Origin of the sequence: Sphingomonas sp. CFBP 13720, from assembly GCF_014842075.1 — a bacterium.
In the GTDB taxonomy this organism is placed as follows: domain Bacteria; phylum Pseudomonadota; class Alphaproteobacteria; order Sphingomonadales; family Sphingomonadaceae; genus Sphingomonas.
Map to the genome: position 1 here is coordinate 1 of NZ_JACYVA010000004.1, position 113,367 is coordinate 113,367.

At 66.9% G+C, this 113,367-nt stretch carries 109 protein-coding genes, 4 pseudogenes and 1 riboswitch (1 of these 114 only partly in view); of the genes and pseudogenes, 77 read left to right on the forward strand and 36 right to left on the reverse strand.

Annotated features, from left to right (window positions below):
* Both IFT55_RS17230 and IFT55_RS09725 read left to right on the forward strand, forming a co-directional pair.
* Positions 1–209 (forward strand): hypothetical protein (locus IFT55_RS17230; protein WP_206757249.1); only part of this gene is annotated, 209 nt, incomplete at its 5' end.
* Positions 187–439, forward strand: a pseudogene (locus tag IFT55_RS09725) (transposase); the annotation flags it as partial. The gene IFT55_RS17230 and the pseudogene IFT55_RS09725, both read left to right, overlap by 23 nt.
* 78 nt (positions 440–517) lie before the next feature.
* Here IFT55_RS09725 and IFT55_RS09730 read toward each other — a convergent pair.
* Both IFT55_RS09730 and IFT55_RS09735 read right to left on the reverse strand, forming a co-directional pair.
* A pseudogene (locus IFT55_RS09730) lies at positions 518–1,669 on the reverse strand (IS3 family transposase).
* 152 nt (positions 1,670–1,821) lie between these two features.
* Positions 1,822–2,916, reverse strand: a pseudogene (locus IFT55_RS09735) (IS3 family transposase); the annotation flags it as partial.
* A gap of 317 nt (positions 2,917–3,233) precedes the next feature.
* Between IFT55_RS09735 and IFT55_RS09740 the strand changes: the two are divergent.
* The gene (locus IFT55_RS09740) at positions 3,234–3,554 is read left to right on the forward strand and encodes a YdeI/OmpD-associated family protein (RefSeq protein WP_192091563.1); all 321 of its coding nucleotides are present in this window, start codon (positions 3,234–3,236) and stop codon (positions 3,552–3,554) included.
* 195 nt (positions 3,555–3,749) lie between these two features.
* On the opposite strand, the pseudogene IFT55_RS17780 reads toward IFT55_RS09740, so the two are convergent.
* Positions 3,750–4,963: pseudogene (locus IFT55_RS17780) on the reverse strand (sulfatase family protein).
* 225 nt (positions 4,964–5,188) lie between these two features.
* Positions 5,189–6,502 carry a gluconate:H+ symporter gene (locus tag IFT55_RS09750; RefSeq protein ID WP_192091564.1) on the reverse strand — a complete coding sequence of 438 codons (1,314 nt, stop codon included), beginning with the start codon at positions 6,500–6,502 and terminating at the stop codon, positions 5,189–5,191.
* A 263-nt stretch (positions 6,503–6,765) separates the two neighbouring features.
* On the opposite strand from IFT55_RS09750, the gene IFT55_RS09755 reads away from it, so the two are divergent.
* The 3 genes from IFT55_RS09755 (at position 6,766) to IFT55_RS09765 (ending at position 10,802) form a co-directional block, all read left to right on the forward strand.
* The gene (locus IFT55_RS09755) at positions 6,766–8,064 is read left to right on the forward strand and encodes a serine hydrolase domain-containing protein (protein ID WP_192091565.1); all 1,299 of its coding nucleotides are present in this window, start codon (positions 6,766–6,768) and stop codon (positions 8,062–8,064) included.
* A 558-nt stretch (positions 8,065–8,622) separates the two neighbouring features.
* Positions 8,623–9,027 carry a hypothetical protein gene (locus IFT55_RS09760; RefSeq protein ID WP_249403748.1) on the forward strand — a complete coding sequence of 135 codons (405 nt, stop codon included), beginning with the start codon at positions 8,623–8,625 and terminating at the stop codon, positions 9,025–9,027.
* 221 nt (positions 9,028–9,248) lie between these two features.
* A complete protein-coding gene (locus tag IFT55_RS09765) occupies positions 9,249–10,802 on the forward strand; it encodes a PAS domain-containing sensor histidine kinase (protein ID WP_192091566.1) in 1,554 nt (517 codons plus the stop codon).
* 69 nt (positions 10,803–10,871) lie between these two features.
* On the opposite strand, the gene IFT55_RS09770 is transcribed toward IFT55_RS09765, so the two are convergent.
* The gene (locus tag IFT55_RS09770) at positions 10,872–11,594 is read right to left on the reverse strand and encodes a hypothetical protein (RefSeq protein ID WP_192091567.1); all 723 of its coding nucleotides are present in this window, start codon (positions 11,592–11,594) and stop codon (positions 10,872–10,874) included.
* Between the two features lie 132 nt (positions 11,595–11,726).
* Entirely contained in the window at positions 11,727–12,761 is a 1,035-nt protein-coding gene (locus tag IFT55_RS09775; RefSeq protein WP_192091568.1) for a LacI family DNA-binding transcriptional regulator, read from the reverse strand.
* Between the two features lie 126 nt (positions 12,762–12,887).
* Between IFT55_RS09775 and IFT55_RS09780 the strand changes: the two genes are divergently transcribed.
* The 11 genes from IFT55_RS09780 (at position 12,888) to IFT55_RS09830 (ending at position 24,604) form a co-directional block, all read left to right on the forward strand.
* Entirely contained in the window at positions 12,888–14,138 is a 1,251-nt protein-coding gene (locus tag IFT55_RS09780) for an MFS transporter (protein ID WP_192091570.1), read from the forward strand.
* A complete protein-coding gene (locus IFT55_RS09785) occupies positions 14,135–15,196 on the forward strand; it encodes a sugar phosphate isomerase/epimerase family protein (protein WP_249403749.1) in 1,062 nt (353 codons plus the stop codon). Before IFT55_RS09780 ends, IFT55_RS09785 begins: the two co-directional genes overlap by 4 nt.
* Positions 15,193–16,338 carry a Gfo/Idh/MocA family protein gene (locus tag IFT55_RS09790; RefSeq protein WP_192091572.1) on the forward strand — a complete coding sequence of 382 codons (1,146 nt, stop codon included), beginning with the start codon at positions 15,193–15,195 and terminating at the stop codon, positions 16,336–16,338. Before IFT55_RS09785 ends, IFT55_RS09790 begins: the two co-directional genes overlap by 4 nt.
* Positions 16,335–16,715, forward strand: a complete 381-nt coding sequence (locus IFT55_RS09795) for a c-type cytochrome (RefSeq protein WP_192091574.1) — start codon at positions 16,335–16,337, stop codon at positions 16,713–16,715. The genes IFT55_RS09790 and IFT55_RS09795 overlap by 4 nt, the downstream gene beginning before the upstream one ends.
* A 13-nt stretch (positions 16,716–16,728) precedes the next feature.
* The gene (locus IFT55_RS09800; RefSeq protein ID WP_192091576.1) at positions 16,729–17,655 is read left to right on the forward strand and encodes a hydroxypyruvate isomerase family protein; all 927 of its coding nucleotides are present in this window, start codon (positions 16,729–16,731) and stop codon (positions 17,653–17,655) included.
* Complete coding sequence (locus IFT55_RS09805) at positions 17,652–18,482, forward strand: 3-keto-disaccharide hydrolase (protein WP_249403750.1); 831 nt, start codon at positions 17,652–17,654, stop codon at positions 18,480–18,482. The genes IFT55_RS09800 and IFT55_RS09805 overlap by 4 nt, the downstream gene beginning before the upstream one ends.
* A complete protein-coding gene (locus IFT55_RS09810) occupies positions 18,479–19,048 on the forward strand; it encodes a gluconate 2-dehydrogenase subunit 3 family protein (RefSeq protein ID WP_192091578.1) in 570 nt (189 codons plus the stop codon). The genes IFT55_RS09805 and IFT55_RS09810 overlap by 4 nt, the downstream gene beginning before the upstream one ends.
* Positions 19,045–19,887 (forward strand): sugar phosphate isomerase/epimerase family protein, encoded by an 843-nt coding sequence (locus IFT55_RS09815; RefSeq protein WP_192091579.1) that lies wholly within the window; start codon positions 19,045–19,047, stop codon positions 19,885–19,887. The genes IFT55_RS09810 and IFT55_RS09815 overlap by 4 nt, the downstream gene beginning before the upstream one ends.
* Before the next feature lie 23 nt (positions 19,888–19,910).
* Complete coding sequence (locus tag IFT55_RS09820; RefSeq protein WP_192091580.1) at positions 19,911–21,587, forward strand: GMC family oxidoreductase; 1,677 nt, start codon at positions 19,911–19,913, stop codon at positions 21,585–21,587.
* Positions 21,588–21,630: 43 nt separating this feature from the next.
* Positions 21,631–22,554 (forward strand): 3-keto-disaccharide hydrolase, encoded by a 924-nt coding sequence (locus tag IFT55_RS09825; RefSeq protein WP_192091581.1) that lies wholly within the window; start codon positions 21,631–21,633, stop codon positions 22,552–22,554.
* 94 nt (positions 22,555–22,648) lie between these two features.
* On the forward strand, positions 22,649–24,604 hold the full coding sequence (locus IFT55_RS09830) for a metallophosphoesterase (RefSeq protein ID WP_192091582.1): 1,956 nt from the start codon (positions 22,649–22,651) through the stop codon (positions 24,602–24,604).
* A gap of 102 nt (positions 24,605–24,706) precedes the next feature.
* Here the strand turns inward: IFT55_RS09830 and IFT55_RS09835 are convergent, their stop codons facing one another.
* The 3 genes from IFT55_RS09835 to IFT55_RS09845 form a co-directional block, all read right to left on the reverse strand.
* Entirely contained in the window at positions 24,707–24,883 is a 177-nt protein-coding gene (locus IFT55_RS09835) for a CsbD family protein (RefSeq protein WP_192091583.1), read from the reverse strand.
* Entirely contained in the window at positions 24,880–26,376 is a 1,497-nt protein-coding gene (locus IFT55_RS09840; protein ID WP_249403751.1) for a PAS domain S-box protein, read from the reverse strand. Before IFT55_RS09840 ends, IFT55_RS09835 begins: the two co-directional genes overlap by 4 nt.
* A 134-nt stretch (positions 26,377–26,510) precedes the next feature.
* On the reverse strand, positions 26,511–26,831 hold the full coding sequence (locus tag IFT55_RS09845) for a hypothetical protein (RefSeq protein WP_192091585.1): 321 nt from the start codon (positions 26,829–26,831) through the stop codon (positions 26,511–26,513).
* 510 nt (positions 26,832–27,341) lie between these two features.
* Between IFT55_RS09845 and recO the strand changes: the two genes are divergently transcribed.
* From recO to IFT55_RS09860, 3 genes are all read left to right on the forward strand, one after another.
* Entirely contained in the window at positions 27,342–28,073 is a 732-nt protein-coding gene (gene recO, locus IFT55_RS09850) for a DNA repair protein RecO (protein ID WP_192091587.1), read from the forward strand.
* Between the two features lie 75 nt (positions 28,074–28,148).
* Complete coding sequence (gene leuB / locus IFT55_RS09855; RefSeq protein WP_192091589.1) at positions 28,149–29,192, forward strand: 3-isopropylmalate dehydrogenase; 1,044 nt, start codon at positions 28,149–28,151, stop codon at positions 29,190–29,192.
* A 25-nt stretch (positions 29,193–29,217) separates the two neighbouring features.
* A complete protein-coding gene (locus IFT55_RS09860; RefSeq protein ID WP_192091591.1) occupies positions 29,218–30,327 on the forward strand; it encodes a glycosyltransferase family 2 protein in 1,110 nt (369 codons plus the stop codon).
* Positions 30,328–30,331: 4 nt separating this feature from the next.
* On the opposite strand, the gene IFT55_RS09865 is transcribed toward IFT55_RS09860, so the two are convergent.
* A complete protein-coding gene (locus IFT55_RS09865) occupies positions 30,332–31,561 on the reverse strand; it encodes a phospholipid carrier-dependent glycosyltransferase (protein ID WP_192091597.1) in 1,230 nt (409 codons plus the stop codon).
* A 124-nt stretch (positions 31,562–31,685) separates the two neighbouring features.
* On the opposite strand from IFT55_RS09865, the gene IFT55_RS09870 reads away from it, so the two are divergent.
* Positions 31,686–32,909 (forward strand): SAM-dependent methyltransferase, encoded by a 1,224-nt coding sequence (locus IFT55_RS09870; protein WP_192091598.1) that lies wholly within the window; start codon positions 31,686–31,688, stop codon positions 32,907–32,909.
* Here IFT55_RS09870 and IFT55_RS09875 read toward each other — a convergent pair.
* Positions 32,906–33,672 (reverse strand): IS5 family transposase gene (locus tag IFT55_RS09875; protein WP_192091599.1). Its coding sequence is split into 2 segments (ribosomal slippage): positions 32,906–33,348 and positions 33,348–33,672, totalling 768 coding nucleotides; the frame shifts between segments, so codons are not numbered across the junction. The two genes, IFT55_RS09870 and IFT55_RS09875, sit on opposite strands and share 4 nt — an antisense overlap.
* A 61-nt stretch (positions 33,673–33,733) precedes the next feature.
* Here IFT55_RS09875 and IFT55_RS09880 point away from each other — a divergent pair.
* From IFT55_RS09880 to tatC, 34 genes are all read left to right on the forward strand, one after another.
* Entirely contained in the window at positions 33,734–34,114 is a 381-nt protein-coding gene (locus tag IFT55_RS09880; RefSeq protein ID WP_192091600.1) for a hypothetical protein, read from the forward strand.
* Between the two features lie 85 nt (positions 34,115–34,199).
* Positions 34,200–35,408, forward strand: coding sequence for a trans-sulfuration enzyme family protein (locus IFT55_RS09885; protein WP_192091602.1), 1,209 nt, complete (start codon positions 34,200–34,202; stop codon positions 35,406–35,408).
* On the forward strand, positions 35,408–35,806 hold the full coding sequence (gene apaG, locus IFT55_RS09890) for a Co2+/Mg2+ efflux protein ApaG (RefSeq protein WP_192091604.1): 399 nt from the start codon (positions 35,408–35,410) through the stop codon (positions 35,804–35,806). Before IFT55_RS09885 ends, apaG begins: the two co-directional genes overlap by 1 nt.
* Before the next feature lie 16 nt (positions 35,807–35,822).
* Entirely contained in the window at positions 35,823–36,611 is a 789-nt protein-coding gene (locus IFT55_RS09895; protein WP_192091605.1) for a LysR family transcriptional regulator, read from the forward strand.
* Between the two features lie 96 nt (positions 36,612–36,707).
* Positions 36,708–37,691, forward strand: a complete 984-nt coding sequence (locus IFT55_RS09900) for a cysteine synthase A (RefSeq protein WP_192091607.1) — start codon at positions 36,708–36,710, stop codon at positions 37,689–37,691.
* 22 nt (positions 37,692–37,713) lie between these two features.
* Positions 37,714–37,986: a hypothetical protein gene (locus IFT55_RS09905; RefSeq protein ID WP_249403752.1), complete on the forward strand. Its 273-nt coding sequence runs from the start codon at positions 37,714–37,716 to the stop codon at positions 37,984–37,986.
* A 281-nt stretch (positions 37,987–38,267) separates the two neighbouring features.
* Positions 38,268–38,738 (forward strand): division/cell wall cluster transcriptional repressor MraZ, encoded by a 471-nt coding sequence (locus IFT55_RS09910; RefSeq protein WP_192091608.1) that lies wholly within the window; start codon positions 38,268–38,270, stop codon positions 38,736–38,738.
* Positions 38,735–39,685 carry a 16S rRNA (cytosine(1402)-N(4))-methyltransferase RsmH gene (gene rsmH, locus IFT55_RS09915; protein ID WP_192091610.1) on the forward strand — a complete coding sequence of 317 codons (951 nt, stop codon included), beginning with the start codon at positions 38,735–38,737 and terminating at the stop codon, positions 39,683–39,685. The genes IFT55_RS09910 and rsmH overlap by 4 nt, the downstream gene beginning before the upstream one ends.
* Positions 39,682–40,266, forward strand: coding sequence for a hypothetical protein (locus IFT55_RS09920; protein WP_446740720.1), 585 nt, complete (start codon positions 39,682–39,684; stop codon positions 40,264–40,266). The genes rsmH and IFT55_RS09920 overlap by 4 nt, the downstream gene beginning before the upstream one ends.
* The gene (locus IFT55_RS09925; protein ID WP_342029280.1) at positions 40,263–41,978 is read left to right on the forward strand and encodes a peptidoglycan D,D-transpeptidase FtsI family protein; all 1,716 of its coding nucleotides are present in this window, start codon (positions 40,263–40,265) and stop codon (positions 41,976–41,978) included. The genes IFT55_RS09920 and IFT55_RS09925 overlap by 4 nt, the downstream gene beginning before the upstream one ends.
* The gene (locus IFT55_RS09930; protein ID WP_192091612.1) at positions 41,975–43,390 is read left to right on the forward strand and encodes a UDP-N-acetylmuramoyl-L-alanyl-D-glutamate--2,6-diaminopimelate ligase; all 1,416 of its coding nucleotides are present in this window, start codon (positions 41,975–41,977) and stop codon (positions 43,388–43,390) included. The genes IFT55_RS09925 and IFT55_RS09930 overlap by 4 nt, the downstream gene beginning before the upstream one ends.
* 36 nt (positions 43,391–43,426) lie before the next feature.
* Positions 43,427–44,797 carry a UDP-N-acetylmuramoyl-tripeptide--D-alanyl-D-alanine ligase gene (locus tag IFT55_RS09935; protein ID WP_192091614.1) on the forward strand — a complete coding sequence of 457 codons (1,371 nt, stop codon included), beginning with the start codon at positions 43,427–43,429 and terminating at the stop codon, positions 44,795–44,797.
* Positions 44,798–45,868, forward strand: coding sequence for a phospho-N-acetylmuramoyl-pentapeptide-transferase (gene mraY / locus IFT55_RS09940; protein ID WP_192091615.1), 1,071 nt, complete (start codon positions 44,798–44,800; stop codon positions 45,866–45,868).
* Positions 45,865–47,160 (forward strand): UDP-N-acetylmuramoyl-L-alanine--D-glutamate ligase, encoded by a 1,296-nt coding sequence (murD, locus tag IFT55_RS09945; protein WP_192091617.1) that lies wholly within the window; start codon positions 45,865–45,867, stop codon positions 47,158–47,160. Before mraY ends, murD begins: the two co-directional genes overlap by 4 nt.
* 5 nt (positions 47,161–47,165) lie before the next feature.
* A complete protein-coding gene (locus tag IFT55_RS09950) occupies positions 47,166–48,389 on the forward strand; it encodes an FtsW/RodA/SpoVE family cell cycle protein (protein WP_249403770.1) in 1,224 nt (407 codons plus the stop codon).
* Positions 48,386–49,528, forward strand: coding sequence for an undecaprenyldiphospho-muramoylpentapeptide beta-N-acetylglucosaminyltransferase (gene murG, locus IFT55_RS09955; RefSeq protein WP_192091619.1), 1,143 nt, complete (start codon positions 48,386–48,388; stop codon positions 49,526–49,528). The genes IFT55_RS09950 and murG overlap by 4 nt, the downstream gene beginning before the upstream one ends.
* Positions 49,525–50,931, forward strand: a complete 1,407-nt coding sequence (gene murC / locus IFT55_RS09960; RefSeq protein WP_192091621.1) for a UDP-N-acetylmuramate--L-alanine ligase — start codon at positions 49,525–49,527, stop codon at positions 50,929–50,931. The genes murG and murC overlap by 4 nt, the downstream gene beginning before the upstream one ends.
* Positions 50,928–51,122: a hypothetical protein gene (locus IFT55_RS09965; RefSeq protein WP_192091623.1), complete on the forward strand. Its 195-nt coding sequence runs from the start codon at positions 50,928–50,930 to the stop codon at positions 51,120–51,122. The genes murC and IFT55_RS09965 overlap by 4 nt, the downstream gene beginning before the upstream one ends.
* Complete coding sequence (murB, locus tag IFT55_RS09970) at positions 51,119–52,009, forward strand: UDP-N-acetylmuramate dehydrogenase (RefSeq protein WP_192091624.1); 891 nt, start codon at positions 51,119–51,121, stop codon at positions 52,007–52,009. The genes IFT55_RS09965 and murB overlap by 4 nt, the downstream gene beginning before the upstream one ends.
* Positions 52,010–52,106: 97 nt before the next feature.
* A complete protein-coding gene (locus IFT55_RS09975; RefSeq protein ID WP_192091626.1) occupies positions 52,107–53,030 on the forward strand; it encodes a D-alanine--D-alanine ligase in 924 nt (307 codons plus the stop codon).
* Entirely contained in the window at positions 53,027–53,977 is a 951-nt protein-coding gene (locus tag IFT55_RS09980) for a cell division protein FtsQ/DivIB (RefSeq protein WP_192091628.1), read from the forward strand. Before IFT55_RS09975 ends, IFT55_RS09980 begins: the two co-directional genes overlap by 4 nt.
* Before the next feature lie 15 nt (positions 53,978–53,992).
* The gene (gene ftsA, locus IFT55_RS09985; protein ID WP_192091630.1) at positions 53,993–55,252 is read left to right on the forward strand and encodes a cell division protein FtsA; all 1,260 of its coding nucleotides are present in this window, start codon (positions 53,993–53,995) and stop codon (positions 55,250–55,252) included.
* Positions 55,253–55,362: 110 nt separating this feature from the next.
* Positions 55,363–56,862, forward strand: a complete 1,500-nt coding sequence (ftsZ, locus tag IFT55_RS09990) for a cell division protein FtsZ (protein WP_192091631.1) — start codon at positions 55,363–55,365, stop codon at positions 56,860–56,862.
* Between the two features lie 222 nt (positions 56,863–57,084).
* Positions 57,085–58,998, forward strand: coding sequence for an SPOR domain-containing protein (locus tag IFT55_RS09995; RefSeq protein ID WP_192091633.1), 1,914 nt, complete (start codon positions 57,085–57,087; stop codon positions 58,996–58,998).
* Positions 58,995–60,155, forward strand: a complete 1,161-nt coding sequence (locus tag IFT55_RS10000) for a deoxyguanosinetriphosphate triphosphohydrolase (RefSeq protein WP_192091635.1) — start codon at positions 58,995–58,997, stop codon at positions 60,153–60,155. The genes IFT55_RS09995 and IFT55_RS10000 overlap by 4 nt, the downstream gene beginning before the upstream one ends.
* 86 nt (positions 60,156–60,241) lie before the next feature.
* Entirely contained in the window at positions 60,242–61,969 is a 1,728-nt protein-coding gene (gene argS / locus IFT55_RS10005; protein ID WP_192091637.1) for an arginine--tRNA ligase, read from the forward strand.
* A complete protein-coding gene (locus IFT55_RS10010; RefSeq protein ID WP_249403753.1) occupies positions 61,969–62,697 on the forward strand; it encodes an SPOR domain-containing protein in 729 nt (242 codons plus the stop codon). The genes argS and IFT55_RS10010 overlap by 1 nt, the downstream gene beginning before the upstream one ends.
* 51 nt (positions 62,698–62,748) lie before the next feature.
* Complete coding sequence (gene nagZ / locus IFT55_RS10015; RefSeq protein ID WP_192091639.1) at positions 62,749–63,753, forward strand: beta-N-acetylhexosaminidase; 1,005 nt, start codon at positions 62,749–62,751, stop codon at positions 63,751–63,753.
* Between the two features lie 58 nt (positions 63,754–63,811).
* Complete coding sequence (locus IFT55_RS10020) at positions 63,812–64,237, forward strand: hypothetical protein (protein ID WP_192091641.1); 426 nt, start codon at positions 63,812–63,814, stop codon at positions 64,235–64,237.
* A gap of 33 nt (positions 64,238–64,270) precedes the next feature.
* A complete protein-coding gene (locus tag IFT55_RS10025) occupies positions 64,271–65,002 on the forward strand; it encodes a segregation and condensation protein A (protein ID WP_192091642.1) in 732 nt (243 codons plus the stop codon).
* Positions 64,999–65,565: an SMC-Scp complex subunit ScpB gene (scpB, locus tag IFT55_RS10030; protein ID WP_192091644.1), complete on the forward strand. Its 567-nt coding sequence runs from the start codon at positions 64,999–65,001 to the stop codon at positions 65,563–65,565. Before IFT55_RS10025 ends, scpB begins: the two co-directional genes overlap by 4 nt.
* 36 nt (positions 65,566–65,601) lie before the next feature.
* The gene (locus tag IFT55_RS10035; RefSeq protein ID WP_192091646.1) at positions 65,602–65,880 is read left to right on the forward strand and encodes a twin-arginine translocase TatA/TatE family subunit; all 279 of its coding nucleotides are present in this window, start codon (positions 65,602–65,604) and stop codon (positions 65,878–65,880) included.
* A gap of 62 nt (positions 65,881–65,942) precedes the next feature.
* Entirely contained in the window at positions 65,943–66,383 is a 441-nt protein-coding gene (gene tatB / locus IFT55_RS10040; RefSeq protein WP_192091648.1) for a Sec-independent protein translocase protein TatB, read from the forward strand.
* Positions 66,380–67,153, forward strand: a complete 774-nt coding sequence (gene tatC / locus IFT55_RS10045) for a twin-arginine translocase subunit TatC (protein ID WP_192091650.1) — start codon at positions 66,380–66,382, stop codon at positions 67,151–67,153. The genes tatB and tatC overlap by 4 nt, the downstream gene beginning before the upstream one ends.
* 224 nt (positions 67,154–67,377) lie before the next feature.
* Here tatC and IFT55_RS10050 read toward each other — a convergent pair whose 3' ends face one another.
* The 4 genes from IFT55_RS10050 to lipB form a co-directional block, all read right to left on the reverse strand.
* Positions 67,378–67,512, reverse strand: coding sequence for an entericidin A/B family lipoprotein (locus tag IFT55_RS10050; protein WP_192091652.1), 135 nt, complete (start codon positions 67,510–67,512; stop codon positions 67,378–67,380).
* Positions 67,513–67,844: 332 nt separating this feature from the next.
* A complete protein-coding gene (locus IFT55_RS10055) occupies positions 67,845–68,516 on the reverse strand; it encodes a hypothetical protein (protein WP_192091654.1) in 672 nt (223 codons plus the stop codon).
* A 217-nt stretch (positions 68,517–68,733) separates the two neighbouring features.
* Positions 68,734–69,006: a hypothetical protein gene (locus IFT55_RS10060; protein WP_192091656.1), complete on the reverse strand. Its 273-nt coding sequence runs from the start codon at positions 69,004–69,006 to the stop codon at positions 68,734–68,736.
* A gap of 69 nt (positions 69,007–69,075) precedes the next feature.
* Positions 69,076–69,789 carry a lipoyl(octanoyl) transferase LipB gene (gene lipB / locus IFT55_RS10065; RefSeq protein ID WP_192092078.1) on the reverse strand — a complete coding sequence of 238 codons (714 nt, stop codon included), beginning with the start codon at positions 69,787–69,789 and terminating at the stop codon, positions 69,076–69,078.
* Positions 69,790–69,851: 62 nt separating this feature from the next.
* On the opposite strand from lipB, the gene IFT55_RS10070 reads away from it, so the two are divergent.
* Positions 69,852–70,688, forward strand: a complete 837-nt coding sequence (locus IFT55_RS10070; RefSeq protein ID WP_192091658.1) for a hypothetical protein — start codon at positions 69,852–69,854, stop codon at positions 70,686–70,688.
* Positions 70,685–71,416 carry a hypothetical protein gene (locus tag IFT55_RS10075; RefSeq protein WP_192091660.1) on the forward strand — a complete coding sequence of 244 codons (732 nt, stop codon included), beginning with the start codon at positions 70,685–70,687 and terminating at the stop codon, positions 71,414–71,416. The genes IFT55_RS10070 and IFT55_RS10075 overlap by 4 nt, the downstream gene beginning before the upstream one ends.
* Here the strand turns inward: IFT55_RS10075 and IFT55_RS10080 are convergent.
* Genes IFT55_RS10080 through IFT55_RS10095 form a run of 4 tightly spaced genes read right to left on the reverse strand, consistent with a single transcriptional unit; the run spans position 71,389 to position 74,618 of the window.
* Positions 71,389–71,982 (reverse strand): GNAT family N-acetyltransferase, encoded by a 594-nt coding sequence (locus IFT55_RS10080; RefSeq protein ID WP_192091662.1) that lies wholly within the window; start codon positions 71,980–71,982, stop codon positions 71,389–71,391. The two genes, IFT55_RS10075 and IFT55_RS10080, sit on opposite strands and share 28 nt — an antisense overlap.
* Before the next feature lies 1 nt (position 71,983).
* Positions 71,984–72,826, reverse strand: a complete 843-nt coding sequence (gene hemF / locus IFT55_RS10085; protein ID WP_192091664.1) for an oxygen-dependent coproporphyrinogen oxidase — start codon at positions 72,824–72,826, stop codon at positions 71,984–71,986.
* 32 nt (positions 72,827–72,858) lie between these two features.
* On the reverse strand, positions 72,859–73,647 hold the full coding sequence (locus tag IFT55_RS10090) for an ABC transporter ATP-binding protein (protein WP_192091666.1): 789 nt from the start codon (positions 73,645–73,647) through the stop codon (positions 72,859–72,861).
* On the reverse strand, positions 73,641–74,618 hold the full coding sequence (locus IFT55_RS10095; protein ID WP_342029281.1) for a FecCD family ABC transporter permease: 978 nt from the start codon (positions 74,616–74,618) through the stop codon (positions 73,641–73,643). The genes IFT55_RS10090 and IFT55_RS10095 overlap by 7 nt, the downstream gene beginning before the upstream one ends.
* Before the next feature lie 254 nt (positions 74,619–74,872).
* On the opposite strand from IFT55_RS10095, the gene IFT55_RS10100 reads away from it, so the two are divergent.
* The gene (locus IFT55_RS10100; RefSeq protein WP_192091670.1) at positions 74,873–75,694 is read left to right on the forward strand and encodes an ABC transporter substrate-binding protein; all 822 of its coding nucleotides are present in this window, start codon (positions 74,873–74,875) and stop codon (positions 75,692–75,694) included.
* 14 nt (positions 75,695–75,708) lie between these two features.
* Here the strand turns inward: IFT55_RS10100 and IFT55_RS10105 are convergent, their stop codons facing one another.
* Positions 75,709–77,643, reverse strand: a complete 1,935-nt coding sequence (locus tag IFT55_RS10105; RefSeq protein ID WP_192091672.1) for a TonB-dependent receptor plug domain-containing protein — start codon at positions 77,641–77,643, stop codon at positions 75,709–75,711.
* A 176-nt stretch (positions 77,644–77,819) separates the two neighbouring features.
* Positions 77,820–78,031, reverse strand: a riboswitch (cobalamin riboswitch).
* A gap of 342 nt (positions 78,032–78,373) precedes the next feature.
* Here IFT55_RS10105 and kduI point away from each other — a divergent pair.
* From kduI to IFT55_RS10135, 6 genes are all read left to right on the forward strand, one after another.
* Positions 78,374–79,213, forward strand: a complete 840-nt coding sequence (gene kduI / locus IFT55_RS10110) for a 5-dehydro-4-deoxy-D-glucuronate isomerase (RefSeq protein ID WP_192091674.1) — start codon at positions 78,374–78,376, stop codon at positions 79,211–79,213.
* A gap of 96 nt (positions 79,214–79,309) precedes the next feature.
* Positions 79,310–80,062 carry a 2-dehydro-3-deoxy-D-gluconate 5-dehydrogenase KduD gene (gene kduD / locus IFT55_RS10115; protein WP_192091676.1) on the forward strand — a complete coding sequence of 251 codons (753 nt, stop codon included), beginning with the start codon at positions 79,310–79,312 and terminating at the stop codon, positions 80,060–80,062.
* Complete coding sequence (locus IFT55_RS10120; RefSeq protein ID WP_192092079.1) at positions 80,059–81,060, forward strand: sugar kinase; 1,002 nt, start codon at positions 80,059–80,061, stop codon at positions 81,058–81,060. Before kduD ends, IFT55_RS10120 begins: the two co-directional genes overlap by 4 nt.
* 191 nt (positions 81,061–81,251) lie before the next feature.
* The gene (locus tag IFT55_RS10125; RefSeq protein ID WP_249403755.1) at positions 81,252–83,810 is read left to right on the forward strand and encodes a PAS domain-containing protein; all 2,559 of its coding nucleotides are present in this window, start codon (positions 81,252–81,254) and stop codon (positions 83,808–83,810) included.
* A 29-nt stretch (positions 83,811–83,839) separates the two neighbouring features.
* The gene (locus tag IFT55_RS10130; RefSeq protein WP_192091680.1) at positions 83,840–85,003 is read left to right on the forward strand and encodes an MFS transporter; all 1,164 of its coding nucleotides are present in this window, start codon (positions 83,840–83,842) and stop codon (positions 85,001–85,003) included.
* 46 nt (positions 85,004–85,049) lie between these two features.
* Positions 85,050–85,811 (forward strand): metallophosphoesterase family protein, encoded by a 762-nt coding sequence (locus IFT55_RS10135; RefSeq protein ID WP_192091682.1) that lies wholly within the window; start codon positions 85,050–85,052, stop codon positions 85,809–85,811.
* A gap of 234 nt (positions 85,812–86,045) precedes the next feature.
* Here the strand turns inward: IFT55_RS10135 and IFT55_RS10140 are convergent, their stop codons facing one another.
* From IFT55_RS10140 to IFT55_RS10155, 4 genes are all read right to left on the reverse strand, one after another.
* Entirely contained in the window at positions 86,046–86,795 is a 750-nt protein-coding gene (locus tag IFT55_RS10140) for a class I SAM-dependent methyltransferase (RefSeq protein WP_192091683.1), read from the reverse strand.
* Positions 86,796–86,951: 156 nt separating this feature from the next.
* Complete coding sequence (gene rpsI / locus IFT55_RS10145; RefSeq protein ID WP_192091685.1) at positions 86,952–87,512, reverse strand: 30S ribosomal protein S9; 561 nt, start codon at positions 87,510–87,512, stop codon at positions 86,952–86,954.
* On the reverse strand, positions 87,512–87,991 hold the full coding sequence (gene rplM / locus IFT55_RS10150; protein WP_192091687.1) for a 50S ribosomal protein L13: 480 nt from the start codon (positions 87,989–87,991) through the stop codon (positions 87,512–87,514). Before rplM ends, rpsI begins: the two co-directional genes overlap by 1 nt.
* A 117-nt stretch (positions 87,992–88,108) precedes the next feature.
* On the reverse strand, positions 88,109–89,149 hold the full coding sequence (locus tag IFT55_RS10155; RefSeq protein WP_192091689.1) for a COX15/CtaA family protein: 1,041 nt from the start codon (positions 89,147–89,149) through the stop codon (positions 88,109–88,111).
* A 166-nt stretch (positions 89,150–89,315) separates the two neighbouring features.
* Here IFT55_RS10155 and IFT55_RS10160 point away from each other — a divergent pair, with 166 nt between their 5' ends.
* Positions 89,316–89,867, forward strand: coding sequence for a DedA family protein (locus IFT55_RS10160; RefSeq protein ID WP_192091690.1), 552 nt, complete (start codon positions 89,316–89,318; stop codon positions 89,865–89,867).
* Positions 89,868–89,926: 59 nt separating this feature from the next.
* On the opposite strand, the gene coaD is transcribed toward IFT55_RS10160, so the two are convergent.
* From coaD to IFT55_RS10195, 7 genes are all read right to left on the reverse strand, one after another.
* Positions 89,927–90,433: a pantetheine-phosphate adenylyltransferase gene (gene coaD, locus IFT55_RS10165; protein WP_192091692.1), complete on the reverse strand. Its 507-nt coding sequence runs from the start codon at positions 90,431–90,433 to the stop codon at positions 89,927–89,929.
* Entirely contained in the window at positions 90,430–91,335 is a 906-nt protein-coding gene (locus IFT55_RS10170) for a polyprenyl synthetase family protein (RefSeq protein ID WP_192092081.1), read from the reverse strand. The genes coaD and IFT55_RS10170 overlap by 4 nt, the downstream gene beginning before the upstream one ends.
* Positions 91,335–91,577, reverse strand: a complete 243-nt coding sequence (locus IFT55_RS10175) for an exodeoxyribonuclease VII small subunit (RefSeq protein ID WP_192091694.1) — start codon at positions 91,575–91,577, stop codon at positions 91,335–91,337. Before IFT55_RS10175 ends, IFT55_RS10170 begins: the two co-directional genes overlap by 1 nt.
* A gap of 56 nt (positions 91,578–91,633) precedes the next feature.
* Positions 91,634–92,152, reverse strand: coding sequence for a DNA-deoxyinosine glycosylase (locus IFT55_RS10180; RefSeq protein WP_192091695.1), 519 nt, complete (start codon positions 92,150–92,152; stop codon positions 91,634–91,636).
* A complete protein-coding gene (locus IFT55_RS10185) occupies positions 92,116–93,285 on the reverse strand; it encodes an NAD(P)/FAD-dependent oxidoreductase (protein WP_192091697.1) in 1,170 nt (389 codons plus the stop codon). The genes IFT55_RS10180 and IFT55_RS10185 overlap by 37 nt, the downstream gene beginning before the upstream one ends.
* Before the next feature lie 172 nt (positions 93,286–93,457).
* Positions 93,458–94,876 carry a M48 family metalloprotease gene (locus IFT55_RS10190; protein ID WP_192091699.1) on the reverse strand — a complete coding sequence of 473 codons (1,419 nt, stop codon included), beginning with the start codon at positions 94,874–94,876 and terminating at the stop codon, positions 93,458–93,460.
* Positions 94,877–94,935: 59 nt separating this feature from the next.
* A complete protein-coding gene (locus IFT55_RS10195) occupies positions 94,936–96,009 on the reverse strand; it encodes a PA0069 family radical SAM protein (RefSeq protein ID WP_192091701.1) in 1,074 nt (357 codons plus the stop codon).
* Between the two features lie 53 nt (positions 96,010–96,062).
* Between IFT55_RS10195 and IFT55_RS10200 the strand changes: the two genes are divergently transcribed.
* Both IFT55_RS10200 and IFT55_RS10205 read left to right on the forward strand, forming a co-directional pair.
* On the forward strand, positions 96,063–96,395 hold the full coding sequence (locus tag IFT55_RS10200) for a VOC family protein (protein ID WP_192091702.1): 333 nt from the start codon (positions 96,063–96,065) through the stop codon (positions 96,393–96,395).
* Between the two features lie 56 nt (positions 96,396–96,451).
* Complete coding sequence (locus IFT55_RS10205) at positions 96,452–96,943, forward strand: YbjN domain-containing protein (protein ID WP_192091704.1); 492 nt, start codon at positions 96,452–96,454, stop codon at positions 96,941–96,943.
* Between the two features lie 37 nt (positions 96,944–96,980).
* Here IFT55_RS10205 and moaB read toward each other — a convergent pair whose 3' ends face one another.
* Genes moaB through IFT55_RS10220 form a run of 3 tightly spaced genes read right to left on the reverse strand, consistent with a single transcriptional unit; the run spans position 96,981 to position 100,007 of the window.
* The gene (gene moaB, locus IFT55_RS10210; protein WP_192091706.1) at positions 96,981–97,508 is read right to left on the reverse strand and encodes a molybdenum cofactor biosynthesis protein B; all 528 of its coding nucleotides are present in this window, start codon (positions 97,506–97,508) and stop codon (positions 96,981–96,983) included.
* A complete protein-coding gene (locus IFT55_RS10215; protein WP_192092082.1) occupies positions 97,498–99,243 on the reverse strand; it encodes a lytic transglycosylase domain-containing protein in 1,746 nt (581 codons plus the stop codon). The genes moaB and IFT55_RS10215 overlap by 11 nt, the downstream gene beginning before the upstream one ends.
* Before the next feature lie 29 nt (positions 99,244–99,272).
* Positions 99,273–100,007 carry a uracil-DNA glycosylase family protein gene (locus tag IFT55_RS10220; RefSeq protein ID WP_192091708.1) on the reverse strand — a complete coding sequence of 245 codons (735 nt, stop codon included), beginning with the start codon at positions 100,005–100,007 and terminating at the stop codon, positions 99,273–99,275.
* Positions 100,008–100,126: 119 nt separating this feature from the next.
* On the opposite strand from IFT55_RS10220, the gene IFT55_RS10225 reads away from it, so the two are divergent.
* From IFT55_RS10225 to IFT55_RS10255, 7 genes are all read left to right on the forward strand, one after another.
* Positions 100,127–101,788: an electron transfer flavoprotein-ubiquinone oxidoreductase gene (locus IFT55_RS10225; RefSeq protein ID WP_192092083.1), complete on the forward strand. Its 1,662-nt coding sequence runs from the start codon at positions 100,127–100,129 to the stop codon at positions 101,786–101,788.
* A gap of 58 nt (positions 101,789–101,846) precedes the next feature.
* The gene (locus IFT55_RS10230) at positions 101,847–103,361 is read left to right on the forward strand and encodes a tetratricopeptide repeat protein (protein WP_192091709.1); all 1,515 of its coding nucleotides are present in this window, start codon (positions 101,847–101,849) and stop codon (positions 103,359–103,361) included.
* Positions 103,362–103,365: 4 nt separating this feature from the next.
* On the forward strand, positions 103,366–104,187 hold the full coding sequence (locus IFT55_RS10235; RefSeq protein ID WP_192091711.1) for a 4-(cytidine 5'-diphospho)-2-C-methyl-D-erythritol kinase: 822 nt from the start codon (positions 103,366–103,368) through the stop codon (positions 104,185–104,187).
* Positions 104,188–104,390: 203 nt separating this feature from the next.
* Positions 104,391–106,112, forward strand: coding sequence for a dihydroxy-acid dehydratase (gene ilvD, locus IFT55_RS10240; RefSeq protein WP_192091713.1), 1,722 nt, complete (start codon positions 104,391–104,393; stop codon positions 106,110–106,112).
* Between the two features lie 7 nt (positions 106,113–106,119).
* The gene (locus IFT55_RS10245) at positions 106,120–106,509 is read left to right on the forward strand and encodes a hypothetical protein (RefSeq protein WP_249403756.1); all 390 of its coding nucleotides are present in this window, start codon (positions 106,120–106,122) and stop codon (positions 106,507–106,509) included.
* Complete coding sequence (locus IFT55_RS10250; RefSeq protein WP_192091714.1) at positions 106,506–107,873, forward strand: NAD(P)H-hydrate epimerase; 1,368 nt, start codon at positions 106,506–106,508, stop codon at positions 107,871–107,873. The genes IFT55_RS10245 and IFT55_RS10250 overlap by 4 nt, the downstream gene beginning before the upstream one ends.
* Positions 107,864–109,066: a class I SAM-dependent RNA methyltransferase gene (locus IFT55_RS10255; protein WP_192091716.1), complete on the forward strand. Its 1,203-nt coding sequence runs from the start codon at positions 107,864–107,866 to the stop codon at positions 109,064–109,066. Before IFT55_RS10250 ends, IFT55_RS10255 begins: the two co-directional genes overlap by 10 nt.
* Here IFT55_RS10255 and truA read toward each other — a convergent pair whose 3' ends face one another.
* Both truA and fmt read right to left on the reverse strand, forming a co-directional pair.
* On the reverse strand, positions 109,067–109,822 hold the full coding sequence (gene truA / locus IFT55_RS10260; protein ID WP_192091717.1) for a tRNA pseudouridine(38-40) synthase TruA: 756 nt from the start codon (positions 109,820–109,822) through the stop codon (positions 109,067–109,069).
* The gene (fmt, locus tag IFT55_RS10265) at positions 109,819–110,724 is read right to left on the reverse strand and encodes a methionyl-tRNA formyltransferase (RefSeq protein ID WP_192091719.1); all 906 of its coding nucleotides are present in this window, start codon (positions 110,722–110,724) and stop codon (positions 109,819–109,821) included. Before fmt ends, truA begins: the two co-directional genes overlap by 4 nt.
* Positions 110,725–110,779: 55 nt before the next feature.
* On the opposite strand from fmt, the gene recR reads away from it, so the two are divergent.
* From recR to IFT55_RS10280, 3 genes are all read left to right on the forward strand, one after another.
* A complete protein-coding gene (gene recR, locus IFT55_RS10270) occupies positions 110,780–111,376 on the forward strand; it encodes a recombination mediator RecR (protein WP_192092086.1) in 597 nt (198 codons plus the stop codon).
* Positions 111,377–111,407: 31 nt separating this feature from the next.
* Positions 111,408–111,932 (forward strand): peptide deformylase, encoded by a 525-nt coding sequence (def, locus tag IFT55_RS10275; protein WP_192091721.1) that lies wholly within the window; start codon positions 111,408–111,410, stop codon positions 111,930–111,932.
* Between the two features lie 90 nt (positions 111,933–112,022).
* Positions 112,023–113,367, forward strand: partial view of a DNA recombination protein RmuC gene (locus tag IFT55_RS10280; RefSeq protein WP_192091722.1) — the 5' portion only. The gene runs 80 nt beyond the window's last position; only the first 1,345 of its 1,425 coding nucleotides appear in the window; the start codon lies at positions 112,023–112,025; its stop codon lies off the right edge, out of view.

Here is a 113,367-nt window from a genome sequence, read left to right on the forward strand (position 1 = left end):
CGGTAGCTCGTCAGGCTCATAACCTGAAGGTCACAGGTTCAAATCCTGTCCCCGCAACCAACACCAAGCCCCGCATCCAACAGGATGACGGGCCTTTTTGCGTCCTGCATATAGCTAACGGCTGCACTGACGTGCTCCCCAGAATTCATGCCATTGGTAAGTTAGCTCGTCAGATGAAGACGAGTGATGCGGCGAGGCCGATTTACTGAGGATCAGATCATTGGCGTGCTGCGCGGGCATGAGGCCGGCGTGAAGACTGCCGAGTTGTGCCGGAAGCAGTGACGCGACGTTCTACAACTGGAAGGCGAAGTACGGCGGGGTGACCGTGTCGGAAGCGGCGCGGTTGCGGGCGTTCGAGGACGAGAACCGCCGGCTGAAGAAGCTGCTGGCGGAGTCGATGCTGGACGTGTTGGCGCTGAAGCATTCGCTGGGAAAAAAAACTGACCCAGTCTGGAGATCGCTACGCTGCGGTGAAGAAGCTGATGTCTGAGCTGCTGCCGGTTTCGCGGACACGAGGTTAAGCTACCTGCGCCTGCCGCTCGAAGTCCATGGGGCTGAGGTAGCCCAGGGTCGAGTGGCGTCGCGTCGGATTGTAGAAGCGCTCGATGTAATCGAACACGTCGGCCTTTGCCTGATTGCGCGTGCGGTAGGTTTTACGCGCGATCCGCTCGGTCTTCAGCGACGAGAAGAAGCTTTCCATGGCCGCGTTGTCCCAGACGTTGCCCGACCGGCTCATCGAGCAGGTCACGCCGTTGTCGGCCATCAGCCGCTGGAACTTCTCGCTCGTATATTGGCTGCCCTGGTCCGAGTGGTGCACAGCAGGGCGTCGGGCTTTCCGCGCCGCCAGATCGCCATCATCAGCGCGTCGGTGACGAGCTGGGCGGCCATGGTGTCGCTCATCGACCAGCCAACGACCCGGCGCGAGAATAGGTCGATGACGACGGCGACGTATAGCCACCCTTCCGCGGTCCAGATGTAGGTGAAGTCGGCGATCCACTTCTGGTTTGGTGCCTCGGCCGTGAACTAGCGGTCGAGGAGGTTGTCGGCGATGATGGACCGCAGACCGTCGTCCTTCGGCAGACCACGGCGCCGGGGTCGAGCCTTCAGGCCATGAACACGCATCAGCCGCTCGACACGATGCAAGCCACATGAGAGGCCTTCGGCCAGAAGGTCATGCCAGACACGACGCGCACCGTACGTCCGATAGCTGGAGATGAAGCTGGCGCGGACCCTGGCGCCGAACTCCTCATCGCTGCGGGCACGGGCACCTGGTGCTCGAACCAGCCAGGCGTGAAAGCCGCTTGCCAAGAAACACCGAGCGCTTCGCAGATCCACGACACCGGCCAGATCCCTCGGTGCTTCGCGATGAACTCGAACCTCATATCGAGTCCCTGGCGAAGTAGGCCGCCGCTTTTTTTAAGATGTCGCGCTCCGCCTTCATCCTGGCAAGCTCGCGGCGAAGCCGCTCAATCTCCTGCTGCTCCGGCTTCATCACGCCGTGCCCGGGAAACGCTGATCCCGGATCTGCCGCCTGCTCGCGAACCCACTTGCGCAGCACGTTCTCATGCAGGTCCAGATCGCGGGCCGCCTGCGATACCGACACCCCGCGTTCCCGCACCAGCTTCACCGCCTCGAGCTTGAACTCGCGGCTGAACTTCCGTCGTTGCATCTCCATCCTCCGGTTCCAAAAACACCTTATCTCGGTGTCCACGAAACCGGCAGCAGCTCAGGCCGACAGAGTTGGTTCGGTTTGTCTGCACAGGCTCGCGGCTTTGATAAGTGGATCGCCGTTGGTTGATCATGCCGCTGCAGAAGCGGCAGGTCGAAGTATATCTGGTCTGGCGTGCGACCGCCAAGCGCGGAATGCGGTGTAGAACGCCAGATAGCGGCCGATGCCTGCACGGGCCTCGGGGACCGAAGCATAGGCGTTGAGGTACACCTCCTCGTATTTCACCGAGCGCCAGAGGCGCTCCACGAACACATTGTCGCTCCAGCAGCCTTTGCCGTCCATGCTGATGGCGATCTTCTCGCGGTGGAGGGTGGCGGTGAACGCCGTGCTCGTGAACTGCGAGCCCTGGTCGCTGTTGAAGATGGCGGGCTTGCCATAGCGGGCCAGCGCTTCCTCCAGCGCCTCGATGCAGAATTCGGCATCGAGCGAGATCGACACGCGCCATGCCAGCACGCGCCGAGTGAACCAGTCGACGATGACGACGAGGTAGACGAAGCCGCGCGCCATGGGCACATACGTGATGTCCATCGCCCATACCTGGTTCGGCCGGGTCACCGCCAGCTTGCGCAGCAGGTATGGATAGATCTTGTGACCCGGTGCCGGCTTCGACGTGTTCGGCCGGCGGTACAGTGCCTCCAGCCCCATGCGCTTCATCAGCGTCGCGACATGCAGCCGACCCACCGCCGTGCCCTCCTGTCGAAGCAGATCACGCAGCATCCGGCTACCGGCAAACGGGTAGAGCAGGTGCAACTCGTCAATCCGCCGCATGATTGCCAGGTCGGCTGCGGATATTGCCCGCGGCTGATAGTAGATACTGCCGCGGCTGATGCCGAGCTGCCGCGCCTGGCAGGCCAGCGGCAGCGCATGATCGCGGTCGATCATCGCTTTGCGCTCGGCAACAGACCTGCCTTCCCGAGCGCACCGGCCAAAAAATTATTCGCCAGCGTCAGTTCGCCGATCTTGGCGTGCAGCACCGTCACGTCGACTGCCCGTTCTAATGCGGCCGGCTCCGACCCGAACACGTCAGCCGCCCCTTCCAGCAGCCGTGCCCGCCACTGGTTGATGAGGTTCGGGTGCACGTCATATTGCTGTGCCAGCTCGGCGAGCGTCTTCTCGCCCTTCACGGCAGCCAGTGCCACTTTCGCCTTGAACGCCAGGCTGTGGTTCCGACGCAGTCGCTTGCTCATCTTGCCTCCTCCTCGCGGCCACCATGGCCGCTGGCAGATCGGCAATCCACTTATCCCCGCTGTTCAAAAATTCCCCGAGCCACCTCTGACTCCCGTTCGTTCGGATAGGCCTCCACCAGATTGCCATCCTGCCATCGTGATACGCGATTGGTCCGGCGTTCAGCGCCGGTTCCCTTTGGGAAGCACCGCTGAACGACCACCGTAAGGAATAAGGTTTCCCGCTGGACATCTTTCGACCCGACAGCCACGCTTTCGAGCGAAGCGACGATCGAGATCGGCGAGGCCGGTTGCGACAAGCGGGTTTGGAGTTCAGTTAGGTGGGCGAAGCTTTTCTCCATGGCACCGTGCACGAGGCCGGCGAAGACCTTCAGGCCGCTGTGCAATCGGACCAGACAGTGCTTGCGCTGTGGCAACGCCTGACGCCTCTTGGCCGGAACGAGTTCATCTGTTGGATCGATGACGCCAGGCAGGCTGCAACGCGTAAACGACGCATCGCCCGAACTTGCGACGAACTACTGGAGGGAAAGAAGCGGCCGTGCTGCTGGGCGGGTTGCATCCACCGCGCCGACAAGGCGCCAGGCCAATGGCAGCAGGCCGTACTGATCGACGCGAAGAAGAAGATCGGGGTCACGAAATGACACTTCGCTGGCAACGCGCGATCCTGAACCAATGTCCGCTTGAAAAATGCGCGGATCACACCTCGAATGGCCAACGTCGACTCTCTGGCGCTTTGCTGTTGGCCATATAGCTGCCAGAAGCGATCAGGCCGTTCGATGACGGTTTACCGAACATCGGTCCGTTCATTGACTGCCGAGGTCAGCGCATTCCCCGATTCATCGCGACCGCCGAGCCGGTGGTTGAAAGAAGCCTGGCGGAAACGGAGCCTGTTCCGCTGCGCCCGGTTTGCGAAGGTTCGCGCGGTAGCCGGCATCGGCGCTCAGCGGAATCTGCATCCCGTCGGTCTGCTCCAGTAGCGTGAACAGTTTGCCGCTCAGCCGCTCGGCCAGATCCTCGTGCCCCGGTCGTGCCAGCAGATTATCATTCTCATGAGGGTCGGCGGCGAGGTCGTACAGTTCGTCCAGATCCCAGATACCGTGAAAATGCATGTATTTGTACCGGTCTTCGCGGATCGCGTGGACGGTCGGGGTCTGGGGGAAATTACGTTCCCAGTAATATTCGTAGAGCAATTCCTTGCGCCATGGCGCGGCTTTGTCACGCGCGATCGGCAGCATGTCGGAACCTGCCATATGGGCAGGTGGCTGTAAGCCAGCGGCAGCAAGCATCGTCGGCGCGATATCGATATTGGCGACCGCCGCATCGACCTGACTGCCCGGCGTGAACAACGACGGACAACGTGCCAGCATGGGCACTCGCATCGATTCTTCGTAGGCTGTCCGCTTGTCGATCAGGCCGTGTTCACCGAACATGAAGCCATTATCACCCATGTACAAGATCAGCGTGTCATCCAGTTCGCCGCGTTGTTCGAGCAGGTCGAGAATGCGCCCAGTCCCTCGTCGACCGCCAGCAACGTTTCCATATAGCGTTTGTAATAGTCGGCGATGTCCAGATTGCCGTGATAGGCATAGTCCACACCACGCCAGCTGTTGCGTTGGTTCTCGACCCACATCGGCCGGCCAGCCACGTTCTTGCGCATGTTGTCGGGGTAGCGGAACGTCTCGTTCGCATAGCGGCCCTTGTGACGTTCGGCGGGAATGAATTCCGAATGCACCGCCTTGTGGGCCAGATGCAGCATCCACGGCTTCTTGCCATCGCGCTTGCCGATCCAGTCGATCGCGTAATCGGTCAGTTCGTCGGTGATGTAGCCTTTTTGCGGTACCCGTCGGCCGTCGACGTTCAGCCCGTCGGTACTCGGCAGATAGCTGCCCTGACCCTTGAAGCTGACCCAGTGGTCGAAACCCGGCTGCGGATTATCGCCGGTATCGCCCATATGCCATTTGCCGATGAACGCCGTGTCGTAACCAGCTGCTTGAAGATATTGCGGGTAATAGATCAGGCCCGGCGGAATCGGGTGGTTGTTGTCGACCACAACAGATAGGGATTCCAGCAAGCTTTGCTTGGGTCGACGTGTGTCGTTCGTTTGCCGGATGCCGAAAGCTGCGACTTAACGCGGGTGCAGGTGGGCGCCGAACGTAACTGGTCGACGGTCGGCCTGTAGTACTATCGTCGCACGACCGTGAAATTCCGCGTGGTCCGCGCGTTCTGATCCCTGTCGTCAAAGTGGCTGGGTAGCGCTCCGAGCATGTCGCATTAACTAGATCACCAGGCTGAGCAACAAGGTGAACCCCAGACCGCAAAGGCCGACCACGGTTTCCATCAACGACCATGTGCGGAACGTCTGCTTCACCGTCAGGCCGAAATATTCCTTGAACATCCAGAAGCCCGAATCATTCACGTGGCTGAACATCAGGCTGCCGGCTCCGATCGCCAGCACCATCAGGCTGCCATCGGCCTGATGCGTGGCGACCATCGGCTGCATGATGCCCGCTGCGGTCAGCCCGGCCACCGTCGCGGATCCCAGCGCGACGCGGATCGTCATCGCCAGCAGCCACCCAAGCAACAGCGGTGGTAGCGGCACGCTGTTCAACTGCGCCGCCAGCGCGACATCGGCGCCGCCGGCGACGAACACCTGCTTGAGCGCCCCCGCACCGGCGATGATGAGCAGAATCCCCCCGATTTCGGTCACCGCCTGGACCTGCCCGACCCCCACTTGCGCCAGCGTCCGCCCCCGCGCGGTCGCGAGCAGGACGGTCGCGACGATCAGCGCGAACAGCATCACGAGCGCCGGACTCCCTAGCATGGCCACAGCAGCGGCGGCAGGACTGCCGGCGGTGCCGCTCTGGACGATCGTCGCGAGCGTCAGCAGCGCCACGGGCAACAGCGCGCAGGAAAAGCTGCGCCACGCACCGGGAAGGGGAGTGGCATCCGTGTCGTCTACCGGGGTGAACAGCGCTGGCGGGCGGGCCACGACGCCGCGCGTCGTCAGCGCAAAGACCGGCCCCGCGATCGCGAGGGTCGGAATGCCGACCAGCAGGCCGAAGGTCAGCGTTCGGCCGATATCGGCGCCGAATTGCGCCACCAGTGCCGTCGGCGACGGATGCGGCGGCAGGAACCCGTGCGCGATCGACAGTCCGGCGAGCATCGGAATGCCGAGATACACGACCGGCATCTGCGCACGGTTCGCAATCGAGAAGATCAGCGGCACCAGCAGCACGAACCCGACATTGTAGAACAACGGGATGCCGACCAAAAACCCGGTGGCCGCCATCGCGACGCTGATGAAGCGTGGTCCCGACCAGCCGAACAGCGTGTCGGCGATCGTCCGCGCCGCGCCGCTGTCCGCCACCAGCTTCCCGAACATCGCGCCCACGACGAGAATGATCGCGATCGGACCGAGCATTGCACTGATACCGGCCTCGATCGTCGGAATGATCGAGGCGAGCGGCAGGCCCAGCAACAAGGCGGCAAGGATCGATGCCGCGATGAACGCGAGGAAGGGATGCACCCGGCCGACTGATATTGCGAGGATCAGCAGCGAAACCGCCGCAAGGATCGCGATCGTCGTCATGATGCCCCGGTTCCTTCAATACAATCGACCTGCTACCGGCACCGTCATGCCATCTGGTCGCGGCCTGACAAGAGCGGGAGCGCAGGTTTGAGGAACGAGCCGTTCGACGATTGCCGTGATGTCGTAGCATGGCATCGAAGGACGGCCCCGTTTCGGCGCTGGGCATCCGACGGGAAGTCGTTTCCCGCCCGCGTGCGTGACCCTTGACCCCGTCGGGGCCTCTCCGGCATGTCGGAGGCGTCGTCAGGCGGGGTGATCGCAGAATGAAGTCGTTCGTACGAGTGCTGGCCTTGGGCCTGCTGACGTGTACCGTTCCCCTTGGCGGTGCCGGCGTCTCGCATGCGCAGCTTCCCGGGCGGACTGCCGAAGCAGCCGCGCCGACCGCGATCTCGGCACAGCGGCTCCAGCGGCTGCGTGCACAGCTTCAGCGCTATGTCGATGAAGGCAAGCTGGCCGGTGCGGTGGTGCGCGTAGAGCAGGACGGAAAGCCCGTCTTTTCCGAAGCGGTGGGTTGGCGTGATCGGGAATCGCGCGCGCCGATGCGCGAGGACAGTATCTTCCGCATCGCTTCGCAGACCAAGGCGCTGACCAGCGTCGCCGTCCTGATGCTGATGGAGGAGGGCAAGCTGCTGCTGGACGATCCGGTCGGCAAGCACCTTCCCGAATGGAAGACGACAACGGTTGCGGTCGCGACGCAGGACGGCGGCTACACGGTGGTTCCCGCCAAGCGACCGATCACTATCCGCGATCTGCTCACGCACACCGCCGGTATCTCGTATGGCACCGGTCCGGCGGAAAAGGCATGGCGCGATGCGGGGCTGGCCGGATGGTATTTCGCGGACCGTCGCGAACCGGTAGCGCAGGTCGTCGCCCGGATGGCGGCGCTGCCGATGACGGCGCAACCGGGCGAAAAGTTCGTCTATGGCTATAATACCGACATTCTCGGCGTGGTTGTCGAGAAGCTGGGCGGCATGTCGTTACAGGCGTTCTTCGACGAGCGCCTCATCAAGCCGCTGGGGATGAAAGACACCTCCTTCTACCTGCCGCGCGAGAAGGCCGGACGCCTTGCGGTGGTGTACCAGGCTGGCAAATCGGGACTCACCCGCGCGGCGGATGCGGATACCGCGACGGCCGCCGACCGGTTCGGTCAGGGCCACTATCTGAATGGACCACGGCTCGCCTATTCGGGCGGTGCGGGATTGCTTTCGACCGCTGCCGATTACAGCCGGCTGCTCGAAATGCTGCGTCGCGGTGGCGAGCTTGACGGACGACGGTATCTCAGCCGCAAGTCGGTCGAGTTGATGGTTTCGAACCATCTGGGGAGCATCGAATACACGCCGGGCATGGGCTTCGGCCTCGGCTTTTCCATCCGCACCGATCTGGGGGCGGCGGGGCTGCCGGGGACCGAGGGAGAGTTCGGCTGGGGCGGGGCCTATCACAGCCAATATTGGGTGGACCCGAAGGAAAGGCTGACCGTCACCTATATGACGCAACTGCTCCCGGCCGGCGATGTCGACGATCATGGCAAGCTGCGGGCGTTGATCTATCAGGCGATCGATTAAAGGTCGGCGCTCGCCGGCGGCTGCTAGCGGACGCGAGGATCGCCGGTCTCCACTGGCCTGAGCGATCGATCCGCCGGTGCGGTCGCCACCGACTTGACCTCGGCGAACCAGCGTCCCGGGCGGTGAACATGCCGGCGATTGAACGGTTGGCATTGCAGGACCGGCGGCAAGCAATCGTCGGATGCAGGGCGGAAGGCGTGAATCGGGGCTATCCCCACGGTTCTCCACAACTGGTATCCAGGTTCCCGTCCCAAAAGGAACGAGGTCGGCCGAACCGTCAAACCAACCGGATTCGGTTCCGAAAAAACTGCTCACTGATGCGCGAACGAGGGCGTAACCTGCGATCGTACTTCGAGACGCGACTGCCCGGGCGGTTGCCGATGGATTGGGTGCTGTGTCGGGACCTGCCGATTATGCGCAACCTTTGTGGGACGGTGCTGGATCGGTTGGCCGGTTGAGCAGCGCGACGCATTGGCAACAACCTGACGCACAGCGCGATAGTCTTGGTGCAATCCGGCGCATTGCTGTATCCCGGTACTATAGTTTCCGGAGGACGCGATGATCTGGATGATGTTGCTGGCGGTTCAAACCGTTCCTGCGAATTACGACGCCGTCGCCGTCGCGCCCGGCAGTCACCATATATTGATGGAGGACGAGCGGGTCCGGGTGTTGCGCGTGGAGATTGCGCCCGGCGCAACCGAACCGGTCCACGATCATCGCTGGCCCAGCATCATGTATTTCGAACAGCCTCAGCCGATTACCTACGTCGTCTACAAGCTGGTGGACGGGAAACCGGTCGAAACGCGCCGCATCGATGCGCCGCCGATCAAGGTCGGGCAAACGGTCAGGGCGGAGCCGGAAAGCCTGCATGCCGTATCGAACCGTGGATCGGCACCGTTCGTGGCGGTGCGCGTCGAGTTCAAGGACGGCAGGGCCGTCGGTGCGGGCGGTCCGACCCCATAACGTCGCTCGATCGTTTGCGACGTCGGGGCGCGAACCGTTCCTACGACCGGGGCCACGCTCGATACCACCTGCTTTCCCAACCGACTGGCGAAGCCGTCGACCGAACGGCTTGCGCGCGGCAGTGAAGCGCGACACGTTGCGCCACGGTAACCAAATGTTATCATTTGTTGCGCCTAGTTTCGGTAACGGGCGCGGTAGCGTGACGGATGGGAGAGCAGCCGATGTCGATCGGATCACACGGTCTGTGGGAATGGATCGGCCAGTCCGACCAGTCGCCCATCTGCGCCTTCGACCACGACTTTCGCCTCATCGCGTTCAACAAGGCGCACGGCGACGAGTTCGCCCGTATCTATGACTACCAGGTGCAGATCGGCGACGTGTTTCCCGACCTGTTCCTGCCCGAGCAACGCGGCGTGATCCGTGGCTTCATGGCCCGGGCGCTGGCTGGCGAAGTCTTCAACGTGACCGAGGAGTTCGGCGATCCCGACCTGTTCAAACCCTATTGGGACATTGCCTATGCGCCCCTGCGGGATGCGGATGGACGGATCGTCGGCGCATTCCATCATGCCAAGGACATCAGCGACCGGCTGCGCACCGAAGCGGCGCTGCGCACGGCGGAGGACGCCTTGCGGCAGTCGCAGAAGATGGAGGCGGTCGGTCAGTTGACCGGTGGCGTGGCCCATGATTTCAACAACCTGCTGACGATCGTCAAATCGGCGGTCGAGATGCTGAAGCTGCCGACGCTGAAGGACGAACGGCGCGTCCGCTATATCTCTGCGATCGACGAGGCGACGATACGCGCATCGAAGCTGACGCAGCAACTGCTCGCCTTCGCCCGGCGTCAGGCACTGAAGCCCGAGCTGTTCGACGTCGCCGGCAATATCGGATCGGTCGCCGAAATCATGCAGACGCTGGTCGGCCCGCGCGTCACCATCGTCCGCGACGTGGGCGACGATGCGCTGTGCGTCAGCGCCGATACCAACCAGTTCGACACCGCGCTGATCAACATGGCGGTCAACGCGCGCGATGCCATGTCGGGGGAAGGAACGCTGACGATCGGCGTGCGGCAGGTCGAACATATCCCCCCGTTGCGCGAGCGCGGGGCGGTTTCCGGGTCGTTCGCCGCGATCAGCATCGCCGATACCGGCACCGGCCTTCCGATCGGGGACCGGGAACGGATCTTCGAACCGTTCTTCACGACCAAGCCGGTCGGTTCCGGCACCGGGCTGGGGTTGTCACAGGTGTTCGGATTCGCACGGCAATCGGGCGGGGACATTCAGGTGGAAAGTGAGCCGGGCAGCGGTAGCCGATTCACCTTGTTCCTGCCAATCGCCGGTAATGTCCGCGCCATCAATCCGGTAGTGACCAACGCGGTCGAGGCCCAGCCGACCGGCACTGCGCCCTGTGTGCTGGTGGTCGAGGACAATGCCGAGGTCGCGGCGAGCACCGTCGATGCGCTGGACCAGTTGGGGTTCAGGACGGTGCTGGCGGTGAACGGGGTCGAGGGATTGCGCGAGGTGTCCGAAGACGCCGACCGCTTCGACGTCGTCTTTTCCGACGTCGTGATGCCCGGCATGACCGGGATCGAGATGGGCTGCGAAATCCGGCGGCTGCACGGTGGCCTGCCGGTCGTGCTGGCCAGCGGCTATAGCCACGTCCTTGCGGTCGACGGCACCAGCGGCTTCGAATTGATCCACAAACCCTATTCGATCGATCAGGTGTCGCAGATATTGCGCCGGGCCGCCGCCGGACGGCTCCGGTCGATCGCGGCCTGAACCGGTCGACCGGTAGAGAAAGCACCGGGTGCCGCGCCGATCATGGCGCGACACCCGGTCCGTCATCGGTCAGGCGTCGATGCCGTAATAGTAATAGGTCACGCCGCCGACATTTTCCTCGAACAGGAAGTCGAGCGACAGGATATCGCCGGTCGCGCCGTTGACGTCGATCTGACCGCCCGGGTTAAGCTGTCCGTCGGTCGCCTTCGGACCACCTTCGCCCGACAGGTCGAGCACCTTGTTGCCGCCGAATTCGATCGAGGCACTGTCGTTGCCATCGTAGATGCGACGGGTCGTGACGATCCGGTCGTCCGCGCCGAAGCCATTGATCGTGTCGAACCCGAGGTTCAGGCCGAGGGCATTGTCATAGAAATACGTCGTCGCAGCGGAACCTGCGTTGAAGCTGTCGTCGGTCACATAGCCTTCGGTGAAGCCGGCAAGGCGAACCGATGCGTCGGCATAGGCAAAGCCGCCATCCTTTGTTCCCAGATACCGCAGCGTCAGAACCGAATCTCCATCCGCACCGATGATCTGGATGTCATCGGAACTCGCGGCACCGGGGCCGTCGACCGCGATCGTGCCGTTGGCACCGGGAACCACGGTATCGCCCAGCGCGCGATAGTTGATGAGCGAGTCGTTCTTGCGGAAGGTCAGGATCGTATCATCCCCGACAGTGCCATCCGTCACCACGAAAGCGGTGGCCATGCCCTGGCTGACGAACACGTCGTCGGTGCCGTTCGCCACGAGAACGGTCGACGCAGCCGTCGTGATGAGCTTGTTATTGTTTGCCAATTCTATTCCCCCCATTGGTACGTTGCCGGACGGACCGATCGGTCATCGCCGGAACGCAACTTTCATTGCCGGATCATGTCGATCCTCGCGGGCTGAACACCGAACGGACCTGCCGGTTCCGCAGAAAAATACTTAATCTGTTGATAACTTTGACTTATATTTCAAAGTATCGGCGGCGGGGCCGGTGCTGTCGCGCACGATCAGTTGATGGGGCAGCGTGACCTGATCGACCTGTGGATGGTTGCCGTCCAGTATATCGACCAATAGTTCCACGGCGCGACGACCGATCATGTTCTTCGGCTGTGCCACGGTCGTCAGCGCGGGATCGAAGAAACGCGCAAGCGGCAAGTCGTCGAACCCGACGACCGAAATATCGGTGGGGCAGGACAGGCCCGCGCGGCGGATCGCGTGCAGCGCGCCGATCGCCATTTCGTCGTTGAAACAGAAGATCGCGGTCACGCCCGCCGCGATCAGTTCGCGCGCGTGTCCGAACGCCGATTGCGCGGAGTAATCGCCGATGCGCACCATGCACCGGTCGTCCACGCCGTGATGCCGTGCCGCGCCCATGGCACCGGACAGCCGGTCGCGGCTGATCGGGCTGTTGAGCGGGCCGGTGACGATGCCGATATCGTGATGGCCCAACGCCACCAGATGCGCGATCGCATCTCCGCCCGCGGCGGCATTGTCGATATGCACGCTGGGGACGCCGGTTTCCGCGCTGTATTCGCAGCCATTGACCACCGGTGCCGCCGTCCCCCGTGCGGCCAGCTGCGGAATCAGCCCGGCGGGCAGGCGGTGGTCGAGAAAGACGAGCCCGTCCACCTCGCCCCGGGTCAGCATGTCGGCATAGCGATCCTCGATCGCCGGATCGTGCCGTGTGTCGCCGATCACCACGGCATAGCCCGCGTCGCGTGCCGCTTCCTCCGCGCCGCGAATGACGCTGGCGAAGAACGGGTTGGAGATATCGGGCACGGTGACGAGGATCTTGGCCGACCGCCGCGTCCGCAGGCTCCGCGCCGCGACGTTGGGCCGATAGCCCAGCGACTGGACGACCGTCATCACCCGTTCGCGGGTGTCCGCCGCGACCCGGTCGGGCTGGCTGAGCACGCGCGAAACCGTGGCGGTCGAAACGCCCGCCTGTGCGGCGACCTGGATGATCGTGGCCATGCCCATGTCATGTCGCCTGCGACGAAGCGTGTCGACCGGTTTCGATGTAATGCTTTACATCATGAAATGCGCTGCATAGTCTGACGCTTAACAAGCAGGGCAACTGCAATCGGAGAGGGAGCGCGCATGGTCGCTGCGGAAGGCGTATATCCGGGATCGGCGCGACCGGTGTCGAGCATGCTGACGGGGCGGCTCAGCGCGCTGATGTTCATGCAGTTCTTCATCTGGGGGTCGTGGACCGTCACGCTGGGGCTGGTCATGCAGACCGTCGGCATCGGCAACCTGATCGCCAACGCATTCTCGGTCGGACCGATCGCGTCGATCGTCGGATCGTTCCTGCTGGGCATGGCGGCGGCGCGGTATTTCAGCCCGAAGCTGTTGATGGTCGTACTGCACCTGATCGGCGGCGCGATCCTGTTCCTGCTGCCCTCGCTCGTGACGCCCGAACATGGTGACACGTTCGTATGGCTGCTGCTGGGCTACATGATCCTGTACATGCCGACGGTCGGCCTTGCGAACACCATCGCGCTGAAGAGCTTCGGCGACCGGGTCGACCGGTTTCCGTTCGTCCGCGCGTTCGGCACGCTCGGCTGGATCGCCGCCGGCCTGCTGATCGGCTGGGCCGGATTGTCGGCCAGCGCCACGATCTTTCACGTCGCGGGTACGGTGTCGATCGCGCTGGGCCTGTACAGCCTGACGCTGCCCAACGTCGCGCGCGATGCGCCGCGTGGTGGCAGCGTGATCCGCGAAGTGCTGTGCGTCGAGGCGTTCGGCCTGTTGCGGCAACGGTCGTATCTGGTCTTCATCGCGTGCGCGACGCTGATCTCGATCCCGCTGGCGATGTATTACGCCTATGCGTCGCCTTATGTCGGCGCGGCGGGTATCTCGAATGTCGGCGGCACGCTGGCGATCGGGCAGATGTCCGAACTTGCGTTCATGTTCTCGATGCCGTGGCTGTACCGGCGCTTTGGCGTGAAGCCGCTGCTGCTGGTCGGGATGGCGGCATGGGCGTTGCGCTATGCGCTGTTCGCGATCGGTGACGGCGGCGCGTCGCTATGGGCGGTCTATGTCGGGGTGGCGCTGCACGGCATCTGCTACGACTTCTTCTTCGTCGCCGGGGCGATCTATACCAGCAACATCGCGACGCCGAAGGGAGTCAACGCGCAGGCGCAGGGGATGCTGACGCTGTTCACCTATGGCGTCGGCATGCTGCTCGGATCGCAGATCGGCGGGTTCCTGTATGCGCAGCTCCCCGCCAATCCGGGCATCGCCGACTGGCAGGCAATGTGGTGGTATCCCGCCATTGCCGCCGCGCTGATCGCGTTGCTGTTCCAGGTCAGTTTCCGGGACGACAGCCGGGCGGAGGCACGGGCATGAGCGGTGGTATGAAGGGTCCGGCGATCTTCCTCGCGCAGTTCGTCGGGGATGCCGCGCCGTTCGACACGCTCGACCATCTCGCCGAATGGGCGGGGGGGCTTGGCTATGTCGGGGTGCAGATCCCGTGCGATCCCAAGCTGATCGACATGCGACAGGCGGCGGAGAGCAAGGATTATTGCGACGACCTGCGCGGACGCCTCGCCCGGTTCGGGGTCGAGCCGACCGAGTTGTCGACGCATCTTCAGGGGCAGTTGGTCGCGGTGCATCCGGCCTATGACACGCTGTTCGATGGGTTCGCCCCGGCAGCGGTGCACGGCAATCCGGTCGCGCGACAGGCATGGGCGGTCGAACAGGTGAAGCTGGCGGCACGGGCCAGCGCCAATCTGGGCCTGAACGCGCATGCCACCTTCTCCGGCGCGTTGGCATGGCCGTACGTCTATCCATGGCCGCAGCGTCCGGCGGGACTGGTCGAGGAAGCGTTCGCAGAACTCGCGCGCCGCTGGACCCCGATCCTCGACGTGTTCGAGGACGCGGGCGTCGACTGCGCGTTCGAGGTGCATGCGGGCGAGGACATTCACGACGGCGCGACATGGGAACGGTTCCTCGACGCGGTGGATCACCATCCGCGCGCAAGGCTGCTGTTCGATCCGTCGCACTTCGTGCTGCAACAGCTCGACTATCTGGATTACATCGACCGCTATCACGACCGGATTTCGTGTTTCCACGTCAAGGATGCCGAGTTCAATCCGACGGGGCGTTCGGGTGTGTATGGCGGATATCAGAACTGGGTCGACCGCGCCGGGCGCTTCCGGTCGCTGGGCGACGGGCAGGTCGATTTCGGCGGTATCTTCAGCCGGCTGGCCCAATATGGCTATGACGGCTGGGCCGTGCTGGAATGGGAATGCGCGATCAAGCGCGGCGACGACGGCGCACGCGAAGGGGCGCCGTTCATCCGCGATCACATGATCCGCGTCACCGACCACGCGTTCGACGACTTCGCCGCCAGCGGGGTCGATACCGCCGCGATCCGCAGCATCCTGGGACTGTCCGGGTCATGATCCGGCATCCGTTGCGACTGGCGATGGCGGGCGGCGGGGAAGGCGCGTTCATCGGCGCGATCCACCGCATGGCCGCCGCGCTGGACGGCGACTGGCGGCTGACGGCGGGCGCGTTCAGCACCGACGCCGGTCGCAACGACCGCACCGGCGAGGCGCTGGGCCTCGACCCGCAGCGCGTCTATGCGAGTTTCGACGCCATGCTGGCCGGCGAGCGTGCGCTGCCCGACGATATTCGCGCCGATGCGGTGGCGATCGTGACGCCCAATCATCTGCATGCCCCGATGGCGATCGCCGCGCTGGAGGCCGGTTTTCACGTCTTCTGCGAAAAGCCGATGGCGGTGAACCTGTCGGAAGCGCAGGCGATCGAGCGCGCGGCACAAGCGAGCGGACGGCGGTTCGCGCTGGCCTTCACCTATAGCGGCTATCCGTTGGTCGAGGAGGCGCGGCAACGCGTCGCGCGCGGCGATCTGGGCGCGATCCGGCTGGTGCAGGTCGAATATCTGCAAGGGTGGTTGAGCCAGCCGATCGATACCGAAGGCAACCGGCAGGCCGAATGGCGGACCGATCCGTCGCGCGCTGGGCCGGGCGGCTGTCTGGGCGATATCGGCACGCACGCATTCCATCTGGCCGAACATGTGTCGGGACTGCGCGTGGAGTCGCTTTGTGCCGACCTGTCGACCCATGTTCCCGGCCGCCGGCTGGACGACGATGTCAGCGTGCTGCTGCGGTTCGACGGAGCCGCGCGCGGGACGCTGAAGGCCAGTCAGGTCGCGGCGGGCGAGGAAAACGGGCTGGGGCTGCGGATTCATGGCGAGCGCGGCGGGCTGGAATGGGCGCAGATGGAGCCGAACACGCTGACGCTGCGCTGGCTGGACCGACCAGCGGAGATCGTTCGCGCGGGCGGGCCGGGGTTGGGCGAGAGTACGACGCGGTTGCTGCGCACGCCGGCGGGCCATCCCGAAGGCTATGTCGAGGCGTTCGGCAACCTGTACCGCGCCTTCGCCGCCAACATTCGCGGCGACGACGTCCACGGGCCGGGCGTCGACGACGGACTGCGTACGACGCGGTTCGTCGAGGCGGTGATCGCGAACGCGACGTCGGACATTAAATGGACGGATATCGATCCGGGAGAGACTGCATGAGAATTGCCATGTTGACCGCAGGCGGGATCGCCGCCGCCGCCGGGATGATCGCGCTGGGTGCGCCGACGGTCGCGCAGACCCCGTCGCCGCCCGCTTTCGCCGCGTGCAAGGCGTGTCATACGGTGCAGAAAGGTGGCCGCAACGGTATCGGTCCCAATCTGTACGGCGTTCCGGGCCGCGCCGCCGCGTCGGTGCCGGGCTTCAACTATTCGGCGGCGCTCAAGGCATCGAAGCTGCGCTGGGACGATGCGACGCTGAACCAGTTTCTGGCGGCACCGGGCAAGAAGGTGCCGGGTACGCGCATGCCGATCGGCATGGCCGATCCGGCGAAACGGGCCGCGATCATCGCCTATCTGAAATCGGAAAGCGCCAAGTGACGGGTGCCGGGGCATGACCGTGTCGCGTCGATCGATCCTGGCGGCAGCGGCGTCCGCGCCGCTGGCGGCCGGACTGGCGAGGGCACAGGGCGCGGGATCGAACGCGGCGCGCTTCTCGCTGGGCTATGCCCCGCACGAAGGCAGCTTCGCCAGCCGTGGCGGGCGGATCGAACAGATCGCCTATGCCGCCGACCAGGGGTTCACCGCGTGGGAGGATAACGAGGCGGCGGGTCGCTCCGTCGCCGAACAGACGCAGATGGCCAAGGCGCTGGCGGATCGCGGCATGACGATGGGCGTGTTCGTCGCCAGCATGCCGAAATGGGCGCAGTCCCGCCCGATCCTGGGGGCGAACGACGATGGCGACCGCGAGGGGTTCCTTGCCGACATCCGCAAGTCGATCGACGTCGCCAAGCGGTTGCGGGCGAAGCACATGACCGTCGTGACCGGCTTCATGGACCCGAAGGTGCCGGTGGAGATCCAGACCGCGCGGGTGATCGACGTGATGCGCCGCGCGGGCGATATCGTCGCGCCGCACGGGCTGACGATGGTGATGGAGCCGCTGAACACCCGTACCAACCATCCCGGCGTGTATATGCAGAGCATCGCGCAGGGCTATGCCATCGCACGCGGCGCGAACGCGCCGGGGGTCAAGATCCTCGCGGACCTGTATCACGAACAGATTCAGTCGGGGAATTTGATCCCGGTGCTCGACGCGTGCTGGGCCGAGGTCGGCTATATCCAGTTCGGCGACAATCCGGGCCGCAAGGAGCCGGGCACCGGCGAGATCAACTATGCCAATGTCGTCAAATGGCTGCGCGGGCGTCGCTATGCCGGGGTGATCGGCATGGAACATGGCAATTCGGTCGATGGCCGCGCGGGCGAGGATCGGCTCGTCGCCGCCTACCGCCGGATCGATCGCGCATCGGGGGAGGACGCATGATGCATCGCAACCGGATCGCATTGATCGCCGGGCTGGCACTGGCCGCACCGGGGGCTGCGCAGGATCGGCCGGGGTTCACCGACACGCCCGTGCTGCCCGACGGCAAGTGGCGCGTGCACGACGCCGCGCGACCTGCGCCGGTGGTGGTGACGCCCGCCGCGCAACCCGGCGGCGCACCCGCCGACGCGATCATATTGTTCGACGGAACATCCACCGATCAGTGGCAGGGGCAACGCGGCGCATGGCCGGTCGCGGACGGCGCGATGACCGTTCCGTCGCGCGCCAGCAGCGGCGGCGAGAATAATCTGGTGTCGAAACGCAGCTTCGGCGACGTTCAGCTTCATCTCGAATTCCGGTCACCGAACCCGCCGACCAAGGCGTCGCAGGATCGCGGCAACAGCGGCATCTGGTTCATGCAGCGCTATGAACTGCAGATCCTCGACGGGTATCGCAACCCGACCTATGCCGACGGGACGGTCGGCGCAGTCTATGGCTGGAAGCCGCCGCTGGCCAACGCGGCGCGCGCGCCGGGCGAATGGCAAAGCTATGACGTGGTGTTCGAACGTCCCCGTTTTGCGGCGGACGGGAAACTGCTGCGGCCCGCCTATGTCACCGCATTCCTGAACGGCGTGCTGGTGCAGAACCATCAGGCGATGCTCGGCACGACCATCTGGAAGAAGGTCGCGACGTACGAAGCGCATGGCGATGCCGCCCCGATCCAGTTGCAGGATCATGATTCGCCCGTGTCGTTCCGCAATATCTGGGTCCGTCCGTTGCCCGATGCGGCGGTCGGTTCCGCTTCCGCCCCCGCCGGAGAAGTCCGATGATCGACCGCCGTACCGCCCTTGCCGGGGTGGCCGCCATGTTCGGGACCAGCCTGTTCGCGCCGATCGCGCGCGCCGCCAACGCTGCACAGGCGTCGCGCGTGCCGGTCATCAGCGACGGTCCGGCCAGCGTCGCGGTGTTCACGCCCGCGCAGCGCGCGCTGATGACGGCGCTCAGCGAACGGGTGCTACCGACCACCGATACGCCCGGCGCGATCGCCGCCGGGGTGCCGGCCTTCATCGAAAAGCTGCTGGCGGACTGGGCCGCGCCGGAGGATCGCAAGCCGATCCTCGCGGGGCTGGACGCGATCGAGGCGCGCAGCCTGAAGGATTACAGGCTGTCCGCCAGCCGCGCGACGGCCGCGCAGCAGGACGCGTTGCTGACCGTCGCGATGGAGAACGGGATGCCCGGCGGGTCCGCCTTCTTCGAAGCGTTCCGGCAGATGGTGATTACCGGATACTACACGTCCGAGATCGGCATGACGCAGGAGCGCGAATATCTGCCCGTTCCCGGCGAATATAACGGCGAATTTCCCTATTCCTCCGTCAACAAGGTCTACAGCGCATGATCAGCCGTCGTACCGCACTGGCCGGGGGCGGCGGCGTCGCCGCGCTCGCGCTGTTCGACCGGATCGTCCCGCCCGCATCGGCGGCACAGATCGGGCCGATCGGCCTGCAACTCTATACGATCCGCGAAATTTTCCAGAAAGACCCGGTCGCCGCGCTCGAACAGGTGGCGCGCATCGGATATCGCGAAGTCGAATTCGGCGGCGGCGGCTATGACACCATGGATCATGCGCTGCTGCGGCGGACGATGGATCGGCTGAAGCTGCGCGCGCCGTCGGTGCACATCGGCTATGACGCGCTGCTCGGCCAGTTCGACCGGTCGGTGCAGATGGCCAAGACGCTGGGCGCGGACACCGTCGTACTGCCGTACATGACCGACGAGCATCGCACCGGTCCGGCGTGGCAGGCGGCTTTGCCCAATTTCAACCGCTTCGCGACCGGATTGAAGCGCGCCGGCCTGAGCTTCGCCTATCACAATCACGACTTCGAATTCACGATCAAGCCCGGCGGCGTCAGCCTGTACGACCAACTGCTCAAGGCGACCGACCCGGCGCTGGTGAAGGTCGAGCTGGATATCTTCTGGGCGGTCCATGCGGGCGAGGATGCGGCGGCGTGGATCGATCGGTTGGGAAGCCGGCTCTACGCCTATCACGTCAAGGATATGCGCGCCGATCGTTCGATGACGGCGGTGGGGCAGGGGACGATCGATTTCGCCGCGCTGTTCCGGCGCAGGGCGGGGGCGGGCGTGCGGCATTTCTATGTCGAGAACGATCAGGCGCCCGCGCCCTATCTGCCCGATATCACGACCAGCTTTGCGACGTTGCGCGCGTTGCGCTTCTAGACGCCTGACGAAAGGGTAGGAACATGGCTTCGACCAACAGGTTCGATGCGATCGTCATCGGTTCGGGCGTCAGCGGCGGTTTCGCGGCGAAGGAACTGACCGAAAAGGGGCTGCGCGTGCTGATGCTCGATCGCGGCGTGATGGTCGAGCATGGCGAGGGCTATGCATATGACGGCAAGCCCGCATTCGAGGTGCCGGCGCGCAACATGATGCCCGAGCCGCTGATCGACAGCGATTATTTCATCGCGCGCCACGGATATATCGCGCCCAGCAACCAGCGGTTCTACAATAACGACCGGCTGAACCCCTATGCGTATGACGAGGGCAGCAAATTCTACTGGATCCGCCCCGGCGCGGTCGGCGGCAAGTCGCTGATCTGGGGCCGGTGGACCTTCCGCTGGTCGCCCCAGGATTTCGAGGCGAACCAGCGCGACGGGATCGATGGCGACTGGCCGATCCGGTATGACGACGTCGCGCCATGGTACAGCTATGTCGAGAAATATATCGGCGTGTCCGGCTCGCGCGAAAACCTGCCCTATCTGCCGGACAGCGAATTCCAGCCGCCGATGCCGATGAACGCGGCAGAGAAATGGTTGAAGCAGCGGCTGGAAACTGAATTTCCCGGGCGCAAGCTGATCCACACCCGGCTGTCCAACATTACCGAGGACAAGCCCGAACAGAACCGCACCAAATGCCAGTACCGCAACCAGTGCAGCAACGGCTGTTCGTTCGGTGCCTATTTCTCGACGCAGGCGGTGACGCTGCCCGCCGCGCGCGCGACCGGGCGGCTGACGCTGCAGTCGGATGCCGTGGTCACGAACCTCGAATATGACGCGGCGCGCAAGCGGGTGACCGGCGTGCGCTATGTCGACGCCAATACCGGGCAGGCGCAGGTGGTGAACGCCGATATGGTGTTCCTGTGCGCGTCGGCGATGGGGTCGGTCCAGATCATGATGAATTCGCGCGATCCGGCGACGGGGCGCAGTCATTTCGACAGCAGCGGCACGCTGGGTCGGTATGTGATGGACCATATCTTCCGCGTAGGTGCCAGCGGCGAGATTCCGGGCATGACCGACCTGATCGAATATGGCCGGCGTCCCGGCGGGGTCTATGTCCCGCGCTTCCGCAACCTGCGCGATGGCGAGGATGTCGGGTTCAAGCGTGGCTATGGCTATCAGGGCAGCGCGCGGCGCGAACCGGCCGCCCCGGTCGGGTTCGGCGCATCGATGAAGCAGGGCATGCGCGCCTATGGCCCGTGGAAGTTCAGCATGGGCGCGTTCGGCGAATGCCTTCCCTACAAGGACAATCGCGTGACGCTGGATACGGCCAAGGTCGACCGGTTCGGAATGCCGTTGATGCGGTTCGACGTCCGCTTCCGCGAGAACGAGCTGAAGATGATGGCGGACGCGCGGGTGCAGGGGGAAGCGATGCTGAAAGCCGCCGGGCTGCGCAACGTCACCAGTTCGGAGGGTGAACATGTGCCGGGCGACGCCATCCACGAAATGGGCGGCGCGCGCATGGGCCGGGACCCGCGCGCCTCGGTCCTGAACGGCTGGAGCCAGGCGCACGACGCGACGAACCTGTACGTGACCGATGGTGCCCAGATGGCGTCGGTGTCGTGCGTGAACCCGTCGCTGACGTTCATGGCGTTGACCGCACGGGCGACGGACCATGCGGTGCGGGCGCTGAAACAGGCATAGGCCGACCATCGTTCGAACGGCAGCTTTGCAGGAAGATACGGTAATGCGTTTCACGAAGACGATCGTCGCGGCGCTTGCGGCGACGGGTATCGCGGTCACGGCGATCGCCGCCGCACCTCCGCCCGCACAAGTGCAGGCCCCCGCGGCGCAACGGCTGGTGCTGGTCGACGTTCCACGTGCCACCGGCCCGAAACGCGACCTGTTCAACGCGCGCGACCTGAGCAACTGGCAACCGTGGCTGGGCTATGCCGATCCGTCGCAGACCTATCTCGAAAAGCCCGCCGCCGACGCGATCGGGCGGCGCAACGCGGGCGACTTCGCGGTGCGGACGGTCGACGGTCGCCCGGCGCTGTGGATCAAGGGCGAGACGTGGGGCAGTCTGGTCAACGACCTGACGCTGTCCGACTATCACCTGCGGCTGGAGTATAAATGGGGGGCGAAGCGGTACGCGCCGCGCGTCGGCCTGCCACCCAATAACGGGCTGCTGTACCATACGCACGGCACCCCCGGCACGGTGTTCGGCACTTGGCAGCCGGCGATCGAGTTCGAGATCATGCAGGGTTCCACCGGCATGGCGGTGATGGTGGGCGGCGAGACCCGCGCGCGCACCACCACGGTCGAGGACCGGTCGATCATCGCCCCGCACCTGCGCTACCGGCTGAACGGCGCGCCGGTCGAACTGGCCAATCCGGGGCGGCTGTGGAACGTCGAGAATGCGCGGGACGTCGAACGCCCGGCGGGCGAATGGAACGTCGTCGACCTGTACGTTCTGGGCGACCGGGCGGTCCATGTGCTGAACGGTGTGCCGGTGATGGTGTTGACGGGTATCTCGACGGTCGGCGCGGACGGGACCCGCCGCCCGTTGACCGCCGGTCGCATCCAGCTCCAGTCCGAAGGAGCGGAGACGTGGTTCCGGTCGATCACCGTGGAGCCGATCCGCTCGCTTCCACGGGTGGTCGCGCGGTAAGGGGTTCGGCACTGCCACACGATCGTCATCGCGACGTAGCGCGTCTGTAAGACCGCATCGTCATGCCCCCTGCATCACGGGCAAGGGGGCTGACATGAACAGGCGCGAATTTACACGACGGGCAAGCATGCTGACGATCGCGACCGCCGGCGCGGGAATGGTCGCGGCGTGCGACGACGGCAACGGCGCGGTCGCCGCACCCGAACCGACGCCAACCCCCACGCCGACCCCCACCGCCGCACCGCTGCCGACCGCGATGTTCGCGGGCGAACCGCTGGTGCTGAGCGAACCCATGCTGCAACTGCCGACGGCGGACAGCGTGCGCGTGGTGTGGTTCACCGAGTTCAAAGGGCGCGATCATGCCGTACGCTACGGCACGAACTTCGCGATGCAGGTTGTCGCGACATCGACACCGCTGTCGCGGATGTACGAGGATGCGTCGTCGACCGTCGGCGGCCGCAGCTATACCGGCCTGACGCAGCGCGACGTCTGGAAGCACGAAGCGGTCGTGCCCGCCCTGAAGGCCGGGGAGCGCGTTCCCTATGTCGCGGTCAGCAACGACGGCGTCAAACCGATGCGCAGCGGCGAAGCGACGCTCCAGCCGCTGCCGGCGGCGGGGCAGAAGACCCGGATCCTGCTGACGTCCGATCTTCAGCTCAAGAAGATGGCATCCGCCAATTACGAGCGCGTGTTCGAAACGCAGGGGCCGATCGACGGAATCCTGTTCGCGGGCGATCTGGTCAACGTGCCCAACCGCGCGTCCGAATGGTTCGACAACAGCGTCCTGAACCTGCCGCCGTTCTTCGCCGCGTTGCAGGGAACGATGCGCAAATGGCAGCCCGCATCGACCTATACCGGCGGCGCGCTGCTCCAGAACGGGTGGATCTATCCGATCCCGGGCAATCACGAATATTCCGGCCGGTGGAACACCGCGAACGATCTGAACACCATGTTTAACGATCCCCAGCCACGCTGGTATGCCGAGATCGCGTATGAAAAGGTGAAGGCGACGGTCAATCCGTCGGACGACGCCGCGATCCGCGAACGCTGGATCACCGACAATTCGTTCGAGCTGGTATCGTACGAGGAAATCTTCACCCTGCCGCAGGGACCGGAGGGCGGACGCTATTATGCCCAGCGGATCGGCGACATGTTCCTGATCGCGATGGACGGCAACCGGATCTGGCGCAACTGGAGCGCGACGTCGGAGGGCAAGCTGTCCGAAGCGCCCGCATCGATGAACAATCCGGCCGAGTGGGGCTTCGGCGATTTCCAGTTCCATCCGTTCGCCCGGGGATCGCGCCAGTACCGCTGGCTGCAGGAAGTGCTGGCGAGCGAGGCGTATCGCACCGCGAAGTACAAGGTGGTGATGGTCCACCAATCGGTCTTCGGTCTGGGCGACAATGCGACGCCGGTGATGGCGCAGACGCAGGCCAGCTTCGAATATACCGATGCGGCGGGCGCGGTGCAGGTGCTGGGACCCTTGGCGTTCCCGATCGATCCGGCGACGTGGAACGCGCAGATCCAGCCGATCATCGATGCCAAGCGGATGCGGTTCGTAAAATATGACTATCCGCTGGCCGCCGATCTGTGGCGCAACGACATCGAACCGTTGCTGATCGGCGCAGGCGTACAGCTGGTCCACGTCGGCCATTCGCATTTGTGGTGCCGGTCGAAGGTCGGAACGCTGAATTACATCGAAACGTCGAACGTCGGGAACAGCTACGGCGCCTATGTCGAAAATCTGACGGCGCGGCGTACGGCAGTGCCCGCGCCGAACGCGCTGACTGCCGTTACCGGCTTCACGTGGAATCAGGACGATTATCCGCGCGAAGGCGATCCGCACGACCGGGTGATGTTCACGCCGACGCTGCGCAATCCAATGGTGGAACTGGCCGGTGCGGCCGCGCCGGTGCCGTTCGTGTCCAGCAACGACATCACGGCATACAGCATCTTCGATACCGCGACGGGTATGATCAGCAGCTATGCGTTCGATACGCGCTTTCCAGCGCGCGATCCGATCAAGTTCGACGAGTTCGCACTGATCTGATCGCCGCGCCGCCATCCCGGACGCATCCGGGATGGCGGCGACGGTCATTCCGCTCTGGGAGCAGTCCGGCCATCCGTTCGCGCCGGCGGTGCTCCGTCGGGATCAGGAAGCGGAGCTGGCATCCTTTTCCGCCGCCTTGCCGGCACGTTTCTGGGCCTTGCCACGTTCGCGCGCCGCGTCGTCGCCCATCAGCGTGCCGATCGCTTCGTGCACCGACCCTTTGGTCGTGCGGTCGGCGGCGTCCTTCGTCGTGGCGTTTGTCGTCGGTCGCGTGGTCATGCTGCAGTTTCCCGTCTGGGTCGTTCGGCCACGACGCCGCTGCCGTCGAAGCCGCGTGCGCGTGCCCATGCGACGGCGGCGATGCGGCGGTTGACGCCGATCTTGGAATAGATTCGGGCGACATGATTGCGCACGGTATTGCTCGCGACGTTCAGCGTCCGCGCGATCGTCTTGTCGTCGCACCCGCGACAGATCAGCGCCAGCACCTCGCGTTCGCGTATGGTCAGGTCGTCGAGACCGGGGCCGTCATTGTCCGCCTGTGGCGCACGCAGCCGAGCCAGCTTGTCCATAATCGACCGGCTGAACCAGCTCGTGTCCTTCATCACCGCCTCGATCGCCTCGACCAGTTCGAATTCGGTCGCCTTGCGCCGGGTGATGTCCTGAAACGCCCACAGGACGCAATCGTCGTCGCCCAGCCGGATCGATTCGGTCGACACGACGCAGTCGATCGGCGTGCCGTCGCGCGCCTGGATGCGTGCTTCGTGCCCGCGCAGGTCGTTGCCCGTGTCGATCGCTGCCTCGATCCAGCGGCGGGTCGGTGCGTCGTCCCATAATTTCACATCGCCCAGCGACCGCCCGACGATCTCGTCGACGGCAAAGCCGGTCATCCGCAAGAAGCTCTCGTTCACCTCGCACAGGACATGTCCGTCGCGCGCACCGACCGCCATCGCCACCGGTGCCATCTGAAACGTCCGGGTGAAGCGTTCCTCGCTATGACGCAACGCCTGCTCCGCCGTTTTGCGCGGTTCGAGATCGGCGAAGGTGAACAACATGCACGCCTGTTCGTGCAGGTCGATCGGCTGCCCGGCCACGATGACCAGCCGCGTACCGCCACCGGACAGCTTCAGTTCGGCTTCCATCTGCGGGATCGTCCGGCCTTCCGACAGCCGTTCCTTTGCCAGATCGCGGTCGGTAGCGTCGCGCAGCACGTCGATATCGTACACCGTCCGCCGCAACACGTCGTCGCGGTCATGCCCGGTCATGTCGAGAAAGCCCTGATTGACCTTCACGAACCGGAGGTCGCTCAACCGGCAGACCAGCGCCGGAGCGGGATTGGCATCGAACGACTGTTCGAACCGGTCTTCCGCTTCATACCGCGCCGACACGTCCTGAATGATGAGGACGAGGCAGGCAGGCGCGTCGTCGTCGGCATCGTTCAGCACGAGGCTGCGCACTTGGTGCACCCAGCGAGGATTGTCATCGCCCGCCGCCGTCACTTCGACCACGACTTCCGAGAAGGCGTCGCCAGCGACGACCCGATCGATGGGATAGTCATCGGCTTTGAGCCGATGATTGTTGCGATAGCGCAACTGGAATCGCGACCGGTATTCGTCGACGGTCGCGCCAAGTTCGGCGAGCCCCGCTACGCCGTGCATTTCCAGTGCCGCGTCATTCGCCCATAGCAGGCTCTGGTCGGGATCGATCAGGATCACGCCTTCGTCCAATCCGCAGATAATCTGGCGGAGATGCCGCAGGTCGACGGTGTCGCGCATGGTTTTGGGATGCATCGTCGTCACGGCGATCAACCGTGCCGCCGGTGGGGACGGTGAATGCGGCAAAGGTCACCGCCATGCCGGTCGCCGCCCGTGGTTCGAACATCGGTCATGTCGTTTCCTTTACCCGGCCGTTACGAAAGGACGCCGCAGCCCGCCGCGGCCTTGCCCATTGCCAGCGCGATGGCCGGATCACGCAATTCACCCGCGACGCGCAGCAGATCGCCCGCCGACAGGACCCCCGGATCGGTGTCGCCGTTGCGATAGGCGGCGGCAGCACGTCCAAGCCGTTGCAGCTGCCCGATCGACAGATCGCCCTGCAGACGCGCACCGACACAATCCGCGCGTTGCGTATCCAGACCATATCGTTGCAGTCCGGTCGAAATACGCGTTGCGGGCGCAGCACACGCGGTGAGTGCAAACGCGCCCGAAAGGGCGACCGTCAAGATTTTCATGCAATGCTCCCGCCCGGTTCGGCGAACTGGTGGCCGGGTTGCTGGCATAACCCACATCAGTCCGGCGTGTTCCTCGATTTTCACGACCGCATCAATTCGGGAGTGTTGTCGCGATCGACCCGGCCTGTTCCTCGTATAGTTGCTGGAAACGGAGGTGAATGTTGCGCGAAGTCGTTTGCACTGTACTATCAGCAAGTTGGCGGTGCTGTTCGGCTCGCCTTTCCAAATATTAGCGTTCTTCCGCTGCGGAGCGCGGAACGGGTTCCGGGCCGGGTTCGATCGATTTGCTCATGATCGAAAATATAGCATTGCGTACACCGCAACCATATCGTGCCGATCTACCCAGTGATGGGTAGAATTACCTGGTGATTATATCGTTCGCGGGGTTCCCGCACGCACTCGGTGCCCCCGCATCCTCGTCGTTGCGCTCCGGCCGAATGCGTCGCGGCAGCGGTCGGCATTTCCGAAGTCTGCATCGTATTCGACGGTCGATCCGCTACATTGTCGGCGATGCACCTTAACGCCCCTGCGATCCTGCTGTCCGCGCGCCCGCATGGCGAACATGGTGCGGTCGTGCGGGCGTTGACCCAGTTTGCCGGGGTGCAGCCGGGCTATGTCCGGGGCGGACGCAGCCGCGCGATCCGGCCGATCCTGCAACCCGGCAACCTGATCCTCGGCGACTGGCGGGCGCGGACCGATACCCAATTGCCCGCGCTGACGCTCGAACTGGTCGCCAGCCGCGCGCCGCTGTTCGCCGAACCGGTGGCGGCGGCGGCGATCGAATGGATTTGCGCGCTGGTCGCGTCGACCCTGCCGGAGGCGCAGGCATATCCGCGTATTCACGCCGCCGTCGACGGGCTGTTCTCCGCCATCGCCGCCGCCCCCGGCGCGCGCGACTGGGCGGGGGCGCTGGTCCGCACCGAATTGCTGATCCTGTCCGAACTCGGTTTCGGCCTGTCGCTCGACGAATGCGTCGCGACCGGCGTTCGCGACGATCTGACGCATGTCAGCCCCAAAAGCGGGGGTGCGGTCAGCCGCGCCGCCGCCACCGGCCTCGAACACCGGCTGCTGCCGCTGCCCCCGTTCCTGCGCGACGGCGGGCGGGCGTCGTGGGACGCGGTGCAGGACGGGCTGGCGCTGTCGGGTCATTTCCTTGCCCGCGATCTGTTGACCGGCCGCAGCGCGGATGTGCTCGCCGGGCGCGCGCGGCTGGTCGACCGTCTGAAAAGGGCGGTTGCGTGACCGGGGCTGCCTGGGGCAAGCGCAGCGCGGACATGAATCGGCGCAACATCCGTGCGCAAAAGGGATAGGATACGCATGGCGTTGATCGCGATACTGCCCGGTGACGGCATCGGACCCGAAGTAGTGGCGGCGGCGCGTCGCGTGCTCGACGCGCTCGATTGCGGACTGACGTTCGACGAAGCACCGGTGGGCGGAACGGCGTACCGCCTGCACGGCCATCCGTTGCCGCCGGCCACGCTGGCGCTGGCGCATCGTGCCGACGCGTTGCTGTTCGGCGCGGTCGGCGATCCCGAATTCGACAATGTCGAGCGCGCGCATCGCCCCGAACAGGCGATTCTCGGGCTGCGCAAGGCGCTTGGGCTGTTCGCGAACCTGCGTCCGGCCAAGCTGTTCGCTGGGCTGGAGGATGCCTCCGCGCTGCGCCCCGAAGTGGCGGCGGCGATCGACATGGTGATCGTGCGCGAGCTGACCGGCGACGTCTATTTCGGTGACAAGGGCCGGCGGACGACCGATACCGGACTGCGCGAGGGGCACGACCTGATGCGCTATGACGAGCGTGAGATCGAACGGATCGCGCGCGTCGCGTTCGAGACCGCGCGCACCCGTCAGCGCCGGCTGTGTTCGGTCGACAAGGCCAATGTGCTGGAAACCTCGCAATTGTGGCGCGATGTGGTGATCGAGGTGTCGGCGGACTATCCCGACGTCGCGCTGACGCACATGTACGTCGACAATGCCGCGATGCAGCTGGTGCGCAATCCCGGCCAGTTCGACGTCATCGTCACCGGCAACCTGTTCGGCGACATCCTGTCGGATCAGGCGAGCATGTGCGCCGGATCGATCGGCATGTTGCCGTCGGCGGCGATCAATCAGGACCGCAAGGGGCTGTACGAACCGATCCACGGATCGGCCCCCGACATTGCGGGGCAGGGCAAGGCCAACCCGCTGGCGACGATCCTGTCGTCGGCGATGATGCTGCGCCATTCGCTGGACCGCGCGGCGGAAGCCGACCGGGTCGAGGCGGCGGTGACGGCGGCGCTGGTCGCCGGGCACCGGACGCCCGATCTGGGCGGGGCCGACACGACCGACACCATGACGCAGGCGGTGCTGGCGGCGCTGTGACCCGGACGGGCGCGAGGGGACGGTCATGACCCGGCTCGACCTCGCCGTCGTCGTGCCGGTCTTCAACGAGCGCGCCAACGTGGCGCGGCTGGTTGCCGCACTGGACGTGGCGCTGGCGGGGCGGTCGTGGGAGGCGATCTTCGTCGACGACGACAGCCCCGACGGCACCGCCGACGCGGTCCGCGACATCGCCCGCATCGATCCGCGTATCCGCGTGTTGCAGCGGATCGGCCGGCGCGGCCTGTCGACCGCCTGTATCGAAGGGATCTGCGCGACTGCCGCCCCACTGGTCGCGGTGATCGACGGCGACCTGCAACATGACGAGGCGCTGCTGCCGCGCATGGCCGATGCGCTGGCCGCCGATCCCGCGATCGACCTCGTCATCGGATCGCGTTTCGTCGCGGGCGGCGGCACGGGCGCTTGGGATCAGGACCGGGTGGCGAAATCGGCGCTGGCCACCCGGCTGTCGCGCCGGGTGCTGAACGCCGACCTGTCCGATCCGATGAGCGGCTTCTTCATGATCCGCAGCGACGTGGTGCGCGGCATCGTCCCCCGGCTGTCGGGCATCGGGTTCAAGATCCTGCTCGATATCATGACCGCCGCGCCCGCGCCGCTCCGGTTCGTCGAACTCCCCTATGTGTTCCGCACCCGTGCGGTGGGCGAAAGCAAGCTCGACCACGTCGTCGCGCTCGAATATCTGATCGCGCTGTACGACCGCATGTTCGGGCGGGTGGTGCCGGTGCGCTTCGTCATGTTCTCCACGATCGGCGCGATGGGGGCGATCGTCCATCTGGCCGCGCTGGGCCTGTCGCTCGAAACGGGGGCCGGGTTCATCGTCGCGACGATCGTGGCGACGATGGCGGCGATGACGTTCAACTTCTTCCTCAACAACCTGCTCACCTATCGCGACCGGCGGCTGCGCGGAGCGCGCGCGCTGCTCGACGGATGGGTATCGTTCTGCCTCGTCTGTTCGGTCGGTGCGGTCGCCAATGTCGGGCTGGCGGCGTTCCTGTACGATGTGCGGGGACAGGCATGGGCGCTGCCGGCGCTGGCCGGTATCGCGGTCGGCGCGGTGTGGAACTTCGCGCTGTCGTCGCGCTTCACCTGGGGCCGCTATGGCCGGGCGCGAGGGTAGCGGCTCACCGCCAGCTCCCGAACCACATCCACCGGTTGAACGATTGCGGCCCGTCCAGCGGCGCGGCGGACAGGATCGGGTGGAAATACACGAACAGCGCGATGGCGGGGATCGCAAACCATTCGTCGGCGTGCCGCCATCGACCCCGCGCGTGCGCATGAAACGCGGCGGCCAGCGCGATGCACAGCCAGATGCCGGACAGGTGGTAGTAGTAATAAAAACCGAGCGACTTGGGGATCACGGCCCATACCGCGACCGATCCTACCCATAGCAGCCCGACCCCGACCAGCGCCGGCACCCGCCGCCGCATACCGGTCCACAGGCATGCCCCCACCGCGAGCAGCCCGGCCCACATGATCGCCGGATTTCCGATCAGCAGCACCCCACGCTGGACCCCTTCGTCGGGTTGGTAGAAATACCACATCGGCCGGATCAGCAGCGGCCATGTCCACCATGCCGATTGGTAAGGATGCGCCGGCAACACCTGGGTCTGCCGCTGGTACATTTCCCACTGGAACGGCAGCAGGCGCGCGAGCGTCAGCGGGTCCTGCGCATAGAAGAAGGCGGGCGCGAAGGTCGCGAAATAGGTGGCGATACTGACGCCGAACAGGATCGCCAGCAGCGCGATCGTGCCCGCCCCCGGCCAGTATCCGCGCCGCCGCCCCCACAGGATCAGCACCCCCGCACCCGCGACATAGGGGGCCGCCGCCCATTTGACCCCGACCGCCAGCCCGAACAAGATCGCCGCCAGCGCCATCCGCGCCTTCGGCCACTCGCCGCGCATCGACCATAGTAGCGCCGCGACCGCCAGCGTCACGAACGCGCCCAGATACACGTCCAGCATCGCAGTGCGTGCCTGTACGAACAGCGTCTGGTTCAGCACCGCCATCGCCGCGCCGAACGCGGACACGTGCGTGCGCCGGAACAGCAGTTGCAGGCACGCGAACACGCCCAGCACGGTCGCCGTCGCGGCCAGCGTCCCCATGATCCGCCAGCCCCACGGATCGTCGCCGAACAGCGCGATGCCGATCGCGATCAGTTCCTTTGCCACCAGCGGATGTTCGGTATTGGCCGGGTGGGCGAGCGATAGCAGCGTGCGCGCGGCGGGCACGTAATGCACTTCGTCGAACGACAGCGTGCCCGGCCGGCCCAGCCCCCATGCGAACAACAGTTGCGCCGCGACCGCGATCAGCGCGGCGGTGGTCCATGGTCGATCGCGCAGGCGGGAAAGCATGGGGCGGCGGTGTAGCGGAACTGCGTCGTCCGACAAGCACCAGTTGCGCGGTCATGCCCGTTAAGTCGACCGGACCGGCAACGCGGGGTAGGCATCGACCATCCCGTTTCCTAAGTTATTGCGAATGGCGCTGATCGATCATTTCCTCGCCCGCACCGTTCGACGTGGCGAACTCGTCCTGACCCATGCCGATGGCCGGCGTGTCACCTTCGGTTCGCCCGACCCGGCCTTCCCGTCGGTCGCGATCCGCTTCGCGCATGCCGGGGTCGCCGGACGCATCGTCCGCCATCCGGCGCTGGGTGCGGCGGAAGCGTATATGGACGGCGACCTGATCCTCGAACGCGGCGACATTCGCGATCTCGTCGAACTGCTGACCGCCAATACGCCGTGGGGCCGGGGCGGGGGGCTGCGCCCGTCGCTTCCGATCCGCTGGTTCGACGCGGTGCGTCACCGGTTCGACCGGATCAACATGGCCCGCCGGGCAAAGCGCAACGTCGCGCATCATTACGACCTGTCCGACCGGCTCTATGCGCTCTTCCTCGACCACGATCTGCAGTATAGCTGCGCCTACTTCACCGATGCCGGCGCGAGCCTCGAACGCGCGCAGGCCGACAAGAAGGCGCATATCGCCGCGAAGCTGGCGATCCGACCGGGGATGCGCGTGCTCGACATCGGCTGCGGTTGGGGCGGCATGGCGTTGTACCTGCACGAAAAGACCGGTGCGGAGGTGTTGGGCGTCACCCTGTCGGAAGAGCAGCTGAAGGTCGCCCGTCGCCGCGTCGAGGAAGCGGGCGTGGCGGACAAGGTGCGTTTCGAGCTGATCGACTATCGCGCGGTCACCGGGACGTTCGACCGGATCGTGTCGGTCGGCATGTTCGAACATGTCGGACCGCCGCAATACCGGACCTTCTTCGCCAAGTGTCGCGAATTGCTCAGCGCCGACGGGGTGATGCTGCTCCACACGATCGGGCGGATGGGCGTACCGGGCGTCACCGACACCTTCACCACCAAATACATCTTTCCCGGCGGCTATAATCCGGCGTTGTCGGAGATCGTGCGCGGGTACGAAGGCACCAAGCTGATCGCGAGCGATGTGGAGGTGCTGCGGCTGCATTATGCGCTGACGATCGACCAGTGGTACGACCGTACCGTCGCCGCCGAAGCGCAGATCGTCGCACTGTACGATGCCCGTTTCTATCGCATGTGGACCTTCTATCTGGCGGGCGCGGCGGCGGCGTTCCGGCATGGCGGAATGGTCAATTACCAGCTGCAACTGACGCGCGATCGTCACGCGTTGCCACTGACCCGCGACTACATGTTCGAAGGCGAACGGGCGTTGCGCGACTAGGTCGTAGACTCATAATCGCGCAGCCACAGCCGCATTGACGCGAGCTGGACCATGGCGAGGAAGTTGGCGGCGAGCTTGTCGTAGCGGGTCGCAACGCGTCGGAAGTGCTTCAGCTTGGAGAAGAAGCGCTCGATCAGGTTGCGCTCGCGGTAGAGCCGCTTGCTGAAGCACGGCTTCCATTTGCGATTGCTCTTCGGCGGGATGTTCTGCGTGGCACCCGGGTCTTGGATCAGCTCCCGGATGCGATCGGCATCGTAGGCCTTGTCGGCCAACACGATGGTGCGTGGGCCGAGGTGATCGAGCAGGCGGTCTACGATCTGCCCGTCGTGCGCTTGCCCTGCCGTCAGGCCGAGCCGGATCGGGAGGCCTTGCGCATCGACGACGACGTGGATCTTGGTCGTGAGCCCGCCTCGGCTGCGACCGAGACAATGATCCGGACCCCCTTTTTTGCCGTCGCAGCCTGCTGGTGCGCCCGGATGGAAGTGCTGTCGATCATCTGTATCTCGCCGTCGTGCGCGGCGCTTATGGCGTCCATCAACCGGTCCCATACACCTGGCTTCCGCCATCGCACGAAGCGATTGTAGCAGGTGGTGCGTGGACCATAACGCTCCGGCAGGTCGCGCCACGGCGCACCGGAACGTAGCGCCCAGAAGATACCGTTCAGTACGCGGCGATCATCGACGCGTGGCACGCCTCGCGGCTTGTTGGGCAGCAGCGGCTCGATCACGCGCCACTCGAAGTCGGTCAGATCATATCGGCTCATGCCGATGCTGAATCACAATTCGGGCTTCCGCAAAAGCAACAACCTGCGGTAGCCTCTGAATATGGCCGTCCTGCGCATCATATTTGTAAGCACCCTTGCTGCGGTTGCAGCTTGCGCCATCGCGTCGCTGATCCTTTACGGAAACGTTGAACGGGCCAGCTTCATTCCCCTGATATTCGCCTTGCCCGGCTCGCTCTTGCTTCTCGCAACAGCATACGCTGCTCTCGCAGAACGAGGTCGACCGATGGTCTGGCGCTACGCGGCGCTGATTCTGATCGGCGCTATAGGCGGCGGCTTGTTGCTGGCCTTCATCTCCAGCGCAGACGGCAAGTACACCGCGATGGGCAGCTTCTACGGCATGACCACAGCCCTATGCTGGATCGCGCTGCACGCTCTAACTCGACTGCGGACGCGCCACACTATTAATGAGTTCACGACCTAGAGGAGCGACGTTCGTACCGTCGTGCGGGTCGCGAACGCGCACTCCCCACTGGAAATCGGCGTCGCGAACGCGCAAAGGCTGACCCATGAAGCGCAAGACCGGACAGGACCGATCGATCACCGCCAACTGGCGTCCCGCAACCCTTGCCGTGCGGGGCGGCACCGCGCGCAGCGAATATGGCGAAACGTCCGAGGCGTTGTTCCTGACGTCCGGCTACGCCTATGACTGCGCGGGCGATGCCGCCGCACGGTTCGCGGGCGAACAGGCCGGCATGACCTATTCGCGGTTGCAGAACCCGACCGTGGAGATGCTGGAACACCGCATCGCCCTGCTCGAAGGGGCGGATGCGTGCCGTACCATGGCGTCGGGCATGGCGGCGATGACTGCGGCGTTGCTGTGCCAGTTGCAGGCGGGCGATCATCTGGTCGGCGGACGCGCCGCGTTCGGATCGTGCCGCTGGCTCACCGACACGCTGCTTCCCAAATTCGGGATCGAGACGACGGTGGTCGACGCGCGCGATCCGCAGGCGTTCGTCGATGCCAGCCGTCCGAACACGAAAGTGTGGTTTTTCGAAACCCCGGCCAATCCGACGATGGACGTCGTCGACCTGCGCGCCGTCTGTGCGCTGGCGCGCGAACGCGGCATCGTGACGGTGGTCGACAACGCCTTTGCCACCCCCGCGCTGCAACGGCCGATGGACTATGGTGCGGACGTGGTGGCGTATAGCGCGACCAAGATGATGGACGGACAGGGCCGCGTGCTGGCCGGTGCGGTGTGCGGCACCGAAGCATTCGTCAACGACGTGCTGCTGCCCTTCACCCGCAACACCGGCCCGACGCTCAGCGCGTTCAACGCGTGGGTCGTGCTGAAAGGTCTGGAGACGCTGGACCTGCGCATCCGGCGGCAGTCGGAAAATGCGCTGGAGGTCGGACGGTTTCTCGAAGGCCGGGTGCCGCGCATCAACTTCCCCGGCCTGCCTAGCCATCCGCAGCACGCGCTGGCCATGTCGCAGATGGCGATGGCCGGACCGATCTTTTCGTTCGAGGTCGACGGCGGACGGACTCAGGCGCACGCGCTGCTCGACGCACTGGAACTGGTCGATATCTCGAACAATATCGGCGATTCGCGGTCGCTGATGACGCATCCGTCGTCCACGACCCATTCGGGCGTGGCGGAGGAAAAGCGGATCGAGATGGGGATCGACGAAGGCATGATCCGCATTAACGTCGGCCTGGAGGACCCAGCCGACGTCATCGCCGATCTCGACCACGCGCTGGGCGTCGCCGGGCTGTGATGAAGGCGCTGTTCCCGCACGAGGCAACGACCGCCGGCATCGCGGTGCGGGTATCGGCGACCTACCTGCCCGAACAGTCGCAGTCGGCGGCGGGGCGCTGGTTCTGGGCCTATCACATCCGCATCGAAAACGGGTCGGACCGCACGGTGCAGTTGTTGACGCGCCGCTGGATCATCACCGACGGTCGCGGCGCGCGCCACAGCGTCGAGGGCGAGGGGGTGATCGGCGAACAACCAGTGATCGAACCGGGCGGCAGCTTCGACTATGTGTCTGGCTGTCCGCTGTCGACGCCGACCGGCGCGATGCAGGGCAGCTATCACATGGTCGGTGACGATGGGGAGACGTTCGACGTGACGATCCCGAAGTTCCAGCTTTCCGCCCCGGCGGTCGGCGTATGAGCGCGGGGACCACTCGATGAAGCGCACGCATCTTCCCCTCAACGGCCTGCGCGTGCTCGATGCCGCTGCCCGGCACCTGTCCTTTACGCGCGCCGCTGACGAACTGGCGGTGACCCCCGCCGCCGTCGGGCAGCAGGTTCGCGCGTTGGAGGATACGCTGGGCGTCGTGCTGTTCCGCCGCACGACGCGCGGGCTGGAACTGACGCCGGAGGGCGAGGCGGGTCTTGCTGCACTGCGCGGCGGCTTCCTGCAATTCGAGGAAGCGGTGCGTGCGATGCAGGCGGGGCAGTCGTCCAAGTCGCTGACCATCGCCGCGCCGCGCGACCTGACCCAGAAATGGCTGCTGCCCCGGCTGGCCCGCATCGCCGCCGGGGACGCCGACCTGCGTTTCGTGCTGATCGCCGCCGACGACGCGATCGACTTCACCGAAGCGAATATCGACCTCGCGATCCGCTGGGGCGAAGGACCGGGCGCGCATGAGGGCGAGGCGCTCGAGTCCGACGGCATGGTCACGATCGAACGTGGCGGCGGCGCGGACACGCGGATCGGCTGGCCCGGCTGTTCGCCCGAGGATGCTACCGCGCTGGTACGCGTTGCCGATGCCGGTCTGGCGATCGATGCGGCGGCGGCGGGGCTGGGCCGCGCGACCGTCCCCGAACTGATCGCCCGCGACGATATCGCCGCCGGGCGGGTCCGGGTGGTCGGCGATCCGAAGGCCGGGCGGCTGGGCTACTGGTTGGTCGCACCCCTGCCGCAATGGCGTCAGGCCAAGGTCCGCGCGCTGGTCGACGCGCTGGCGGGATGACGCTGCCCGGGCGGGGTAGCGCAGGTTCGTCCGCCCATATCCATTCTACGCCGCGGGCCGCTTGTCCGGTTGCGGCCTTGAGGCCATCTTGACGTCATGCACATCGCTCCCGACACGCTCGCCCTGATCGGCAATACGCCGCTCGTTCGCCTTGCCGGTCCCAGTGAGGCGGCCGGGGCGGAAATCTTCGCCAAGTGCGAGTTCGCCAATCCGGGCGCCAGCGTGAAGGATCGCGCGGCGCTGTTCATCGTCGAGGACGCGGAGGCGCGGGGCGCGATCGATCCGGGCGGCACCATCGTCGAGGGGACGGCGGGCAATACCGGCATCGGCCTCGCGCTGGTCGCCAATGCCAAGGGGTACAAGACGATCATCGTCATGCCCGAGACGCAGAGCCGTGAAAAGATGGACACGCTGCGCGCGCTGGGGGCGGAGCTGGTGCTGGTGCCGGCCGCGCCCTATTCGAACCCGGGTCATTTCGTCCACACCAGCCGCCGGATCGCGGAGGAGACGCCGAACGCGATCTGGGCGAACCAGTTCGACAACACCGCCAATCGCCGCGCGCATATCGTCGGCACGTCGGCGGAGATCTGGGAACAGATGGGTGGCCGGATCGACGGCTTTACCTGTGCGGCGGGCACTGGCGGCACGATCGCGGGCGTCGGCCTAGGCCTGAAGGAAAAGGACGAGCGGATCACGATCGCGCTGTCCGATCCGCATGGCGCGGCGCTGTACGACTATTACGCGCATGGCGAATTGCGGTCGGAGGGAAGCTCGGTCGCCGAAGGGATCGGGCAGGGGCGGATCACCGCCAATCTGGAAGGCGCGCCGATCGACACGCAGTTTCGCATTTCGGATGCGGAGGGGATGGAATGGGTCCGCCGCCTGCTGGCGGAGGAGGGACTGTGCCTCGGCCTTTCGTCGGGGATCAACGTGGCGGGCGCGGTACGGCTGGCACGGCAACTCGGGTCGGGCAGCCGGGTGGTGACGATCCTGTGCGATACCGGTTTCCGCTATCTCTCGACGCTCTACAATCCGGCATGGGTGGCGGAAAAGGGGCTGGCGGTCGACACCGGCGTCTAACCGGTGTAACCGCACGGTGCACATGCTTCCCCGTTCCGACCAATCGCAGATATTGCAACGACTTCGTGTCGGGGCCACCGGCCTCGTCCTAGTCGTGCTGCTGATCGTGCTGGCGAGCGCGCTGTTCCGCTCCGCCATCGATGAGGCGCCGGTGGGCGAAAGCCCCGTGCTGGCAAGCGACGCCGCCAACGCCGAACTTGCCAATGCGGCACTGGCCGACGAACCACTTGCCGAACTGGGCATATCGCCCGGCATCGCGCCCGAAGGCAACGGAACCGCCGCGCCCGCGCGCTGAATTCGGCCGTTCGTAGGAATTATCTTAGATCAGCTTTGGAAAATGGTGGCGCTGCCCAACGTTAGACAAGGTTCTGGCAAGAACAAAACAAGTACATCCTATTAATTCTGGTACAAGTGGTGGTTTCTCCCATTCTCACCCAACTTTGCCCATTGTTGCCCAATGCTGTTTTTGGTACGTATCGGACGTCGCAGGGGGCAGGTCCTGAGATCGTCTGATTCAGACGCGCCGCGGGTATTTGGCGGCGTGAGGCGGGTGTCCTGCGAGACCGAACAGGGGCTATGTCGGACAGGGAACTCTACCTGAGCTATGGGCTGCAGGCCGTCGATGCGAAGGGTCGCGTCGCGGTGCCTGCCAGACTGCGCTCGGTGCTGGAGAAGAACGCCGAGTCCCGCGATCTCCTCATCAAGCGGCATGGTCGGCATGCGTGCCTGAGCGCGTTCGACGCCGCGTGGCCGAAAATCCTGTACTCGCGCCGGCCGCAGGGCAGCGACGAGGATGCCGACACCGACTATAACGTCGCGGGCAAGGCGTTCGGAAACCTCGAATCGGCGCCGTTCGACAGCGCGGGGCGGTTCGTCCTGCCGACCTTCTATCGCAAGCGGGCGAAGATCGACAAATGGGCGTTCTTCCACGGTCGCGGCGACACGTTCAACATCTGGGACCCGTTCGTTCTGATCGCCGATCTGGAGATCGACGCGGATACCCGCGAATTGTGCGAATTTCTGATGGAAGAGAAGGGGCTGGCATGACCGACGCCCCGCACGTCCCCGTCCTGATGGCCGAAGCCGTCGCCGCGTTGGCGATCCAGCCGGGGGAAACGCATGTCGATGCGACCTTCGGCGCGGGCGGCTATACCCGTGCCATGCTGGCGCAGGGCGCGCGCGTGATCGCATTCGATCGCGACCCGACCGCGCATGCCGCCGCTGCCGGGTTGCAGGAACAGGCCGGGGACCGGCTGGTGCTGGTGCAGGCGCCGTTCTCCGCAATGGCGGGCGAACTGGCCGCGCGCGACATCGACATGGTCGATGGCGTGGTGATGGATATCGGTGTGTCGTCGATGCAGCTCGATCAGGCGGATCGCGGGTTTTCGTTCCAGAACGACGGCCCGCTCGACATGCGGATGAGCCGCGAGGGACTCACCGCGGCGGAATGGTTGAACGAGGCCGACGAAGGCGAGATCAGCGACGTGCTCGATCGCTATGGCGAGGAACCGCGCCACCGCCGCGTCGCGCAGTTCATCGTCAGTTCCCGGCCGCTGTCGCGCACGGCCGAGCTCGCCGCCGTGGTCCGTCGCGCATTGGGTCATCGCCCGCACGAAAAGAAGGACCCGGCGACCCGCGCGTTCCAGGCGATCCGCATCCACCTGAACGACGAACTGGGCGAGCTTGCCGCCGGGTTGAACGCGGCGGAACGGGTGTTGCGGACGGGCGGGCGGTTGTCGGTGGTAAGCTTCCACAGTCTGGAAGACCGCATCGTCAAACGGTTCCTGCGCGAACATGGCGGCGCGATGCCGGCCGGATCGCGTCATCGTCCGGTGGCGGTGCAGGGACCGGCGGCGACCTTTGCCGACATCGCGAAGGCCGCACGGCCTTCGGATCAGGAAATTTCAGTAAATCCCCGCGCGCGTTCGGCGACGTTGCGCGCGGCGGTACGGACGGCGGCGGCGCCGTGGCCAGTGAACGGGAGTGCGACGTGATGGGGACGTTCGGGTTCGGAACGCTGGGCAAGCTGGTGATGCTGGGGGTGATGGCGCCCGGCTTCTACCTCGTGATCTCGCAGGGCGCAGCGGAACGCGCGCGGGTCGAGGCGGTCGAGCGATCGATCGTCGCGGCGCGCAAGGATATCCGCGAGCTGGAAACCGAATTCGATACGCGCGCCAACATGGCACAGCTGGAGCGGTGGAACGGCGACGTGCTGGCGCTGGCCGCGCCGCGTGCCGAGCAATATGTCGGCGGCGAAACCCAACTGGCGTCGCTGCCGGGTCGGACCGAGGGCGGCAACGTCGCGCTGGCCTATGTCGTGCCCGCCGCACCGGTCGAGTATGTGCCCGCCGCCCCCGTCCCGGCCGTGGCGACGACACCGGCAACGACCGCTCCCGTCGCGCCGTCCGCTCCGACAGCGAAGCCCGCTCCGGCGCGTCCGACCGGGCCGGTACAGACCGCACAGGCCCGCGGCGCCCGGCCGCAAGCGGTGGCGATGCTCGATCGTACGCTGCTCAGTTCTTCGACGATGGGCGATCTGGCCCGTTCCGCACGCAAGGAAGCATCGCTCCGGTGATCGTCGTCGTCGCACCCTCGCTGCATCACCAGCGTCCCGACGGGGCGCGACAGACGTTGGTCAACATCGCCCATTTCCGGCTGATGGTGCTGATGCTGCTGTTCGCGGCGGGCGTGATGGTGATCCTTGGGCGGCTGACGTTGCTGGCGATCGCCGCTGAACCGCGCTCGGCAATCGCGGCGGAGGCGGCGCTCGTGCCGTTGCGCGGCGATCTGGTCGACCGTAACGGAGCGCCGTTGGCACGCACGATCGATGCATGGTCGATCGCGGTGCGCCCGGACAAGGTGATCGGCGACAAGCGGATGCTGGCGCAGCGGCTGGCCGAACTGATGCCCGAACACGACGCGGCGCATTATTACGGCCAGCTGACCGCCAAACGTGGCTTCGTCTATCTCAAGCGGCGCGCACTGCCCGAACTGGTGCAGCAGGTGAACGCGCTGGGCGACCCCGGCATCGCGCTGGGTCGCGAACCCGAACGCCTGTATCCGCAAAGCGCGATGGCGGCGCATGCGCTGGGCTATCTCGACATGGACGGGCGCGGCGTGCGCGGCATGGAGCGGTTCCTGAACGCCCGGCTGACCGACCCGGCCGAGCGCGGCCGGGCGGTGGCGCTCAGTCTCGACCTGCGCGTGCAGGCGGCGCTGGAGAGCGAACTGGCCAGCGCGATGGCGACGTTTCAGGCGCGCGGTGCAGGCGGGGTCGTGCTCGACAGCGATACCGGCGAAGTGATCGCGATGACCTCGCTGCCGACGTTCAACCCGAACCGGGTGACCGCGAACACGGGGCAGATGAATTCGGTGACGCAGGGCGTGTACGAACTGGGGTCGGCATTCAAGCCGCTGACGATGGCCGCCGCGCTGGACAGCGGCGTGGTGCCGTCGCTGGCGAAACGATATGACGCGACGAAGGCCCTGCAGGTCGGCGGATTCCGCATCCGGGACGACCATCCGCAGAACCGGTGGCTGAACATCCCCGAAACGCTGGTACATTCGTCGAACATCGCGACCGCGCGCATCGCCGATGAAATGGGGCCGGAACGGATGGCCACGCTGTTCCGGGCGTTGGGTTTCGATACCGCGCCCGACATCGAACTGGAGAAAAGCCGGCCGATCTGGCCGCATTTCTGGGCGCGGACCACGACGATGACGACCGCGTTCGGCCATGGCATTGCGGTCACGCCGCTGCACCTTGCCAGCGCCTATGCCGCGCTGGTCAATGGCGGCATCTGGCGGCCGGCGACGATGATGAAGCTGAACCCCGGCGAAGCGCCGCGCGGCCGGCGGGTGTTCACCGAAGCGACCAGCGCGAAGATGCGCGGGCTGCTGCGCCTGATCGTGACCGACGGCACCGGGCGCAAGGCGGAGGCACCCGGCTTCCGCGTCGGCGGCAAGACGGGCACGGCGGAGACGGTCGGCGCGGGCGGCGGATATTCGAAGAAGGTCAACGTATCGACCTTCGCCGCCGTGTTCCCGATGGACCGGCCGCGCTATGTCGTGATCGCGATGCTCGACAGTCCGAAGGGTACGAAGGAAACGTTCGGCTTCACCAGCGCTGCATGGACCGCCGCGCCGGTGGTGTCGCGCGTGATTTCGCGGACCGGACCGTTGTTGGGGGTGATTCCCGACGCCAATGCCGATATCGACGTCGCCGGGTTGCGCGGGCTGTTGTGGCACGCGCCGGGCGATGCGAAGAAACTGGCGAACGTGGAATGAAACTGGGTGCGATTACCGGCGGCGACGAAACGGCAGCGATAACCGGCTTTGCGATCGATCATCGCAAGGTCGCACCGGGTACGATCTTCGGTGCGTTCGCCGGGGCCAGGGTGAATGGCGAGGATTATATTCCCGCCGCGATCGCCGCCGGTGCGATCGCGGTGGTCGCCCGCCCGCAGGCCGTGGTCGAAGGTGCGGTGCATATCGCCGCGCACGATCCGCGCGAACGCTTCGCACGCGCCGCCGCACAGTTCTTCGCACCATTTCCACCGCACGCGGTGGCTGTCACCGGCACCAACGGCAAGACCAGCACGGTCGAGATGGTGCGGCAGCTGTGGCGGATGCAGGGGCACCACGCCGCGTCGATCGGCACGCTGGGCGTCACCACCGCCGACGAGCGTGCGACGACGGGGCTGACGACACCGGACGTCGTCACGTTCCTGTCGAACGTCGCCGGTCTCGCCCGCGAAGGCGTGACCCATCTGGCGTTCGAGGCGTCGAGCCACGGCCTGTCGCAATACCGTACCGAAGGGCTGCCGGTCGAAGCCGCTGCCTTTACGAACCTCAGCCGCGATCATCTGGACTATCACGGCGACATGGCGACGTACCTGACCGCCAAGCTGCGGCTGTTCGCCGAAGTGCTGGGCGATGACGGGACGGCGGTGGTGTGGGCCGACGACCCCCATGCCGACCGGGTGGTTGATCTGGCGCGGGTGCGCGGCAACCGGCTGATCACCGTCGGCGAACATGGCGATACGTTGCGGCTGACGGCACGCGATCCCAGCCTGTTGGGACAGGCGCTGACGATCGAGGCGGAGGGCGCGACGCACAAGGTACAATTGCCGCTGATCGGCGCCTATCAGGCCGCGAATGCGCTGACTGCCGCGGGTCTGGTATTGGCGACCGGTGGCACGCTGGCGGCGACACTGGCCGGGCTGGCGCGGTTGCAGCCGGTGCGGGGACGGCTGGAACGTGCGGTGATCCTGTCCACCGGCGCGCCCGTCTATGTCGATTATGCGCATACCCCCGACGCGCTGGCGGCAGCGATCGCGGCGCTGCGTCCGCATGTGACCGGGCGGCTGATCGTCGTGTTCGGTGCAGGCGGCGACCGCGACACCGGCAAGCGCGCGCCGATGGGCGAAGTCGCGGCGGCACAGGCCGATTTGGCGATCGTCACCGATGACAATCCCCGCACCGAAGACGCAGCAGCGATCCGCGCGCAGGTGCTGGAAGGCTGTCCGCACGCGACCGAGATCGGCGACCGGCGTGAAGCGATCCGTGCCGCCTGCGCGATGGCGGGACCGCAGGATATCGTGTTGATCGCGGGCAAGGGGCATGAACAGGGACAGATCGTCGGCGACATGGTGTTGCCGTTCGACGACGTTCAGGTGGCACGCGAATGTGCGGGCTGATCCGCCGCGCGCCTTGTCCGCTGGCGGGAGGATAGCGTGACCCTCTGGACCTCCGCCGCGATCGCCGCCGCTACCGGAGGCGTCGCGTCCGCTGATTTTGTAGCAAACGGCGTAGCATTCGATTCGCGCGAAGTCGGTCCCGGCGACCTGTTCGTCGCGCTGTCGGGCGAGGCGACCGACGGCCATCGTTTCGTTGCGCAGGCATTCGCGCAGGGGGCGGCGGGTGCGATTGTCGCGCGGCCGGTCGACGGGCCGCACGTGCTGGTCGAAGACACCGTCCGCGCGCTCGACCTGCTGGCCACCGCAGCGCGATCGCGAACGGCGGCGCGGGTGATCGGCGTCACCGGATCGGTCGGCAAGACGGGAACCAAGGAAGCGCTGTTCGCGTGTCTTGACCGCATCACCCACGGTCATGCGCATCGATCGGTCAAAAGCTACAACAACCATACCGGCGTCCCGCTATCTCTCGCGCGCATGCCGGCGGACACGCAGGCGGCGGTGTTCGAAATGGGCATGAACCATGCGGGCGAACTCAGCCGCCTGACGCGACTGGTCCGACCCGGAGTCGCGATCGTCACGACCATCGCGCCCGCGCACACCGCGTTCTTCAGCGGTGAGGATGCGATCGCCCGCGCCAAGGGCGAGATATTCGAAGGTCTGGTTTCCGGCGGCGTCGCGATCGTGCCGTTCGACAGCCCGCATCGCGATACGCTGATCGCCGCCGCGCGGTCGCATGCCGCGCGGATCGTGACCTTCGGGCTCCGCGACGGTGCGGACGTCCAGGCGGTCGAACATGTCCGCAGCGTCGGCGGCGGCAGTTTCGTCACCGCTCGGGTCGGCACGCACGAAGTCAGCTATACCATCGCACCACCGGGCGAGCATTGGGTCGCCAATTCGCTCGCCGTGCTGGCGGCGGTCGATGCGATCGGCGGCGATCTGGGCATCGCCGGACTGGCGCTGGCCGATCTGGAAGGGCTGGCGGGGCGCGGGGCACGGCAATCGATCGCGGTCGGCGGCGGCGAAGCGCTGTTGATCGACGAAAGCTACAACGCCAACCCGGCATCGATGCGCGCGACGCTCAAGGTACTGGCGGCGGAGCGCGCCACGCGACGGGTCGCGGTGCTGGGCGAGATGCGCGAACTGGGCGAGGCGTCGGACGCGTATCACGCCGCACTGGCCGTACCGGTCGACGAAGCGGGGGTTTCGCGGGTCGTACTGGTGGGGGCGGGGATGCTGCCGCTGGCCAAGGCGCTTGAGGGCCGCATCGAAACCGTCCATGTGGCCGACGCCGCCACCGCCGCCGCTGTCCTTACCGACATGCTGGCGCCCGGCGACGCGGTACTCGTCAAGGGATCGAACGGGGTGGGGCTGGCGCAGGTCGTCGCCCGGCTGTCGGGGCAGGGCTGAATGTTGTACGAAATCGCCGAATATCTGGGGTTCCCCGGTATTCTGAACCTGTTCCGGTATCTGTCGTTCCGCACCGGCGCGGCGACGGCGACCGCATTGTTCATCGGGTTGCTGATCGGACCGCGCTTCATCGGGTGGCTGCGCGTGCGGCAGGGCAAGGGGCAGCCGATCCGGCTCGACGGACCGCAGACGCATCTGGCCAAGCGCGGCACGCCGACGATGGGCGGGCTGATGATCCTCACCTCGCTCGCCTCTGCCGTGCTGCTGTGGATGGACCTGTCGAACCCGTTCGTCTGGGCGTGCCTGTTCGTCACGCTCGGCTTCGCCGCGATCGGGTTCCTCGACGATTACGACAAGGTTACGAAGGCCAGCACGGCGGGCGTGTCGGGGCGCACGCGGCTGCTGTTGGAGTTCCTGATTGCAGGCATCGCCAGCTGGATCATCATCCAGCAGACCGGCACGATGCTGTACGTGCCGTTCTTTTCGGGCGTCGCGATCGATCTGGGACCGTTCTACGTCGTGTTCGCCGCGTTCACGATCGTCGCGTTCGGCAATGCGGTGAACCTGACCGACGGACTGGACGGACTGGCGACGATGCCGGTCATCATCGCATCGGTGGCGTTCATGCTGATCGTCTATATGGTCGGCAATGCCCGGTTCGCGGCGTATCTGGGCATCCCCCATGTGCTGGGCGCAGGCGATCTCGCGCTGTTCTGTGGTGCGATCGTCGGTGCCGGGCTGGCGTTCCTGTGGTACAATGCGCCGCCCGCAGCGGTGTTCATGGGCGATACCGGCAGCCTCGCGCTGGGTGGCGCACTCGGCGCGATCGCGGTGTCGTCGCATCATGAAATCGTGCTGGGCATCATCGGCGGGCTGTTCGTGGTCGAGGCGCTGAGCGTCATCATCCAGGTGTTCTGGTTCAAACGGACCGGGCGGCGGATCTTTCGCATGGCTCCGATCCACCATCATTTCGAACAGCTTGGCTGGGCGGAGGCGACGGTAGTCATCCGCTTCTGGATCGTGGCGTTCGTGCTGGCGCTGGCCGGCCTGTCGACGTTGAAGCTGCGGTGATCATCGCCGGTGCCTGGGCAGGCAGGCGGTATGCGGTGCTGGGCCTTGCGCGGTCGGGCGTGGCGACGGTGCGCGCGTTGCTTGCAGGCGGCGCCAGTGTCGTCGCGTGGGACAGCGATGCGGCGAAGCGCGCACAGATACTGGCCGGGGCAGGAACCGGCGAGGGACTGACTATTGCCGATCCGTTGGCGATCGACCTTGCCGGGTTCGACGGCGTGGTCGTGTCGCCCGGCGTGCCGCTCAACCGGCATCCGATCGTCGCCCATGCCGGCGACGTGCCGGTCATCGGCGACATCGAATTGTTCGCGCAAGGCCGCAGCAACCTGCCGCCGCACAAGGTCGTCGGTATCACCGGCACCAACGGCAAGTCGACCACGACCGCGCTGATCCATCACATCCTGACCACCGCCGGCATAGCCGCGCGGATGGGGGGTAATATCGGCCTGCCGATCCTCGAACAGGCACCGTTGCCGGCGGGGGGCGTGTACGTGCTCGAACTATCGAGCTACCAGATCGATCTGACCTTCACGCTGGATTGCGATGTGGCGGTGTTGCTGAACATCACGCCCGACCATCTCGACCGCTATGCCGGGTTCGACGCTTATGCCGCGTCGAAAGCCCGGCTGTTCGCGATGCAGTCGCCGACCCACGCAGCGATCGTCGGGATCGGCGATGCGCCGTCCGCCGCCATCGCCCGCAGCCTGTCGGCGCGCGGCGAACATCTGACGAAGATCGCGCCCGGCGTGTGCATGGTCCAGCCCGGCCCGGCTCTGGCCGGACCGCACAACGCGCAGAACGCGCTGGCGGCGATCGCGGCGTGCGAGGCGCTGGGCGTATCGGCGGACGCGATCGCGGCGGGACTGCGCAGCTTCGGCGGCCTGCCGCACCGGATGCAGCGGGTCGGCGAAGTCGCGGGCGTGACCTATGTCGACGACAGCAAGGCGACCAATCCCGAATCGACCGCACCCGCGCTGAACGCGTTCGGGCGCATCCACTGGATCGTCGGCGGCCTTGCCAAGGGCGACGATCTGGAAGCGTGCCGGCCCGGTTTCGGCAACGTCGTCCGCGCCTATACCATCGGGACGGCGGCGGATCGCTTCGCGGAGCTTCTCCGGCACGACATGCCCGTCGAGAATGCCGGTACGCTGGCGGCGGCAGTGACTTCCGCCGCGACGCATGCCGTCAGCGGTGATACCGTGCTGTTGTCGCCGGCCTGCGCGTCGTTCGACCAGTTCAGCGATTTCGAGGCGCGGGGGCGCGCATTCGTGGCGGCGGTGGAGGCTCTGCGATGACCGATATGATGCGCGGGCGGGATCCCCGGCGGCTGCGCCAGCGGGTCGAAACCCTGCAGGGGCGCAGCGCACGATCGCCGGTCGCGGCATGGTTTCGCGACGTCGACCGGGTGCTGTTGCTGATCGCGATGACGCTGATCGCGATCGGGCTGGTCGCGGTCGCCGCCGCCTCGCCCGCATCGGCGGTGCGCTATTCGGGCGGCGACGTCACCGTGCCGCCGATGATGTATTTCTGGCGGCAGGCGGGGTGGATCGCGTTTTCCTTCCCCGTGATGATCGCCGTATCGATGCTGCCGGTCACGATGGCCCGCCGACTGTGCCTCGTCGGCACAGGGGTACTGCTGGTCGCGCTGGCGCTGACCCCGGTGCTGGGACACGAAGCGAACGGTGCGCGCCGCTGGGTCAACCTCGGCATCGGCCAGTTCCAGCCGTCCGAATTCCTGAAGCCGATGTTCATCGTGACCACCGCATGGCTGCTGTCGCTGCGCGCCAAGGACCCGCAACTGCCGATGCTGTGGGTTACCGGCGCGCTGACGGCAGTGATTGCCGCATGCCTGATGCTCCAGCCCGATTTCGGACAGACGGTCATTTTCTGCGGCGTGTGGGTCGCGCTGCTCATGATCTCCGGCGTGCACGCGCGGACGATGGGGGTGCTGGCCGCCGCCGGGGTCGGACTGATCGTCGCGGCCTATACCTTCTACGGCACGGCGCGGGTGCGGATCGACGGGTTCCTGTTCCCCGATCCGGCGGCGGCGGCGACCGACAGCTATCAGGTCGACATGGCGCATGCCGTCCTGACGGCGGGCGGGGTGGTCGGTGCCGGTCCCGGCGGCGGTCGCGTCAAGTTCAAGCTGCCCGAAGCACATACCGACTATATCTTCGCGGTGGTGGGCGAGGAGTTCGGGCTGATCGCGTGCGCGATCATCGCGCTGATCTTCCTTGCGATCGTGGTGCGCGTGTTCGTGCGGCTGCTGGATGAGGAGGACGCGTTCAGACTGCTCGCCGCCGCCGGTCTGGCGGTGCAGTTCGGGGCGCAGGCGCTCATCAACATGGCGGTCAATGTCGGCATCGCCCCGTCGAAGGGAATGACGCTTCCGTTCATCAGCTATGGCGGGTCGTCGATGATCGCGCTGTCGATCGGCATGGGACTGCTGCTCGCCTTTACGCGGCGCAACCCGTATCTGACGCGCTCACCCTATGGCCAGCAACGCTGGAGCGGAGCCAAATGAGCAAGCATTACGTCCTCGCCGCCGGTGGAACCGGGGGACATATGGTCCCCGCTGCCGCGCTGGCGAGCGAACTGACCCGGCGTGGGCATCGCGTGGCGTTGGTCAGCGACGAACGCGGCGTGCGGTTTCCCGGATTGTTCGACGGTATCCAGACGCATGTCCTGCCCGCCGGACGGCTGGGCGGCGGACCGATCGGCTGGATGCGTGCCGGGCGGCAGATGATGGCCGGGCGCGGCATGGCCATCGAACTGTTCCGTACGTTCCAGCCGGCGGCGGTGATCGGTTTCGGCGGGTATCCCGCATTGCCCGCGCTGCTGGCGGCGTTCGCGCGCAAGGTCCCGACGATCGTCCACGAACAGAATGCGGTGCTGGGCCGCGTCAACCGGCTGGTCGCGGGCAGCGTGGCGGCGATCGCCACCAGCTACGTCAAGGTCGACCGGCTGAAGGACAAGCACGTCCCGCGCACGCATCTGGTCGGCAATCCGGTGCGCGAGAGCGTGCTGGCGCTGCGCGACCGTCCGTATCCGGTGCTGGACGAGGACGGTATCTTCCGCGTTCTGGTGACCGGCGGCAGTCAGGGGGCAAGCATCCTGAGCCAGGTCGTGCCCGACGGGCTGGCATTGTTGCCGATCGCGTTCCGGCAGCGGATGCAGGTGACCCATCAGGCCCGGATCGAGGATATCGACGCGGTGCGCGCCAAATATGCGGAACATGGCATTCCGGCGGAGATCGCGACCTATCTACCCGACCTGCCCGACCGGCTGGCATGGGCGCATGTCGTGATCGCGCGCGCGGGGGCATCGACCATCGCCGAACTGACGGCGGCGGGACGCCCCGCGATCCTCGTGCCGCTGCCCGGCGCGACCGACGATCACCAGACCGCCAATTGCCGCGAAATCGTCGATGCCGGCGGGGCGCGCGCAATCGCACAATCGCGGTTCACCGCCGCCGAACTGGCCAAACAGATTCAAAAGCTGGGCCTCGATCCCGCCGCGCTGGGCAATGCCGCCGCACGCGCGCGCAGTTGCGGCCGGCCGTTCGCGGTGCGCGACCTTGCCGATCTGGTAGAGAGCATCGACGCGCCGAAGGCACGGATCGGCCGCGTCGCCCCCGCCAAACCGCGGGAGGCGTTCGCATGAAGGGCGTCGCGACCGACATCGGCACGATCCACTTCGTCGGCATCGGCGGCATCGGCATGTCCGGCATCGCGGAAGTGATGCACAATCTGGGCTACAAGGTGCAGGGGTCCGACGTGGCGGAGGGCTATGTCATCGACGGGCTGCGCGCGCGCGGTATCGACGTAAAGATCGGGCATCGCGCCGAAAATGTCGAAGGCGTGGCGGTGGTCGTCACCTCGACCGCGATCAAGCCCGGCAATCCCGAACGCGACCACGCGCTGGCCAGCCGTATCCCGGTGGTGCGGCGGGCGGAAATGCTGGCCGAACTGATGCGGCTGAAATCGACCGTCGCCGTGGCGGGGACGCATGGCAAGACGACGACGACCTCGCTGATCGCCGCGCTGCTCGATGCGGGTGGGGTCGATCCGACCGTCATCAATGGCGGCATCATCAACAGCTACGGATCGAACGCCCGGCTGGGCGCGTCCGACTGGATGGTGGTGGAAGCGGATGAGAGCGACGGCAGCTTCCTGCGGCTGGACGGCACGATCGCGGTGGTCACCAACATCGATCCCGAACATCTCGACCATTATGGCAGCTTCGACCGCGCGAAGGATGCGTATGTCGAATTCATCGAAAATGTGCCCTTCTACGGCGCGGCGGTGCTGTGTCTCGATCACCCCGAAGTACAGGCGCTGATCCCGCGTATCCGCGACCGGCGGATCGTGACCTATGGCTTTGCCGCGCAGGCCGATATTCGCGGCGTCGACGTCGTCGCCGGACGTGACGGCAACCGGTTCGACTGCGTGGTGCGCGATCGGGAAGGAACTACGCGGACCATCGCCGGCATCCATCTGCCGATGGCGGGGCGGCATAATGTCCAGAACGCGCTCGCCGCGATCGCGGTCGCGGTCGAGCTGGGGCTGGACGACGCGACCATTGCGCAGGGCTTTGCGAAGTTCGGCGGGGTAAAGCGCCGTTTCACCCGCGTCGGCGATGTGGCGGGCATGACCGTGATCGACGATTACGGCCACCACCCGGTCGAGATCCGCGCCGTGCTGTCCGCCGCCCGTGAGGCGACCGGGGGCCGGGTGATCGCGGTCGTGCAGCCGCACCGGTTCTCCCGGCTGGGCGCGTTGATGGATGAGTTCGCGCAGGCGTTCAACGATGCCGACGCGGTCCATGTCCTGCCGGTCTATGCGGCGGGCGAGGCCCCGGTGCCGGGCGTCGATGCCGACGCGCTGGTCGAGGGTATCCGCCTGCGCGGCCACCGTTCGGCGCAGGCCGCGGCCGATCGCGACGCGCTGGCGCAGGCGCTGGCGGATGCGGGGCAGGACGGCGACCTGATCGTCTGTCTGGGCGCGGGCGACATCACCAAGATCGCAGCGGGCCTTCCCGCCGCGATCGGCGAGCGGCTGGCATGAGCGACTGGTTCTCCACGGCCGTCGAGATGCAGCGCGAGATCCTGCGCGCGCAGCAGGCGCAGATCGACGCTGCGCAACGACTGCTGGACGGCGTCGAGACCAGCGACCTGACGGCGATCGGCCAGCAGGCGGCGGATGCGCAGCGCGCGGCGTGGACGGCATGGGCACGCTTCTGGGGCGTCGGCAAATGACGATCGCCGCGCTTCCCGCAACCACCGGACGGCTGACGGCGAATGCGCCGCTGGCTCCGCTCGTGTGGTTCAAGGCGGGCGGCGCGGCGCAGTGGCTGTTCGAACCTGTGGACGTCGGCGACCTGTCTACGTTCCTGCGCGCGCTCGATCCGGCGGTGCCGGTGATGGGGCTGGGACTGGGATCGAACCTGATCGTGCGCGACGGCGGGGTGCCGGGCGTCGTCGTCCGGCTGGGCAAGCCGTTCGCAAAGGTTTCCGCCGATGGCGGCACGCTGACCTGTGGCGGCGGTGCCAGCGGTATCCTCGTCTCCTCGACCGCGCGCGATGCCGGGATCGCGGGCGTCGAGTTCCTGCGGTCGATTCCCGGCACGGTCGGCGGGTTCGTGCGGATGAACGGCGGTGCCTATGGTCGCGAAGTCGCCGACGTGCTGGTCGCGGCGGAAGCGGTGCTGCGCGACGGGACGCGGGTGACGCTGTCGCGCGACGACCTCAACTATCGCTATCGCCACAGCGATCTGCCGGGTGGTGCGATCGTGGTATCGGCGACGTTCCGAGGGGAGGCGGGCGATCCGTCGGCGATCCAGTCCGAAATGGACCGCATCGCCGCCGCGCGCGAGGCGTCGCAGCCGCTGCGGTCGAAGACTGGCGGCTCGACCTTCAAGAACCCTGATGGGCACAAGGCATGGGCGCTGGTCGATGCCGCCGGGTGCCGGGGGCTTCGCAGGGGCAACGCGCAGGTATCGGAAAAGCACTGTAATTTCCTGCTCAACACCGGCAACGCGACCAGCGCCGATATCGAGGCGCTGGGTGAGGACGTGCGGGCAAAGGTGCTGGCGCAGTCGGGCGTGACGCTGGAATGGGAAATACAGCGGGTGGGGGTGGCATGATGTCCTGCACCGCCATGCCTAACCCGTCCGCGTCGAGCTCGAAGCTGCTCGAACCGAACGGCTTTGTTTGCCTGGGATATGATAAGGAACCGAACGCGTGACCGACCCCCTGCACATCGTCGTCCTGATGGGCGGCTGGTCGTCGGAGCGCGAAGTGTCGCTGATGTCGGGTGCCGGCGTCGCCGCCGCACTGGAGTCGCTCGGTCATCGCGTCACCCGCATCGACATGGACCGCAACGTCGCCGCGCGTCTGACCGAAGCGAAGCCCGATCTGGTGTTCAATGCCCTGCACGGGTCGCCCGGCGAGGACGGTACGGTGCAGGGGATGCTGGACCTGATGGGGCTGCGCTATACGCATAGCGGCCTCGCCACGTCGGTCATCGCGATCGACAAGGTGCTGACGAAACAGGCGCTGGTCCCGGCGGGCGTGCCGATGCCCGGCGGACGGATCGTCCCGACCGCCGAACTGTTCGAACGCGATCCGCTGCCGCGTCCCTATGTGCTGAAACCCGTCAGCGAAGGGTCGTCGGTCGGCGTCGCGATCGTCACGGACGAGAGCAATTACGGCAACCCGATCTCGCGCGATGCGAAGGGGCCGTGGCGCGACTTCGACGAATTGCTGGCCGAACCGTTCATCCGCGGGCGCGAACTGACCACGGCGGTGCTGGGCGACCGGGCGCTGGGCGTCACCGAACTGAAGCCCAAGGGCGGGTTCTACGATTACGACAGCAAATATACCGACGGGCTGACCGAACATGTCTGTCCGGCGCAGATCCCCGACGATATCGCCGACGCTTGCCGGGCATGGGCGGTGACCGCGCACCGCGTGCTGGGGTGCAAGGGGGCGTCGCGCACCGACTTCCGCTGGGACGACGAACGCGGGATCGACGGCCTGTTCGTGCTGGAAACCAATACCCAGCCGGGCATGACGCCGCTCAGCCTCGTCCCCGAACAGGCGCGGCATGTCGGCATGAGCTACGAAGCGCTGGTCGCGTGGATCGTGGCGGAGGCGATGCGATGACGCAGACCGGCAAGCGCGTCGTCCAGTCGCGCACCGTAAAACCCAAGCGCCGCGTCCAGCCGAAGCGCCCGGTGCGGGTATCGGTGCTCGATCAGGCGGTGGCGGCGTTGCCCGGTGGTGCGGCGACGGCGCGGCGGATCGTCGGATGGACGCTGACCGCCGGGGCAGGCGCGATCGCGCTCGCGCTGGCCAACTGGTTCGGCCTGTTCGGCGCGGTCGGCGTCGCGGCGGCGGAAGCGGTCGGGGCCGCCGGATTTCGGGTCGAACAGATCGAGGTGAGCGGCCTGAAGCGCATGGACGCGACGTCGGTCTATGCCGTCGCGCTGGACCAGCGTTCGCGGGCGATGCCGCTGGTCGATCTGGACGCCACGCGGCAGAAGCTGCTGGAATATGGCTGGATCGCCGACGCCCGCGTGTCGCGGCGCTTGCCCGACACGCTGGTGGTCGACGTGGTCGAGCGCGATCCGGCGGCGGTGTGGCAGAACAAGGGCCAGTTGATGCTGATCGACGAGGGCGGCGTGCTGCTCGACGGGGTCGAGGCGTCGCAGATGCCGCGCCTGCCGCTGGTGATCGGCGACGGGGCCAATGCACAGGAACCGGCGTACAAGCGGCTGATGGCCGCCGCGCCGGCGCTGAAACCCGTGGTCAAGGCGGCGGTGTGGGTCGGCAACCGGCGCTGGGACGTGGTGTTTCGCACCGGCGAACGGCTGGTCCTGCCCGAAGGCGAGGACGCGTCGGCGCGCGCGCTGGTCAAGTTCGCGCAGCTGGACGGCACGGTCGGATTGCTGGGCAAGGGCTATGAACGGTTCGACCTGCGCGATCCCAACCAGTTGGTGGTAAAGATGCGGCGCAGTGCGCAGGGTCTGACCGACGACGGAACCGACGATGGCGACGCTGGCGCCGATATCACCGCGACGAACATGACCGCGACGAACGCCGCGGATTAGACGGGGGGCACGACCATGGCGAAGACGGCACCGGAAGGACTGATTACCGCACTCGATATCGGCACGTCCAAGATATCGGCGTTGATCGCGCGCAAGGGCGACGGCGGCGAACTGACCGTGCTGGGCACCGGCCAGCGCGAGAGCCGGGGCGTCAAGCGCGGCTATATCGCCGACATGAAGGCGACCGAAACGGCGGTGCGCGAGGCGGTGGAACAGGCCGAACGCATCGCCGGCTTCAATATCGAGGACGTCTGGGTCAGCTTTTCGGCGGGCGGGCTGGTGTCCGACATCGTCAAGCTGGAGGTCGATCTCGGCGGCCACCGCGTCGAACAGTCGGATATCGATGCGCTGTTGAAGGCCGGTCGCAATGCGATCGATCCCGGACAGCGGATGGTGCTGCACGCCCATCCGATGCGCTACACGCTCGACGGTCTTGGCGGGGTGAAGGACCCGATGGGACTGCACGCCGACCGGCTGGGCGTCGAGATCCACGTCGTCGCGACCGAAGGCTCGCCGGTGCGCAACCTCGACCTGTGCGTCCGTTCGGCGCACCTCGAAACGCGCTCGATCGTCGCCGCACCGGTGGCGACCGGGCTGGCGTGCCTGTCGGAGGAGGAGCGCGAACTGGGCGTCGCGCTGGTCGAGATCGGCGCGGGAATCACCAACGTATCGGTCTTTGCCAACGGCGTGCTGACCGGGCTGGCGTCGATCGCGATGGGGGCGGCGGACATCACCGATGACGTCGCGTCCGCGTTCGGCACCAACCGTGCGCAGGCCGAACGGCTGAAATGCTTCTATGGTTCGGCCAACATGAGTCCGCGCGACAATCACGACATGATCGACGTCGCGCCGGTCCGCACCGACGAGGATTCGGAAACCACGCCGATCACCCGCGCGCAGTTGATCGGCGTGATCCGCCAACGGCTCGACCGGCTGACGGCGGAGATCGGCAAGGAACTGCGCCGGTTGAATTTCGAGGACCCGGTCGGGCGACAGGTGGTGCTGACCGGCGGCGGGGCCGAATTGAAGGGCATCGCCGATTACGCGCAACAGGCGCTGGGCCGCCCGGTGCGCGTCGGACGTGCACGTGGGCTGAGTGCGTTGCCGGAGGCGCATTCGGGACCGGGTTTCGCCACGCTGGCCGGGCTGGCGATGTTCGCCGCGTCGGACCCGGTCGACCTGCGCGCGCTGCAACCGACGCAGCAGATGGTGTCGCGGCCGAGCGGCGGGGCGTTGTTCCAGCGCTTGCTTACCGCCTTCCGGACAAACTACTGACGATATTGTTACCATTACGGCGCGCGGGGACTAGGATCGCCCGGCGGCTTGATGCACAACCCTTTTTAATGAATTGCGCCCGGTGACGACCGGGTCTGGGAGACCGAGTGATGAGCATCGAATTTCTGGCCCCCGAAGTGGACGAGCTGACCCCGCGCATCACCGTGATCGGTGTCGGCGGGGCGGGCGGCAACGCCATCGCCAACATGATCCGGGCAGAAGTGCAGGGCGTCGAGTTCCTCGTCGCGAACACCGATGCGCAGGCGCTGAAGCAGTCGGCGGCACCGCAGCGTATCCAGCTGGGTGCGAAGATCACGCAGGGTCTGGGCGCGGGCAGCCGGCCCGAAATCGGTCGTGCGGCGGCCGAAGAGACGATCGAATCGGTCCAGAAGAGCCTTGAAGGCGCGCATATGTGCTTCATCGCCGCCGGCATGGGTGGCGGCACCGGCACCGGTGCGGCCCCGGTCATCGCGAAGGCCGCGCGCGAGATGGGCATCCTGACCGTCGGCGTCGTCACGCGTCCGTTCGCGTTCGAGGGCAAGCGTCGCGCGAAGTCGGCCGATGCGGGTATCGAGGAACTGCAGAAGTACGTCGATACGCTGATCGTCATTCCGAACCAGAACCTGTTCCTGATCGCCAACGCCAACACGACGTTCAAGCAGGCGTTCGAAATGGCGGACGAAGTGCTGCAACAGGGCGTGCGCGGCATCACCGACCTGATGGTCATGCCCGGGCTCATCAACCTCGACTTCGCCGACGTGCGGTCGGTGATGCAGGAAATGGGCAAGGCGATGATGGGCACCGGCGAGGCCGAGGGCGATAATCGCGCGATCGAAGCGGCGCAGCAGGCGATCGCCAACCCGCTGCTCGACGGCGTGTCGCTGAACGGTGCGAAGGGCGTGATCGTGTCGATCACCGGCGGCGACGACATGCGCCTGCTCGAAGTCGACGAGGCCGCGAACCATATCCGCGAACTGGTCGACGACGACGCGAACATCATCTGGGGTTCGGCGTTCAACAGCGAGCTGGAAGGCAAGATCCGCGTTTCGGTGGTCGCCACCGGGATCGAGGACGAAATGCCGTCGAAGGCGGTGGCCCAGCCGGCCCAGCCCGAACCGACCCGCGCGTTTTCGTTCAATGCGCAGCGTCGCCCCGCTGCGCCGATCGAACCCAGCGGTGCCGCCGCCGAATATCTGGAGGAAGCCCCCGCGCCCGCACCGCTGGACCGGTTCCCGCAGGGCGCCAGCCAGCCGTCGGCGTCCGAACGTGTCGTCCCGCATTCGACCTATGACAAGCCCAAGCCGGCCCCGGCCGACGAGGACGAACTGGTCCTTGGTGCCGACACCGCTGCGCCGGCACCGGCACCGGTCCCCGCCAGCGATTTCGGATCGACGCCGGGCGATGGTCGTCGTCGGTGGCTGAACCCCGAAGCGCCGGCCGAACCGGCGCGGGCCGACACCGCGCGTGACGACTCGGCACCCGCGCGCAAGCCGGGCGGGACGTTGTTCGAACGGATGGCCAATGCCGGTCGTGCCCCGGCGCGCGGCGGCGAAGATGCGAAGGAGCCGCTGGATATCCCGCGCTTCCTGCATCGGCAGAACAACCAGTAACCGATACGGTCCGCTGGACGTAGGGGCGCATTGCCGGCAACTGCCGGGGGTGCGCCCTTTCGTTTGCGCCGTGATCGCGGACGCCTGTCGTGCGCTATGCGTCGCGCGAAGCATATTCTATCGTAACGGTCCTCCGGTCGTCGTTGTCGTCGCCCGCTTCGTCGTTCGACCGGCGGCGCGTCGTTCCCCGCCCTGTTCCTTCGTGGTTTAGCGATCCGGCCCATGACCCGACTCCTTCCGCCCTCCGCTTTGCTGTTGCTGCTCGTCGCCGCGCCGTTGCCGGTGGCGGCGCAGTCGGGCGCGATCGTCCAGCCGCTGACCCCCAATGCCGATCGCCTGTCGGAACAGATGCGGATCCTTGGCCGCAGTCCCAACGACCTGTCCGCGCTGGTCGAGGCAGGGCGGTTGAGCGCGAAGCTGGGCGATGCAGAGGCGGCGATGCAATTCCTCGCGCGTGCCGAACGCGTGTCGGCGGGCGATCCGCGCATCGCGGCGGCGCGGGGCGCGGCACTGGTGACGATGGAGCGGCCGGGCGAGGCGCTGGCGATGTTCCAGACCGCCGAGCGCGCCGGGCTGGCGATGGCGGGATATGCCGCCGAACGCGGGCTGGCCTATGATCTGCTCGGGCATCCCGGCAACGCGCAGCGCGACTATCGGCTGGCACTGGCGCAGGGCGATGATGACGAAGTGACGCGGCGGCTGGCGCTGTCGATGGGCATTTCCGGCGACGTGGCGGGGGCGACTGCGTTGCTCGACCCGCTGTTGCGCCGCAACGACCGTGCGGCGTGGCGCGTGCGCGCCTGCGTGCTGGCGATGTCGGGCGACGCGGCGGGGGCGGACCGGATCGCTGCCACGATGCTGCCCGGTTTCGGAGCGAGCCTCGCGCCGTTCTTTCGCAGGTTGCCGCAATTGGCGGCGGCGGATCGCGCTTTTGCCGTGCATTTCGGGCGGCTGGCCCCGACGCCGGAACGCCTCGCGGATGCCCGGCTTGCCCCGGCGGTGACGCCGCTGCCGGCAGCGGTCGCCGCCGCGCCCGTCGCGGTGGCGTCCGTCGCAAGGCCGGCGCAGACCGTCACCGCCACGCCAGTGCGGCGTCCGACCGCATCGCAGCGTCGCGCCGAACAACGCCGTCAGGCCGAAGCTGCGCAAGCGACGCAACTGGCCGAGACGCGCCGGATCGCCGATCAGAAGGCGCAGGAACTGGCGAAGGCACGCGCCGACGAAGCCGCCCGGCTGACCGCTCTGGCGCAGGCGGAAGCCGCACAGGCGCAGCGCGATCGCGACGCCCGCCTGCTCGCGGCGCAACAGGCCGAAAAGGCACGGCTGGACGAAGCGATGCGGATCGAGGCGACACGCGTCGCCGAACGACAGGCGGAAGAACGCCGCGTCGCCGCCGCCGCGCTGGCCGAACGCGATCGCTTGGCACAGGCTGCGGTGCCGCCCGTCGCGCCGCCGACACAGGTCGCGTCCGCGCCCCCGCCACCAACGACCCCGGCGGCCTCGCCCGCCGCTACCGTCGTCGCGGCACGTGGCGATACCGACGAAGTCCTCGCGCGCATCATCCGCAATCTGGACATCCCTGCCGCCGAACTGGGGGTGATGCCGCCCACGTCGGCCGCCCCGACGCCGGCCGCCTCGACGCTTGCGGCGGATGCCGAAGCGGCCCGTCGGACCGCACAGGCACGCGAGGACGAGGCGACTGCGGCGGAGGCAGCCCGCGCCGCCACCGCGCGCAAGGCGGCGGAAGCCCGCGCCGCGACCCTGAAAAAGGCAGCGGATGCAAAGAAGCTGGCCGACGCGAAAAAGGCCGAAGACGCCGCTCGCGCGGCTGAAGCGAAGAAGGCTGCCGACGTGAAGCGCGCTGATCCCGCGCGCCACTGGGTACAGGTCGCGGGCGGCGCGAACGTTGCCGACCTGCCAAAGGCTTGGCGCGCGCTCATCGCCAAGGCACCGGCATTGAAGGCGAAGCAGGCGTGGACCACGCCGCTGCGCGCGACCAATCGGCTGCTCGCCGGCCCGTTCCCGACCGATGACGCCGCACAGGATTTCGTCAATACGCTGCGTCGCGACGGACTGTCGTCGTTCGCGTTCACCAGTGTCGCGGGACAAAAGGTCGCGCGGGTTCCGGTTAAATGAAGGCTCCGCATGCCGCCGACCCGCTGAGACATGGCGGGCGGCTTCACGCCGAACCCGGCGATGCCAGTCGCGGACCGCGCGACGCGTTTCAGCGCGACCGCGACCGGATCATCCATTCGATCAGCTTTCGTCGGCTGCGCCACAAGACACAGGTGTTCATGGCGCCCGACGGCGACCATTTCCGCGTCCGGCTGACGCATAGCCTGGAGGTCGCGCAGATCGGCCGTGCGGTCGCGCGGACGCTGGGGCTGAACGAGGATCTGACCGAGGCGCTGTGCCTCGCCCACGATATCGGGCATCCGCCGTTCGGCCATGCGGGGGAGGACGCGCTGGAAGCGGCGATGGCGGCGCATGGCGGGTTCGACCATAATGGCCAGACGCTGCGGACGCTGACCCGTCTCGACAGCCCCTATCCGCGCTGGCGTGGGCTGAACCTGACCTGGGATACGCTGGAGGGGCTGGCCAAGCATAACGGCCCGATCGCCCGCCCCGGCTGGGCGCTGGCGGCGGCGGATGCGGCGCATGGACTGCGGCTGGACGAATGGCCGTCGCTGGAGGCGCAGGTCGCGGCGATCGCCGACGATATCGCCTATGACAATCACGACATCGACGACGGGTTGCGCGCCGGACTGCTGACGCTCGACCAGCTATTGTCGGTGCCGTTCGTCGCGGCGGGATGGGACGGTGTTCGCGCGCGCTTCCCCGATGTTGCGCCAGAACGACTGGTCGGCGAACTCACCCGGTCGCAGATCGGGACGATGGTCAACGACCTGATCGCCGAGACCCGCCGCCGGGTCGCGGCGGCGGGCGTGGAAACGGTGTCCGACGTCCGGGCGGCTGGTACGTGCCTTTCGCACTTTTCCGCAGAGGTGGCGGAGCAGGAGCGGGTGCTCAAACGGTTCATGTACGCCAACCTGTATCACCACCCGCGCCAGCTGGCGGCGGCGGCAACTGCCCGGCAAGTGGTGGCCGGGCTGTTCGCGGCCTATCATGCCGACCCTGCGCTGATGCACGAGGGCTGGCGCGGCGATCTGCCCGATGCGGAACCGGATCGCAGCCGCCACATCGCCGACTATATCGCGGGCATGACCGACCGGTTCGCGGTGCGGTGCTACCGCGATGTCGTCGGGCCGATCGACCTGCCCGAAGGGTTCTGACGGGCTGGCCCGGGCATCCGACATATTTTGCACCCCCGTCCTAACTCGGCTAAGCGGCGCGTTCCTATCGACTGACCGGAATTGCCATGACGCTCTACCCCCGTTTCTTTGCCCATCTCGACCGCGCGCTGGATGCGCTGGTCGCTCGCGGCGATCTGCCGGCGGGGCTGGAACGGCGCGCGATCACCGTCGAACCGCCGCGCGATACCAGCCATGGCGACCTGTCGACGAACGCGGCGATGGTGCTGGCGAAACCGGCCAAGACCAATCCGCGCGCGCTGGCCGAACTGGTCGTCGCCGAACTGGCGGGCCTGCCCGAAGTCGCCAGCGTTTCGGTCGCGGGTCCGGGCTTCATCAACCTGACGCTGACCGACGACACGTGGCGTGGCGAACTGACCGCGATCGCGGAGGCGGGCGACGCCTATGGCCGATCGACGGCGGGGCAGGGAAGCGTCGTGAACATCGAATATGTCTCGGCAAATCCGACCGGACCGATGCACATGGGCCATTGCCGCGGCGCGGTGGTCGGCGACGCGCTGGCCAGCCTGCTGGAATGGAACGGCGCGCGCGTCATCCGCGAATATTACGTCAACGACGCCGGGGGGCAGGTCGCGGTGCTCGCCCGTTCGGTGCACCTGCGCTACCGCGAGGCGCTGGGCGAGCACGTCACGATCCCGGAAGGCCTGTATCCGGGCGATTATCTGGTGCCGGTGGGTCAGGCGCTGGCCGCCGAATTCGGCGACCGCTATGTCGCGGCCCCGGAGGACGAATGGCTGGTGCTGTTCCGCACGCGCGCGGTCGCGGCGATGCTGGACATGATCCGCGCCGACCTGAAGCTGCTGGGCATCCGTCACGATATCTTCTCGTCCGAAGCCGAGTTGCAGGCGGCCAAGAAGCCCGAGGCGGCCGAGGCATGGCTGCGCGCCCGCGACCTGATCTATGACGGCGTGCTCGAAGCGCCGAAGGGCGAGACGCCCGACGATTGGGAACCGGTCGAACTGCCGCTGTTCCGCTCGACCCGGTTCGGCGACGATCAGGACCGCCCGATCCGCAAGTCGGACGGGAGCTGGACCTATTTCGGGGCCGATCTCGCCTATCATTTCCAGAAGGCGGAGGGCGTCGACCAGCTGATCGACATATGGGGCGCCGACCATGCCGGCACCGTCAAGCGCATCGTCGCGGCGGTGCAGGCACTGACCGAGGGCAAGACCCGGTTCGACGTAAAGCTGGTCCAGATGGTGCGCCTGCTGCGCGGTGGCGAACCGGTCAAGATGTCGAAGCGCGCCGGCAATTTCGTCACGCTGGCCGACGTCGTGAACGAGGTCGGCAAGGACGTGGTCCGCTTCACCATGCTGACGCGCAAGGCCGATGCGCAGATGGATTTCGACTTCGCCAAGGTGGTCGAGGCGTCGAAGGACAATCCGGTCTTCTATGTCCAATATGCCCATGCCCGCGTGCATTCGCTGGTGCGTCGCGCGGCAGAGGCGGGGATCGTGACGACGGCCGATGTCGATCTGTCCCGTCTCGATACGGTCGAACTGGCGCTGGTGAAGCGTGCGGCGCAGTTTCCGCGCGTGGTCGAAAGCGCGGCGGCAGCGCGCGAACCGCACCGTATCGCATTCTATCTCTACGACTTGGCGGCGGAGTTTCATGCCGCATGGAATCTGGGCAACGACGATCCGTCGCGCCGCTATCTCCAGCCCGACGATCCGGCCCTGACGCACGCGCGGCTTTTCCTCGCGCGCGCGATCGGGCAGATCATTCGCAACGGCCTTGCGATCATGGGTGTCGAGGCGGTCGAGGAGATGAAATGATGGCCGATACGATGGCCCATGGCGATGCCGATCACGATCGCCTGCCATGGCTGGAAAGCGCCGACCCGGACCCCGAACCCGCCGGGCCGGTGTGGCGGACGGCGTTGATCGTGCTGGTCGGGCTGCTGACGATCGCCGCCATCGCCTTTGCGCTGCTACGGCATCAGGGGTCGCCGACCGCGAGCGGGACCGGCGCGATCATCAATGCGCCCGAAGGTCCGTACAAGGTCCGGGCGCAGGGCACCGACGGGATGCAGGTCGCAGGGCAGGCCGATACCGCCATCGCGACCAGCGAAGGCGCGACCGGCAACGCGTCGGTCAACCTGAACGCCGTACCCGAAACCCCGGTCGATGCCCGCGCGGGCGCACAGCCCAAGGCGCAGGCAACCGGCGCGGCGGGTCGGGTGGAAACCGCCGTGCCGACCTCTACGACGCGGCTGGAGGCACGTGCACCGGCATCGGCCGCACCGGTTGCGGTGCAGCCGGGCGGCGGCGGATCGGTGGTCCAGCTCGGCTCCTTCCCCAGCGAGGCATTGGCCAACGTCGCATGGAACCAGTTGTCGCGTCGGTTCGCGTATCTGGCACCGCTGGGTAAAGCGGTGCAGCCCGCGATAGTGAAGGGCCGCACCGTGTATCGCCTGCGCGTCAATGGCGGCAGCGCGGGGCAGGCGTCCGAACTCTGCGCCAAGCTGAAGCTGGCGGGCGAAAACTGTTTCGTCGCGCGGTGACGGGGCGGGGGCCGGTGGACGGCCCCCGTCGCTTGCGATAGCGCGATGCCGATGAAGCCTGTGATCTTCGGCCTTTCCGGCCCCGTCCTGACCGCGACCGAAGCGGCGTTCTTTCGTGAAGCCGATCCGGCCGGCTACATCCTGTTCGGGCGCAACTGTGTCGACCGCGTGCAATTGCGCGCGCTGACCGACAGCCTGCGGTCCCTGTCCGGTCGCACCGACCTGCCGATCCTGATCGATCAGGAAGGCGGACGGGTGTCGCGGATGCGTGGACCCGAATGGCCGGACTTCCCCGCGCCCGCTGCCTTTGCAGCGTTGTATGCCAGGGCACCGTCGTCGGCGATCGCGGCGGCGCGGGCGAACGCCCATGCGCTGGGTCTGATGCTGGCGGAAGCGGGGATCACCGTCGATGCGCTGCCGCTGCTCGACGTAGCGCAACCGGGAATGACGGCGGCGATCGGTGACCGCAGCTATGGTGCCGATCCGATGCAGGTCGCGGCGCTGGGCCGTGCGACGCTCGACGGACTGGCGGCGGCGGGGGTTGTGGGCATCGTCAAGCATATGCCCGGACATGGCCGGGCGACGGTCGACAGCCATCTGGAACTGCCACGGGTATCGGCGTCAGCTGACGAACTGGAACGCGATATCGCGCCGTTCCGTACGCTCGCGCGCTATCCGATGGCGATGACCGCGCATGTCGTGTTCGACGCATGGGATGCGCGGCGCCCCGCCACGCTGTCGCCGACGGTCATCGCCGACGTGATCCGTGGACGCATCGGCTTCGACGGGCTGTTGATGACCGATGATATCGACATGAAAGCGTTGTCGGGGTCGCCGGCGGACAAGGCGGCGGCGGCGATCGATGCCGGCTGCGACATCGTGCTCGATTGCTGGGCACGGATGGACGAGATGGAAGCAATCGCCACGCGGCTGGGCGGCATCGCGGCACCGTCGCGCGCGCGGCTCGACCGGGCGATGGCGACGATCGGGACGGCCGACGACGCGGCGTTCGCCGATCTGGTGGCAACGCGCGACCAGTTGCTCACACTGGCATGATCGATACGACATCGTAACGTCTGGCGGCTATCGCACCGGAGATCGCCGGAGAACCACGTTGCTGCCCACTGAACCGTTACCGCTGCACCATAGCTGGCCGCTGTTCGAACGCGGCCAGCGGTTCGATCACGGCCTGCTGCTGCCCGCGAGCGGACAGCCATGCCCCGCCATGTTTCGCTGCGACCTTTCGGACGACAGCCTGGCATGGACGTCGCCGGTCTATCGGCTGTTCGGCATGGCGCCGGGGACGGTGCCCGATCGCGGTCTTACCCTGTCGTTGTACGAGGATCTGTCGCGGTCGGCCGTCGAACGCCTGCGCGCACACGCCATCCGTCACCGGCGCGGCTTCACGATCGATGCCGAGTTACGCCCGCTCGATACCGCGCGGCGCTGGGTACGGATCACGGCGATGCCCGAATGTCGCGACGGGCGGGCCGTGATGCTGCACGGCTGCAAGCAGGACGTGACGCACGAATATCGGTGACGGCACGTCGGTCGGTTCGATAGGACGGGCGCAATGGACGCCGATATTCCTGCGCTAACGATCGAACTGGACGGGTGGGAAGGGCCGCTCGACCTGTTGCTGTCGCTGGCGCGGGCGCAGAAGGTCGACCTGCGGCAATTGTCGATCCTGTCGCTGGTCGAACAGTATCTGGCATGGATCGATCGTGCCGCGACGCTGCGGCTGGAGCTTGCGGCGGACTTGCTGGTGATGGCCGCATGGCTGGCCTATCTCAAATCGGCACTGCTGCTGCCGCGCACGCCGGACATGGACCCGGACCCGGAGGAACTGGCGCTGCGGCTTCAGCTGCGGCTCGAACGGCTGGGCGCGATGCGGGAAGCAGGCGCGCAGTTGATGGCGCGGGACCGGATCGGGCGCGATGTCTTTCGGCGGGGCGATCCCGAAGGGCTGGACAGTATCCGCACCACGGCATGGCAGGCGGGGCTGTACGATCTGATCGCGGCCTACGGACGCGTCAGCGCGCGCAGCCGCCCGGTCCTGCACGTCGTCGCGACGCGACCGGTCATGACGCTGGACGAAGCGCTGCGACGCGTGGAGCAATTGCTCGGTAGCCCGATCGAATGGACCGCGATCGAACGCTTCCTGCCGGTCGATCGCGACGCCCTGTTCCGGCGATCGGCGCTCGCATCGACCTTCGTGGCGACATTGGAACTTGCGCGACAGGGGCGGGTCGAATTGCGACAGGATGCGCCGTTCGCGCCGATCGACGTCCGGCGGATCGCATGACCGACCCGTTCGTCCGCGCGGTGGAGGCGGTGTTGTTCGCCAGCGAGACGCCGCTGACGCCCGCTCAGGTCCGCGCGCATGTCGGCGAAGGCGACGTCGCCGGCGCGCTTCGCACGATCGAGCGGACGCAGGCCGGGCGGGGTTTCGTGCTGGTACGGCGCGGCGATCATTGGCATTTCGAAACCGCACCCGATCTGGCGCACCTGCTGCGTCGCGAGCGCGCCGGGCCGCGACCCCTGTCGCGTGCGGCGATCGAGACGTTGGCGATCATCGCGTATCACGAGCCTGCGACACGCGCCGATATCGAATCGATTCGCGGGGTCCAGATATCGAAAGGGACGATCGACGTGCTGCTGGAGGCAGGCTGGGTCCGACCGGCGGGGCGGCGCGAGGTGCCGGGGCGTCCGCTCACGTACGCAACCACACCGTCGTTCCTCGACCATTTCGGGCTGACAAGCCGGCGCGACCTTCCCGGAATCGACGATTTGCGGGCGGCGGGGCTGCTCGACCCAATCGACGACGCGGTCGCGAGCGCGCTGGAAAGCCGCGACGATAGCGACTAAGGCACCCGAATTCGAGTTTCCCGTGGAGTATGGTCGATGGGTGGTCTTAGCATCTGGCACTGGCTGATCGTCGGCGTCATCATTCTCTTGCTGTTCGGCAAGGGGCGGTTTTCCGACATGATGGGCGATGTCGCCAAGGGGCTGAAGAGCTTCAAGAAGGGAATGGCCGAGGACGACGATGTGCCGCCGGCGCGTCCGCGCGAGCGGATCGAGCAGCGTGCGGCCGATGCGGCGTACGATGCCGATCCGGTGCGTCGCGAGCCGTTGCGGGCAGAACCGCCGCGCGACGCCGATCGTCCGCGCGACGATCGCTGATCCGCTATTCCAAACCCCGGTGCGGGGCGGGTTCGCCCGCCCGCGCCTGAATCCGAGCGCCGATGTTCGATATCGCTCCTACCGAATTGATGGTCGTTGCGCTGGTGGCGCTGGTCGTCATCGGTCCCAAGGATCTGCCCAAGGCGATGCGTTTCGTCGGCCACTGGGTCGGCAAGGCGCGCGGTGTCGCGCGTCAGTTCCGATCGGGCTTCGACACGATGGTCCGTGAGGCGGAGTTGGCCGAAATGGAAAAGAAATGGGCGGAAGAGAACGCCCGGATCATGCGCGAACATCCGGTGGAGGACCAGGCCGCCGGATCGATGCATCCGGTCGACGCGCCTTCGCCGCCGCCGCCCGAACCATTCGTACCGCAGGACGATGCCGATGCTTCGCCACCGCCATCCGATGCCGATCCGTCGGCACCGGTGATGGTGGAGCGCCCGGAAGTGCGTGAAGGGCCGTCCGACCAGCCCCCCGCCGCCGACACCAAGGCCGCGTCATGAGCGAGATCGACGAGAGCCAGGCCCCGCTGCTCGACCATCTGATCGAGCTTCGCCGTCGCCTGCTCTATTCGGCGGTGGCGCTGGCGCTCGCGTTCGCGCTCTGCTTCTATTTCTCCGAACAGATTTTCGCGTTTCTGGTTCAGCCGCTGCTGGCGGCAGGGCAGAAGAAGGTGATCTTCACCCAGATTTTCGAGGCGTTCTTCGTCCAGATCAAGGTCGCGTTCTTCGCTGCCATGATGCTTGCGTTCCCGGTGATCGCGAACCAGTTGTGGCAGTTCGTCGCACCGGGACTGTATCGCAACGAACGCCGCGCGCTGTTCCCGTTCCTGCTGGCGACGCCGATCCTGTTCATTGCGGGCGCGTCGCTGGCCTATTACGTGACCATCCCGGTCGCGCTGCATTTCCTGCTGGGATATCAGGGTAATTTGGGCGGCGTGCAGCAGGAGGCATTGCCGTCGGTCGCGAACTACCTGTCGTTCGTCATGCAATTCCTGTTCGCGTTCGGGCTGGCGTTCCTGTTGCCCGTGCTGCTGATGCTGCTGGAGCTGGCGGGGATCGTCACGCGCAAGCAGCTGGTCGGTGCGCGGCGCTATGCGATCGTCGGCGCGTTCGCCGTCGCGGCGGTCGCGACCCCGCCCGACATCGGGTCGCAGTTCCTGCTCGCGGTGCCGTTGATCGTGCTCTACGAACTGGCGCTGATCGCGATCTGGTTCACGGAAAAACGGCGGTCGAAGCGCGATCCGAAAACGGCGGACGCCGAAGCCGAGTGACCGGCCTCGCCGGGACCGGCTAACGTTTCCGTCGTATCATGAACGGGTAATGCGCGCGGTAGCGGGTCGCCCTTCGTCATCGCCCGGGCGGTCAAGCTCGGCACCCGGCACCCGGCACCCGGCACCCGGCACCCGGCACCCGGCGCCCGGCTCGCGCCTAGCGCCCATAAAGAAAGGCGGCCCGGACATCGTCCGAACCGCCTGTTCCACCCGTCCTGGACGGCTTACTTCGTTTCGTTGGCTGCGCCCGAAACCGCGTCGCCCGCCGACGATACGTCCTTGCCGACGCCTTCAACGGTGTTGCATGCGCTGACGGCCAATGCGCCTGCGACTATGACCATGCTGAAAATCTTGCGCATCATAACCTCCATGTGCTGCGGGTCGCCCCGCGGTCGGCAAAGGAATGTACGACGCGGCGTTTCGTTCCGGGCGACCAATGACCTGCCACAACGAAAAAGGCTCCGCAGGTCGGGGGAAGGACCTGCGGAGCCTGTATTCTATACGGCAAATGTGGGCCCGGCGGTGTTACCGGGGGGGGGAGGGTTCACACCCACCGGGCCCTGTCTTGGATAGCGAAAGCGGGGGGGGCATAAGGTCGCTATCCGCATTGCATAACGGGACTTCGGCGGGTTTGTTCCGAGAATTTTAAGCATTTGGTCCGGTTTCGGATTCATCCTCGGAACGCCGTCGGTCAGATCGGAAACGCCCCGCAGCGCTTCGTCTGCCACACGCCCTTGCGCCAGCATTTGCGGTTTTCGAACTGGTACAGCCGGACCGGGCGGACATAGCCGAGGTTCCGGGTGAACTGCTGTTCGCTATAGGCGGTCAGCGAATTGCGCATCTTGCGCATGCGAAGCTCGGCGAATTCGCCCAGATACCCGCGGGGGATGAAAACCGCTTCTTGACCGATCTCACCCGCAGCCTGACAGAAGCCCAGCTGCGCCGACACGGTGGAGAAACTGGAATATACGCGCGTCCCGAACTGGTCCAACGCGGTCTGCCCCGCCCGCCCCTTGCCGGCCGTCCGCTGAAAATAGCCGGCGATCAGATCGTAGCTCTTCTTCAGTTCGTCGGCGTGGTTGAAGAGCAGCGCATTGTAGCTGGACAACGCTAGCAGCGTCGGTTCGAACTGGCACTGGAGCGCGGCGACATTCAGGCCGGCGCGCAGGTTCCACAGCACCGCGGCACGAAGCTCCTCGGGCGTGGCGCCAGGCAGCGCCTGCGTGGTCACGCCCGGTTCGGCACCGGTTACGCGCGCACCGTCGAGGTCGAGCGGCTTGAGGAAAAACTGGGCCGATGCGGGCGTTGCCGCGATCGAAAGGGTGGCTGCGGCCGCCGCCGCAAGGATACGCACTACGCTCATCAGAACCTCTCTCAAGCGCGGATCGGCGCTTTCGCAAGTCGTGACGGTTACGGAGTTTTCGCGGTCAGCCCAAGCCCAATCTTGCGCATTCCGCCCACGGTTCGGCGCATGCAGGCGTAACGATCGCAAACCGGATTCGGCGCTCCGGTACGACCGACGTGAAAAGGGCCGCCCGGTCGCCCGGACGGCCCCTTCATAATCACCGAAGAACGGTGGATTACATCGCGTTGGTCATGCCCATGTCGTTCGACATCATCATGCTGTCATTCGACATCATGCTGTCGTTCGACATCATCATGGTGTCATTGCCCATGGTGCCGTCAACGGCGGTCATGTTGTCCGACATCGTGCCGTCCATCATCTCGGTCGAGTTCAGGTCGGTGATCGTGGCGTTGTCAGCTGCGGTTTCGGTGTTGCCACCGCAAGCCGACAGGGTCAGTGCCGCTGCAGCGACGAGCGAACCGGTCAGCATCTTGGAAATTGCACGCATAATAGAAGCTCCCTAAGCAATGGATAAGGCGGCGTTGTATCGCCGTTAATACCCAATCCGCTCTGGACGTTAGTCGAACGGGCCACCCGCCTCAAGTGTCGTTTTCGCACACGCGTTCAAACTGTGGAGAAAAGCGGGCAATCCTGTGGCAAGAGCTTGATCGAAGTTGCTAGGATAGATCGTCTTTCCCAAATCCCGGGCGCTCGTGACCGGGTATTCGGCAATGCCGCATGGCACAATTCCGCCGAAATGCGTCAGATCGGGCGAAAGATTGATCGAAAATCCATGCAGTGTGGTCCATCGCCGCACCCGCACGCCGATGGCGCCGATTTTTGCTTCTTTGCCGCTATCGGCTGTCCATATTCCAATCCGGTCGGGTACGGCATAGGCTTTAATACCCAGGATCGCCAGAGAATCGATGACCCAGGTTTCGACCGCGTGGACGAATCGGCGCACGTCGCGGCCGCGTTTGTTCAGGTCGATCACGAGATATCCGATCCGCTGTCCCGGACCGTGATAGGTATAGCGTCCGCCGCGTCCAGCGGCGAATACCGGGAAGCGGGCATCGAGCAGTTCGGCCGGATCGGCGCTGGTTCCGGCCGTATACAAAGGCGGATGTTCGAGCAGCCAGACCAGTTCGTCCGCCGTCCCGTCGGCGACGGCGGTGGCGCGCGCTTCCATCTCGGCCAACGCCTGTGGGTATTCGACCTGACCGTGGGTCACGCGCCATTCGATACGCTCGGCAGTGGCGCAGGGTGGGACAAAGGGAGAATCGGGGGCCATTTTCATTCTATGACACTATGGGTACAGCACGGCCTTCGGACAATCGTGGAGCGAGCGCAACGATGGTGAGTATCGGCACGACATGGGACCGCACGGTGGATTTCGTGCGCAGCCATCTGGGCACCGTGATGCCGGTCGTCATCATCACCCAGTTCCTGCCGGGCGTCGTGTCCGGCAGCCTGGAAGGGCTGGGGCAGGACGGCGCGACGGGTACGCGTATCGCGCTGGGGATACTGACGCTGGCGGTGTCGATCGTGTCGCTGTGGGGTGGGCTGTTCATCACCGCGCTGGCCGCGCTGGAGGGGGGACGCGCCACCGGCGCGATCGCACGCGATATCGCGACCCGCCGGTTTCTGCCGCTGGTCGGGGTATCGATCCTGCTGCTGCTGATCGTCGCGGTGGCGATGCTGCCCGGTGTCCTGATCGCGATGGGCAGCGGGTTCGACTTCGCCGGCCTCGCGGCGGGAGCCGAACCGGCCCCGGAACAGTTCGCCGCGCTGGGCCCGGCCGCGCTGTATTTCGTATTGGTCGGCCCGTTCCTGCTGTGGCTGTTCGCACGATTGTTGCCGGTGACGGCGGTAGTGGCGCTGGAACGGCGTGGTGCCGGTGCGATCCCGCGCGCCTTCGCCCTGACGCGCGGAATGGCGCTGAAGCTCATCGGGGTGCTGATCCTCTATGCCATCGTCGCAGGCGTCGCGATGATGGCGGTCAGCGCGGTGTTCGGCGCGGTGTTCGCGCTGTTCAGCGATGCCGAATCGCCGGTCAGCATCGGTGCGGTCGTCATCGCCATCGCCATCTCTGCCGTTTCGGCGGCGCTGGCGCTGTTCCAGTCGGCGTTCATCGGCAAGCTTTATCGCGGGATCGTCGGAGAAGAAGACAAGGCGGCCGTGTTCGAATGAAAATCGATTCTGGCGCCGCGTGCCGCGAGGCACTCGGCATCTGGCGCCGCGACCGCGACGTGATCGTCGCGGTTGCCGGCGTCTTCTTCTTTCTGCCGACGCTTGCCGCCGCGCTGTTCATGACCACCGGCGGCGGGCCACCCGCCGGCGACGTCGCGCCCGAAGAGGCGATACGCGCATATGCGGACGTCCTTTCCGCGAACGCGCACTGGTTCATCCTGCAACTGGCGGCGGAGTTGACCGGCATCGGCGTGTTGCTGGCGCTGCTGCTCGATCCGGCGCGGCCGACGGTGGGGGCGGCATTGCGCGACGCGCTGCGGCGCCTGCCGATACTGATCGCGGCGATGGTCGTCGTCAGTCTGGCGAAGGTAGCCGGATTCTTCATGCTGTTCGTCCCGATGCTGTATGTCATCGGGCGGGTGTTCGTCGTGTTGCCGGTGCTGATGGCGGAACGGGAACGGTCATTCGGCGATGCGATCCGCCACGCTGTCGCGCTGACGCATGGCAACGTCCTGCAACTGCTGTCGCTGTCGGGGCTGATCTTTTTCACCGGACAGATGGTGGTGCTGTTGCTGAGTGCGACCGCGCGCATCGTATCGTCGGGCGGCGGCAATCCGGTGACCGCCGCGATGCTGGCGGCGGCGGTCGCGGCGGTCGGATCGGCGATGACGATCGCGTTCACGCTGGTCCGCGCAACGGTCTATCGCGCGCTGTCCAGCAAGGGGTAATGCGGCGCGGCGTCGTTCGGCAGGATGCCGGTGACACGCGGATCGGGGAAGGTTTCCACCGTCCGCTGATACGGGACGAACCCCGAGCGCCGATAGAATGCCAGCGCGCCGGGATGGTCGAGCGTACAGGTGTGGACCCATACCCGCACGACGCCCGGTCCCCATGCCAGTGCGAGGGCGTTGGCCATCAACCAGCGCCCATGACCCTTGCCCGCCAGTTCGGGGACCAGCCCGACATAGGACAGTTCGCACGCGCCGGCATGCCGCCCGTCGAGTTCGAGCATGCCGACCTCGATCCCGGCACGGTCGACCACGGCCCAGATGCGAACCGCCCGATCATGGATGATCGCGGTCAGGGCATCGTCGCGCATCACCAGCCGCGAGAACCACAGCCATGGTCCGCCGACCCGCCGGAACAGCGCGCGATAGCGGTCGGGCGCGGGGCGTTCCCACCGCACCAGCCGCAGCGGCGATTCGGGCAGCGGGGCGGGCCGGGGGCGTGCGACCATTTCCAGCGAGGTGACGACCGTCGCGACTTCGCCGTCCGCCACCGGGATCAGCGCCATATCAACTCCACGTCGCGAGCGGCGGCAGGCTCATCAGGATCGCATCGATATTGCCGCCGGTCTTCAGCCCGAACAACGTACCGCGATCGTAGACGAGGTTGAATTCGGCATAGCGTCCGCGCCATTCGAGCTGTCGCGCCTTGTCCGCAACGTCGAACGGCTGGTGCATCCGCCGCCGGACGAGGTCGGGATAGATGTGCAGGAACGCATCGCCGACGTCGCGGGTAAAGGCGAAATCGGCGTCGAAGTCCCGGTCGAGATGGTCGTAGAAGATGCCGCCCACGCCGCGATGAACCTGCCGGTGCGGAATGTAGAAATAGTCGTCGGCCCATGCCTTGAACCGCGGATGAAAGGCCGGATCGTGCGCGTCGCACGCCGCCTGCATCGTCGCATGGAAATCGGCGGTGTCCTGTGGATACGGGATCGGCGGGTTGAGGTCCGCGCCGCCGCCGAACCAGCGCTTCGTCGTGACAAGGAACCGCGTGTTCATATGGACCGCAGGCACATGTGGGTTGGCCATGTGCGCGACGAGGCTGATCCCGGTCGCGAAGAAGCGCGGGTCTTCCGCCGCGCCGTGGATCGATCGGGCGAAGTCGCCCTCGAACGTGCCGCCGACGGTCGAGACGTTGACGCCGACCTTTTCGAACACGAGTCCCTTCATCACGCCACGCACGCCGCCGCCGCCGGGTGCGCCCGACGGGTCGATGCGGTCCCATGGGGTATAGTCGAAGGCGGCATCGGAGCCGGCTTCGCGTTCGATCGCTTCGAACGCGGTACAGATGCGCGTGCGCAACGATTCGAACCAGGTGCGGGCGGCGGATTGCTGTTCGTCTAACGGAGCCATGGCGCGCGGTGTGGCGGGCCGGGGCGGGGGGGTCAATGGGACGGAATGTCCCGTTCGATCGCGACGGGCACGATCATCGGCCCGGCCTCGCTCTTGCCGAACCACGCCCGCACGCCGAACACCGACGCGAGGTTGCCGGGCGTCAGTACCTCTGCCGGGGTGCCGTCTGCGACGACGCGTCCCCCGTCGAGCAGCAACAGCCGGTCGCAGGTTCGCGCGGCGAGGCCGAGATCGTGCAGCACCGCGATCACCAGCCGTCCCGCGTCGGCCTGCGCACGCAGCAACGCCGCAACCTCGATCCGGTGGCGGGGGTCGAGCGATGCGAGCGGTTCGTCGACGATCAGTGCCGATGCCCCCTGCGCCAGCGCGCGCGCCAGCAGGACGCGGGCGCGTTCGCCCCCCGACAGCGTCGTCGCATCGCGCGTGGCCAGCGCGGTGACATCGACCTGTGCCATCGCGTCGGCGATCGCGGCGCGGTCGATGGCGGTCATGCGCGACAGCGGGGCGAGATGCGGCAGGCGGCCGAGCGCGACGACGCGTTCGACCGACAGCGACCAGTGCAGCGATTGTCCCTGCGGCAGATACGCGACCTGTCGCGCGATCGATCGCGGGCTTGTCGCCGTGATCGGCCGATCGTCGATCGTGACGCCGCCTGCGGTCGGGACCAGCCCGAGCAGCGCGCGGACGAGCGTGGATTTGCCCGCGCCGTTGGGGCCGAGCACGCCGACCATCGTACCGGGCACGAAGCGGGCGGTGACGTCCGCCAGAACCCTCCGGCCGCCGAGATGCACCGCCAGCCGGTCGCATGCGATCGTCACCATTGCCGTCGTTCCCGCAACAGGTGGATGAGGAACACTGGCACGCCCAGTATCGCGGTCACGACGCCCAGTTTCAGTTCGGTCGGCGTGGGGATAGCGCGGATGGCGGTGTCGGCCAGCGTCAGCAGCACCGCGCCGGCAAGCGCGGACGGCAGCAACGTCGCGGATGGCGACCGGTCGGTCCATGGCCGGACGAAATGCGGCACGATCAACCCGACGAAGCCGATCGCCCCCGACACCGCCACCGCGCCGCCGACACCGATCGCAATCCCCAGCAGCAACCGGATGCGGACGCGGCGAAGGTCGACGCCCAGCGCTCGGGCGCCATCCTCCCCCAGCGTCAGGGCATCGAACGCCCGGCCATCGACGAACAGCAGCGCGCCGCCGATCGCGACGCAGGGGAGCGCGATCCAGACATGCTGCATCGACCGGTCGGCAAGCGATCCCATCAGCCATGTCGCGATCTCCATCGCGGCGAACGGATTGGGCGACAGGTTGAGCGCGAGGCTGATCCCCGCGCCCGCGAGCATCGACACCGCGATGCCGCCGAGGATCAGCGTCAACGCGCTTTCCCCCCGTCCCGCCAGTGCGAACAGGAGCAGCAGCGCGACCAGCGCGCCCACGATCGCGAGCAGCGGCAGGGCGAGCGGCTGGACGGCGGCGAGACCGAAGTACAGCGCAACGACCGCCCCGAGCGCCGCGCCGTTCGATGCGCCGAGCACCGCCGGTTCGGCGAGGGGGTTGCGCAGATAGCCCTGCAACGCCGCCCCGCCGAGGCCAAGCATCGCCCCGACCAGAAGCGCGACCAGCGTGCGGGGAAGACGTAGCTGGAACAGGATGGTGGCGGCGACGTCGTCGGTATGGGCGAAGGCCGCGAGAATGCGGGCGGGGGCGAGCGCGACCGGCCCGACCGCCAGCGATACGGCGGCGACGACGAGGCAACCGAGCAGGAGAATGAAGACGGCCCGGGTCACGCCAGTTCCTTCCCGACATGGGGAAGGGCATTGGCCAAAGGCTGGTAGAGGGCGGCGTTCTCCTCCGCAGCGGTTGCGTGCCGGGCATGCTCCCCCCGCCATCGTTTCGCGACGGTCCCCGGCATCGGGTCGACCATGCCCCGCAGGCCCGAGGATCGTGCGGGGGGCGATCCGGCCCGACGCTCCAAGCCGGGGCGGAACCCGGACCCGCCGAAACCGCTTGCCCTCCGACGAAACTCCGGCCCATTGGCCCGATGCGCCGTCTGCTCCCGCTGCTGTTGCTCGCCGGTTGCGGTCCGGCCGTTACCCGACCTGTGCCCGAAACCGTGCGACCGCAGCGGATCGTGTCGCTCAACCTGTGCGCCGATCAGCAGTTGCTGGCACTGGCCGACGACGATCAGATTGCGGGGCTGACGCGATTGTCGCGCGATCCGTCGCTGTCCGCCGGGGCGGCGCGCGCCAGCCGGTTGCCGGTGATCGATGCGTCCGCCGAAGACCTGCTGCATCTTGCCCCCGATCTGGTGCTGACCGATGCCGGGTTTCCCGCACCGGCACTCGCGGCGCTGCCGGACCGGCAGTTTCGCACCGTGCCGCTGAACTGGGTCGCGCGCTATGACGATATCGTCGCGCAGTTGCGACAGGTGGGCGATGCCGTCGGCCATCGTCCGCGCGCCGACGCGCTGGTGGCGCGCATGGACCGGGCGCTGGCGCGGATCGACGGCGCGGCGGGCGGGGGCCGGGTTGCCGCCGATTATCAGCGGCGTGGATATCTGACCGGGTCGGGGACGCTGGTCGACGAATTGATGGGCCGGGTCGGGCTGGTCAATCTGGCGACGCGGCTGGGCAAGCCGGCGCTGTCGCAACTGTCGCTGGAGGAAATGGTCGCGGCGCGCCCCGACCGGCTGCTGCGCAGCGAGGATGCGGCGGTGGTCGATCGGGGCACGGAACTGCTCGCCCATCCCGCGATTCGCCGGATCGGCCGGATCGACCTGCCACAGGCGTGGACCGTGTGTGGCGGCCCCGCCTATGTCCTTGCCGCCGAACGGCTGGCCGACGCGATCGCGCCCGCGCACTGATCGGCGGCGGTCCATCAGAAGCCGGCGCGGATGCCGGCATAGGCGGCGCGACCCGGCGTGCGATAGGTGAACACGTCCTCATACCGTTCCGCGAACAGGTTCTCGACGCGGGCGAACGCCTGTAACCGGTCGGTCAGCTTGGCATCGGCGGCAAGGTTCACCAGCACATAATCGTCCAGTCGCACCCGTGGTCCCAGCGGCAGGTTGGTGAAGTTCGAATCGAACGTCTTGCCATTATAGCGTGCGGTCAGCGTCGCGCCGAACCGGTCGGCGGGTGCGCGCCACGTGACGTTGGCCGATGCGATCTGTGGCGGGCGGCGGACTTCCTCGCGTTCCGCCTCGATCGCGTCGAGATAGGTGTAGGCGAGGTCGATCAGGAACCCTGCGCCGACCGGGGCGTGCGCCGCGACCTCGATGCCGCGCTGGCGCGACCGGCTGGTGCGATTGGCGGGGGACGAGACGAAGGTCGGGCTGAACGTCGTGAAGATCTCGTCGCGCAGGACCGATCGGAACAGCGTCGCGCCGATCCGCATGCCGGGGGCGGGGACGATGTCGACGCCGGCTTCGATGCCTTCCGACTTTTCGGGCTTCAGGTTCGGGTTGCCGATGAAGCTGCTCGGATCGAAGCCGAACAGTTCGTAATTGGTCGGGTTCTTGATGCCCGATCCGGCGGCGGCGCGGATGCGCAGGGCGGGGACGATCGCATAGCTGCCGCGGACCCGCCACGTCGTCGCATCCTCGAACCGGTCGTTCAGGTCGCGACGCAGCGATGCGCCGAAGCCGATATCGTCGCCGACGCGCAGGTCGTATTCGCCGACGATGCCGACATTGTCGGTGCTGCGTCCGTCATTGGCGGGGGAGGGGGCGAAGACCGCGACCGACCGGAACCGCTCGCGTTCGAAGTCTGCGGCCAGCGTCACGGCGTGGCGCAGCGTGCCCCCGGTGAAGCGGGCGGTGCTGTCATAGGCTGCCTTGAACCGCTCGCCGCGATTGTCGGAGGTCAGGTCGCCGCCCGATCGTGCGCTGCGATGGGTGTCGTTCAGCTGGACCGTCGCCGCCTGCGTCCATGCGCCGTCCATCAGGTCGAGCTCGGCGCGGACGAGGCCGAGGAAGCTGCGCGATGTGGTGGCGTCGTCGCCGTCGACCACGAAGCCATAGGTGGGCGAGGTGAAGTCGAAATCCTGCGGCGCGGTATCGGCCTGCAACCGGCCATAGCGGCCGGTGGCGAACAGCCGCAGGTTGGGGGCGATGCTATAGGCCAGCTTGCCGGCCAGTTGCCGGTTGTCCGCGCCCAGATCGTCGTTGCCGATGCCGCGACGTGCCGCCGGGGTGCCGTCGGTCGATTGCAACGCGCCGGACAGGACATAGTCCAGCCCGCCGGTCACGCCCGCGACGCGTGCCGCCCCGCCGACCGTGCCGAACGACCCGCCCTCGATCCGGCCGCGCACGCCGGGTGCCTCCGCGCCATTGGCGGTGATGTAGTGGATCACGCCGCCGATCGCGTCGGAGCCATAGGTGGCGGATTGCTGACCGCGCAGCACTTCGATCCGGGCGACGTCGTCGGCGATCAGCGTGGCAAAGTCGAATTCGCCGAGGAACGGGTCCGATGCCTCGATCCCGTCGATCAGCACCAGCGTGTGGTTCGCTTCGGACCCGCGCAGCCGCACCTGCGTCAGACCGCCGGTGCCGCCCGACCGGCTGACGGCGACGCCGGGCACGTCGCGCAGGATGTCGGAGACGACGCGCGTCTGGCGATCCTGCAACGCCTTCGCATCGAGCAGCGTGAACGACGATCCGTTCAGATCGGCGGGAGTCCCGTCAAGCGAGCGCGAGCCGGTGACGAGGATCGTGTCGGCATCGCCGGTCGCTGTCGCTTCGCCCGGCAGCGCCTGTGCAAAGGCGGAGGTGCCGGCCAGCAGTGCGGCGACGGTAACTATGGTCTTGAACATCGGTCTTCCCCGGGGTGCCGTGACGGAGCGCGGCGGCGGGGACGTGCCGTGACGAACGGTCGGTATCGCGTTCCCGGCGGCAACCCCGCGCCCGGCTCACGATCCCGATGCGGCCCCCGCCGCCAGGTTCGTCGCTCCACACGGAGAACCGGCCTCGGCCTCCTCTGGGCCAGGGCAAGAGCGACCACGCGCCGGCAGGTCTCCTGGCTCGCGGGTCGTCGCTCGGCCAGCGCCTTCCCGGGAATATCCCAGTGGCTGCCGGTCCAGGGACCGGCGTGCAGGCTTCGCTCACCGCTTACAGTTGCAGGGACAGCCGCGGCATAGGGGCAAACCCCGCACCGCATTCCCGTTTCAAGCCCCGAGGGGCACCGGCGTGCTTCGGACCCGGCGTGACACCGGAACCGAGGCGGCCCCTAGCCGCCGCCACGAAACGTGGCAAGGACGGGTTGAACGGATCGTCAGGAAACCGGTGTCAAACTCAATGTATGATCGGAGGTCGCTGCTGTCTGGTATCTCCCATCATGTGAACACGCAATTCAGCCTTCGGAACCTGCGATGCTGAGCGAATACGGGAGGAAACGCGGCTTTTCCCGTCACGCCGCCGGTTCGCAACGAAAAACGGGTCGACGGGCGGGGCGCGTCGCTTTAGGAACGCCGCAGACCGTTTCGCACTGAACGACCGGCGCCGGGTCCACTTGATCCTGATACCGGTTACCTGATGGAGAGAGCCATGTTCGACCGCACCTATTACGCAACGCATCCCGATATGATGGAATGCGTTTCCAACGAGGAACTGCGCGACCGGTATCTGATCGAGGGGCTGTTCCGCGAAGGCGAATGCGTACTGAACTACACCCATGCCGACCGGTTCGTGATCGGTGGCGTCGCAGTAGGCGCGACCCCGGTGAAGCTGCCCGCACAGACCGAGCCGAAGTCGGCGGCGGGGCATCCGTTCCTTGAGCGCCGTGAGATGGCGGTCGTCAATGTCGGTGAGGTCGAAGGCACGCTGACCGTCGACGGCGAAGTGTTCACGCTGGGCAACAAGGATTGCGTCTACGTCACCATGGGTGCCAGCGACGTCGAGTTCAGCGGCGCGGGTGCACGTTTCTACATCGCGTCGTGTCCGGCGCATAAGGGCTTCACCACCCGCAAGCTGGGCATCGCCGATGCGAACGCGCTGGAGCGCGGCAGCCTTGAGGAATCGAACGAGCGGACGATCTATCAGCTCGTCATTCCCGGCGTGTGCGATTCGGCGCAGCTGGTCATGGGCCTGACGGTGCTGAAGCCGGGCAGCGTGTGGAACACGATGCCCCCGCACATCCACGAGCGTCGCAGCGAAATCTATTTCTACTTCGAACTGCCCACCGACAACGACAAGGTGTTCCATTACATGGGCGAGGGCGAAGCCATGCGTCACATCGTGATGGGCAACGAGGAAGCGGTCATTTCGCCGCCCTGGTCGGTGCACATGGGTTCGGGCACCCGCGCCTATGCCTTCATCTGGGCGATGGCGGGCGAGAACCAGGATTACACCGACATGAACGTGCTGGATATCTGCCAGCTCGCATAAGGCTGCGTATCCCCGCGCAGGTGGGGATCCAGCGCCGCATGCGCGACGCCCGTGACACTGGATCCCCGCCTGCGCGGGGATACGAGGAAGTACGACATGAACCCCTTCGACCTTAGCGGCCGCGTCGCGGCCATCACCGGCGCGAACACCGGCATCGGACAGGCGATCGCGCTGGCGCTGGCCGCCGCCGGTGCCGACGTGGCGCTGATCGGCCGCACGCCCGCCACCGACACCGCAGACAAGGCGCGCGCGCTGGGCCGCAAAGCGGAGATCGTATCGGCGGACCTGTCGACCATTGCCCCGGTCGCGGGCGTGGTGGAACAGACGATCGACACGCTGGGTGGCCTCGACATCCTGATCAACAACGCGGGTATCATCCGTCGCAACGACAGTCTCGATTTCACCGAGGAAGATTGGGACGCGGTGATCGACACCAATCTGAAATCGGTGTTCTTCCTGTCGCAGGCGGCGGGGCGGCACATGGTGGCGCAGGGTCGCGGCAAGATCGTCAACATCGCATCGATGCTGACGTTTCAGGGCGGCGTGCGCGTGCCGAGCTATACCGCGTCCAAGTCGGGCATCGGCGGGCTGACCAAGCTGTTGGCGAACGAATGGGCGGCGAAGGGCGTGAACGTCAACGCGATCGCACCGGGCTATATCGCCACCAACAATACCGCCGCGTTGCAGGCCGACGAGACGCGCAACCGCCAGATCGTCGAGCGGATCCCGGCAGGGCGCTGGGGCGATGCCGGCGATCTGGGCGGTGCGGCGGTGTTCCTGTCGTCGTCCGCGTCGGATTACGTCAGCGGGCATATCCTTGCGGTCGATGGCGGGTGGCTGGCGCGATGATCCTGTGCTTCGGCGAACTGCTGCTGCGCCTCACCGCGCCCGGCCGCGAACTGCTGATGCAGACCGGGCGGTTCGACGTGCATGTCGGCGGGGCCGAAGCCAATGTCGCGGTGGGCCTGAGCAATCTGGGACATGCGACGGCGATGGCCAGCGCGGTGCCGGACAGCCCGCTGGGCCGGGGTGCCGTGTCGGCATTGCGTGCGCAGGGCGTCGACTGTTCGCGCGTCGCCACGCGCGACGGCCGGATGGGTCTGTATTTCCTGAGCGCCGGGGCGGGGCTGCGCGCGTCGGACATCGTGTACGACCGCGCGGGGTCGGGCTTTGCCATCGCGCCGGAGGATGCGTGGGATTGGGACACGCTGCTGGACGGCTGTACCCGGCTGCACCTGTCGGGCATCACCCCGGCGCTGGGCGACGCCACGGCGCGCGCCGCGATCGCGGCGGCTGAAGCGGCGAAGGCGCGGGGACTGACCGTGTCGTTCGACGGCAATTACCGTGCCCGGCTGTGGGACGCATGGGACAGCGATCCGCGCGCGGTGCTGACCCGGCTGGTCGGGCTGGCCGACCTGTTGTTCGGCAATCATCGTGACGTGTCGCTGTTGCTGGGCAAGGAATTTTCGGGCGACGGCGAGGATCGTCGGCGCGAGGCTGCCGACGCCGCGTTCGCCGCGTTCCCGAACCTGAAGCACATCGCATCGACCGCGCGGCATGTCGACGATGCCGATCGGCACCGGCTGTCGGCGCGGATCGATACTCCCGCCGGGTCGGTCCAGACGCAGGAAGTTGCGATATCGGGAATCGTCGACCGGATCGGCGGTGGTGACGCCTTTGCCAGCGGCGTGCTGCACGCGTTGATGTCGGGACAGGACGAAGCGACCGCCGCCAGCTGGGGGCTGGCCGTTGCCGCCCTCAAACATTCGCTGCCCGGCGACGCCAGCCTCTTCCGCCATGCCGATATCGAGGCGTTCCTTGAGGGCGGACTGGACGTCCGTCGGTAAGGCGCCGCGAAACCATCCGCGCCGACCGGTGTTGAACGCGCCGGGGAAAACAGGGTTCGGTCGTATGACCTTCCCCGGATCGGTACGCATCGCTCCGTTCGCCCGATGATCGCGCCGCTTGCGCGCTCATGGTGCGGCGGGCAAGGTTGCGACATAGGATGAGGGCAAGCGGTAGGATGACGTCGAACGGCATGACCGATCAGGCCGCGAGCGACGACCGCCGCATTGCCCTTGAAATTGCCGGGATGGAAACGGGCACCGACCCGTTCGTGGCTGCGGTCCGCGCCACGCGCATGCCGATGATCATCACCAATCCCCGCCTGCCCGACAATCCGGTGGTGTTCGCCAACAATGCGTTCTGCCGGCTGACCGGATATGATCGCGACGAGATCGTCGGGCGCAATTGCCGTTTCCTTCAGGGCGAGGATACCGATCCGGTCGCGGTGGCCAAAATTCGGGAAGCGGTCGAGGAGGTGCGATCGGTCGAGGTCGACATCCGCAACTATCGCCGGACGGGCGAGCCGTTCTGGAACCGGTTGTTGCTGGCACCGGTCCATGACGCCGACAACCGGCTGGTCTATTTCTTCGCCAGTCAGGTGGACGTGACGCTTGAGCGCGAACGGCTGGCCGGGCTGGAGTCGAGCAATACCGCGCTGATGGCCGAGCTTGCCGGGCGGTTCCGCGAACAGGAAGAGCGCGAGCGCGAGATGCATTTCGCGCTGGAGGCCGGCCGGTTCGGGACATGGACGCTGGACCGCGCGACCTGTGTGCTGACCACGTCCGACATCTGTCGCACCAATTGCGGGTATCCGGCCGATTATCCGCCGTCGCAGGCCGAGGTGCTGGGCATCGTCCATCGCGACGATCGTGCCGCGCTGATCGCGGCGGTCGAGGCCAGCTTTGGCGGCAAGGGGCTGGAGATCGAGTTCCGCATCCGCACGGCCGGTGGCGAACGCCGCTGGATCGCCAGCCGTGGGCAACCGACGCGCGACCAGTCGGGGGAGGTCGTGCGGTTGACCGGCGTGTCGATCGACGTCACCGATTACAAGCGGCTGGAACAGATGCGCGGTGCGATGTCCGATCTGAACGACACGCTGCGCATGCTGGACGACCCGATCGAGATGGGCGTCGCGGCCTCACGGATCATCGGCGAGGCGCTGGGCGTCGACCGGGTCGGCTACGGTCTGGTCGATCGCGAGGCGGAAACGATCACGATCGAGCGCGACTGGAATGCGCCGGGCGTGACGACGATCGCGGGCGTGCTGCATTTCCGCGATTATGGTAGCTATATCGAGGATCTGAAGCGGGGCGAAACCGCCGTGGTCGCCGACGCGCGGACCGATGCGCGGACCGCACATGGCGCGGCCGAACTGGAAGCGATCAACGCGCGGGCGTTCATCAACATGCCGCTGACCGAACAGAGCGGAATCGTGGCGCTGATCTATGCCAATCACGGGGAGGCACGGACGTGGCGCGACGACGAGGTCGCGTTCATCCGCGAGGTCGCGGAGCGGACCCGTGCCGCCACCGAACGTCGCCGGGCCGAGCGCGAGCTGGCGGCGCTGGCCGCGTCGCTGGAGGAACAGGTGGCGGACCGGACCAACGCGCTGGTCACCGCACAGGACGCGCTGCGCCAGAGCCAGAAGATGGAGGCGATCGGTCAGCTGACCGGCGGGGTCGCGCATGATTTCAACAATTTGCTGACGATCGTCCGGTCATCGGTCGACCTGTTGCGCCAGCCGACGCTGACCGACGCGCGGCGCGAACGCTATCTGGGCGCGATCAGCGACACGGTCGACCGCGCGGCGCGACTGACCGGGCAGTTGCTGGCGTTCGCGAGGCGATCGGCGTTGCAGCCGACGGTGTTCGACGCCAACGATGCGATCGCCGCGCTGGGCGATATCGTGCGGACGCTGGCGGGATCGCGGATCGACGTCGTGCTGCGTCCCGGCGATCGTCCCGCGTATGTCGATGTCGATCCCAACCAGTTCGACACCGCGATCGTCAACATCGCCGCCAACGCCCGCGATGCGATGGCGGGGGAGGGGCGGCTGACGATCTCGGTCGACCGGATCGACGCCATTCCGGCGACCGCCACGCAGCCGGCGGTGCCGGGTGGCTATGTCGCGGTATCGATCGCCGATACCGGGTCGGGAATCGACGACGACACGCTGGCACGGATCTTCGAACCGTTCTTCACGACCAAGGGGCTGGGCAAGGGCACCGGGCTGGGGCTGAGCCAGGTATTCGGATTCGCCAAACAGTCGGGCGGCGAGATTCGCGCGACCAGCGTGCCGGGCGATACGGTGTTCACGCTGTACCTGCCCAACGTCGCCGCCCCGGAAGCACCTGCGCCCACGACGCGCGACGCCGACGGTGCGGTGGAGGGCGACGGGTTGCGCGTGCTGGTGGTCGAGGACAATGCCGACGTCGGATCGACGACGTGTCAGGCGCTGGAGGCGATCGGTTTCGTCACGACGTCGGCCGGGCATGGACAGGCGGCGATCGACCGGATCGAGGCGACGCCGGATGCTTTCGACATCGTGTTCTCCGACGTGGTGATGCCGGGCATCGGCGGGCTGGAGCTGGGGGCGTATATCCGCGAGCGGTGGCCGGACCTGCCGGTGCTGCTGACCAGCGGCTATAGCGACGTGATCGCGCGGCACGGCACGATGGGGTTCGAACTGCTGCACAAGCCCTATACCATCGCGCTTCTGGCCGCCGCGCTGCGCCGGATCGCGGGACGCTGACCCACGCGACCGTTCCCGCGCGCGGGTTCGTGCCGCTGTACGTGCTCGCCTATTGCGGGCTGTTCGTGGCGTTCATGCCGTTCGTATCGATCCTGTTGCCGGTCAAGGTCGCGGCGGTCGATCCGGGGAACCGCGTCACGTTGCTGGGATGGGCGGTGCTGGGCGGCGCGGTGGTCGCCAGCATCGCCAATATCGCGGCGGGGTGGTTGAGCGACCGGGGCTGGCGTCGCCATGGTACGCGCCGGCCATGGATCGCGCTGGGCCTGATCCTGATCGCGCTGGCGTTTGGTGCGGTGCATCGGGCGACGACCCCCGCGACGCTGCTGATCGCCGTCGCGGCGTGGCAGGTGGCGCTGAACCTGATGTTCGCGCCGATGGTCGCGGTGATCGCCGACGAGGTGCCCGACGACCGCAAGGGGCGGGTATCGGGATTGCTGGGCATGTCGCACCCGGTCGGCGTGCTGTCGGCGGCGGTGGTCACGCTGCCGCTGTTCGCCGGAGAAGCCGCGCGGTTCGTCGTCAACGTCGCGTTGTGCGTGGCGATGATCGCACCGTTCCTGCTGTTCGTGCGCGAACGCGGCGGCGGGGACGGGGGGAGCGCGACTCCGGTACGGGCATCGACGCCGCGGTCGCGGGCGGACCTGTGGCGTGCATGGATCGCACGGCTGGCGATGCAGGCGGCGGGCAACGGGCTGACAGCCTATGCCTTTTTCCACTTCGCCGATCTGTGGCGCGGCGGCGGCGATCCCGCCGGGCCGGTCGCGCGGGCGATGGCGGTGGTAACTGGCGTCGCGATGGTCGCGACGATCGTCGCCGGGCGGATGTCCGACCGGGCGGGCGGGCGCAAGCCGTTCCTCGGTGGCGCGACGGCGGTGGTCGCGGCCGGGCTGGTCCTGATGGCATCGGCCAGCGGGTTCGGCATGGCGACGGTCGGCTATGGCATGGCGATGACCGGACTGTCGGTCTTCCTTGCACTGCATACCGCGCTGGCGATGCAGTTGCTGCCGTCGCCCGCCACGCGCGGACGCGATCTGGGCATATTGAACCTGACCAACACGCTGCCCGCCTGCGTGCCCCCGATCCTTGCCGCGATGGTGCCGGCGGGAACCGGGCTGGGCGCGGTGTTCGTCGTGCTGGCGGTGCTGGCGGTGGCGGGCGGGGCCGCCGCGCTGTCGATCCGGACGGAGCGCTGAGCGCGGTCGCGCGTTTGCAGCTATTCGTATTTCCGGGGAGCCGTTCATGATCCGCCTGTTCCATGTCAGCGACGTTCATTTCGGCGCGGAGGACAAGGCGGCGCTCGCATGGTTCGGCGAAGCGGTCCGCCGGGAATTGCCCGACGCGATCATCATGACCGGCGACCTGACGATGCGCGCGCGCGCCGCCGAGTTCGAGGCGGCGGCGCAATGGTTGGAAAGTCTCGACCGGCCGGTGACGGTCGAAGTCGGCAATCACGACCTGCCGCTCTACAATCTGTTCGCGCGGTTCATCCGGCCGTATCGGCGGTACAAACGGCTGGAACGGATGATCGAGCGCCCGCTGGACATCAAGGGCGTCGCGATCGTGCCGCTGAAGACCACCGCGCGGTTCCAGTTACGCTGGGACTGGTCGAAGGGCTATGTCGGCAACAGCGGACTGGCGCGTACGCTCAAGCTGATCGAACGGGTGCCGGAAGGCGACCTGATCTTCATCGCCGCGCATCACCCATTGATCGATGTCGGCACCAAATCCAGCGGGGAAACGCGCAACGGCGCACGCGCGCTGGACGCGGTCGCAGCGGCCGGGGCGCATGCCGTGCTGTCGGGGCATGTCCACGATCCGTTCGATGTCGCGCATCGTAATGGCGACGCCACGCTGCGGATGATCGGCGCAGGCACGCTGTCGATGCGTACGCGCGACGATCCGCCGTCGTTCAACGAAATCCGGATCGAGGGCGGCAGGTTCGAGACGATCGCGCGCCGGATGGGTGCGCCGGACGAGGCGGTCACGGAACGGGCGGGGTGAGGGGCACAGCCATCGTAACCGTGCGTGCGAGGTAGGGGCTTAAGGTAGCCGAAGACCGTATCGAAGCATCCCGCTACGGTCCTTCGATACGCCATTTCGACAAGCTCAATGGCTACTCAGGATGAACGGTGGGATGCGATCTTTCAACAGCGTGACCGGATGGACTTGAGGCCTGACCGACTTGGCACCGGACCGACTTGGCGCTGCCTGCTATCGGATGGCCCGATCCGCCGTTTACGACAGACGCTGTCCGATCAACGTGCCCTTGGTCCCGCGATTGACGAGTTCGAAGCGGAAATTCGGCCAACGCTTCCGCCAGCGTTGGGCGACGATCCGCTCGCCGGGGCGTGCGCCGTCGTCGAGCATCACGATGCCACCAACCGGCAGCCGGTCGAACAGCGTTTCCGCCGCGCCGCGCACGAACGGATGGATCGTCCATGGCGGGCCGTCGATCAGGAGCATGTCGACCTGATCGGGCAACGAGTCGATGTCGTACCAGACCCCCGGCCAGTCGCCCGGCGACTCGACCAGTGGCGCGGCGCGCAGATCGGCCTTCACCCCATGTTCGGCGAGCCATTCGCGCGTCGCGTCGACGAAGCCGGCATGCTGGTCGAAGCTGATAAGCTGTCCACCGCCATGTTTGGCCAGTGCCGCACCGGTGACGAGACTGGACGCGCCGGTGCCAAGTTCGACGACGGTGCGCGGACGGTCGGCGGCGATGCGATCGACGATCAGCGAGAGATAGCCGGTATCGGCCTTCCAGCTACCCAGATTGGGCAGCGCGTCGGGGGCGAGGCCCAGATCGGCGATCAGCTTCGCCTTCACCGACCGCTTGCCGCCGGACAGGCTGCGCAACAGCCATGGCCACTGGATCGCGCCGAACGCGATGGTGAACAGCCGGTCGGACATGCTGCGCCGCAGTTCCTCGGGCCAAAGATCGGCATCGGCGAGGGGGAGCAGCGAAGTCTTGGCGCGCGATGTCATTATGGTCTCGTTCCAGCGGCCGCCGGCGTGGCGGACCGGCCCTGCTACCCGGTTGCGCGCGAAACGAAAAGGGCGGCCCGTAACCGGACCGCCCCATTTTTCGGCAGTTCGACGCAAAGCGGGAACTTGCTGCCCCGCCAGACGTGTCCTGTCGCCTTAGCGCTTCGAGAACTGGAAGCTGCGACGGGCCTTCGCCTTGCCGTACTTCTTACGCTCGACGGCGCGGCTGTCGCGGGTCAGGAACCCGGCGGCCTTCACCGGCGCACGCAGAACCGGCTCGTAGCGGGTCAGCGCCTGGCTGATGCCGTGCTTGACCGCGCCGGCCTGACCCGACAGGCCACCGCCCTTGACGGTGCAGATCACGTCATACGCACCGGTGCGGTCGGCGACGCCGAACGGCTGGTTGATGACGAGACGCAGCGTCGGACGTGCGAAATACACTTCCTGATCGCGGCCGTTGATCGTGATCTTGCCCGAACCGGGCTTCAGCCACACGCGGGCGACGGCGTCCTTGCGGCGGCCGGTCGCATAGGCGCGGCCATAGGCGTCGATTTCCTGCGCGCGCAGCGGCATGGTCGGACGCGGCGGTTCGACCGGTGCGACGGGAGCGTCTTCCCCGGCGACGTCGATCTGCGGCGCGGCCTGCGGAGCAGGCGCCGGTGCCTGCTGGCCCGTCAGGCCGGCGAGGTCGGAAAGGGACTGGCGGTTGTCGGACATTATGCGCCCACCTTGTTCTTGCGGTTCATGCCGGCGATGTCGAGAACCTGAGGGTTCTGCGCCTCGTGCGGATGCTCGGTGCCCTTGAAGATGCGCAGGTTGCGCATCTGGTCACGACCCAGCGGGCCGCGCGGGATCATCCGCTCCACGGCCTTTTCCAGAACGCGCTCGGGGAAACGACCCTCCAGCACCTTCTCGGCGGTGATTTCCTTGATGCCGCCGGCATAGCCGGTGTGCTTGTAGTAGACCTTCTTCTTCGCCTTGTTCGACGTGAAGCGGATCTTGTCGGCATTGATCACGACGACGTTGTCACCGCAATCGACATGCGGGGTGAACGACGTCTTGTGCTTGCCGCGCAGGACGTTGGCGATGATCGACGCAGCGCGTCCGACCACCAGGCCGTCGGCATCAACGATATGCCATTTCTTCTCCACCTCGTGCGGCTTAACCGACTTGGTGGTCTTCATGAGCGCCTTCATGGGGCTGACCTTTCGGGATAACTACCGCAGCCGGTCCGTGACGGACCGGTGCGAACGAAGGCCAATTGCCCAACGCAGCCCGATAAGTCAAGTAAACCGCGGCTTTGCTGACGGGTATTATGATACCCGGTTGCGGCGACCGGCGGCGTGCGCGCCCCATGTCGTGGCGACGACCAGCAATGCACCGACCAACTGGTGCAGCGCCGCGACCTCGATCCGCATGCCGGTGACGACGGTCGAGATGCCCAGCAGGATCTGGACACCGAAGGCGATATGGATCGCGCGGGCGACCTTTGGGTGGCCGGCGCGCTTCGCGGCGCGCGCGAGGATCACCAGCGCGGCGACGGCGACCCACGCCCACCACCGATGGATGAAGTGGACCACCCATGGATCGTTGACGATCGCATCCAGCGGCCGTCGCGCCGCCCATTCGGCAGCCGGAAAGAAGCGCCCGTTCATCAGCGGCCATTCGTCGGTGACCAGTCCGGCATTCAGCCCGGCGACCCATGCGCCGAACAGCAGCTGGACGAACAGCACGAGTCCGGCGACGGCCCCGATACGCGTCAAGCGCGCCGGTCGCGCCGCCCGGTTCGCTGCCAGTTCGCGCAGGTCGAGCGCGGTCCACACGATGCCCGCAAGGATCAGCATCGCGTTGAGCAGATGAACCGACAGGCGGATGTGCGACACGTCGGTACGATCGGAAAGGCCCGACGCGACCATCCACCAGCCGACCGCGCCCTGTAGTCCGCCGAGCGCAAGCAGCGCCAGCAGCCGCCCCTTATATCCGGTCGGGACCGCCCGCCGGACCCAGAACCACAGCAGCGGCAGGGCAAAGGCGAGACCGATGATCCGTCCGAGCAGCCGATGGACATATTCCCAGAAGAAGATCGCCTTGAACTGGGTCAGGGTCATGCCTTGGTTCAGAAGCTGATATTCGGGAATGCGCCGGTAGTTGGCGAATTCGGCTTCCCATGCCGCAGCGGTCAGCGGCGGGATCGTGCCCGACAGCGGCTTCCATTCGGTGATCGACAGGCCGGATTCGGTCAGGCGGGTGATGCCGCCGACGACGACCATCGCCACGACCAGCACGGCGACGAACCATAACCAGCGGGCAACGGCGCCCGGACGGGCGAGCGGGGACGGGGGGGGCGCGAGCATGCCGTGTTCCTAGACCAAATCAGTCGCGAACAGAACCGTTCGCATCGGACCGGGCATCGTTCGTCGCCACGCAATTACCCGAGACGGAACAACGGGTTGGTGCACCCACGCGCACTGGACCGTTCCACCAACTCCGCTACTGTAGGCGGATGCAGGTCGTCCGCCCATGACGATCGAGATTCTGATCGCCCGATACGGTCTTGCCGCGCTGTTCCTAGGCGCGGGGCTGGAAGGCGAGACGATGGTCGTGCTGGGCGGAATCATGGTCCAGCGCGGCACGTTTCCATTCGTCGGCGCGGTGCTGGCGGCGGCGGCGGGGTCGTTCGTCGCGGACCAGCTGTTCTTTGCGGGCGGGCGCCGTTTCCGCGACCATCCGCGCGTGCGGCGGGTGTCGGCGCGACCTGCCTTCGCCCGCGCGCTGCGGGCGTTCGACCGGCATCCGACGCTGTTCGTGTTCGCGTTTCGCTTTCTCTACGGGCTGCGGACGGTCAGCCCGGTCGCGATCGGGACCACCCGTCTGCCGACCGCCCGGTTCATGGCGCTGAACGGGACCGCCGCGCTGGTGTGGGCGACGGTGTTCGTGTCGATCGGCTACTGGTTCGGCCACGGGCTGACCGCCGCGATCGGGCGGTGGCTGCCGTCGTGGCAGGTGCTGGCGGGCGGCGGCATCGCGGTCGTCGCAGCGCTGGTTACCGGATGGCTGGTCCGGCGACGGTAGGGCGTTTTGATGTAAGCCCGTGACCGCGTATCGTGCGTGCCATGTGCTTTCGGCTTCGGTCAGTCGCCCTTGCGGCCGAGGCGTTCGACGCGGGCCGTGACGTCGTCATGGACCGTCGGAGTCACGAACTTCCCGATCGCACCGCCGTACATCGCGATTTCCTTCACCAGCCGCGACGCGATCGGTTGCAGCGAAACGTCGGCCATCAGAAAGACCGTTTCGATGCGGTCGTTGATCTGCTGGTTCATGCCCGCCATCTGATATTCATACTCGAAATCGGCCACCGCGCGCAGGCCGCGCACGATCACGCTGGCCCCCTGCCGCTCGGCAAAGGTCATCAGCAGCGCGTCGAACGCGACCACGGTGATGTCGCCATCGACGCTGGCCACCTCGCGCTCGACCATCGACAGGCGTTCGTCGAGCGTGAACATCGGCGACTTCGACGGATTGGTCGTGACGCCGATCACCAGCCGGTCGACCAGCTTCGCGCCGCGCCTGATGATGTCCATATGCCCCAGCGTCACCGGATCGAACGTGCCCGGATAGACGCCGACCCGCGCGCTCAACGGTCGCGCTCCAGCACGTAGCGGGCGATGGCGCGCAGCAGATCGGCCTCGTGCCCGAAGTCGCGCAGATGCTCGATCGACTGTTCGACCAGCAACCGGGCCTGTTCGCGCGCGCGGTCGAGGCCGAGCAGCGACAGGAACGTCTCCTTGCCCGCCTCGCCGTCCTTGCGCAGCGCCTTGCCCACCGCCGCCTCGTCGCCTTCGACGTCGAGAATGTCGTCGGCGATCTGGAAAGCGAGGCCGATGTCGCGGGCATAGCCGTGCAGCCCGGTCCGCTGATCTAGCGGCAGGCGGCCGAGGATCGCCCCCGCCTCGACCGAACAGGCGATCAGCGCGCCGGTCTTCATCGCCTGTAACCGGGTGACGGTGTTCAGGTCGAGCGTCGTGCGTTCGGCCTCCAGATCCATCGCCTGTCCGCCCGCCATGCCCGACGGACCCGACGCCTTCGCCAGCGATGCGATCAGTTCGATACGGACATGCGCGTCGGGATGCGTCGCCTCGTGCGCGAGAATCTCGAACGCCAGCGCATGCAGGCAGTCGCCGGCAAGGATCGCGGTCGCTTCGTCATAGGCCTTGTGGACAGTCGGCTTGCCGCGCCGGACGTCGTCGTCGTCCATCGCGGGCAGATCGTCATGGACGAGGCTGTAGACATGAATGCATTCGATCGCGGTCGCGGCGCGGGCGGCGCGGATTCGGTCGACGTTGAACAGCCGCGCGGTGGCGAACACCAGCAACGGACGCAGCCGCTTGCCCCCGCCGATCGCCGCGTGGCGCATCGCACGGTACAGATTGGCGCGCGGATCGCCGGGGATCGGCAGGAGCGCGTCGAACTGACGGTCCATTTCGGCCGAAATCTCACGCAGCGCGGCGTTCAGCGAAACGGGGGGCGGTGACGATCCCATCACTTGGCGTCGAACGGCTGGGTGGAAGCACGGCCTTCGGCATCGACCCGGATCGCTTCGATCCGCGCCTGCGCCGCGTCGAGCCGCGCGGCGCATTGTCCGCGCAACAGGTCGCCGCGCGCGTACAGGTCGATCGCGGTCTGAAGGTCTTCCTGTCCGGTTTCCAGCCGGCTGACGATCCCTTCCAGTTCACGCAGCGCGTCTTCGAAGGAGAGGGCGGACACATCGGGTTCGTCGGACATGGCCACGCTATGCGGCAGCACGCGGTGGTTTTGCAACCGCTTGCACACGCAATCGGTCAGTCGTGCAGATACGCGCCGATCGCATCCCATGCCGGTTGCTTGGCCGCGACGCCGATCGTGTGCAGCGGGCTGCTGGACGGAAGCGCCAGCGTCGGCACTCCGGGGACGAGCCGGTGTCCCTGCCGCCACGCGGTGCCGCCGTTGAACGCGACCAGCCGTAATGCGGGCAGGGTCGCGACCAGCGCGGCAAGGTCGTTGGCGGCGACGTCGCGGATCGCCGCGTCGCTGCTGCCCGGGCGCGTCGCGCTGGCGACCACGTCCCACAGGCCGATGCGGGATGCGCGCAGCGCGTCCAGCCGGTCGGGATAGGGCAGGGCAGGCAGGTCGGTGCCGACGACCGCCGACAACAGCCGCCAAAACTGGTTCTGCGGATGCGCGTAATAACGTTCGGCCCGCAACGACGCATCGCCGGGCAGGCTGCCGAGGATCAGGACGCGCGTGGCGGCATCGACGACCGGCGCGAACGACGCCTTGCGCGTCACACCGCCTGTCCCGCCGCCCAGCCGCTGGACCATGCCCACTGGAAATTATAGCCGCCCAGCCAGCCGGTGACGTCGACCGCCTCGCCGATCGCATACAGGCCGGGCAGGTGCTTTGCCGCCATCGTCCGCTGGTTCAGCCCGTCGGTGGCGATGCCGCCGACGGTGACTTCGGCCTTGGCGAAGCCTTCGGTGCCGCTGGGATCGAAGCGCCAGCCCGACAGGGTCCGTTCGATGTCGGTCAGGGCCGCATCGCGCTGGTTGCCGATCTCGCCCGGACAGGCGATGCGTTCCGCCAGCGCCTCCGCCAGCCGGTCGGGCAACGCCGCGCCCAGCACCGATCGCATGCCAGCGCGGGGCCGGGCGCGCTTGGCGGCAAGCAGCCAGCCCGGCGGCTGGTCGGGGACGAAATCGATCGTGACCGGCTCGCGGTGCCGCCAATAGGACGACACCTGAAGGATCGCCGGACCGGACAGGCCGCGATGGGTGAACAGCGCCGCTTCCCGGAACCGCGTCCCCGCCGCCGTCGCGACGACGTCGGTGGCGACGCCCGACAATTCGCGGAACAGCGCGTCTTCGGGCGGGAGCGTCAGCGGAACCAGTGCGGGGCGCGGTTCGACGACCTTGAGGCCGAAGCGCCGGGCAAGATCATAGGCGAAGCCGGTCGCGCCGAGTTTCGGGATCGACGGTCCACCGGTCGCGATCACAAGCGTCGGGGCGGTCCCGATGCGATCGCCATGGGTCACGGTGAACATGCCGTCGGCATGGGTCACGTCGTGTACGGGTCGGCCCAGCGCGATCTCCGCCCCCGCCGCTTCGTGCAGCAGCATGTCCACGATCTGTCGCGCCGATCCGTCGCAGAACAACTGGCCGAGCGTCTTTTCATGCCATGCGATGCCATGGGTATCGACCAGCGCGACGAAATCGGCGGCGGTGTAGCGCCCAAGCGCGGATCGCGCGAATTGCGGATTGGCGGAGACGTAGCGGTCCCACGTCGCGCCGACATTGGTGAAGTTGCACCGTCCCCCGCCCGAAATGACGATCTTTCGTCCCGGTTCGGGTGCGTGGTCGACGACCAGTACGCGCCGCCCGCGCTGTGCGGCGATGCCGGCGCAGAACAGCCCCGCGCCGCCCGCGCCGAGTATTATGACGTCATGGGATGGTGCCATGGCTGCGCCATCGCATGGACCGTCGGCGGGGTGAAGGGGTTGCGCGACGCCGGTCGCCGGTGGCGCATCGCCGAAGCGGTCAGGCGAACCGCGAGATGCTATCCACGCGCAAACGCGATCGGGGCCGGACCTGCGCACCGTCGGTGCGGGGCCGGTCCGGCTCCGAAGGTCGTTACCCGCGTACCACCAGCTTCACCAGCCGGCCGGGGACCAGCCGTTCGCCCGCCGTCAGTCCGTTCAGCGCAAGGAAGCGCTCACGCTGGAAATCGGGATACGCCATCTGCCGCGCCAGCGTGTCCACCGTGTCGCCTGCACGCACCGTGGCAATCCGGATACGCTTGCCGGTGATCGCCTGCGCCTCTGCCTGGTTCAGCGGCGCGAGGCTGTTCAGCAGCGATTCGAACGGGCCGATGCCACGTCCGGCGGGGGTGACGATCTGGAAGTAATAGGTTGCCGAGGGATAGCGGAACGCGGCGATGGTGACGTCGACCGCCTGCCGGTCGGCGGTGGCGCGCACCGTTGCCAGCGCCACGTCGGTGCCGTTGATCCGCGTCGTCTGCGGCGTGACCGATCCGGTCGCGCCCAGCGCGGTCAGTTGCTGCCGGACGAAGCTGCCGAGGTCGGTGGTCGCGCTGCCCATACGGAACTGCGCCTGCCCGCCGCCGCCCGCAATCGTCACCGCATCGGTGCCGTTGGCGAGCGTGTAGCCGGCGGGCGCGGCGAAGCGGATGCGGAGGCCGGGATGGCGGAAGGTCGTTCCGTCGACCACGCCCTGCGCCGGATCGTCGTCATAGCGCAGCCCGTCGAGCATGCGCAGATATGCGACGTCCTGCACCGGGCGGGCCGCGTTTCCGGTCGCGAGCGCACGGGCGCGCTTTACCCGGTCGGCTCCGTTGGGATGGGTGCTCATCCACGTCGGCACGGCGTTCGCTTCCCGCCCGGCGGTCTGTGCAGCCAGCGCCTGCGCATCGTTCAGGCGAGCGAGCGCATCGGCCATACCCGTTCCGGGATACCCCGCAGCGGTGGCATAGCGGACGCCGAACTGATCGGCCTGATATTCCTGATTGCGGCTGTACGACAGGGTATACAGCTGCGATCCCACACCGGCGATCCGGCTGACGATGTCGCTGCCGGTCACTGCGCCCAGCAGAGCGGCGCCGACCGACCCGATGGTCGAACGCGTGTTGCGCGAATTCGAATGGCGGGCGGCGACATGGCCGACTTCATGGCCCAGCACCGCCGCCAGCTCCGCCTCGCTGTTCATCAGCGCCAGCAACTGCCGCGTGACATAGACATAGCCGCCGGGGATCGCGAAGGCGTTCTCGACCGGCGAATTGAGCAGCGTGACAGTGAAGTCGCCCGACGCGTTGGACAGGCCCGACTGGACCGCGACGCGTTTGCCGATGCGTTCGACATAGGCGGCCTGCGGCCCGGCATAGGCGCCGCCATATTGCGCGAGCAACTGCGGATTGGCCTGTTCCCCCTGCGCTCGGTCGCGTTGCGAGATCGAGCGGGTCTGTGCCGACGCCGACGCCGGTGCGGCGATCAGCGATGCGCCCGCCGCGACGCCGGTCCAGAAACGTGCCTTCATAGTCCCCACATCCTCCATGTTCCGCCAAGATACGTTGCGGGCGGGTAACGGTTCCGCGCCTAGCCGAACAGATCGCCTTGCGGTCCGGCAGGCGGACGGAACAGATCGGCGCGAACCCGCATGCTGGTCCGGTTCAGGCCGTGGCGGCGACACGCGGCATGGAACCGCGCCGCCAACAGGTCCGCCCAAGGCCCCTGACCCTGCATCCGGCGAAAGAAATCGGGATCATTGTCCCGCCCGCCGCGCAGCGACCGGATGATCGCCATCACCTTGCCCGCACGGTCGGGAAAATGCGTATCGAGCCACGCGCGGAACAGCGGTGCGACCTCGTGCGGCAACCGGACCGGCAGGAAGAAGGCGGACCGCGCACCCGCCCGCGCGGCGCGTTCGATCAGATGCTCGATCTCGTGATCGGTGATCGCGGGAATGACCGGCGAGATCGAGACATAGGTGGGAATGCCCGCCGCCGTCAGCGTCGCCACCGCCGCCAGTCGTTTTTCGGGATGCGGCGCGCGCGGCTCGATCGTCCGCGCGATCAACGGGTCGAGCGAGGTGATCGAGATGGCGACCGACGCCAGCCCCTTTGCCGCCATCGGCCCCAGCAGGTCGATGTCGCGCGTCACCCGGTCGGATTTGGTGGTGATGGTCAGCGGATGGTTCGTTTCCGCCAGTACTTCGATACACTGACGGGTGATGCGCCAGTCGCTCTCGATCGGCTGATACGGATCGGTGTTGGTCCCGAACGCGATCGGACGCGCGACATAGCCGGGCTTGCCCAGTTCCGCGCGCAGCAGCGTCGCGGCATCGGGCTTGGCGAACAGCCGCGTTTCGAAATCCAGCCCGGGCGACAGGTCGTGATAGGCGTGGGTCGGACGCGCGAAGCAATAGATGCAGCCATGTTCGCAGCCACGATACGGATTGATCGACCGGTCGAACGGAATGTCGGGCGACGCATTGCGCGCGATGATCGTCCGCGCGCGCTCGACCGTCACCGTCGTACGCAGCACCGGCTGCGCACCGTCGACCGTATCGCGCCAGTCGAGCCAGTCGCCGTCGTCGGACCGTTCGTTCAGCCCGAACCGCCGGCTGGCATCGTTGATCGTCGCTCCACGGGTCGGCCGGCGCTTGTCCATTGCATCGGACTACCGCTTATGCCAGAACGGATCAAGAACAAGGGGGCGGGGCAATGGCACGATTGAACTATCTGGAACTGCCGGTCGCGGCGACGGGGCCGGCGGCGGCATTCTATCGTTCGGTGATGGGATGGGACTTCGCCGAGTACGGTCCGGACTATGCCGCGACGACCAGCGGCGATACCGATGTCGGGCTGGACGCCGATACGACGCTGACCGTGATGCTGCCGGTGATCGAGGTCGACGACCTTGAAGCGACGCTGGCGGAGGTCGAGGCGGCGGGCGGGACGGTGGTGCAGCCGATCTTTGCGTTTCCCGGTGGACGGCGGTTTCACTTCCGCGATCCCGACGGGCACGTTCTCGCGGCGATGGTGCCGGAAGGATGATGGCGTCGCGCCGGGCGGGGCGATAGGCTGGCGCCGGGTCACACAGGGGGGAACGGATGATCGGATGGGTATCGGCGCTTGCGATGGTCGCGGGCGTGCAGGGTGCGGCTGCGCAGGCGGACCTGCGGCAACCGGGCAATGTCGTGACGGCGTTGCAGACGGCCGGGTACAAGGCGCAGTTGAAGTTGAACGACGATGGTGAGCCCTATATCATCAGTGCGACCAACGGCGAGCCGTTCACGGTCGACTTCTACGAATGCACCGGGTTGAAGGACTGCAAGTCGTTCCAGCTATCGGCGTGGTACGAGAAGGAAGCGGTTTTCACACCCGCCATGGCGAACGAGTGGAACGCGAAGCGCCGGTTCCTGAAAGCCGCGATCGATTCGGAAGGCAACCTTCGCGAATATCTCGACGCGACGGTCGTCGGCGGTATGACGCAGGCGCAGTTCGAAGAGATACTGCAATGGTATTCCGACATGGACGGCGTGTTCAACACGTTCGTCGCGGAGAAGCGTGCCGCAGCGAAAGGTGCGGCACGCGTCAAGTGACGGGGCGGGGCCAGCCGGAAACCGGTTGCCCCGACCCTTATCGTTCCAGCAGCCTCGGCATCAGTTCGACGAAGTTGCACGGCCGGTGGCGGATATCGAGCTGATCGGCGAGGATGCCGTCCCACCCGTCCTTCACCGCGCCGGTCGATCCGGGCAGCGCGAAGATATAGGTGCCGCGCGCGACGCAGGCGGTGGCGCGCGACTGGATGGTGGACGTCCCGATCTTCGCGAAACTCTGCCACCGGAACAGCTCGCCGAAACCGGGGATCATCTTGCTGGCGACCCGTTCGACCGCTTCGGGCGTGATGTCGCGACCGGTGACGCCGGTGCCGCCGGTGGTGATGACGCAGTCGATGGCGGGTTCATCGATCCACGCGTGCAGCCGCGCGACGATGACGTCGATATCGTCGCGGACGATGCCGCGATCGGCAACGACATGGCCCGCGCCCTCGATCCGTGCGACCAGCGTGTCGCCCGAACGGTCCTCCGCCAGCCCGCGCGTGTCGGACACGGTCAGTACCGCGATGCGGACGGGCACGAACGCCCGGGTCGTATCAACGGGCACCGGCGACCCGCGTCGAATTGCGTCCGTTCACGACCCGGACGGCGGCGGCACCGGGCAGGCCGGGGAATTTCGGCCACATGCCCTGCGCCAGCGCAGCCCGGCTGGCGGACGGCTTGCCCGCCTGTTTCTCGTACATCCAATAGTTGCGCAGCACCGTCATCACATAGCCGCGCGTTTCCCAGAACGGGATCGATTCGATGTACAGCAGCGGGTCGCCACCGTCGCGCGATTGCAGGTTCCATGCCTCGACCGGGGTCGGTCCGGCGTTATAGGCCGCGATGACCTTCGGCAGCAGTCCGCCGGTGAACGGGCGGTCGCGCAACTGTTCCAGATAGCTTTGCCCGACCGCCATGTTGAGCTGTGGTTTCGACAGTGCGGAACGGTCGACCGTCAGCCCGTGCGCGCGGGCATAATCGGTCAGCGCGCCGGGGCGGATCTGCATCAGGCCCGTAGCGCCTGCCGGGCTGACCACATCGGCGTCGAACCGCGATTCCTGCAACGTGTGCGCGAACACCAGCGCCTTGTCGACGCGCCATCCGCCTTCCGGCGTCCAGTCAGGCGCGGGATAACGCGCCTCGGTCAGCGGACGTGCGCCCTGCGGGCCGTTGTGCGACAGCCATAGCTGGGTCGCGGGCAGGTTCAGATTGCCGCACAGCCGGGTCAGCGCGGCGTAATCGGCCGCCGTTCCGATTCGTGCCTGATAGCGCAGCACCTTGTCGGCCAGCGCGTCCTCACCGATCTCGACCAGCGCAGCGGCGACCTTGACGTTGGGGCGGCGTTCGAGTTCGCGCCAGTCGGCGCTGACCGGTGCCGACAAGCGGGGCACCGCCCCATCGACGACGCCCAGCGCCTGTCGCGACAGCAGGCCGTAATAGGTTTCGCCATATTGCGACGCGGTCTGCAGACGAGACTGGACCAGATCGGGCCGGCCGCACGCGATGTCGGCACGCGACGCCCAGTACAGCCCGGCGGAGCGGAGTTCGGTATCGGTCGCACGCTGTGCCACCCCGGCGAAGGCGACCTGTGCCGCGGTGCAATCCTGTTGCCGCCACGCCGCCAGCCCCTGCGTCCAGTCGGCCTGTGCCGCCCATTCGCCGGTGCCGCGCTGCGCGGTCGCGGCGACCCGGCGGGCATTGGCATCGTCGCCCGCGACGAAATAGATCCACGCGACCCGCCCGCGCATCTCGGTCAGCGCTTCCGGGGTCAGATCGGCCTCGCGCGTGGCGACCAGCGCTTCGGCACCGGCCCCGTCGTCGACCTTGACCATCGGCTTCATCGCTTCGAGCAGTTGCGCGGCGGCGGTATCGCTGCGCGCGGCGCGGGCACGGACGCGAACCGGCGCGGCATCGAACCAGATCAGCCGTTGCTGCGTGGGCAGCGCCGGCAGGGCATCGGCCCCGCGGGTCTTTGCCAACCGGGCCAGATCGGGCGCGTGCGGCAGATCGGGCGCTTCGGTCAGCAGCGCCATCAACTGCGGCAGTTCGACCCGGGGCGACCCCTTGGCCAAAAACAGTTCGGCGCGGGCGACGGCGTGGAGCGGGCCGGGGGTCATCGCACTCAGCCGCAATTCGGCATCGTTCCAGCGCGCACCCCGGATCGACGCGAACACGGCGCGATAGGCGTCGCGCGTTTCGGGGGTCAGTTGCGGCGGCACGCGGGCATCGACCGCAGCGGTGGCGGCGGACCCGCGACCGGGCGCGTCGTCCCCGGCGGCATGGGCGACGGCGGGCAGCATCAGCGCCGCGAACAGGAGGGTGACTGGCTTCACGCTTCGGTGTCCCTGATAAGCAACTGCAGGTGGCGCCACGCTTCCGCCTTCATCCGGGGTTGCGCCAACAGGAAGCGCGGATGGAAGGTCGCAATCGTCGGGCACGCTATCCCGCCATGTTCAAGTATTTGTAAAGCCCCCCGTTCTACCGGCTCGCCAAGCATCGCCAGCCGTGGGGCGTCGCCGAGCAGCAACAGCCGGCGCGGGCGGGCCAGCGTGACGTGATGCCGCGCGAGCCGATACAGCTCGGTCGCGCTGGCCGGTGAGACATGGCCGGTCAGCGGCCGGGCGGCGGCGATGGTCGCCACCGCGATCTCCGCCCGCGACAGCCCGATCGCCGCGAGCATTCGGTCGAGCAGAACACCGACCGGACCGGTCAGCAGGCCGGCTTCGGCGGAGTCGTCTTCCTCGGGTATGTCCGCCAGCACCATCAGCGGCGCATCCGCGACGGCGGCGAACGGAATGGGATCGACGTTCCATGTCGCTTCGGGTGCGGCGTCCGAAGCACGCCATGCAACGAATGCGTCGAGCGTATCGGGCAGCGCGTCGACCGCCGCCAGTGCGGCGGCGGCACGCGGCGACGCTACGGCAACGGGCACGGCGGTCGGTGGCGGTACAGCGAACCAGTCGCGCGGAACATCCTCGACCAACAGGTCGACACCCGCATCGTGCCACCATTCCAGTGCGCTTGCGGCCTGTCCGTGCCAATCGATATGTTGGTCCGCCCCCATGCATCCCCTAAGACGCCGCCTTGACCTCCCCGTCAATCTGCCCAAATCGGGGCAAGGACAAGCCGTTGCAGCGGCGCGACGACATGGGTCGGCGCGGGCGGGCGGCAGAGGGAATGATGATGAGCGAGCGGGAATCGATGCCCTATGACGTCGTGATCGTCGGGGCAGGGCCGGCGGGCCTGTCCGCCGCGATCCGGCTGAAACAGATGGCGGCGGAGACCGGCGACGAGATCGCGGTGTGCGTGCTGGAAAAAGGGTCCGAGGTCGGCGCGCACATCCTGTCGGGCGCAGTGTTCGATCCGCGTGCGATCGACGAATTGTTGCCCGATTGGCGCGACATGGGCTGTCCGATGGCGGAAGTGCCGGTGACGGAAAATCATCACTGGTTGTTGACCGGCACCGGCCAGAGCGAGGTGTCGCACCGCATCCTGCCGCCGTTCATGCAGAACAAGGGCACCTATACCGGGTCGCTCGGCAATCTGACGCGCTGGCTGGCCGAACAGGCGGAGGGGATGGGCGTCGAGATTTTCCCCGGCTTCGCCGCGGCGGAAATCCTGTATCACGACGACGGATCGGTAAAGGGCGTAGCGACCGGCGACATGGGCGTGGCGCGCGACGGCACGCGCAAGCCCGACTGGCAGCCGGGGCTGGAACTCCACGCGAAATACACCTTCCTTGCGGAGGGCGTGCGTGGCCATCTGTCGAAGCAGCTGATCCGCAAGTTCGATCTGGCGAAGGACAGCGATCCGCAGGTCTATGGGCTGGGCATCAAGGAATTGTGGGACATTCCGGCGGACCAGCATGTCCCCGGCCGGGTGATCCATACCCAGGGCTGGCCGCTCAGCGAAACGCGCGGGTCGAACGGCGGCGGGTTCCTGTATCATCAGGCGAACGGTCAGGTCGCGCTGGGGTTCGTGACGTGGCTCAACTATTCGAACCCCTATCTGTCGCCGTTCCACGAAATGCAGCGGTGGAAGACGCATCCGGCGATCGCCGCGATCCTGAAGGGCGGCAAGCGCGTGTCGTACGGCGCGCGGGCGATCAACGACGGCGGGTGGCAGTCGGTGCCGAAGCTGGTGTTCCCCGGCGGCGCCCTGATCGGATGTTCGGCGGGGTTCCTGAACGTGCCCCGGATCAAGGGCATCCATACCGCGATGAAATCGGGGATGATGGCCGCCGAGGCCGCCTTCGCCGCGATCCGCGACGGGCGCGGCGGTGATGAACTGGCCGCCTATCCCGCCGCGTACGAGGTCAGCTGGGTCCACGAGGAACTGCGCACGGTCCGCAACGTCGTCCCGCTGGTCAAGAAATTCGGCGATTTCGTCGGGTCGGGTATCGCGAACGGCACGATGTGGGCGGAACATTGGGGGCTGCGCATGCCGTTCACGATGAAGCATCGTCCCGATCATGAAAGCCTGTGGCGCAAGGATCAGGTGTCGCCGATCGCCTATCCAAAGCCCGATGGCGTGCTGAGTTTCGACCGGCTGTCGTCGGTGTTCCTGTCGAACACCAACCACGAAGAGGACCAGCCGGTCCACCTGACGCTGAAAGACCCCGACGTGCCGGTCACATACGACCTGCCGCTGTACGACGAACCGGCGCAACGCTATTGCCCGGCGGGCGTATATGAGATCGTCGGCGAAGACAGCGGTAATCCGCGCTTCGTCATCAACGCGCAGAACTGCGTCCATTGCAAGACGTGCGACATCAAGGACCCGACCCAGAATATCGTGTGGGTCGTGCCGGAAGGCGGCGGAGGACCGAATTATCCGAACATGTAGCATCGCGCTGATCGTAGCGGCGACCCTTGCCGGACCGGCGTCGGCGGCGGACACGCCGTTGACGGCGTATGTCCAGGCACGCGCGGCGGATGCCGACGGTGCGGTCGACGCGGCGGCACGCGGCTATGCGGAGGCGCTTGCGGCGCGTCCCGACGATGCGGTGATCGCCATCCGCGCCCTGCGCGAAGGGTTGGCAAGCGGCGACCTGACGCTGGCAAGGCGCGCGGGCGACGTGTTGCGCGCGGCCGACGTGTCGCCACCCGATATCGAACTGCTCGCCTTTGCCGACGCGCTGGTCGCGAAGGACGTTGCGGGACAGCAGGCAGCGCTGGAACGGTTGAAGGACACGCCGATCGCGTTTCTGGGGCCGATGATGGCGGCGTGGACCGACCGCGCGGCGGTCGCGACAGAACCGGGCGCGGGCGGGGCGATCGCGCGGCGCTATGCCGCCGAAAACCGCGTGCTGTTGCTGCTGGCGGACCGCAAGACGCCGGAAGGGATCGCGGCGCTGCGCACGCTGCTGGACATCAATGGCGGCAATCTGGATCTTCGGATGAACGCGGCGCAGTTGCTGGCGCGTGGTGGCGACCGTCGTACGGCGCGCGCCGTGCTGGCGGGCGACGATCCGGTATTGATGCGCGCGGCGGCGACGCTGGGGCGTGGACGAACCGGCGATGCGCGGTTCGGGGTATCGCGCCTGTTCGCCCGGATGGCGGCGGACCTGTCGGCGGACGGGACCGAGCCGCTGGCGATCCTGTTGACGCGCGCCGCGCTGGTGCTCGACCCCACTTATGCACGGGCACGCCTCGCACTGGCCGATGCACTGGCGCGCGACGGCGCGACGGCGGCGGCGTTGACCGCGCTGGCGGCGATTCCGGCACGCGACCCGTTTGCGCCGGGTGCCGCGGCGTTGCGCGTCACGGTGCTGCACCGTGCGGGCGACCTCGTACAGGCGACCGCATTGGCGCGCAGCCGGGCCGATGCGCGCGATGCCGACAGCGGCGCGATCGCTGATTATGCCGGGCTGCTGGTCGATTCGGGACGCGATGCGGACGCCGCCGCCGCCTATGGCCGGGCGATCGACCGGGCGGGGCCGGCAGCGAGTTGGGTACTTCATTTGCAACATGGCGGTGCGCTGGACCGCGCGGGGCAGTGGGATGCCGCGTTGCCCGAGTTGCGGCGGGCGGTCGAACTGGCCCCCGATCAGCCGGCGGCGCTCAACTATCTCGGCTATGCGCAGGTCGAACGCGGGCTGAACCTGACCGAGGCGACGGCATTGATCGAACGGGCGCACAAGCTGGCACCCGACGACGCGTCGATCGTTGATTCGCTGGGCTGGGCACGGTTCCGTCAGGGCGATCTGGCAGGCGCGCTCAAGCTGGTCGAACGGGCGGCACGTGCCGAGCCGGACGATCCCGAAATCAACGAGCATCTGGGCGACATCTATTGGCAGGCCGGACGTCGGTTCGAGGCCCGCTATGCATGGCGCGCGGCGGCCAACGCGGCGACCGGCACGGCGGCAACGCGGATCGCGACGAAACTCGCGACCGGTCCCGCGTCGCCACAGGGTTGATCCGATGATCGTCGAACGCGCTCCCGCCAAGCTGAACCTTGCGCTGCATGTCCGTGCGCGACGGGACGACGGCTATCACGAACTGGAAACGCTGTTCGCGTTCGTACGCGACGGCGATACGGTGACGCTGGCCGATGCGGCGGTCGATGCCTTCGCGATCACCGGGCCGTTCGCGACGAAGCTGTCGGGGGAGGGGGACAATCTGGTCACCCGCGCCCGTGACGCGTTTCGCGCGGCGTTCGGCGGCGGGCCGTGTGCGATCACGCTCGACAAGCATCTGCCGGTCGCGTCCGGGATCGGCGGTGGATCGGCCGATGCCGCCGCGACGCTGCGGGCGCTGGCGCGGCGGCACGGGGTGGCGACCGACGATCCGGCACTGATGGCGGTGGCGGACCGGCTGGGATCGGACGTGCCGGCGTGCCTTGCCGGGGTCACGTTGATCGGGCGCGGGCGTGGTGAGCGGCTGACGCCGGTCGCCGGGCTGACGATGCCGGTGCTGCTGGTCAATCCCGGCGTGGCGGTATCGACGGCGCAGGTCTTTGCCGGTTGGGACCGGATCGATCGCGGACCGTTGCCCGACGGCGATGCGATGACGATCGTGCGGACCGGTCGCAACGATCTCGAACCGCCGGCCCGCGCGCTGGCACCGGCGATCGATGCGGTGCTGGAATTGCTCGGCGCGCAGTCCGGTGTTCGAGTGGCGCGTATGTCCGGGTCGGGTGCCACGTGCTTCGCGCTGTTTGACCATGCGGCGGACCGCACGGCGGCGGCTAAGGTCGTGGCGGCGCGGAACGGATGGTGGAGTCTCGAAACGGCACTGGCGTGACACCGGTTTGCGTCATCGCGGGACATTGGTCACCGGCGTCCTCTGGAGAACGGGGTTGGCACGTGACTTGCTGACTATCCCGTGCGGATCACACGCCGGGAGCGGAACGTCCGTGGACGGCCCTTGCCAAGGGCCGTCCCCCCAACCGGGCATGGCGCAATGGTCTTGCGCTGCAACGGCGTTTCGCGACATAGGCTGTCGCCATGACCCATCAGTTCGATAAAGCGCGGCTGCCCAGCCGCCATGTCTCCGTCGGCCCCGAACGTGCGCCGCATCGCAGCTATTATTACGCGATGGGCATTGCCGAAGAGGATATCGCCCGGCCGTTCGTCGGCCTCGCGTCCGCCGGCAACGACAGCGCCCCGTGCAACACGATGCTGGATTTCCAGGCCGATGCCGCCCGCGCCGGCGTGATCGAGGGCGGCGGGATGCCGCGTCGGTTCAACACGATCACCGTGACCGATGGCATCGCCATGGGACATCAGGGGATGAAGGCGTCGCTGGTCAGCCGCGAAGTCATCGCCGATTCGGTCGAACTGTCCGTGCGCGGCCATTGCTATGACGCGCTGGTCGCCTTTGCCGGGTGCGACAAGTCGCTGCCGGGCATGATGATGGCGATGCTGCGGCTGAACGTGCCGTCGATCTTCGTCTATGGCGGGTCGATCCTGCCCGGCCGATTCGAGGATCGCGACGTGACCGTCGTGGATGTGTTCGAGGCGGTGGGCCGCTATGCCGCCGGCACCTGTCCGTTGCACGACCTGACCGCGCTGGAAAAGGTCGCATGCCCCGGCCATGGCGCGTGCGGCGGGCAATTCACCGCCAACACCATGGCATGCGTCGGTGAGGCGATCGGGCTGTCGCTGCCCAATTCGAACATGGCGCCCGCGCCCTATCGCAGCCGCGAGGAAATTGCGGTCGCAGCGGGACGGCAGGTGATGGAGCTGGTGGCGCGGAACCTGCGTCCGCGCGATATCGCGACGCGCGCCGCCTTCATCAACGCTGCGCGTGTGGTGGCGGCGACCGGCGGATCGACCAACGCCGCGCTGCACCTGCCGTCGATGGCGAACGAAGCCGGCATCGATTTCGACCTGTTCGACGTAGCCGAGGCTTTCAAATCAACGCCTTACGTCGCGGACCTCAAGCCCGGCGGCAAATATGTCGCGAAGGACATGTACGAGGCCGGTGGCGTGTACATGCTGATGAAGACGATGCTGGACAACGACCTGCTCGACGGCAATTGCATGACCGTGACCGGCCGGACGCTGGGCGAGAACATCGCCGAGGTGACGTGGAACCCGGACCAGAAGGTCATCTATGACGTGAAGACGCCGTTGTCGCCGACCGGCGGCGTGGTCGGTCTGCGCGGGACGCTGGCCCCCGATGGCGCGATCGTGAAGGTTGCGGGGATGAAGCGGCTGCAGTTCACCGGCACCGCGCGCGTCTTCGATTGCGAGGAGGAGGCTTTTGCCGCTGTCGAGGCGCGTACGATCACCGAAGGTACCGTGCTGGTCATCCGCTACGAGGGGCCGAAGGGCGGGCCGGGCATGCGCGAGATGCTGTCGACCACCGCCGCATTGTACGGGCTGGGACTGGGCGAGAGCGTGGCGCTCATCACCGACGGGCGTTTTTCGGGCGGCACCCGAGGATTCTGTATCGGTCATGTCGGTCCCGAAGCGGCGGAAGGCGGTCCGATCGCACTGGTCGAGAATGGCGACATCATCACGATCGACGCCGAAGCGGGGACGATCGACCTCGACGTACCGGCGGACGTGCTGGCCGAGCGTCGCGCCCGGTGGCAGCCGCGTACCAATGATTACCAGTCGGGCGCGCTGTGGCGATATGCAAAGACGGTCGGGCCGGCGTATCAGGGTGCAGTGACGCACCCGGGTGCGAAGATGGAACGCCATGTTTACGCGGATATCTGACACAGCGATGAAGCGGGACGACCGGTCGGCGGTGTCGATCGGGACGAACGGCATGGGAATGGCGGCGGCGTTGCTGGCAGGATGCGGCCCCGCCGCCGCCCCGCCCGCAGACGTGGCGGACGGCGTACGGATCGCGTGTGCGATCGGTGAGCAGGCGTTGGCGCCGACGTGCAGCGTCGATCAGGCGGTGACCCCGGCGGGCACGGTACTGACGGTGCGCCAGCCGGAAGGTGGCTTCCACCGGCTGCTGATTGCGACCGACGGACGCGGCGTGATCGCGGCGGACGGCGCGGAGGCGGCCAAGGTGACGATCGTCGGACAGGACGGGGTCGAGGTCGCGATCGGCGATGCGCGCTATCGCCTGCCCGCGACGGTCGGCCCCGTCGCGCGACCATGAACCGTCTGCCCCCCGGCGCCCTGATCGTCGGAGCCGCGACGATGCGCTCCGCCGAGGAGGCGGCGTTTGCCGGTGGCGCATCACAGGACGAACTGATGGAACGCGCCGGTCGCGCGGTGGCGCAGGAGGTGGTTCGCTTCGCGGCTGGTCGTCGGGTGCTGGTGCTTGCAGGTCCGGGCAACAATGGCGGCGATGCCTTTGTAACAGCACGATATTGCCGCGAACATGGGCTGGACGTGACAGTCGCGGCGTCAGGCGCGTCGAAGGATGGCGCGGCTGCGCGGATGCGCACCCGTTGGACGGGGCCGACGGTAACACTGACGGAAGCGGCGGCGCATCCCGTCGTGGTCGACGGACTGTTCGGCATCGGCCTGACCCGGCCGATCGATCCGGTGATCGTCGAACCGCTGGTCCGACTGACGACCGATGCGTTCGTGATCGCGATCGACGTGCCGAGCGGCTGCGAAGCGGACGGCGGGTTCGCCGGTCCGTTCCGCGCTGACGCGACCGTTGCGCTGGGGGCGTTGAAGCCCGCTCATGTCGTGGGTGAGACGGCAGGGCAGTGCGGGATTGTCCTTCTCGCCGATCTCGGCATTCCTATTATGGCGGAAGCGACCGTCCTTGCCCGACCGCGCATCGATCCGCCTGCACGCGATGCGCACAAATATCGGCGTGGTCTGGTAATGGTGATCGCGGGCGAGATGCCCGGTGCGTCCCGTCTGGCGGCACGGGCTACGCTGGCGGGTGGCGCGGGCTATGTCGTGCTGGCGGGAGGAACGGGCGGGCCGGATGCGCTGGTCCACCGTTCGATCGACGACGCGCTGGCCGACGATCGTTCGGCGGTACTCCTTATCGGGCCCGGGCTGGGCCGTGGCGAGCGCGCACGGCAGTCGATCAAGGCGGCAATGGCGACGAAGGCGACGCTGGTGCTTGACGGCGACGCGCTTTCCACGCTGGGGACGGACGGCGTATCGCGCATCGCACGGCGGGATGCGCCGACGATCCTAACTCCGCACGAAGGTGAATTTTCCCGCATGTTTCCAGGTGGCGACGGCAACAAGATCGACTGTACCCGCATCGCCGCCCGCACCGCGCGCGCGACGATCGTACATAAGGGGCCGGACACGGTCATCGCCGATGCGCAGGGGCGCGTGGTGGTGGGCGAAGCGACCTCGTGGCTGTCGACGGCAGGAACCGGCGACGTGCTGGCCGGGCTGATCGCGGCACGGGTGGTCCCCGGCGGCGACGCGGCGGCGGCGGAGGGAGTGTGGTTGCACGGGCGTGCGGCACGGCTGACGGGACCGGCGTTCGTCGCCGACGACCTGATCGGGAAACTGGGCGAGGCGATCGCGGAATGTCGCTGATCTCCGACACGATCGTTCGCGTCGCGGCGCGGGGCGACGGCATCACCGGCGACGGTCGCCATGCCGCGCTGACGGCACCCGGCGATCGGCTGTTGCCCGATGGCAGCATCGAACACGGCCCGCATCACCAACAGCCCCCGTGCCACCATTTCCCGACCTGCGGCGGATGCCAGCTACAGCATCTCGATTTGGTCAGCGAAACGGCGTTCGTCGGCGAACGCGTGGCGGGCGCAATGGCGGGGCAAGGGCTGGACGCGCCGATGCGCCCGCCGATCCTGTCCGCCCCGCGCACTCGCCGTCGTGCCACGCTGCATGCCGAACGGCGCGGGCGGCAGGTGTCGCTGGGGTTCACGGAATCGGGATCGCATCGGATCGTCGACATGACGGAATGTCATGTCCTGCGTCCCGAATTGTTCGCGGTTGTCGGGCCGTTGCGGACGATGCTTGCCACCGCGCTGAAGGATCGTGCGCGCGCCGATGTGCATCTGACTTGGGTCGATCAGGGCGTCGACGTGCTGATCGTGGGGCCGATCGCCGACGGATTGGCATCGGCGGAGGCGGTGACGGGGTTCGCCAAGCATAACGGGCTGGCGCGACTGTCGGTCGATGACGGCATCGGCCCCGAAACGCGGTGGGAACCCGATCCGGTCACGGTGACCATGGGCGGCATCGCGGTCGGTTTCCCGCCCGCGGGGTTTCTGCAGGCGACGGGCGATGGGGAAGCCACGCTGGTCGCGGCAGTCGACGAAGCGACGGCCGGTGCCGCGATCGTCGCCGACCTGTTCGCCGGTCTGGGCACCTTCACGCTCACCCGCCCGTCGCGCAGCCGGACCTATGCGGGAGAGGCAGGGCGTGAGGCGATCATGGCGCTGAAACTCGCCGCCGCGCGCGCGGGTCGCCAGGTCGCGGCGGACCATCGCGACCTGTTCCGCCGGCCGCTAACCCCGGCTGAGATCGACCGGTTCGACGCCGTCATCCTCGACCCGCCGCGTGCAGGTGCGCGGGAGCAGGCGGCGGCACTGGCACAGGCCAATGTGCCGATCATCGCCTATGTTTCGTGCAATCCCAGCAGCTTCGCACGCGATGCGAAGATGCTATGCGAACATGGCTACCGGATCGATTGGGTCCAGCCGGTCGGGCAGTTCCGATGGTCAACGCATGTCGAGCTGGTCGCGCGGTTGTCGCGCGGATAGTCAGGCGGACGCTTCTGCCGGATAGTCCGCACCGACGAAGAACAGCCCGTCGGGCGGCGCATTCAGCCCCAGCCTTGCCCGGTCGCGCGCCGCCAGCGCGTCGGACAGCGTGTCGGCGGTCCACTGCCCGCGACCGACCATCGCCAGACATCCGACCATCGATCGGACCTGATGATGCAGGAACGAACGCGCGGCGGCATGGACCGCAATCCGGTCGCCGTCCCCCAGTACGTTGAGCCGGTCGAGCGTGCGCACCGGACTGTCGGCCTGACAATGTGCCGACCGGAAGGTCGTGAAATCATGCCGCCCGACCAGCCGCTGCGCCGCGTCCGCCATCGCCGGAACGTCGAGCGGCTGCGGAATGCGCCACGCCAGTCCACGTTCGTGGGTCAGCGGGGCACGGCGTAGCACGATGCGATACTCGTAGCGTCGTTGGATGCAGGAAAATCGCGCATGCCAGTCGGGCGCGACCTCGACGCAATCGAGGATCGCGACCGGATCGGGCCGTAATCGCGCATTCAACGCTTCCATTAGTCGGAACGGCGCGATCGGACGCGTAACATCGCAATGCGCCCGCATCGCGGTGGCATGGACCCCCGCATCGGTACGACCGGCGGCATGCACCGCAATGTCTTCGCGCGTGATCTCGCGCAGCGCGCGTTCGATCGATGCCTGTACGCTGGGACCATGCGACTGACGCTGCCATCCCATGAACGGGCGACCGTCGAATTCGACCGTCAGCGCGAACCGCGTCATGACAGGATCGAGCCCGCCGCGATCGGGAAGCCGTTGAGCAGGTCGCCCGGTGCCATCGCACCGCGTCCCGCGCGCTGGACCATTGTCGGGCGGATCGCACCGTCGGCGCAGGCGATCGTCAGCCGATCGTCCAGCACCTCGCCCGGCAGGCCACCGGCATCGATCCGGTCGGCGGCCAATATGCGGACCCGCTCACCCGCCAGTTCGAAGAACGCGCCGGGGGCGGGGTTGAACGCGCGCACCTGTCGCTCGACATCGACCGCTTCGGCATCGAAGCGCAGGCGCGCCTCGGCCTTGTCGATCTTGGGCGCGTGGGTGACGCCCTCTGCGGCCTGCGCGACCGGGGGATAGCGATCGGGATCGGCTAGCACCTCCACCATCAACCGCGCGCCCATCGCCGACAGTTCGGCGGCAAGCTGGCCCGCCGTCTTGGCCGCGATTGGCGTCCGCCCTTCCAGCCGCACCGGGCCGGTGTCCATGCCCGCCGCCATCTGCATGATGCCGACGCCGGTTTCCGTGTCGCCGGCAAGGATCGCCCGCTGGATCGGGGCCGCCCCGCGCCAGCGCGGCAACAACGATCCGTGGACGTTCAGGCAACCAAGCATCGGCGCGTCCAGCACCGTGCGCGGCAGCAGCAGGCCATAGGCGGCGACGACCGCGACATCCGCCGCCAGCGCGGCGAAATCCGCCTGAACCTCGGGATCGCGCAACGACACCGGCGTCCGCACCTCGATCCCCAAACCTTCGGCCGTCCGGTGGACGGGGGAGGGGGTCAGCGCCTTGCCACGGCCGGCACGGCGGGGCGGCTGGCTGTACGCCGCGACGACCGTGTGACCGGCATCGACCAGCGCCTGCAAGACTGGCACCGCGAAGTCGGGAGTTCCCATGAAGATGATCCGCATGATCGCTTCTCGACACCGTGGCATCGCGCCGCGCAACCCCCTATCTATCGTCGTGATGGCATCCCCCGAAATCGACGCGCTGACCCAGGCGCTTTCCCGCCTGCCCGGACTGGGACCGCGATCCGCACGGCGGGCGGTGCTGCATCTGGTCAAGAAGCGGGAAACCGCGCTCGATCCGCTGCTGATCGCGCTCGACCGGGTCGCGCGGACGTTGACGACCTGCGGCGTGTGCGGGAACGTCGATACGACCGATCCCTGCGCGGTATGCACCGATCCGCGCCGCGACGACCGGTCGCTGTGCGTGGTCGAGGAAGTTGCCGATCTGTGGGCGCTCGACCGGTCGCGGCTGTTTCCGGGACGGTTCCATGTGCTGGGCGGACGGCTGTCCGCGCTGGAAGGCGTGCGGCCGGAGGATCTGGCGATCGAATCGCTGATCACGCGCGTCGCGAAGGGCGGGATCGACGAGGTCGTGCTGGCGATGAACGCGACGCTGGAGGGACAGACGACCGCGCACTATATCGCGGAGCGGATCGAGAAGTTTCCGGTGCGGCTGACGCAGCTGGCGCATGGGCTGCCGGTCGGCGGAGAGCTGGACTATCTCGACGAAGGGACGCTGGCGCAGGCGTTGCGCGCGCGTCGTCCGGTCGCTTGACCGGGTAAAATATGCTACCTAGCTAGACGCCATGGCCATTCTTCCGATCATCGAGATCCCCGATCCGCGTCTCCGCCTCGTGTCCGAACCCGTTGCCGGGGTGGACGACGACGTTCGCCAACTGATCGACGACATGTTCGAGACGATGTACGACGCCCCCGGTATCGGCCTTGCCGCGATCCAGGTCGCGGTGCCCAAACGGGTACTGGTCATCGACCTTCAGGAGCAGGAGGACGAGGAAGGCAAGCCGGTCAAGGCACCGCGCGCGTTCGTAAATCCCGAGATCCTTGAAACGTCCGACGAATATTCGGTCTATCAGGAAGGGTGCCTGTCGATTCCCGAGCAATATGCCGATGTGGAGCGCCCCGCGCGCTGCCGCGTGGCGTGGATCGATCGCGACGGGGAACGTCACGACGAATGGCTCGACGGGTTGATGGCGACGTGCCTGCAACACGAGATGGACCATCTGAACGGCGTGCTGTTCATCGATCACCTGTCGCGGCTGAAACGCGACATGGTCATCAAGAAGCTGAACAAGGCGCGCAAGGCCGCCTGAGCGCGACGCTGCGGTGAACCGACGCGCTGCCGCCTTGCCGGGGCGCGAGCGCGGGGCTAGGTTCCGGGTCCGTTCCCCCCGGAGTATCGCATGGACCCGATCGTCATCCTCGTCGTCGTCGCGGTATTGCTCGCCGGCCTAGCGCTCGGCTGGTATGCCGCCAGTCGCCAGAGCGCGGCGCTGCGCGAGGATCGCGACCGGCGCGAAGCCGACTTTAAACAGGCGATCGCCGATCTGGCGCTGGCGAGCGAGCGGGCGAAGGAATTGCCGGCGGTGCGGGCGGAACTGGCCGAGATACGCGCGGACCGCGACGCCGTGCTGCTCGATCATGCCGCGCTGAAGGCCAATGCCGCAGCGTTCGAGGAACGGCTGGCCGAATTCAAGGGCGCGCGCGACGTGATGACGGCGCAGTTTCGCGAAACGGCGCAGGTGATGCTCGACGGCGCGCAGCAGGCGTTCCTGCAACGCGCCAACGAACGCTTCGCCCAGGCGGGCGACACCAACGAAATGAAGCTGAAGGCGCTGCTCGCACCGGTCGAGATGACGCTGAAGCGTTATGAAACCAGCCTGACCAAGGTCGAGGGCGAGCGGCAGGAAGCCTATGGCACGTTGAAGGGCCTGATGGACGCCATGCGTATCGGGCAGGAATCGGTGCGCGGGGAAGCGGCCAAGCTGGTCAACGCGCTGCGTTCCGCGCCCAAGGCGCGCGGGCGGTGGGGCGAACAGCAGTTGCGCAACGTACTGGAAACCTGCGGCCTTGCCGAACACACCGATTTCCGGATGGAGGTATCGGTCGATCACGGCGAAGGGCGGCTGCGCCCCGATGCGATCGTCAAGGTGCCCGGCGGCAAGAGCCTCGTCATCGATGCCAAGGTCTCGCTCAACGCCTATCAGGACGCGCACGGCGCGGTCGACGAGGGCGAACGCGCGACGTTCATGACCGCGCATGTCGCATCGATGAAGAACCATGTGAACGCGCTGGGGGCCAAAAGCTATCAGTCGCAGTTCGAGGATACGCCCGATTATGTCGTGATGTTCGTGCCGGGCGAGCATTTCCTGTCGGCCGCGCTGGAGCATGCGCCCGACCTTTGGGACTATGCCTTCGACCGGCGGGTGCTGATCGCGACCCCGACCAACCTGATCGCCATCGCCCGGACGGTGGCGGCGGTGTGGCGTCAGGAAAAGCTGGCCGGGGAGGCGCGACAGATCGGCCAGCTGGGGCGCGAGTTGCATGCGCGGCTGGCGAAGATGGGCGATCATGTCGCGAAGCTCGGCAAGAACCTCGAAGGCGCGAACACCGCTTACAACGCGTTCGTCGGCAGTCTGGAATCGCAGGTCATGACGTCGGCCAAGCGGTTCGAGGCGCTGAACGTCGATACCGGCGGCAAATCGATCGATCCGTTGCCGATCGTCGAACAATCGCCCCGGCCGTTGA

Coding starts and splice junctions, on each gene's coding strand:
- IFT55_RS09995 (WP_192091633.1), top strand. CDS start 57,085: ATGACCCGACTCCTTCCGCCCTCCGCTTTGCTGTTGCTGCTCGTCGCC.
- def (WP_192091721.1), top strand. CDS start 111,408: ATGGCCATTCTTCCGATCATCGAGATCCCCGATCCGCGTCTCCGCCTC.
- IFT55_RS10160 (WP_192091690.1), top strand. CDS start 89,316: ATGACGATCGAGATTCTGATCGCCCGATACGGTCTTGCCGCGCTGTTC.
- fmt (WP_192091719.1), bottom strand. CDS start 110,724: ATGCGGATCATCTTCATGGGAACTCCCGACTTCGCGGTGCCAGTCTTG.
- IFT55_RS09870 (WP_192091598.1), top strand. CDS start 31,686: ATGGCGCTGATCGATCATTTCCTCGCCCGCACCGTTCGACGTGGCGAA.
- ftsA (WP_192091630.1), top strand. CDS start 53,993: ATGGCGAAGACGGCACCGGAAGGACTGATTACCGCACTCGATATCGGC.
- IFT55_RS09820 (WP_192091580.1), top strand. CDS start 19,911: ATGGCTTCGACCAACAGGTTCGATGCGATCGTCATCGGTTCGGGCGTC.
- IFT55_RS10220 (WP_192091708.1), bottom strand. CDS start 100,007: ATGGGGGCGGACCAACATATCGATTGGCACGGACAGGCCGCAAGCGCA.
- IFT55_RS09805 (WP_249403750.1), top strand. CDS start 17,652: ATGATGCATCGCAACCGGATCGCATTGATCGCCGGGCTGGCACTGGCC.
- rplM (WP_192091687.1), bottom strand. CDS start 87,991: ATGAAGGCGCTCATGAAGACCACCAAGTCGGTTAAGCCGCACGAGGTG.
- IFT55_RS09885 (WP_192091602.1), top strand. CDS start 34,200: ATGAAGCGCAAGACCGGACAGGACCGATCGATCACCGCCAACTGGCGT.
- IFT55_RS09840 (WP_249403751.1), bottom strand. CDS start 26,376: ATGCGCGACACCGTCGACCTGCGGCATCTCCGCCAGATTATCTGCGGA.
- IFT55_RS09795 (WP_192091574.1), top strand. CDS start 16,335: ATGAGAATTGCCATGTTGACCGCAGGCGGGATCGCCGCCGCCGCCGGG.
- scpB (WP_192091644.1), top strand. CDS start 64,999: ATGACCGACCCGTTCGTCCGCGCGGTGGAGGCGGTGTTGTTCGCCAGC.
- IFT55_RS10225 (WP_192092083.1), top strand. CDS start 100,127: ATGAGCGAGCGGGAATCGATGCCCTATGACGTCGTGATCGTCGGGGCA.
- IFT55_RS10185 (WP_192091697.1), bottom strand. CDS start 93,285: ATGGCACCATCCCATGACGTCATAATACTCGGCGCGGGCGGCGCGGGG.
- IFT55_RS10255 (WP_192091716.1), top strand. CDS start 107,864: ATGTCGCTGATCTCCGACACGATCGTTCGCGTCGCGGCGCGGGGCGAC.
- IFT55_RS10075 (WP_192091660.1), top strand. CDS start 70,685: ATGAAAATCGATTCTGGCGCCGCGTGCCGCGAGGCACTCGGCATCTGG.
- IFT55_RS10120 (WP_192092079.1), top strand. CDS start 80,059: ATGATCCTGTGCTTCGGCGAACTGCTGCTGCGCCTCACCGCGCCCGGC.
- IFT55_RS09760 (WP_249403748.1), top strand. CDS start 8,623: ATGATCTGGATGATGTTGCTGGCGGTTCAAACCGTTCCTGCGAATTAC.
- IFT55_RS09775 (WP_192091568.1), bottom strand. CDS start 12,761: ATGGCCACGATCATCCAGGTCGCCGCACAGGCGGGCGTTTCGACCGCC.
- IFT55_RS09815 (WP_192091579.1), top strand. CDS start 19,045: ATGATCAGCCGTCGTACCGCACTGGCCGGGGGCGGCGGCGTCGCCGCG.
- IFT55_RS10175 (WP_192091694.1), bottom strand. CDS start 91,577: ATGTCCGACGAACCCGATGTGTCCGCCCTCTCCTTCGAAGACGCGCTG.
- ftsZ (WP_192091631.1), top strand. CDS start 55,363: ATGAGCATCGAATTTCTGGCCCCCGAAGTGGACGAGCTGACCCCGCGC.
- IFT55_RS10125 (WP_249403755.1), top strand. CDS start 81,252: ATGACCGATCAGGCCGCGAGCGACGACCGCCGCATTGCCCTTGAAATT.
- IFT55_RS09895 (WP_192091605.1), top strand. CDS start 35,823: ATGAAGCGCACGCATCTTCCCCTCAACGGCCTGCGCGTGCTCGATGCC.
- IFT55_RS09790 (WP_192091572.1), top strand. CDS start 15,193: ATGATCCGGCATCCGTTGCGACTGGCGATGGCGGGCGGCGGGGAAGGC.
- IFT55_RS09950 (WP_249403770.1), top strand. CDS start 47,166: ATGATGCGCGGGCGGGATCCCCGGCGGCTGCGCCAGCGGGTCGAAACC.
- IFT55_RS10000 (WP_192091635.1), top strand. CDS start 58,995: ATGAAGGCTCCGCATGCCGCCGACCCGCTGAGACATGGCGGGCGGCTT.
- IFT55_RS09825 (WP_192091581.1), top strand. CDS start 21,631: ATGCGTTTCACGAAGACGATCGTCGCGGCGCTTGCGGCGACGGGTATC.
- rpsI (WP_192091685.1), bottom strand. CDS start 87,512: ATGTCCGACAACCGCCAGTCCCTTTCCGACCTCGCCGGCCTGACGGGC.
- IFT55_RS10215 (WP_192092082.1), bottom strand. CDS start 99,243: ATGCTGCCCGCCGTCGCCCATGCCGCCGGGGACGACGCGCCCGGTCGC.
- lipB (WP_192092078.1), bottom strand. CDS start 69,789: ATGGCCCCCGATTCTCCCTTTGTCCCACCCTGCGCCACTGCCGAGCGT.
- ilvD (WP_192091713.1), top strand. CDS start 104,391: ATGACCCATCAGTTCGATAAAGCGCGGCTGCCCAGCCGCCATGTCTCC.
- IFT55_RS10010 (WP_249403753.1), top strand. CDS start 61,969: ATGGCCGATACGATGGCCCATGGCGATGCCGATCACGATCGCCTGCCA.
- recO (WP_192091587.1), top strand. CDS start 27,342: ATGCACCTTAACGCCCCTGCGATCCTGCTGTCCGCGCGCCCGCATGGC.
- IFT55_RS09835 (WP_192091583.1), bottom strand. CDS start 24,883: ATGACCACGCGACCGACGACAAACGCCACGACGAAGGACGCCGCCGAC.
- IFT55_RS10140 (WP_192091683.1), bottom strand. CDS start 86,795: ATGACATCGCGCGCCAAGACTTCGCTGCTCCCCCTCGCCGATGCCGAT.
- IFT55_RS10250 (WP_192091714.1), top strand. CDS start 106,506: ATGAACCGTCTGCCCCCCGGCGCCCTGATCGTCGGAGCCGCGACGATG.
- leuB (WP_192091589.1), top strand. CDS start 28,149: ATGGCGTTGATCGCGATACTGCCCGGTGACGGCATCGGACCCGAAGTA.
- nagZ (WP_192091639.1), top strand. CDS start 62,749: ATGAAGCCTGTGATCTTCGGCCTTTCCGGCCCCGTCCTGACCGCGACC.
- IFT55_RS10105 (WP_192091672.1), bottom strand. CDS start 77,643: ATGTTCAAGACCATAGTTACCGTCGCCGCACTGCTGGCCGGCACCTCC.
- IFT55_RS09750 (WP_192091564.1), bottom strand. CDS start 6,502: ATGACGACGATCGCGATCCTTGCGGCGGTTTCGCTGCTGATCCTCGCA.
- tatB (WP_192091648.1), top strand. CDS start 65,943: ATGTTCGATATCGCTCCTACCGAATTGATGGTCGTTGCGCTGGTGGCG.
- apaG (WP_192091604.1), top strand. CDS start 35,408: ATGAAGGCGCTGTTCCCGCACGAGGCAACGACCGCCGGCATCGCGGTG.
- IFT55_RS10080 (WP_192091662.1), bottom strand. CDS start 71,982: ATGGCGCTGATCCCGGTGGCGGACGGCGAAGTCGCGACGGTCGTCACC.
- IFT55_RS09785 (WP_249403749.1), top strand. CDS start 14,135: ATGAGCGGTGGTATGAAGGGTCCGGCGATCTTCCTCGCGCAGTTCGTC.
- IFT55_RS09780 (WP_192091570.1), top strand. CDS start 12,888: ATGGTCGCTGCGGAAGGCGTATATCCGGGATCGGCGCGACCGGTGTCG.
- murC (WP_192091621.1), top strand. CDS start 49,525: ATGAAGGGCGTCGCGACCGACATCGGCACGATCCACTTCGTCGGCATC.
- IFT55_RS09910 (WP_192091608.1), top strand. CDS start 38,268: ATGTCGGACAGGGAACTCTACCTGAGCTATGGGCTGCAGGCCGTCGAT.
- IFT55_RS10060 (WP_192091656.1), bottom strand. CDS start 69,006: ATGCGTGCAATTTCCAAGATGCTGACCGGTTCGCTCGTCGCTGCAGCG.
- IFT55_RS10200 (WP_192091702.1), top strand. CDS start 96,063: ATGGCACGATTGAACTATCTGGAACTGCCGGTCGCGGCGACGGGGCCG.
- murB (WP_192091624.1), top strand. CDS start 51,119: ATGACGATCGCCGCGCTTCCCGCAACCACCGGACGGCTGACGGCGAAT.
- IFT55_RS10025 (WP_192091642.1), top strand. CDS start 64,271: ATGGACGCCGATATTCCTGCGCTAACGATCGAACTGGACGGGTGGGAA.
- kduI (WP_192091674.1), top strand. CDS start 78,374: ATGTTCGACCGCACCTATTACGCAACGCATCCCGATATGATGGAATGC.
- IFT55_RS10135 (WP_192091682.1), top strand. CDS start 85,050: ATGATCCGCCTGTTCCATGTCAGCGACGTTCATTTCGGCGCGGAGGAC.
- kduD (WP_192091676.1), top strand. CDS start 79,310: ATGAACCCCTTCGACCTTAGCGGCCGCGTCGCGGCCATCACCGGCGCG.
- IFT55_RS10090 (WP_192091666.1), bottom strand. CDS start 73,647: ATGGTGACGATCGCATGCGACCGGCTGGCGGTGCATCTCGGCGGCCGG.
- rsmH (WP_192091610.1), top strand. CDS start 38,735: ATGACCGACGCCCCGCACGTCCCCGTCCTGATGGCCGAAGCCGTCGCC.
- IFT55_RS09765 (WP_192091566.1), top strand. CDS start 9,249: ATGTCGATCGGATCACACGGTCTGTGGGAATGGATCGGCCAGTCCGAC.
- IFT55_RS10245 (WP_249403756.1), top strand. CDS start 106,120: ATGAAGCGGGACGACCGGTCGGCGGTGTCGATCGGGACGAACGGCATG.
- IFT55_RS10050 (WP_192091652.1), bottom strand. CDS start 67,512: ATGCGCAAGATTTTCAGCATGGTCATAGTCGCAGGCGCATTGGCCGTC.
- argS (WP_192091637.1), top strand. CDS start 60,242: ATGACGCTCTACCCCCGTTTCTTTGCCCATCTCGACCGCGCGCTGGAT.
- IFT55_RS09865 (WP_192091597.1), bottom strand. CDS start 31,561: ATGCTTTCCCGCCTGCGCGATCGACCATGGACCACCGCCGCGCTGATC.
- IFT55_RS10170 (WP_192092081.1), bottom strand. CDS start 91,335: ATGGGATCGTCACCGCCCCCCGTTTCGCTGAACGCCGCGCTGCGTGAG.
- murG (WP_192091619.1), top strand. CDS start 48,386: ATGAGCAAGCATTACGTCCTCGCCGCCGGTGGAACCGGGGGACATATG.
- IFT55_RS10195 (WP_192091701.1), bottom strand. CDS start 96,009: ATGGACAAGCGCCGGCCGACCCGTGGAGCGACGATCAACGATGCCAGC.
- IFT55_RS10055 (WP_192091654.1), bottom strand. CDS start 68,516: ATGAGCGTAGTGCGTATCCTTGCGGCGGCGGCCGCAGCCACCCTTTCG.
- IFT55_RS10235 (WP_192091711.1), top strand. CDS start 103,366: ATGATCGTCGAACGCGCTCCCGCCAAGCTGAACCTTGCGCTGCATGTC.
- IFT55_RS10205 (WP_192091704.1), top strand. CDS start 96,452: ATGATCGGATGGGTATCGGCGCTTGCGATGGTCGCGGGCGTGCAGGGT.
- IFT55_RS10155 (WP_192091689.1), bottom strand. CDS start 89,149: ATGCTCGCGCCCCCCCCGTCCCCGCTCGCCCGTCCGGGCGCCGTTGCC.
- IFT55_RS09880 (WP_192091600.1), top strand. CDS start 33,734: ATGGCCGTCCTGCGCATCATATTTGTAAGCACCCTTGCTGCGGTTGCA.
- IFT55_RS09980 (WP_192091628.1), top strand. CDS start 53,027: ATGACGCAGACCGGCAAGCGCGTCGTCCAGTCGCGCACCGTAAAACCC.
- tatC (WP_192091650.1), top strand. CDS start 66,380: ATGAGCGAGATCGACGAGAGCCAGGCCCCGCTGCTCGACCATCTGATC.
- IFT55_RS09965 (WP_192091623.1), top strand. CDS start 50,928: ATGAGCGACTGGTTCTCCACGGCCGTCGAGATGCAGCGCGAGATCCTG.
- IFT55_RS09860 (WP_192091591.1), top strand. CDS start 29,218: ATGACCCGGCTCGACCTCGCCGTCGTCGTGCCGGTCTTCAACGAGCGC.
- IFT55_RS09905 (WP_249403752.1), top strand. CDS start 37,714: ATGCTTCCCCGTTCCGACCAATCGCAGATATTGCAACGACTTCGTGTC.
- IFT55_RS09800 (WP_192091576.1), top strand. CDS start 16,729: ATGACCGTGTCGCGTCGATCGATCCTGGCGGCAGCGGCGTCCGCGCCG.
- IFT55_RS09930 (WP_192091612.1), top strand. CDS start 41,975: ATGAAACTGGGTGCGATTACCGGCGGCGACGAAACGGCAGCGATAACC.
- truA (WP_192091717.1), bottom strand. CDS start 109,822: ATGACGCGGTTCGCGCTGACGGTCGAATTCGACGGTCGCCCGTTCATG.
- IFT55_RS09830 (WP_192091582.1), top strand. CDS start 22,649: ATGAACAGGCGCGAATTTACACGACGGGCAAGCATGCTGACGATCGCG.
- IFT55_RS10180 (WP_192091695.1), bottom strand. CDS start 92,152: ATGGTCCAGCGGCTGGGCGGCGGGACAGGCGGTGTGACGCGCAAGGCG.
- IFT55_RS09845 (WP_192091585.1), bottom strand. CDS start 26,831: ATGAAAATCTTGACGGTCGCCCTTTCGGGCGCGTTTGCACTCACCGCG.
- recR (WP_192092086.1), top strand. CDS start 110,780: ATGGCATCCCCCGAAATCGACGCGCTGACCCAGGCGCTTTCCCGCCTG.
- mraY (WP_192091615.1), top strand. CDS start 44,798: ATGTTGTACGAAATCGCCGAATATCTGGGGTTCCCCGGTATTCTGAAC.
- IFT55_RS09900 (WP_192091607.1), top strand. CDS start 36,708: ATGCACATCGCTCCCGACACGCTCGCCCTGATCGGCAATACGCCGCTC.
- IFT55_RS09810 (WP_192091578.1), top strand. CDS start 18,479: ATGATCGACCGCCGTACCGCCCTTGCCGGGGTGGCCGCCATGTTCGGG.
- IFT55_RS10100 (WP_192091670.1), top strand. CDS start 74,873: ATGCGCCGTCTGCTCCCGCTGCTGTTGCTCGCCGGTTGCGGTCCGGCC.
- IFT55_RS10035 (WP_192091646.1), top strand. CDS start 65,602: ATGGGTGGTCTTAGCATCTGGCACTGGCTGATCGTCGGCGTCATCATT.
- IFT55_RS10190 (WP_192091699.1), bottom strand. CDS start 94,876: ATGAAGGCACGTTTCTGGACCGGCGTCGCGGCGGGCGCATCGCTGATC.
- hemF (WP_192091664.1), bottom strand. CDS start 72,826: ATGGCTCCGTTAGACGAACAGCAATCCGCCGCCCGCACCTGGTTCGAA.
- IFT55_RS10070 (WP_192091658.1), top strand. CDS start 69,852: ATGGTGAGTATCGGCACGACATGGGACCGCACGGTGGATTTCGTGCGC.
- IFT55_RS09755 (WP_192091565.1), top strand. CDS start 6,766: ATGAAGTCGTTCGTACGAGTGCTGGCCTTGGGCCTGCTGACGTGTACC.